This window comes from Antarcticimicrobium luteum, from assembly GCF_004358185.1.
GTDB classification, from domain to species: domain Bacteria; phylum Pseudomonadota; class Alphaproteobacteria; order Rhodobacterales; family Rhodobacteraceae; genus Antarcticimicrobium; species Antarcticimicrobium luteum.
Genome location: NZ_SMUV01000065.1, coordinates 1 through 113,538, shown reverse-complemented (window position 1 = coordinate 113,538; position 113,538 = coordinate 1). Strand labels below are relative to the sequence as shown.

Genomic DNA, 113,538 nt, shown 5'->3' with positions numbered 1-113,538 from the left:
TCTTGCCCATCATCGCCCCGGCGTCTTTGGCACCGGCAAGGATCCGCAATATCCGCTGGTGCGGGGAAACGCCTTTGCCATGGCGATGGTGCTGCTGGTCATTCCCTTTATCGTTCCCTTCACCAACCTGCTGATGACCGTGACCGGCGCGCTGGGGGCCTTCCGGTTCGAAATGGCGCTGGACCGCTGGGCGACGGAGACATTCGGCTTTTCGCTGAGTTCCGAGCTGAACGCCGAGCAGCAGGCCGAGGTCACGCGGCATGCCCGGGTGACGCTGCTGGCGTTCCTGGCCTTTGTGGTTTTGCTGCCCGGCGCGCTGCCGTTCTATTATGCGATCATGGTCGGGGGCTGGGCGCTGATCACTGCGCGCATTCCGCTGGAACATGAGCTTGAACACCTGGCGCAGTCCTCGGGGCCGCGTGGTCAGATGGCGGACAGTTTCACCGTCGAAACGCCGCTCGCCCTGCTGGTGCAGCCGGTGGGTTTCCGCTTTCACACCGCCCATCACATGTATCCGGGCGTGCCCTATCACAACCTGCCTGAACTGCATGAGGAACTGAAGCGCACCTCGCCCGACTATCGCAACAGCATCATTTCGCTCCGTATCGCGATCCGCGGCCCGAAACCGATCCGCTGACACAAGGCGCGCGCAAGGAGCGTGACTCACGTAGCCAAGGCGACAGCGAGCCGATTGATGGATCCTGAGCCCGGATACTGCACTGGACGGGCTCTGTTGCAACAGAATCGGGAGCGGCCCGTCCACATATGGCACATTGATGCCGTCGGGGGGCGGTCACAACAGCGCCATCCTGACCCCAAAAGTTTCTGCGAAATTTGCGAACAGGGCGAATCTCCTTTACCCTCCCGGTGCTGGATGCGCGAAATTCAGCGAATTTGCTGCTCTTAAAAGCGGCTAACGCATTGAAAAGGAGGAAATCATGAAAGTGCAATTTGGCGAAGACGGCGTTGATGACGTCCTTGCCGGCACGCTTCGTAATGACCAATTAATTGGGCTTAGCGGTGATGACGTTTTGTTGGGTCATGTCGGCGACGATATCTTGGAAGGCGGCGAAGGCTGGGACTACCTTATCGGCGGCATCGGTGATGATTTACTTTTGGGAGGCAATAAGCGTGATGTCTTCGAGTTGACCCAGGGCGACGACACCGCCTTTGGCGGCGATGGAAACGACCATTTCGTTGTCAACGGGTTCGCCGGCGATCACGTGGTGATCACCGATACCTCGGGAAGAAAAGACACGATCGATTTCTCGGGCGGCATCACCAGCGCGCGTATCGACATGAACGCCGGCGCGATCTCGACTGTCGATGATCGCACCATCGAACTGACCGGCCTGTCCGACGACGATGGCGCGCGGGCGCTGGAAATGGTCCTGCTGGAGGATCTGTCCGGCTCGTTCGGCGACGACATCTCGACCGTGAGTGGCCTGGCCGACGATCTGGTCACCGCGATCTCGGGTCTGGCGGCCGATGTGGAACTCGGCCTGGCCAGCTTCATCGACAAGCCGATCTCTCCCTTCGGGAGCACCTCGGACCATGAATACCAGACCCAGCTCGCGCTGACCGGCGACTATGACTCCTGGAAGACCGCGCTTGACGCGCTGGTGCTGGGCAGCGGCGCCGACGGCCCCGAGTCGCAGCTGACCGGCCTGATGCAGGTGGCGCTGCGGACGGCGGAAGTCGGCTGGTCCAGCGACGCGCTGAAGGTCGTGGTTCTGGCCACCGACGCGGTGCCGCATATGGCGGGGGATTTCTCCACCGTTCCGTCCAACGATGGTGACAATGTCACCGACGGGCCCGGCGATGACGGCACCGGCGAAGACTACCCGTCCCTGGATCAGGTCAAGGACGCCCTGCTGAAGGGCGGGATCATCCCGATCTTTGCCGTGTCCGACTTTGGCACCACGGTCACCGAGGCCTATCAGGATATCGTCGATTTCTTCGGCTTTGGCACCGTGGTTGACCTCAGCTCGGACAGCTCGGACATCATCGACGCGATCGAGGGCGGCATCGCCGAGGCGACCGACACCCTGATCGAGAATGCCATCGGCACCGATCAGGACGACGTCATCATCGGCAACGACGCCAACAACGAGATAAAGGGCCGTGACGGCGACGACGTGCTGCGCGGCGCCAAAGGCCGCGACACGCTGTTCGGGAACAAGGGCAGCGACGTGCTTCGTGGCCAGAACGGCTGGGACACACTGGATGGCGGCATCGGCTTTGACCGGCTGGTCGGCAACAAGGGTCAGGATCTTCTCGATGGCGGCCTCGGCAAGGACATCCTGAAGGGTGGCCTCCATGCAGACACGTTCCAGTTCAAGGCCGACGAGATGAACTTTGCCGACGTGGTTGTCGATTACAACGACGGCGCCGATAATTTCAGCGTTCTCGACGACACCGTGCGCAGCTTTGCCGATATTGGCGTGCGGCAGAATGGCGACGACGTTATTCTCGATCTCGACGGCACCGATTTCGCCACCGTGCGCAACACGCTCGCGGCCGATATCGACGCATCGGACTTCACTTTCGGCGTGGCGTAAGCCGAAGCCAAACGATCCGATCCCCCGCCCCGGCTGGCTCATGCCGGGTCTTGGGAAACAAATGCAACGGCTACCGAGAAATACCTCGGTAGCCGTTCGATTTCATGAGTGCATTTTTTTGACCCCGTTTGGACGGGCTCCGGGACTTTTGTCCCGACGCGGCTCTGTTGCAACAGAGCCGGTCAGGGCCGGCCTTGTCGATCGGAGCGTCGGTTGTGGGGCCCAGCCCGTCACGCCGCCGCGAGGCCACTTCGAACCCATTCTGGCGGTTCTGAAGCGATCGTCATTCACGGTTGCAGCGACACCCGGCACGGCAAGGACGGTCCAGAGTTGACCCTGGTGCATAGCGCACCGCGGGTCGGCTCTGGCGCCAGAGTGGTCACACCGAGGGCAACTGCCGCGTCCGCAGGCTCGCAAAGAGCGGGTCGCACACGCGGTATTCGAGCAGATCCTTCCAAGAGTGGGTTGCCAGTCGACCAGGCCGCCCGGATCACGTTCCTAACCCTGCAAGCCAAAGATAGAATGGCAGACCCACCGTGATGTTGAAGGGGAATGTCACGCCCAGTGAAAGCGTCAGATAAATCCCGGATTCCGCCTGGGGAAGGGCGATCCGCATCGCCGCCGGAACCGCGATATACGAGGCGGAGGCAGACAGGACCATCAGCAGGAACAGGCTTCCAGTCTGCAACCCGATCACCGAGCCGACGGCCCAGCCCAGCAATGCGCCGATAACCGGCATCAGCAAGCCGAAGGAGAAGAGCCCCGAATTGAGCATATGGCGGTTTTTCATCAGGCTCCGGCCAGCGGAAATCCCCATATCGAGCAGGAAGAGACACAGGATTCCGGTAAACGGCGTGACGACGAAGGGGGCGATCATCTCCATGCCCCTGTCCTGCGTCACGGCTCCTATCACGAAGGCCCCGGAGAGTAGCACCACAGATCCGTTCGCGAACAACTCCCGGGCCGGAACGCGACCGGCGGTTTTATCGCGGGAAAACCGATGCGCGATCCAGAGCGCCGAAAGGATCGCGGGCACCTCCATGCTTGCGGCGACTGCAACCATGTAGCCATCGAATGCAATGCCCGACAGGTCGAGCAGGCTGGATGCGGCGACGAACGTCACGATCGAGATCGAACCATAGTGCCCTGCCACTGCTGCCGCATTCATCGGATCAAGCCGGGTCATGACCCGCAGCAGCAAGAACGCCAGGAAAGGGATCAGGAAGGACAGAAGCAGGCCGGCCACGATGGCCACAAACAGATCCCCACGCAAACCATGCTCCGCGAGGCTGTGCCCGCCTTTGAACCCGATGGCCAGAAGAAGGTAGAGCGACATGAACTTGGCGGCGCCTTCGGGGATGGACAGATCGCTGCGAACGCCCGCGGCAACAAGTCCAAGGGCGAAGAACAGGATGGTTGGCACCATGAGGTTGCCAGACAAGGTATCAAGGACGGCAGGCATTTGCGAACTCCATTCAGTTCTGCGCCTATTGCCGTATCTTTTGAGATAGCTTAAATACTTTGTATTCGTGATTAACATAGCCTGAGGCTATTTATGAGGCCCACGCTTCGCCAACTGGAATACATTGTCACGGTGCATCAGCTCGGCGGGTTCGGACTTGCTGCGGAAACCCTGCACGTGAGCCAACCAAGCCTGTCCAACCAGATCGCCGCCGTGGAAACCGACCTTGGTGTGCGTCTGTTCACGCGCGGCCGCGGCGGCGCACGCGCCACGGCAAAAGGCCTCGAATTCGTCCACCGCGCGCGTCGCATCCTGGCAGAGGTGGAAAATCTGCGCACCGTCATGACCTCCGCATTGCCCTTCGGGGGGCGTCTGCGGCTCGGCGTTCTGCCATCGATTGGTCCCTATCTCCTGCCACAAGTGATGCGGGCACTGCACCGCGATCAACCCGACCTGCGCGTTATCGTGCGTGAAGAGAATACCTTGCGGCTGGATGAGGGGATCCGGAACGGCCGCTTCGATGCGATCATCTCCACCCCGGAAGATCACCCGAACACCTGGCAAGGCCCCTTGTTCACAGAGCCCCTGTGGGTCGCTGTCGCGACAGACCATCCCATCGCCGCCCTTGCGTGTGTCAGCACGACCGACCTGGTCGGTCAGCGTCTGCTGACGCTGGATACGGGGCACCGACTGGCGCGTATCGTTTACGGTCTCGCCGGTCTCAGTGGTGGACTGGTGTCCGACGATTACGAGGGCACCAGCCTCGACTCCATCGTGTTGATGGCCGCGACCGGTGCCGGGGTTGCGGTTCTTCCCGACCTGTTCGCACGTCGGCAGGCGATCCACCGCGAAGAAGTCGTCGTCAGGCCTCTTGTCATGCAGGATGCGAACCGGGGTATCAGCCTGTTGTTTCCGGCCGATCAGTCCTTCGATGAAAGCCGCGACCGTTTGGTCATGGCGATACGAGACGCTGCAAAGTCGCTCGGTCTGGCCGTGTCCGAACCGTGAATTAGCGGGAGCAATGCCGCGCCAGACCGGCCGTTCGGATGAAGCGCGGCGAAAGTCTGTTTCCCGCCCATCGTTTCGAATGTTGCATGGTGCGCGACTGTCGCGGCAGGGCTCGAAACGGCCATTGCGCGGCCATCGCTCCCTTTTTCGGCCCTTTCCCCCCTCACCGCCGCCGCTCGATCACACCGATGGCGTCGAGCGCTGCCTCGAGCGCGCTGCGGCCCGGATCGCCCTTGCCTCTGGCCGCAGAGCAGATGGCGTCGAAGCGGCGGCGCAGCGCCGCCTTCTCCTCGCCCTGGCAATCGTTCCAGGGACGGCCCTGCAACCCCATAACCAGCGCATAGTAGCCGATGAAATGCGGCCGGCTGCCCGCCGCCAGCAGCCGTTCATAGGCGGCGTCGGCCCCGAGCGCGCGCAACGCTTCGGCCGAGCCGATACCGGCGCGGGCAAAACTCTCCTCGGAGGCGGGGCCGAGGTTGCGGATGGTCGAGACGGGGTCGGACATGGGTGAACCCTATCGCGACCGGCGGCGCCTTGCCAATCGGGATGCGGGCCGGTCGGATCGATATTTTTTCCCCGCGGGATGCGCTGTTCGGGGGCGGCGGCGCCTTGGCTGCGACTGTCGGGCCGCCGGTTGGACATCGCCGGCGGCCGGGACCGGCCCCAGGCCGTCGAGGCGCCTGGTCGATAGCTGTCATGGTAATATTTAACCATGAATGGTTAGGGTATATAATGTTTAAGCTTGAAGTAAAACCCGACTCGCTCTAGCGTTTCCTCAGCGGCCGGGTTTTCGGCCACGGGAAAACAGCCACAGGGGGAGTGACCTCATGCGTATTGCGTGTCTGGGCGGCGGGCCGGCGGGGCTCTATTTTGCAATCTCGATGAAACTGCGCGACCCAAACCACGAGGTCGTGGTGATCGAGCGCAACCGCGCCAACGATACCTTCGGCTGGGGCGTGGTGCTGTCCGACGACGCGCTGGAAAACCTGCGCGAGAACGACCCGGTGAGCGCGGAGGCGATCCGCGAGCATTTCGCCTATTGGGACGACATCGCCGTGGTGCATGACGGCGTGCGCACCGTCTCGGGCGGGCACGGCTTCGCGGGCATCGGTCGCAAGCAGATGCTGATCCTGCTGCAGGAACGGGCGCGCGAGCTGGGTGTCGATCTGCGCTTTGAGACCGAGTTCGACTCGGCCGAGGCGATCCGGCACGAGTATGACCTCGTGGTCGCCTGCGACGGGCTGAACTCCCGCGTGCGCACCGAATATGCAGAGCACTTCAAGCCCGACATCGACACCCGAAAGTGCAAGTTCATCTGGCTCGGCACCCATCAGCGGTTCGATGACGCCTTTACCTTCATCTTCGAGAAGACCGAGCATGGCTGGATCTGGGCGCATGCCTACCAGTTCGACGACGAGACCGCGACTTTCATCGTCGAATGCTCGCAGCAGACCTGGGAGAATTTCGGCTTCGAGGGGATGAGCAAGGAAGAGATCGTCGAGACCTGCCGCAAGGTGTTCGAGGATCATCTGGGCGGGCACGAGCTGATGTCGAACGCCGATCACCTGCGCGGCTCGGCGGTCTGGATCAACTTTCCCCGGGTGCTCTGCGAGAAATGGTATCACGAGAACGTCGTGCTGCTTGGCGATGCCTCGGCCACCGCGCATTTCTCCATTGGCTCGGGCTCTCGGCTGGCCTTTGACAGCGCCATCGCGCTGGCCAACTACCTGCAGTCCGAGGCGACGCTGGAGAGGGCGTTCGAGCGCTATCAGGAGGAGCGGCGGCTGGATGTGCTACGTCTGCAATCTGCCGCCCGCAACTCGCTGGAATGGTTCGAGGAGGTCGAACGCTATCTCGATCTGGACCCGGTGCAGTTCAACTATTCGCTGCTGACCCGGTCGCAGCGGATTTCCCACGAAAACCTGCGTCTGCGCGATCCGGAATGGCTGGCCTCGGCGGAGAAATGGTTCCAGATGCAGGCCGGCGTGCCCGCGGATGCGCCGGTGCGCGCGCCGATGTTCGCCCCCTTCAAGCTGCGCGACATGGAACTGATCGACCGCGTCGTCGTCTCGCCCATGGCCCAGTACAAGGCGGTCGACGGCTGTCCGACCGACTGGCACTTTGTCCATTATTCGGAACGTGCCAAGGGCGGCGCCGCGCTGGTCTATACCGAGATGACCTGCGTCAGCCCGGAGGGGCGGATCACCCCCGGCTGCCCCGGCCTCTATGCGCCCGAGCATGAGGCGGCGTGGAAACGCCTGACCGATTTCGTTCATGCCGAGACGCAGGCCAGGATGTGCTGTCAGATCGGCCATTCGGGGCGCAAGGGGTCGACCTGCGTGCCCTGGGACGGCGGTGGCATGGACGCGCCGCTGGCAGACGGCAACTGGGAGATTCTGGCGCCCTCGCCGCTGCCCTACAAACCGGCCAGCCAGACCCCGCGCGAGATGACACGCGCGGACATGGACGCGGTTCGCGACCAGTTCGTGGAGGCCGCCAAGATGGCAGAGCGCGCCGGCTTCGACATGATCGAGCTGCACGCCGCCCATGGCTATCTGATCGGCAGCTTCCTGTCGCCGGCCACCAACCGGCGCTCGGACGAGTATGGCGGCAGCCTGGAAAACCGCCTGCGCTTCCCGCTGGAGGTCTTCAACGCGATGCGCGCGGTCTGGCCAGAAAGCAAGCCGATGTCGGTGCGGATCTCGGCCCATGACTGGGTTGGAGAGGACGGAAACCTGCCCGAGGACGCGGTTGAGATCGCCAAGGCCTTTGACGCGGCCGGGGCCGACATCATCGACGTCTCCTCGGGACAGACCGTCTCCGAGGAACAGCCGGTCTATGGCCGCATGTTCCAGGTGCCCTTCTCTGACCGCATCCGCAACCAGACCGGGATCAGGACCATGGCGGTCGGCAATATCTATGAGCCCGACCATGTGAACTCGATCCTGATGGCGGGGCGGGCCGATCTGGTCTGCCTGGCGCGGGCGCATCTGGCCGATCCCTACTGGACGCTGCACGCGGGAAGCCAGCTGGGCGATCGCCATGCGGTCTGGCCCGATCCCTATCGCGGCGGACGTGACCTCTATTGGCGCCTGGCCGAGCGGGAACGCGAGGCAGAAGCGGCGATGAAGGTATGAGCCTGGCGGACAGACATGCCGTCGTCACCGGCGGCGGCACCGGGGTGGGGGCCGAGGTGGCCCGCGCCCTGGCCGCGGCGGGGGCCAAGGTCACCATCATGGGGCGCTCGGAGGCCACGCTCAAGGCGCAGGGGCTGCCCTACCGGCTTTGCGACGTGACCGACGCGGACTCGGTGCGGGCCGCATTCGAGGCTGCCCGCGCCGCGCAGGGGCCGGTGTCGGTCATGGTCGCCAACGCCGGCGCCGCCGAGAGCGTGCCGTTTTCGCGGATGACGCCCGAGCATCTGAACGCCATGCTGGCGGTCAATCTGGTGGGCGTGTCGAACTGCTGGCAGGCGGCGCTGCCGGACATGAAGGCGGCGGGCTGGGGACGGATGATCGCCGTGGCCTCCACCGCCGCGCAAAAGGGCTATCCCTATGTGGCGGCCTATTGTGCCGCCAAGCATGGGGTTCTTGGCCTGACGCGGGCGCTGTCGGTGGAACTGGCGGCCACCGGGATCACGGTCAATGCGCTTTGCCCCGGATTCATCGAGACGCCGCTGCTTGAGCGGTCCATCGGGAATATCGTCAAGACCACTGGTATGAGCGCGGAACAGGCGGCAAACTCGCTGAAATCCGGCAACCCGCAGAAACGGTTCATCCAGACCGATGAAGTGGCCGGCGCCGCGATCTGGCTGTGTTCCGAGGCGGCGCGATCCGTCAATGGCCATGCGCTCAGCATTTCGGGAGGGGAGACATGACACCGCAATCTGTTGAAACCGGGGCCGATGAACCGATGTCGAAGATGCGGCTGCGGCTATGGCTCAAGCTGCTGAAGGCCAGCAACCTGATCGAAGACCAGATCCGCCGCCGCCTGCGCGAGGATTTCCAGACGACCCTGCCGCGCTTTGACGTGATGTCGGCGCTGGCGCGCAGCCCCGAGGGGCTGAAGATGTCGCAGATTTCGGACATGCTGCGGGTGTCGAACGGCAATGTCACCGGCATTGTCGACCGGCTGACCGACGAGGGGCTGGCCCTGCGGGTGGCGGTGCCGGGGGACCGGCGCGCCTCGCAGGTGCGGCTGACGGCCAAGGGCAAGCGGACCTTTGCCGAACAGGCGGCCGCGCATGAGACCTGGATCGACGACATGCTGGACCGGCTCGATGCCGACGATGTCGAGGGGATGATCCGCCGCCTCGACTATCTCAACGACACTCTGGAGGAGAATGACTGACCATGCGCAGCGACGTGAAGCACTTCAAATGCGAGATTGAGGACGGCATCGCCACCATCGCGCTCGACCGGCCCGAGCGGAAGAACCCGCTGACCTTCGACAGCTATGCCGAACTGCGCGACTGGTTCCGCGACCTGCATTACGATGACGAGGTCGGGGCGGTGGTCTTCACCTCCAACGGCGGCAACTTCAGCTCGGGCGGGGATGTGCACGACATCATCGGCCCGCTGACCAAAATGAACATGAAGGAGCTTTTGACCTTCACCCGGATGACCGGCGATCTGGTCAAGGCAATGGTGAACTGCGGCAAGCCGATCATCGCCGCCGTGGACGGCATCTGCGCCGGCGCCGGCGCGATCATCGCCATGGCCTCCGACCTGCGGGTGGCAACGCCCGAGGCGAAGGTGGCGTTCCTGTTCAACCGGGTCGGGTTGGCGGGCTGCGACATGGGCGCCTGCGCGATCCTGCCACGCATCATCGGTCAGGGGCGGGCGGCTGAACTGCTGTATCTTGGCCGCGCGATGAGCGCCGAGGAAGGCCACGCCTGGGGGTTCTTCAACAACGTGGTGCCCGCCGGCGAGCTGGAGGCCACAGCGCAGAAACTGGCATCGCGCATCGCCGCCGGACCCAACTTCGCCAACATGATGACCAAGACCATGCTGGCGCAGGAATGGTGCATGTCGATCGAGCAGGCGATCGAGGCCGAGGCGCAGGCGCAGGCGATCTGCATGCAGGGGCAGGATTTCCACCGCGCCTATCATGCGTTTGTGGCCAAGGAAAAACCGGTGTTCGAGGGCGACTGACCGGCTCGCGCGGGGGCGGCGTCGGGTCGCCTCCAGCGGGAGTATTTGAAACGAGAAGAAGGGGAGGGGCGCATATGTCCGACCGCAGTTTTCTGGACTGGCCGTTTTTCGAGCCGCGCCACAAGGCGCTGGCCGACGCATTGGAGAGCTGGGCGCAGTCGCATCTGTCCGCCATCGACCATTCCGACACCGATGCCGCCTGCCGCGCGCTGGTGCCCGGGCTGGGCGAGGCCGGGTTCCTGACCCATTCCGCCGTCGATCCGGAGACCGGGACGGGCCTCGATGTGCGCAGCCTGTGCCTGATCCGCGAGACGCTGGCGCGCCATGACGGTCTGGCCGATTTCGCCTTTGCGATGCAGGGGCTGGGCACCGGGGCGATCTCGCTGTTCGGCACGCCGGCGCAGCGCGGCGAATGGCTGACGCAGACCCGGGCGGGCAAGGTGATCTCGGCCTTCGCTCTGACCGAACCGGCCTCCGGCTCGGACGTTGCCAATTCGGCGATGACGGCGACCCGCGACGGCGACCATTTCGTGCTGAATGGTGAGAAGACCTGGATCTCCAACGGCGGCATTGCCGATGTCTACTGCGTCTTCGCCCGCACGGGCGAGGCGCCGGGCGCCAAGGGGCTGTCGTGCTTCATTGTGCCGGCGGATACGCCCGGGCTTGAGATCGCCGAACGGCTGGAGGTGATCGCGCCGCACCCCTTGGCGACGCTGCACTTCACCGATTGCCGGATCCCGGTCTCGGCCCTTCTGGGAGAGGCGGGCGCCGGGTTCCGGATCGCCATGTCGGTGCTGGACGTCTTCCGCTCCACCGTCGCGGCCGCGGCGCTGGGGTTTGCCCGCCGGGCGCTGGACGAGGCGCTGCACCGCGTCACCACGCGCAAGGTGCAGGGCGCACCGCTGTTCGATCTGCAGATGGTGCAGGGCCATATCGCCGACATGGCACTGGATGTGGACGCTGCCGCGCTGCTGGTCTATCGCGCCGCCTGGACCAAGGACAGCGGCGCGCCGCGGGTCACCCGCGAGGCGGCGATGGCCAAGCTTTTCGCCACCGACCGGGCGCAGCAGGTGATCGACAAGGCGGTGCAGCTGCACGGCGGCGATGGCGTGCGATCGGGCGAGACGGTGGAAAAACTGTACCGTGAGATCCGCGCGCTGCGCATCTACGAGGGGGCCTCGGACGTCCAGCGCGTGGTCATCGCGCGCCAGGCGTTGGGGGCGTTCCAGCAAGGTTAGGCGCAAGACCGACAGGGCCGGGGCCAAGCCGCGACAGACGGTGGAGCCCGGCGCCATTCAGGAGAGGTAAGACACATATGCTCAGACCATCTGCCCATAGCGATACATTCACCCGCGACAACCTGCCGGCGCCGGAGACCTGGCCCGACCTTCTGCTGGACGGGTTCGACTATCCTGACCGGTTGAACGCGGCGGTGGAACTGACCGACGCCATGGTGGCCCGGGGCTTTGGCGATCATACCGCGCTGATCGGCAACGGGCGGCGGCGCACCTACAAGGAGCTGTCCGACTGGACCAGCCGGCTGGCGCATGTGCTGGTTGACGATTTTGGCGTCAAGCCGGGCAACCGGGTGATGATCCGCTCGGCCAACAACCCGGCGATGGTGGCCTGCTGGCTGGCGGCGACCAAGGCGGGCGCGGTGGTGGTCAACACGATGCCGATGCTGCGCGCGGGCGAGTTGGCCAAATACGTGGACAAGGCCGAGATCACCCATGCGCTCTGCGACACTCGCCTGATGGAAGAGATGATCGCCTGCGCCAAGGACAGCGACGTGCTGGAAACCGTGGTCGGCTTTGACGGCACTTCCAACCACGACGCGGAACTGGACCGGCTGGCCCTGCAGAAACCGGTGACGTTCGACGCGGTGGACACCGCGCAGGACGACGTGGCGCTGATCGGCTTCACCTCCGGCTCCACCGGAGAGCCCAAGGGGACGATGCATTTTCACCGCGATCTTCTGATCATCGCCGACGGCTATGCCAAGGAGGTGCTGAACGTCACGCCCGATGATGTGTTCATCGGCTCGCCGCCGCTGGCCTTTACCTTTGGTCTTGGCGGGCTGGCGATCTTTCCGCTGCGCTTCGGGGCGGCGGCGACACTGTTGGAAAACGCCTCGCCGCCGAACATGATCGAGATCATCGAGACCTACAAGGCGACGGTCTGTTTTACCGCGCCGACCGCCTATCGCGCCATGCTGGTGGCGATGGAAGAGGGGGCGGATCTGTCCTCGCTGCGTGCCGCGGTATCGGCCGGGGAAACCCTGCCGGCGCCGGTGTTCGAGCAGTGGATGCTGAAGACCGGCAAGCCGATGCTGGACGGCATCGGCGCGACCGAGATGCTGCATATCTTCATCACCAACCGCTTCGACGACTACAAACCCGCCTGCACCGGCAAACCGGTGGCCGGCTATGAGGCCAGGGTGATCGGCGAGGATGGCCAGGAGATGCCGCGCGGAGAGGTGGGGCGGCTGGCGGTGCGCGGTCCGACCGGTTGCCGCTATCTCGGCGGGCAGCGGCAGACCGACTATGTCCAGGACGGCTGGAACGTCACCGGAGACGCCTTCGTGCAGGACGAGGAGGGCTATTTCCACTTTGCCGCGCGCAATGACGACATCATCCTGTCGGCGGGCTACAACATCGCCGGCCCCGAGGTCGAGGCGGCGCTGCTGGCGCATGAGGCGGTGCTGGAATGCGCGGTGATCGGCGCGCCGGACGAGGCGCGCGGCCAGATCGTCGAGGCGCATGTGGTCCTTGGTGCGGGGCATACGCCGGGCGAGTTGACGGCCAAGCTGTTGCAGGACCACGTCAAGGCAACGATCGCGCCCTATAAATACCCGCGCTCGGTGGTCTTCGCCAAGGAGTTGCCCAAGACCGAGTCCGGCAAGATTCAACGCTTCAGACTGCGAGACGCGAAATGACCGGATCCGCCTATGATCCCGGCGCCGAAGGCGCAAGGATGAGCTTTGCCGACGCCATGTCCTATGGCGATTATCTGGGGCTGGACGCGCTGCTGGAGCAGCAGCGCCCGCTGAGCGGCGCGCATGACGAGATGCTGTTCATCATCCAGCACCAGACCAGCGAGCTGTGGATGAAGCTGGCCATTCACGAGATGGCGGGCGCCCGCGACGCGATGAACGCGGGCCGGATGCCGCAGGCGTTCAAGATGCTGGCGCGGGTCAGCCGCATCTTTGAACAGCTCAACAACGCCTGGGACGTGCTGCGCACCATGACGCCGGCCGATTACACCCGCTTCCGCGAGGCGCTGGGGCCGTCCTCGGGGTTCCAGTCGTATCAGTACCGGATGATCGAATACATCCTGGGCAACCGGAATCCCAACATGCTCAAACCGCACGCGCATGTGCCGCAGGTGCATGCGATGCTGGCCGGGGAACTGGCGCGGCCCAGTTTCTACGACGACGTGATCCGGCTGCTCTTTACCACCATCGACGGGCCCGAGGCGCAGGTGCCCGCGCCGCAACTGGATCAGCCGCACAAGGCGCTGCCCGAGGTGCAGGCGAAGTGGAAGCAGGTCTATGAGGATGTCGACAGCTGGTGGACGCTGTACGAGCTGGGCGAAAAACTGGTGGATCTGGAGGACTACTTCCGCCGCTGGCGGTTCAACCATGTCACCACGGTGGAACGGGTGATCGGCTTCAAGCGCGGCACCGGCGGCACCTCTGGCGTGCAATACCTGCGCCGGATGCTGGAGGTGGAGCTGTTTCCTGAACTTTGGCATTTGCGCGGAGAATTGTGACGATGACCCAATCGACCTTGCCCCGAAAGGATCTGTTCGATCTGCCCGAGGGCGTCCTTTATCTCGACGGAAACTCGCTGGGGCCGCTGCCGAAGGGCGCGGTGGAGCGGGTGAGCGAGGTGATGCGCGCCGAATGGGGCGGCGAACTGATCAAGGCCTGGAACAGCGCCGGATGGATGGAGCTGCCACGCGTTGTGGGCGACCGGATCGGCCAGCTGATCGGCGCGCCCGCGGGCAGCGTCGCCACCGGCGACACGCTGTCGATCAAGGTCTATCAGGCGCTGGCCGCCGCGCTGAAGATGCGCCCGGGCCGAAAGGTGATCCTGTCCGACAACGGCAACTTCCCCTCCGATCTCTACATGGCCGAGGGGCTGGTCGGGCTGCTGGGGCAGGGGTACGAGTTGCGCACCCCCGACCCCGAGGCGGTGGCCGAGGCCATCACCGAGGACGTCGCGGTCGTGATGCTGACCCATGTGGATTACCGCAGCGGGCGGATGCACGACATGCAGGCGATCACCAGACGCGCCCATGCGGCGGGCGCTGTGATGATCTGGGATCTGGCGCACAGCGCCGGCGCGGTGCCGGTAGACCTCGCGGGCAGCAACTGCGAATTCGCGGTGGGCTGTTCCTACAAATACCTCAACGGCGGTCCCGGCGCGCCGGCCTTCATCTATGCCCGCCCCGATATCGTCGAGGAGGTGCAGCCGGCGCTGTCGGGCTGGCTGGGCCATGACGCGCCCTTTGCGATGGAGCGGCACTATCGCCCCGCGATGTCGACCGAAAGGTTGCGGGTCGGCACACCGCCGATCCTGCAACTGGCGGTGTTGCAACAGGCGCTCGCCGCCTGGGACGGGGTGGATATGGCGGACCTGCGCGCCGCCTCGCTGGCGCTGACCGAGCGGTTCATCGCCGAGGTCGAGGTGCGCTGCCCGCAGCTTGAACTCGCCACCCCGCGCGACGGCGCGATCCGGGGCAGCCAGGTCTCGTTCCGGTTCGAGCATGGTTATGCAGCCATGCAGGCACTGATCGACCGCGGCGTGATCGGCGATTTCCGGGCGCCCGACATCATGCGCTTTGGCTTCACCCCGCTTTACATCGACGAGGGCGACGTGGTGGCGGCGGCCGAGATCATCGAAGAGGTGATCGGGCAGGAGCTGTGGCGCGACGCGAAATACCAGACCCGCTCGCGGGTGACCTGAGACAGAACGGAACGGAAAGGCACGACATGACGCACAAGGTTATCCAGCCCGAAGGATGGGCGCCGGCCAAGGGCTATGCCAACGGCATCCTGGCCGCGGACGGAACGCTCTACGTGGGCGGGCAGATCGGCTGGACCGCCGATCAGCGGTTCGAACGGCACGATTTCATCGGCCAGATGGAACAGGTTCTGAAGAATATCCTCGACGTGGTCGAGGCCGCCGGCGGCGGCGCCGAGCACATCACGCGGCTGACCTGGTTCGTCAAGGACAAGGCGGAATACATGGCGCATCAGGCCGAGATCGGCAAATCCTATCGCGCGGTGCTGGGGCGCAATTTCCCGGCCATGTCGTTGTTGGTGGTGGCCGATCTGCTGGAGGACGAGGCGCTGCTGGAGATCGAGGCGACGGCGCATATTCCGCAATAGGCGGAGCGAATTGCGATGAAGAAAGGGCCGTCCCGTCAGCGGGGCGGCCCTTTGGGTTCGCAATGGCCCGGCTGCCGACCGGGCAGGTGCCCTTGCCTCAGATCTCGAACAGCCGCCCATGTCCCGGCGCGCGGCCCGAATGCCCGGCCAGCCGCGCCGCGCCCCAGGCGCCGGCGGTGGCGCTGGAAATCACCGGCAGGCCATGCGCCGCCTCCAGCACCGGGATCACCGGCAGGGTGTGCAACCCGCCGCAGGAGATGAACAGGCAATCGGCGCCCCCCGCTGCGGCGATGGCCCGGTCCCCCAGCGCGATCAGATCGGCGTCGGTGGTGGCAAAGACCTCCTCGACCGTTTTCAGGTGCATCGCCTCCAGCGAGGCGAGCTCATAGCCGCTGGCGGTCAGATATCGGGTGAGCGCGGCATTCACCGGATCGGTATAGGCGGTGCCGACGGCCACCCGTTTCGCGCCGACGGCGGACAGCGCCTCCAACACGGAGTCGGTCATCGTCGTCGCCGGCACTCCGCTGCCGTCCCGCAGCGCCGCCAGCACCTCGGCATTCCCTTCGGGTCCGCGATAGAAGCTCAGCGATGTGCCCATCAGCGAGACCGCCTCGGCGCCGCGCGCCCGCAATTCCCCGGCCAGATCGGACAGCCGGCCGATCACCTGATTGAACCCCTCTGCCGTAACCTCGGGGATGCCGAGGCCGACCGCGATGAACTCCAGATCGGGATAGAGTTGCGGCGGCTCCGGCGGCACCGCGCCGGCGGCAGGGGGAACGATCAGGCCGATGCGGGTCATGCCATGCCTTTCAGCGTCAGGATGATGGTCGAAATATCCTCTTCCGCGTGGCCCTGATCGCAGGCCACGCGCATCAGCGCACGGGCGGTTTCGGTCATCGGCAGGGGGGCGGCGGGGCCGCCGACCTCGGCCACGGTATCGAGATCCTTGAGCATCATCGCGACGGTCCCCAGTGGATTCTCGAAGCTTTCGGTCGCCATGCGCGGGGCGAGCAGCTGGAACGGTTTGGAATCGGCGAACCCTCCGGCCAGCGCCTCGGTCAGCCTGGTGGCATCGACGCCGCTGGACTTGGCGAACTGCACCGCCTCGGCCACTACCGCCATGGTGCAGCCCGAGATGATCTGGTTCACCAGCTTGGTCATCTGGCCGCTGCCCGCAGGCCCCATATGGGTGACCCGCTGCGCCAGAGGGGCCATCAGCGGTTCGGCCCGGGCGAAATCCTCCGCCGTGCCGCCGGCCATGATGGTCAGCGTACCGGAGGTCGCCGCCGGCGTGCCGCCGGAGACCGGGGCATCGACCCAGCCCATGCCGTTGGCCGCGCGTAGGCGGGCGCCGAAGGCCTTGGTCTGCTCCGGGTCCATCGAGGAGAAATCGACGAACAGCGTCGGTCCCGCGACCCCGGCCACCCCATCGGGGCCAAACAGCACCGCCTCGACGGCGGCGGCATTGGTCAGGCAGGCCATCACCACGTCGCTGTGACGGGCCAGATCCGCCGGGCTGTCGGCGCGCCGGGCACCGGCGGCAACGGCCTCGTCGCATTTCGACGCGGTGCGGTTCCAGACCGTCACCTCGTAGCCCGCCTTCAGCAGGTTCAGCACCATCGGCCCGCCCATCAGCCCGGTGCCGAGGTATCCCAGCCGCGGGTTATTCATCGTCCAGCCCGTCCATCGGCCAGTCGGCTGCGCCGGAATGGGTCACCGCGCCGTAATAGGCGCTTTGCACCTGGGCGGCGTATTTCTCATGAAACCCGGCCAGGCGGCGCGGCGGGCGGGCCCGCAGTGCGGCGCGGCGCTGCGACAGCGTCTCGTCATCGACCAGAAGATCGATGGCGCGGGCCGTGCGGGTATCGATGCGGATGGTATCCCCATTCTCGACCAGCGCCAGCGGCCCGCCATCCCCCGCCTCGGGCGAGAGATAGCCGATGCACATGCCGCGCGTGGCCCCGGAAAAGCGGCCATCGGTGACCAGCGCCACCTTTTCCCCCATGCCCTGACCATAGATCACCGCCGTCGGCCCCAGCATCTCGCGCATGCCCGGGCCGCCCTTGGGCCCCTCGTTGCGGATGATGATGACATCGCCCTCGGCATAGTCCCGTTTGCGGATGGCGGCCATGCAATCCTCCTCGCTTTCGAACACGCGGGCGGGCCCCTCATGCACCCGGGTCTTCAGCCCGGCCACCTTGATGAAGGCGCCCTGCGGCGCGAGGTTGCCCTTGAGCACGATCACCCCGCCCGAGCTGTCGCGCGCGTTGGAAACCGGGTGGATCACATCGCCGTCGGGGGCGGGGGCATCGGCGACCGCCTCGGCCAGCGTCTGGCCGGTCAGTGTCAGCGTTTCCCCGTGCATATGCCCGCTGGCGATCAACTCCCTGACGATCACCGGCACACCGCCGAGGCGGTGCACGTCGAGCGCATAATACTGCCCGCCCGGGCGCAGGTTGCCGATCAGCGGGGTGCGTTCGAAAACTTCACCGACATCGTCCATGGTGAACTTGATCCCGGCCTCGTGCGCGATCGCCGAAAGGTGCATGCCCGCGTTGGTCGATCCGCCGGTGGCGGCGACGATGGCACAGGCGTTTTCCAGGCTTTGCCGCGTGATCAGATCGCGCGGCAGGGGGCCGCCGCGTTCGAGGATTTCCATCACCAGCTTGCCGGCCCGGCGCCCGAGTGCCGCGCGCTCGGAAAACACCGCCGGGATCAGCGACGAGCCCAGCGGCGCGATGCCCAGAACCTCCGACACCATGCCCATGGTGTTGGCGGTGAACTGGCCCGGGCAGGCACCGACGGTGGGCATCGCCGCGCGCTCCATCTCGTCCAGCGTCTTCTGGTCCATCTCGCCGGTCATCACTGCCCCGGCCCCCTCGTAGGCGTCGAGGATGCTGATCGTCTTGCCCTTGTACTGCCCCGGCAGGGTGGAGCCGCCATAGACAAAGACCGACGGCGCGTTCAGCCGCACCATCGCCATGATGATCGCCGGCAGGTTCTTGTCGCAGCCGCCGTATCCCACCAGCCCGTCATAGGCGTGGCCGCGCATCACCAGCTCGATCGAATCCGCGATCACCTCGCGCGACATCAGCGAGTTTTTCATCCCCTGATGGTTCATCGAGAACCCGTCGGAGACGGAGATTGTCGTGAATTCCCGGGGGGTTCCGCCCGCCTCCTGCACGCCGCGATAGGCATGCGCGGCCTGATCGCCCAGATTGGCGTTGCAGGGCGAGGTTTCGCCGGCGGTGCTGACCACGCCGATCATCGGGCGGGAAATGGCGTCGTCGTCCAGCCCCTGGCCGCGATAGAAGGCGCGGTGGGGGACACGGTCGAGCCCGTCGGTGGTGACGCGCGAGCGCAGCTTGCGGGGTTTTGCATCGGGATCGGTCATGGGGTCTCCGGGAATGACGGTTCAGCCTAGATTTCGGGGCGCGCGGGCGTCAACATGGGCGCGACCGGAAATGCGACAGGCAGGGAGCTTTTGCAGAATGGACAATGGGTTGGACGTGGCGGCGCAGGCCGCGGCAGGGGTGCGCAAGCGGGTGGAGCGGTTCGAGGCGCCGCAGGGGCTGGACGGGGCGTCGTTGGCACCGGCCTATGCGTTCCAGGATGCCTATGTCGCCGCCGTGGGCCTGCCGGTGGCGGGCTACAAGCTGGCGGTGAACGGGGCCCCGCAGATGGCGCATTTCGGCGTGTCCGAGCCGGTCTCGGGGCGGTTGTTCGCGGGCGAACTGTACGAAAACGACGCGGTTTTGCACAAATCCCGGTTTCAGGAGATCGCCGTCGAGCCGGAGCTCGCCGCGGTGATGGGGGCGGGGGTGGCCGACCTCTCCGGGCCGGTGGACCGCGCGGCCGCGATGGAGGCGATCGACTGTTTTCGCCCGGCGATCGAGCTGATCGACCAGCGCGGCATTCCGATGCCAAAGGTGGAGCTGGCGCAGGCCATCGCGCTCAATGTCTTCAACGCCGGCATCGTGCTGGGCGCGGGCCGCATCGAGCCGGGCGAGCTGGACCTCGACGGGCTGGAGGTGACGCTGGATCTGGACGGCGCCCGGGTCGCCGAGGCGCGCGGCGCCGCCCCGCAGCACCCGGGCGACGCGGTGGCCTGGCTGATCGGGCATCTGGCCGCGCGCGGGTTGCGACTGATCCCCGGCATGGTGGTGATGTGCGGGACCCATTTGCCGCTGCGGGCGCTGGCCCCCGAGACGGGCCGGGTCGAGGTCACCATGGGCGGGCTGGGCCGCGTCGGCTTCACCCTCGCCGAATGAGCGGGGGTCAGACGACATAGGTGGCCAGCCAGGTCGATACCCACGGCACCAGCACGATCAGCGTGAGCCGGAAGATATCGGCCACCCAGAACGGCGTGACCCCCTTGAAGATGGTGCCGGTGCTCACATCGGGCAGAACCCCGCGCAGCACGAAGACGTTGAGCCCCACCGGCGGGGTGATCAGGCTGATCTCGGTCACCACCACCACCACGATGCCGAACCAGATCGGATCATAGCCCAGCTGTACGATCAGCGGGTAGAAGATCGGCACGGTGAGCAGGATCATCGACATGCTCTCGAAGACGCAGCCCAGCAGGATATAGATCACCAGAATGGCCGCGATCACCAGCCAGGGGGTGTCCTGAAACTGCATGGCGATGCGCACCAGTGCCTGTGGGAAGTCGGTGAAATTGATGAAGTTGGCGAACAGCAGCGCGCCGATCAGCACCGCGAAGAGCATCGCGGTGGTCGCCACGCTTTCCTCGAGGATTTCCCACAGCACCCGCCAGCTCAGCGCGCCGCGCAGCAGCGCAAAGGCAAAGGCGCCCATCGCGCCGATCCCGGCGGCCTCGGTCGGGCTGAACACGCCGCCATAGATGCCGCCCATGACCAGAGCGAAAAGCAGGATCACCCCCCAGACCGAGGACAACGCGCGAAACCGCTGCGGCCAGTCCTGCCGCTCGCCGGCGGGGCCGGCCTCGGGGCGCCGCCAGGTGACATAGCGGACCGCGAAGAGATAGAACAGAACGCCGATCAGCCCCGGCAGGATGCCGGCGGCGAACAGCTTGCCGATGCTCTGCTGGGTGAGAATGCCGTAGATCACTAGCAGAACCGAGGGCGGGATCAGGATGCCCAGCGTGCCGCCGGCGGCAATGGAGCCGGTGGCCAGAGAATCCGCATAGCCAAAGCGGCGCATCGAGGGCATCGCCACCTTGGACATGGTGGCGGCGGTCGCCAGCGACGAGCCGCAGATCGCGCTGAACCCGCCGCAGGCCACGACGGTGGCCATGGCCAGCCCGCCCTTGCGGTGGCCGAGAAAGGCGTTGGAGGCGTTATAGAGTTCGGCCGCGAGATGCGCGCGGGCGACGAAATTGCCCATCAGAACGAACAGCGGCACCACCGACAGCTCGTAGTTGATGGCGGCGTCAAAGGCGGTCTGGCCGACGTTGTACAAGGCCGCCGTGGGGCTGTTGACCCAGGCCATTCCGGCAAACCCCACCAGCGCCATGACAAAGGCGATGGGGATGCGGAGAAACGCGAGAATGAGAAGGACGGCAAGGCCGATCAGGGCTACGGTCATGACTGGACTACCCCCGGGCTTTTCGGCGGGTCGCACTCAGCCCGGCATTGGCGAGCGCGGCGATCGCTGCAATGGCGCAGAGCACCGCCATGACGGCGCTGAACGGCCAGAGCTCAAGAAACAGCTCGTCGGTGACCTCTTCATAGGTGCGCTGATCGATCGACCGGATCACCAGCCGCCATGAAATCAGCGCCAGCGCGGCGGCGCTGACAAGGTGGACGATCACGGCCTGGACCCGCGCCACCGGGGCGGGGGTGATCGCATCCAGCAGATCGACGGTGACATGCCCCTCGCGCAACACGGTGAGCGGCAGCGCGCAAAAGATCAGTGCCGGCATCATCAGAGAGACGACCTCATAGGCCGCGGGCAGGGGGCTGGAAAAGAAATAACGCCCGACCACATCGGCAAAAGTGAACATCATCATGGCAAAGAGCAGCAGGCACGCGATGCGCGACAACAACCCGGCCAGCGGGGTGAGACCGCGGATATGCTCCGCGGTCCCGTAGGTGGATTTCAGGTCCAATTCAGGCTCTCCCTGCCGCGCCTACTGAGCCGAAAGCTCGGCAACCTGGGCCTTGAAGTAATCGAGCATTTCCTTGCCATCGATGCCCACCTCGGCGGCGTTCTGGTAATAGGTTTCCAGAAACCCCTTGTTCAGCTCTTCGACGGCGGCGATCAGCTCGTCAGGCGCATCGACGACCGTGTTGCCGTTGGCCAGCACGTCCTCGAGTCCCTTGTCGTTGATCCGGTCCCAGCCCTGGCCGGCCAGCTTGGCAAAGGCCTCGCCGGAATACTTGTCGACCACCGCCTTGTCCTCGGCCGACAGCGCATCGTACTTGGCCTGGTTCATGATCAGGAAGTGGCTGGAGGAGTACCAGCCGCCGGGCAGATTGGTCGAATAGGGCACCAGGTCGGTCAGGTTGAAACTGGTGACACTTTCATAGGGGAACAGGATTCCGTCGGCGATGCCGGAGGACAGAATCTCGTAGGATTTCGGCGAGGGCTGGCGGATCGAGACGCCGCCCCAACCCTCGACGATGGCCAGCGGGATCGGGCCGCCGGTGCGCATCTTCTGCCCCTCCATGTCGGCCGGGGACAGGATGTTCTTCTTGGAATGGTGGACCTGGCCGGGGCCGTGCATGTTCATGCCGATCAGGTGCACGCCGTCATAGAACCCCTTGTCGGCCAGAAACTTGTCATGGGTGCGTTGCAGCGCGATCGAGGTGGTCTCGGCCCGGTCGCCGAGAAACGGGAGTTCGGCAAAGAGATAGGCGGCAAAACGTTTGCGCGCATAGCCGTGGACGGTAAAGGCGACATCGGCCTGGCCGGTGCGCACCGCGTCGAAATGGGCCGGCGGCGAGCCGACCGGCTTGGGCAGACGCTTGAAGGTGATGCGCCCTTCGCTCTCCTTCTCGATGGCTTCCATCCAGGGGATGTAGATGTTGAGGTTGACCGGGTGGGTCCAGGGAATCCAGGACGAATAGGTCAGTTCGGTCTGGGCCAGCGCCGCGCCGGCGGTCAGCCCCGCCGCGGTGATGCCGGCGGCGAATGTGGTGATCAGGCGTTTCATCATCATTGGTGTGTTCCTCTTCTGTTGGTTTATTGGTTTTTTGGATTCATCTTCGGGGCACGGGTTAACAAACGCAAATATCCTTTGGCTCCCCCCTCACAATTGCAGGGTTCCGATACTGGCGCCGCCACAAACATAGAGCGTCTGGCCAGTGACAAAGCCGTTCTCGGGATCGCAGAAGAACAAAAAGGCGTTTGAGATGTCGCGGACCTCGCCCAGCCGTCCGACGGGGAGTCGTGCGGCCAGCGCAGCCTCCTGTTCGCTGTCCTTGTCGATGATACCCCAAAAATTGTCGGTGCGCACCGGGCCGGGCGCGACCACGTTGACGGTGATCCCGTGCGGCGCCAGTTCCAGCGCCCAGGTGCGGGCCATGCCGATCATCCCCGCCTTGGTCGCCGAATAGGCGGTGCGGGTCGGCACGCCGAGGGCGGCGCGCGAGCCGTTGAATACGACGCGGCCAAAGCGGCGCGCCTTCATCGCCGGCAGGAAGGATTGCAGCAGCGTCAGCGCGCTGCCGAGGTGGATCTGGGTCAGGCCCAGAAGGTCTTCTGGTTTTGCTTCCTCCAGCAGATTGGGCCAGATCAGCCCTGCATTGTGGATGAAATGGGTGACCTCATGCACGGCGCCGATGTCGGTTGCGGCCTGCGCCACCGCCTTGGGGTCGAGCAGGTCGCAGGTGACGCTGAGCAGGTTGTCGTGGGTGAACTCCGGGTCGTGGCGGGCGATCGAGATCACCCGATAGCCGCGCTCCAGCAGCCTTTGGGCCAGATCGGCGCCGATGCCCTTCGACGCCCCGGTGATGACGGCGGTGTAATCGGTCATGCGCTGTCCTTTTCGACGAGAGCGAGCACCCGGAGCGGGCTGCCGGTGCCGTTGCGGATCTTCAGCGGCGCGGCCATCAATATCGCGCCGGTGGGCGGAAGGCGGTCGAGGCCGCAGAGGCATTGCAGCCCGTATTTGCCCGCGCCGTGCAGCAGGAAATGGGCAGGATAAGGCGGGCTCAGATGCATGCCCTGACCGGCGTCGGTGCCCACGGTTTCGGTGCCGAAGCCGAGGATGTTGCGCTCTTCGATCAGGAAGCGGATCGCCTCGGGGGACGGCCCCGGGGAATGCGGGCCGTCGTCGGCCATATTCAGGTAGGCGGCGCCGGATTTCTTCGACCAGTCGGAGCGCATCAGCACCCAGGCATCCTCCGGGATGCGGTCATGTTCGGTCTCCCAGGCCTCGATATGCGCGGGGGTCATCAGGAAGTCCGGGTCTTGCGCCGATTGCGCCGAACAGTCGATTACCACCACCGGGCCGACGAAACGGTCCACCGGGATCTCGTCCACCGCCGATTGTGGCAGGTCGCGCCCCGAGACCCAGTGGCAGGGGGCGTCGAAATGGGTGCCGGTGTGTTCGGACATGGAGATGTTGTGCCATTTCCAGCCCGGGCCGCGGTGGTCATAGGCGCTGATCTCTTCCATGCGGAACCGGGCGCATTGGCCGAATTCGGGGGGCAGCACGATCACCGGGAAATCCGGGTCGAGCGTATGGGTGAGGTCGATCACCTCGACGTCGCCGCCGGCCAGCGCCGCGGCGAGGTTCGCAAGGGCGGTCATGTCTCACCTCCCATGGTAAGTTCGCGTTCCAATACCTTGGGATCACGAGCGAATTTAAGGGACATGTCCTTCGCCACATCGCCGCAGTAGACATCCTCCAGGCCGTTCCTCAGACCGGAGACCACATCGCGGGCCAGCGCGCCCGGCGCCACCTTGGGCGGCGGCAGCGGCTGGTGCCAGTCGTCCTCGGTGGGGCCGACATAGACGTTCATCACCCTGAGGCCTGAGGTGCGGAATTCGCCGCGCAGGCTTTGGCTCAGCGCCCGTGCGGCGGCCTGCGAGGCGGAAAAACACCCCATTTCCGGGCTGTTGGAAAGCGATGTTGCGGCAAGGATATTGACCCATGCGACGGCGGAATTCACCCCGTCGCCGGTGCGTCCGCACATCGCCGGGCCAAAGGCCTGGGCCAGCCGCATCAACCCCAGGTAATTCACCTCGATCTCGTCCCGCGCGAACCCGGTGTCGCCGCGCGCCAGCACGCCGCCGGGGCGCAAAAAGCGGGCATTGTTGATCAGGATGTCCACCTTGCCGCCGTATTCCGAGGCCATGCGATTGACCGAGGAGGTGTCAGTGACGTCGAGCGGCAGAAACTCGACCCCCAGCGCCTCCAGCGCGGTGCGTTCTGGATAGGGGCGCCAGGTCTCTCCCTCGCCGAGGAACACGCTCGCGGCGCCGGCGGCCAGCAATGCCTTGGTCAGTGCCGGGGCGTTGGGGGCGCGCCCGTCGGTGATCAGCACCCGGCGGTGCTTGGGGTCGGAGGTCATCGCGCGCAGTTGCGGGTCGTCCTGCATGTTCGGAGTCCTTTCCTCGGGGACCGCGATCAGCACCCCCTGTCCGGCGCGGTCGAGCCGGTTCCACAGTTCCACCCGCGCACCTTTTTCGCATTCGCCATGCACATGGCAAATCACCGATGGCCCGACGTCCAGCTGCACGGTGCCGGTCCGCCAGGGCAGCCGGTCGCGGAAATAGAGGCTGGTGGTGGCGCGGATGCGGGTCTCGGCGATGAGTTGGCCTTTGGGCGAAACATCGCGCCAGTCCAGCGCCACGGACAGGCAGGCGCAGCAGGCGTCGCGCGGCGGATATTGCACCGCGCCACACTCGGCGCAGCATTGCAGGGCAAAGCGCCCCTCGGCCGCCGCCGCCGTCAGGCCCAGCGCGGCGCGGCTGCGGCTTTCGGGCGGACGGGTGGGCGAAACGGTGCGCTTTTGCGGGTTCTTCTTGACCGGGGGCTGCAACGGATCGGTCATGCGGCGCCCTCCAGAATGGCGGCGGCGGAACAGACGCCGCGGTCGTAGTTGATCATGCCAAAGCCGGAGACGAGGGCGCGCCGCGCGCCCGGCACCTGTGTGCCCTCGGCGGTCCAGGTGACCTGGCGGATCGCCTCGACCAGCCCGATGAAACCGCCCGCCGCGCCGGCCTGGCCGGCCGAAAGCTGGCCGCCGTTGGTGTTATGCGGGAAATCCCCGGTCACCGTCATGTCGCGGCCCCGCAGGAACTCCGGCGCGCCGCCCTTGTCGCAGAACCCAAGATCCTCGATCTGCATCATCGAGATCACCGGGTAATCGTCATAGGTCTGCACCAGGTCCATATCCTCGGGCGCGCATTGGGCCATGCCGTAAAGATCGTCCACGTCGAGGGTCCAGCCGCCGCGCAACTGGATCGGGTTCCCGGCATGGGCGTTGTGGCGTTCGATGGTACCCTTGATGCGGGCGAAGGGGAGGTTGCGTTTTATCGCCTCCTCCTCGCGCATCACCAGAAAGGCCTCGGCCCCGGCGCAGGGCATCACGCAGTCATAGAGCGCGATGGGGTCGGCAATGGGGCGGGCGTTCAGATAGGCCTCCATCGTCAGCGGCTTTTTCATCACCGCATTCAGGTTGCGCAGGGCATTGTCGCGCTGTGCCACGCAGATGCGGCCGAAATCCTCACGCGTTGCGTTAAAGTCCTGCATGTAACGGTCTGTCAAAAGGGCAAAATTCGCGTTCGGTCCGCCATAGCCATAGGGGTAGGAGGCATCCGAGGCAAAGCGCGAGAAGCTGGACAGAAGGCTGCGGAAACTGTCGATATGGTTGGTGTCGCCGGCGACGCAGGCGACGATATCGGCGTCCCCCGCCTGTACCGCCCGGGCGGCCCGGCGCAGGGCGATCACGCCGCTCGCCCCGCCCATGGGGATATGGTCCAGCCAACGCGGGCACAGGCCCAGATGCTGGGTCAGCCCCACGGCGGTATCGGGGAAGAGCGTGAAGCTGGAGACGGTGAAGCCGTCCAGCTCGGCCGGTTTCAGCCCGGCCGCTTGCAGGGTGCCGCGCAGGGCGCGGGCGATCCACCAATGGGCGGTCTCGATGGAATAGCGCTCGTAGGGCACCGAGACCGGCGCCGTCACCACCACCCCGTCATAGCCCAGCCGCGCCATCAGGCCACCTGCCGTTTCTTCAGCGCGGTGGTGTCATGCGCCTTGCCCGCCGCCAGAAGCTCTGTGGCAAGCGTTTTCAACGCGGCACGCTGGATCTTCTGGGTGGCGGTCAGCGGCAGCGTGTCGACGAAGGCGATGTAGCCGGGCACCTTGTAATAGGCCATTTGGGTCAGCGCCCATTGCGCGATCTGCTGCGCCTTTTCCGGCGAGGGGTCGGCGACGGCGAGGCAGGCGAAAACCTCGTCCCCGCGCACCGGGTCCGGCACCGGGGCGACGCCGGCGGCGGTGATCTCCGGGTGGCGCATCAGCACCGATTCCACCTCGACCGCCGCGATATTCTCGCCCGAACGGCGGATCACGTTCTTCTTGCGATCGACGAAGAACATATTGCCGTCCGCTTGTTGCCGCACGATGTCGCCGGTGTGGAAATAGCCGCCTTCCCAGGCCTCTGCCGTGGCCTCGGGGTTCTTGTAATAGCAGGTAAAGAAGCCGAGGCGCGGGTCGGGGCCGGAGCGGCGGATCAGCAATTCGCCCGGCTGGCCCGGGGCAACGTCCGCCCCGGCATCATCGACGATGCGCAGCTCCACCGCCTCGGTCGGGTGGCCGAGGCAGGCTTGGCCCACCAACCGGTCTTCGGTATGGGCCGAGATCGCCGCACCGGCGCCGGTTTCGGTCATCGCCCAGGCCTCGACCAGCGGAAAGCCGAAGCGCGCCTCGAAATCGGCCTGCAACTTCGGATCGACCCCGGCGCCGAAGCCGAAGCGCACCGAATGATCCCGGTCGCTGGCACCTTCCGGTGCGCCCATCAGCATCGAGGGCATCACGCCCAGGTAATGCAGGCAGGTGGCGCGGGCGGCGCGCACGTCGTCCCACCAGCTGCGCGGATGGAACCGGTCGAGGGCGGTCAGGCAGCCACCCACGGCGATCATCACCGGGAAGGAACAGGCCATCGCGTTCATGTGAAAGATCGGCAGCGGGGTGATCATCCGCTCGCCATCCTCGGAAAGCGCCGCGATCCCGCCAAGGCCTGCGTACCAGTCGCCGGAGTCGAGGAAATAGGTATTGGACAGCACGCAGCCCTTGGGCTGGCCGGTGGTGCCCGAGGTATAGAGCACGGCCGCCTCTCGCGCCGGGCCCTCTGCCGCGTCGGCCACTTCGGCACCGGGGCGCGGGGCAGGGGGCGCCTCGTCCGGGGCGATGACGCTCAGCGCGATACCCGCCGCCTCGGCCGCCGCGCGCAATTCATCGGCCCGCGCCGGGATCGCCACGATCAGCGCCGGTTCGGCGTGGCCGATGAGATACTCCAGCTCCGCCGCGCGCAGGTCGGGGTTGATCGGCACCACCGAGGCGCCCAGCCGGTTCAGCGCCAGCCAGGTCAGGAAGAACGAGGGGCGGTTCTCCAGCAGCAGCGCCACCCGCATGCCCGGCCCGTAGCCGGCGGCGGTAAACCTCTCGGCCAGCGCATCGACCTGCGCCAGCGCCGCGCCATAGGGGATCTCACCCGCCGCGATGCCATAGACCCGCGCGGTTGCCTCAAGCACGTTCAGCATCGGCCGCGCGGGCCAGCGGCGGGCGGCGGCGGCGAAGGCATCATAGACGCTGTCGAAATCGCTCAGTTTCATGATGGTCTCACGGCAGAAGCTGGATATTGCCGAAGGCGGCGTCGGAGTTCAGCAGATCGACGCGCTTGCCCGCGATGCGAATCTTGCCGTCGACAACGGTCAGATCATGGGTGGCGGTGATCGCCAGCAGGAACTGATCGTCGAGCCGGGTTTCGACATAATGCATGTTGGTGTTGGTCACATATCGGTTGGCGCCTGGGTCCATCTCGTCGACAAAGGGGCGCTGGATCACATGGTGACAGCGGCTTTTCGGTTTCTGGCTGAACGTGCGCGCGCCGTTCAGACGCTCGACCCGCAGGCGCAGCATGAACTGATCCTCGTGGAGCAGCGATGTCACGAGGTCCGGATCGGTCTGCTTGTAGTCGAGCGGCATCCAATAGACCCCCTCGGGCATCCACAGATCGAGCCATTCGGTAAACCGGCCCTCGTCCAGCATGCGGGCCTCGTCGTAGATGAAGTCGATCAGCTCGTCGCGGCTGGGAAAGCTCATTCTGCGGCCTCCGCTTGTTCGGTTGCGGGCTGGGGCGACATGAATTTGACCCAGGCGTGAAACTGGTTGCGCATCTGCCGTTCGGTGGTGCCGTTTTCGACCGCCTCCTGGTCGAAATCCTCGCCTTCCTCATAAAGTCGCTGGATGTTGACCCATTCCATGCCGTCTGCCGCCAGCCCCTCCTGCGCGCGCTCGTACATTTCCAGATCGTCATGGCCCACCATCGAGGTCGGCGCGTTGATCAGCCGGTTATACATCGCGGTGCGCGCCAGCAGTTGATCGGGCGCATCGACCAGCCGGTAGATATAGCTTTCCACCAGCGTCTTGTCCGGCCCCAGCGGGATGAAGTTGCGCAGCTGCTGGATCGGCCCCTTGATCATGATGTTGGGGAAATAGACGGTGTTGTGGCGGTTCTCGCCCAGGATCTGCTTGGCCTTCTCTTCGCCATAGGCTTCGACCATCTGTTCTAAATAGCCGGGGATGGCGGAATAGTCGGAATGGATCGAATGGTGCACGCCGGTATGGCCGTGGCCGTTGGGCCAGGTGCGGATGCCCATGTTCTCGAAGAATTCATAGGGCGACATGAAGGGCGCGATGATCTCCATCGCCATCGGCTTGGGCTTGTCCTCGGGCCAGTCCATGTCCTCGAATATCTTGACCGCGGTGCCGGCACTGGATTCATGCGCCACCATCGGGTGGCAGGTGTCGGTCTGGTTCTCGACCAGCATTTTCCAGTTGCACTGGTGCATGTAGCGCAGCGGCGGGCCGGCGACCTCCAGCCGGCCGGCCGGCGAGCGGTCGACCATGTTGTCGAGCGAGGACAGGCTGTCGCCGAAGAACTCCTCGAAAGAAATGCCATCTTCGGCCAGCCGGGCAAAGATGAAGCCGCGGTAATTCTTCACCGCGCCCACCGCCTTCATGCCCTTGCCGTTCTGGGTCTGGTCCAGTCCGGTGCCCTCATAGCCCTTTTTCAGCGGGATCGCCAAAAGGCATCCGTCGGTCTTGAACGACCAGGCGTGATAGGGGCAGCGAAAGAACTTGCCGGTGTTGCCGGTCCGGTCGATGGCGATCTTGGTGCCCTTGTGCGGGCAGCGGTTGTAGAGAACGCAGATCTCTCCGTTGCTGTGGCGCACCTGGATCACCGGCTGGTCGCCGATTTGCGTGGTGTAATAATCGCCCTTGTTCGGCGTCTGGCTGTCGTGGCCGACAAACACCCAGGTGTTGGCGAAAAGGTGCTTCATCTCCAGCCGGTAGACCTCGGGATCGGTATAGACATCGCGGTGGACCTGATGCGGCTGAACCAGATCGGTAACGGTGTCGGCGGTATAGGCTGGCGTGGCGGCTGGCATGGCGGGCTCCTTTCCTTACAGGTCGAGGACCAGTTTCGCGGATTTGGCGCGGCTGACGCAGATCTGCATGAGTTTTCCTTCGGCCTTTTCCGCATCCGACAGGACCACGTCGCGGTGATCGGGGGTGCCCTCCAGCACCTCGGTCTGGCAGATGCCGCAATCGCCGCGCTGGCAATCATAGATCAGATCGAGGCCGCCGTCCTCCAGCACCTCGATGATGGTGCGGCCCGGCGGGACGGTGAAGACCTGGCCGGTCGAGGCGATCTCGACCTCAAAGGCGGTGTCGCCGTCCTGCGGCTGCGGTGTGGTGAACAGTTCGAAATGGATCTGCGCGTCGGGCAGGCCGGCGGCGTTGGCGGCGGCGCGGGCGGCCTCGATCATGCCCTTCGGGCCGCAGACATAGAGATGGGTGGCCGGGTCGAGGCCGGCGAACAGCGTGGCAAGGTCGAGCGGGGTTTCATCGTCAAAATGAAAACCGACACGGTCGCCGAAGGCCGAGGCGAGGGCATCCGCAAATCCCATAACGCCGCGCGAGCGCGCGCAGTAGTGCAGCGCAAAGGGACGCCCGGCGGCGTCGAGCGCGCTGGCCATCGAAATCAACGGTGTGATGCCGATGCCGCCGGCCAGCAGCAGCGCCGGGCCGTCATGCGCGCCAAGGGGGAAATCGTTGTCGGGCGTCTCGGCGCGCAGGCGGTCGCCAGGCTGCAGGCTGTGCATATGGCGCGAGCCGCCCTGGCCGCCGTCCTCGCGCTGGACGGCGATGCGCAGGGTGCCCGGGGCATCGCCGGGCCAGTCGATCAGCGAATAGGACCGCGTACCGATTGCGCCGAGGTCGAATTTCAGATGCGCCCCGGCGCCATGCGCGGGCAGCGCGCCATCATCTGCGGCACGCAGGGTAAATTCCCGGATGGTGTCCGTCTCGTCGCGGATACCGTCGATGATGAGCTCTTGAGTCACGCTTTTGCACTCCCTGTGGAATTAATATGAAAATTCATATAAAATCGGTCAAGCCTTTTCTTGACCTTTCGACGGTCGCGGCCTAATCCATTCAGGTGAAACACGGCATAGTTGTATGAGAAGTCTAGAAAATAAGCGTTCAGATCAACCATTTGTCACATCCTATTTGCTCTATCTGCTGGCGGCGGTCAGCGAACGGGCGAGTTCCGAGTTTCACGCACATGCCCGCGCGGCAGGTCTGCGGGTGCCGGAATGGCGGGTGCTGGCCTGTCTCGCGGATGAGGATGGGGCGATGGTGACGCGGCTGGCGCGGCTGTCGCTGATGGAGCAGTCGCGGCTGACGCGAATCATCGATCAGATGGTTGAACGCGGGCTGGTCAGCCGCCGCTCGGATCCCGAGGACAGGCGCCGGGTCCGGGTGTTTCTGACCGGGATGGGCCGGGATCTGGCGCATGAGTTGATCGTCGATGCCCGGGCCCATGAGGCGCGGATCCTCGACGCGCTCGGCGGCGAGGACGCCGAACGCATCAAGCCGATTCTCGAGACGCTGCTGGCGCAGCTTGAGCAGCAGGACTAGCGGCGGATCATGTCCCGGCATTCCGGCACCGGCGTCTTCGGGGCGCCGTCGCGGAAATGGGCGATCAGGTTGTCTGCGGTCAGATCGAACATGGCTGTCCGGGTCTCGACCGTGGCGCTGGCGGCATGGGGCGACAGGATCACCCGGTCGCTGTCGCACAGCGTCTGCGGCACCGCCGGTTCCTCCTCGAACACGTCCAGCGCGGCGCGGCCCAACCGCCCCTCTTCCAGCGCTGCGATCAGGGCGGGCTGATCCACCACCGAACCGCGCGCGACATTGACCAGGATGCCCTCCGGGCCCAGCGCGTCCAGAACCTTTGTACCGATCAGCCGGTCGGTGCCGGCGCCGCCCGGCAGGCACAGGATCAGCGCGGTGCAGCGCCGCGCCATTTCGCACAGATCGGGGCAGAATTCGTACGGAACCTCCGGCTGCTCCCGGCGCCCGTGATAAAGGATCGGGCCGCCGAAGATCTCCAGCTTCTTCGCCAGCGTCCGCCCGATGCGGCCCAGCCCGACGATGCCGATGCTGCGCCCCTCCAGCGTGGAGGTGAGCGGGGCCTGCCCGTCGCGCGCCCAGCGGCCGGACCGGGCATAGGCATCCTGAAACAGCAGATCGCGGCTGGCCGCCAGCAGCAGGAGCAGCGCGTAGTTGGCCACATCGGCGTTCAGAACATCGGGGGTGTGGGTGACGATGATCCCGCGCGCCCGGGCGGCGGCCACGTCGATCCCGTCATACCCGACCCCGAGGCCGGAGATGATCTCGAGCTTCGGCAGCCGGTCCATCAGGGCGCCGGTCAGCGGCGCGGCGCTGGCATTGGTCATCCCGCGGATCTGGTCCCCATGCCGCGCGAACCAGTCCCCGGACGGGGCCGGGGCGGCGTCGCAATGCAGGGTGAAATGATCGCTCAGCCGCTGTTCCAGCCGCGGCGGCATCCGGCCGCGGCCATAGATCTGGATTTCTGTCGTCATTACCGGTCCTTGTGGTTCAGCGCCCGATCATCGATGGCAGCCATGTGCCCAGCGCAGGCTGCCAGACGATGAGGGCGAGCACCAGCAGCTTGATCGCCACGAAAGGCAGGATCGAGGCATAGATGGTGGACATCCGGATCTCGGGCGGGGCGACGCCGCGCATCACGAAGAGGATGAGGCCAAACGGCGGCGTCAGGAGCCCGATCTCCATCGTCAGCAGATAGACGACGCCCAGCACCAGCGGATCGATCCCCGCCGCCTTGGCCAGCGGCACGAAAATCGGCACCGTGACCATCAGCATCGAAACCTGGTCGACGAAGCAGCCCATGATCAGCAGGATCACGATCATGCCGACCAGCACCTGCACCGGGTCGAGGCCGATGCCCTGGACGGCGCGGATCACCCCGTTGGTGGCCCCCGAGAACGACAGCACCTGGGCAAAGGTCTGCGAAATCAGGATGATGAAGAGGATCATCACCGACAGTTTGACCGTTTCGGTAAGGGCCGACTGCAGCTTTTTCCAGCTCAGCGCGCGGTATCCGGCGCCCAGCGCCAGCGCCGCCACCGAGCCGAGCGCGGCGCTTTCGGTCGGCGTGGCGATGCCCGCCAGCAGGCTGCCGATCACCACCGCGAAGACCAGCGACAGCGGCGCGACATAGCGCAGGAACGGCCCCCAACGCTCGGTCAGGGTCAGCCCCTCGGCCCCCGGATCGGGTGGCGCGAGGGACGGATTGCGGGTCACCCGCCAGACGATCCAGATCACGAAGAGCACTGACAGCAGCAGCGCCGGGATCACCCCGGCGATCAGCAGCCCGGCGATTGAAATGCCCGCGAGGCTGCCCACCAGCACCGCCAGCGCCGAGGGCGGGATCAGCATGGCGATTGCGCCCGACGCCATGATCGGCCCCATGGCGATGGTGGGCGCATAGCCCTTTTTCAGCATCCCCGGCAGCAGGGTCGAGCCGAGCATGGCGGTATTGGCGATGGTCGATCCTGACAGCGCCGCGAACAGCGTGCCGCCAAAGACGCTGACCACCGCGAGGCGGCCGGGAATGCGTGTCACCACCCGGTCGACCGCGTCGATGGCGCGATGGGCCACGCCGGTCTGGAACAAAAGCTCGCCCATCAGGATGAAGAGCGGGATCGGAGCAAGCTGGAAACTTGCGATGGATTGCACCGCATTGCGGGCCAGTTGCATAACGCCGCGCTCGCCGCCCAGCACCTCGTAGGCGCCGATCACGGTGACGGTGAGAAAGGCAAAGGCCACCGGCAGCCCCATCAGCAATAGCAGCGCCAGTCCGCCCAGCATCAGGCCAAGAACAAGGGTCCAGTCCATTGCGTCTAAAGCCCCGCCGTTATTCGGCCGCGGTCGGCGCGCCCGACCATCTGCCGCAGGAATTCCAGCGCCAGCAGCGCAAAGCCCAGCGGCGCCACCGCCAGTACCCACCATTCGGGAATGACAAAGGCGGTGCGGATCATCGAGCCACGCTGCGCCGAGATCAGCGCCGCCTCGCCGGCATAGCGCACCAGCGCCGCGCAGGCCGCCAGCCCGATCAGCGCCGTCAGCCGTGCCAGCGGCGCGGCCAGCCGGCCCGGAAGGGCGGCGGTGACCAGATCGACGGTGACATGGCCGCGCTTCCACAACACCCAGGGCGCGCCGAGGAAGGTGGCCACCAGCAGCCCGTATTCCACAGCGTCCAGCAGCCCGTAAACCGGGCTGCCGAACAGGTTACGAAGCACGACGTTGACCGAGATCATCGCCGCGATTGCCGCGAAGATGGTTCCGGCCAGCGCCGCGCAGGCCTTGAGCACGCCGTCGAACAGCGCGTTCAGATTGGACATGGTGTCAGGCCCCCTTCGTATTGCGGGTCACTCGACCAGGCAGGCCTTGAGATCCGCGGCGATCGCGGCATCCACCGCGGCCACACCGGCCCAGCCGGCCTCTTGCGAGGTGGCCAGCCACTTGGCCTGATCCTCGGGCGAGAAGGTGATCACCTCGATTCCGGCTCCGGCCTGCTTGGAGGCCTCCTCGGCGTTGATGGCGATATTCTCGGCGTTCTTCGCCTCGACCCACTCGGCGGCCTGCTGCAGGACCGCCCTGGCCTCATCCGAAATCCCGTTCCAGCGGTCGAGGTTGACCAGGATATTCACATCGACCTGATAAAAGCCGGGGTCGACGCGATACTTGGTCTGCTCGTCCCAGCCCAGATCCATCACCCCCTGCAACGGCCAGCCATAGCCGTCGATGGCGCCACGCTCCAGCGCGGTATAGACCTCGCCCGGGGCGGTGCGCACCAAGGTGGCGCCGAGGGCTTCGAACATGGCGCGATACACCGGGGTGGTGCGGATGGTCAGCCCGCTCAGGTCCGGGCCCTCGATGGGTTTGGTCAGATAGAGGTGAAAGGCCACGTTGTCGCCGGTACGGGCGAGGAACTTGGCATTCATCTGCTCCTGGTGGATGGCGTCGATCTTGTCGAAACAGCCGTTCGCGCGCTGCTCCTGTACGGTGTTGGTGGCCAGGTGCAACGCGTCGCCGGTGGGCACCAGATTGGTGTAGAACGCCGAGGTGTCGTTGGCGATGTCGACGACGCCGCCGGAGACCGCATTGCCCAGCTCGAACGGCGGCACGGCCTCGGGCCCGCCGACATAATCGATCTGCACAACGCCCTTGCCGATCTCGTTCACATGGGCAACGAAGGCCTCGAAAGGCCGCGAAAAGGTGGTGCCGCCGGCAAAGGCGCTGACCCCGCGCAGGGTGACCTCTTCGGCGAGCGCCGGCGCGCCGGCAAGGCAGGCCGCGAGTGCGGCGAATGCTAGTTTTTTCATGGACCCTCTCCCTGTGAGTTTGTGGTGGCGGCGCGGCTCCGGCGTTCGGACGGAGGTGCCGCCGTCTGTGTCGGCGGTTGTCAATACATGCAAACGGGTGCGCTCCCTCTGCGCGCCGGTGGTTTGCAGGTCGAAGCGGATCTTTTCGCGCATCGTATCGACAGGGTAATTAGTATGCTTTTTATTCGTCAAGTATACATGCAAACGGAAGTTTATTTTTCCTGCTCCGCAGCGCACGGGCGCGGGGCCATGCGACAAGGTGGTCTGCGGCACGCTGTTGCGGTAACCCGGAAATTCATGGAAAAAGACATCAGAGCAAGAGGCAGTCGGAAGGGCGGGGTGCATGAACGAGGCAATTGGTCAGCCGGAGGGCGACGATCCGGGCCGGACCCCCTGGCTGGGCGAGGTCGGGCTGAACGGGTTCGCCCCCTATCTGATGAACCGGATCATGGGACGGTACAACGCCGATCTGCGGCGGGAGATGACCGCGCTGGGGCTCAGCACCGCCAAGATGCGGGCGCTGGCGGTGTTGTCGGTGATCGACGGGCTGCAATTGTCGCAGCTCGGCGTCTATGCGGTGGTGGAACAGTCGACCCTGTCGCGCGCTGTGGACTCGCTGTGCACCGAGGGGCTGGTGCGGCGCGAGAGCGACCCGGACGACCAGCGCGCCAGCCGGATCTATCTGACCCGGTCCGGGCGGGCGGCGTTCGACCGGATGTGGCCGCATATGGCCGCCAGCCACGACCGCATGTTCGAGGGCATCGACGAGGCCGAACAGCGGGCTTTTCTCGGAACGCTGCACAAGATGCTGGGCAATATCCGCAAGCATGATTTCTGAGGCACCGCCGGGCAGTGCCGCGCGCTGCGCCGGTGCGCCGGTGCGCGGATCTAGCTGGTCGGCGCGCCGCTCCACCAGGCCTCGATGTCCCGCGTGGTGATCCGCCCGGTCAGGCCCAGGCCGACCAGCGCGGTCCGCTCGGCCCGGCCGCGTTTGACCTGCACGTTGCGGCCGACCACCTGCACCTCGCAGGGGCCGTCGTCGGTCAGGACAAACCCCTTGAGGCGATAGAGATCCTCGGGCCGCGCGGTCAGCCTGTCATCCAGCGCCGCGCGGCCGATCACCGCGTCGGTTTCGTGATGCCAGCGCACATAGGCCGGGTGCGGCGCGGCGGCGCGTCCCTGCGGATGCGGCAGGATGCCAAACAGCAGCGGCGCAAGCGGGCCGTCTTCGGGCAACGGCTGCGGGCTGCGCGCGCCGATACGCCCGAGGCGGTCCAGCAGGGCCGGGTCGGGCGCCGCCCCCTTGGTCAGAAACACCAGGTCGGCCACCCTGATCTGCTGTTCGAGCTGCGGCGCGATCCGCGCATCGTCCAGCAGGCCCGGACCGTTCAGCACATCGACCAGCGTGACGATGCCGGCATATGACAGCTCCGGCTCGGCAATCGCCGCATTGGCGATGGCGGCGGGGTCGGCGATGCCGCTGGCCTCGACCAGCAGATGGTCGGGGCGCGGCCTGCGGTCCAGCGCATCGCCCAGCGCCATGAACAGATCCGCCCCCATGGTGCAGCAGACGCAGCCATTGGTCAGCGCGATGGTGTCGTCATCGCTGGTTTCGATCAGGGCGGCGTCGATATTGATGGCGCCGAAATCGTTGACCAGCACCAGCAGGCGCAGCCCGTGGTCCTCGGACAGAAGCCGGTTGATCAGTGTGGTCTTGCCGGCGCCGAGATAGCCGCTGATCACCGTGAGCGGCAGGCGCGTCATGACAGGTTCACGATCCCGCCGGACACCGTGCCCAGCACCGGCACATCCTTCAGCAGAGCGGGCGGAACGGCGGTGGGATCCTCGCCCAGCACAGCGAAATCGGCGATCTTGCCAGTCTCGATACTGCCGATCTCGCCATCCAGCCGCAGCGTATAGGCCGCCCCGAGGGTGATGGCATAAAGCGCCTCGGATACGGTGATGCGCTGTTCCTCGCCCAGCACACGGTCGGTCATCGTCTGCCGGTTGACGGCCGCCCAGGCGGTGAACAGCGGGCCCATCGCGGTCACCGGCGCGTCCGAATGCAGCGCCACATGCACCCCCGCGTCCAGCGCGGAGCGCGCGGCATTCATGCGCAGGGCGCGATCCCTGCCGACGGTCAGCGCCAGATGCTGGTCGCCGAAATACCAGATGTGGTTGGAGAAGATATTGCTGCAGACGCCGAGATCGGCGCAGCGGCGGAACTGGTCCGGCCCCATCATCTGGCAATGCTGCAGCACGTGACGCGCACCGGGCCAGGGATGTTTGCGCGCCGCCGCTTCCAGCGCGTCGAGCGCGACAGAAGAGGCCTCGTCGCCGTTGACATGGATATGCATCTGCAGCCCGTGCCTCTGAAAGGTCTCGCACTGGATATGGATCATGTCCGGCGGCGTGTTCCAGATGCCGTTGGGCTGGCCGCCGACATAGCCGGGCCATTTCACCCGCGCGGTCCAGCCCTGGATCGAGCCGTCGGTCATCAGTTTGACCGCGCCGAGGCGCAGCTTGTCGGTGGATTTCGCGCGCAGGCGCAGCGCCTTTTGCGCGGTCTCCTCCGGCGGGGCGCCCGCCGCCCCCAGCGCCGGCACCAGGCGCACACCAAAGCCGGGTTCGCCGGTGATCTCCAGCAGGGTGTCGAGATCGTCCTCTTCCATCTGGGAATAGAGGTCGGTTACCGTGGTCACCCCGGCCAGACGGCAGACATCGGCATAGGTACGGATCGCCTGCGCGCTTTGCGACAGGCCGCGGAAATCCATGCCGACCCGGCGCATGACCGGGAACATCGCCGCCATTTCCTGCAACTCGCCGGTGGGCTCGCCATCGGGGCCTTTGACCACGCCCTCGGCATTGGTCTCATGGGAATAGCCGGCCAGCTCCAGCGCGGCGGAGTTCACGCACATCAGGTGGAAGTTGGAGAACATCACCGCCACCGGGCGATCACCGGCCACCGAGTCGAGGTGTTTGCGGCTCAGCCGCTCGGTGGGCAGAAAGATCGGATCGAAGCCCCAGGCCAGCAGCGGCGCGCCCGGCGGCAGCGCGGCGGCCCGTTCGCGCAGCCGGTCGATCACCGCATCGATGTCGGTCATCCCCTTGTGCAGCGTGCCGCCGGGGTCGATCCGGTCGTGATAGCCGGCATAGGTCATATTCCACATCGCGCCGGCCATCATATGGGCGTGCCCCTCGACAAAACCGGGCAACAGCACCGCGTGGGACAGGCTGTCGTCATGGGTGACCGGCCCCCAGGCATCGGCGCAGTCGGGCCCGCCGACGGCCAGGATATGCCCGTCCCGCACCGCCACATGGGTGGCGGTCGGGTGGCTGGGGTCCATCGTTACGATCTTTTTCGCGCCAAAGACGGTGATCTGGCTCATCATGCTCTCCCGGTTGTTCGTCCGGTTTCCTCGGGCGGCCGCGCAGGCGGGCGGACCGGGAAACCGTGTTCGATGCCCAGAGTAGCCGGAAAAGGGGATGAAATGTCCATGGGTTTCGTGGGCCGGCCGTGTGGCGCTCCATAAGTGCCCCGCAGAGGTGGAGATCGCTGGGGCGGGGGTGAAAAGGTTAACGGCCCGAATCATCGTCAGGGGCGAAAGATTGTTCCCAACAAGGAAAGAGTTTTGTCAGATACTGGGGGATTGGTTCAAAAAACTGCGCTTTGTGGGGGCGGGGGCAGGGGCTCATTCCAACCGGCTGGGGGGGCGGCGCGGGCGATCTTACCGTGGGCATGACCGCAAGGATCGGAAACAATCGGGAAGGATTTGACCCGGAATTGGCCGGCAATCGGATGGATGAAGGGGAAATGTTCCGAAAAACGGCAAAAAACGGAAACAATCCCCTGTCGGTCTGCACCTTGTCCGAGGCCTGTCCGGGGCGCGAACAACGGGTCCCGGTGAAAACGCCCGCAATTTTGTTAGAATTTTCTTTTTGACCGGCCCCGGCCAACGGGTAATTCTTAACATGCCAACTGGGGGCATTGTCTGTAGGTCGCGGAGGCGACCGTCTGTTCGCATCGAAACGATGCAGGAAACACATGTGCGCGGCCGGACTTTGTCGGCGGCGCGGGCATGGCGAATGTCTGTCGCAGTGCGGCGGGCACCGGTCGAAGTGGCCGGATTTTCCGAATTGTTTCACGCTGAGCGGGCGGGATGGCCTGCGGGAGACGGATTGCATCAGTTTGGCGGCCGACGGGCGCGAGTTGCGGCCAGGTGATCGGCGTGTGTCGAAAAGGAGAGAGTGATGCCCATTACACGTCCACCCACGGGCGCCGGGTTTGTTGAAGGCGACGAAAACGACAACCGGATTGACGTTGCCTACACCGGCGATCCCGAAGGCGATATGATCGACAACGGTGACGCGATCGACCCGAGCGCCGGTCCCGATGACGATATCGTGGATGCGAAAGGCGGCGACGATTACGTCGAGGCGGGCGAGGGCGACGACGTGGTCTATGCCGGCAGCGGCGATGACGAGGTCTACGGCCAGTCCGGCGACGATATTCTTTACGGTGACGCCAACGCCCCGGGCACCAGCGGTGGGCGCCAGGTGTTCCAATGGGATCTGGCCCCCGACCCGGACGATGGCGGCGATATCGACGCCTATGACGATCTGAGCGGCGGTTTCACCCAGAACACCGGCAGCGTCGACGTGACCTTTACCGTGGTCTCGCAGTCGCCGGCCAGCGCTTCTACCTTCTCTGCCGAGACGCAACTGGTGGACGGCATCACCACCGATGGCGCCCCGGCGGACAGCACCAGCGCGCTGGATTCCGACGCCTATGTCCAGGGCGACCCGGTGGTCTACGATCTGGACTTTTCCGCGCCGGTCGAGAACGTGTCGTTCCGGATCAACGATATCGACAATGACGGCGTCGTCACGGTCAAGGCGTTCGACGCCAACGGCGACCCGGTCGAGGTCACCCTGACCGGCGGGTCCCGTGTGACGCTGTCGGATACCGATGCCGTGGCCGGGGACGATACCGCGACCTCGGTAGGCGGCAACATGCCCTATACCAGCACGACGCACTCGGTTCTTGTCGAGATTGCCGGCCCGATCTCGTCGCTGGAAATCGTCCACGATCAGGACGGCCCGGCAGACTCCGGAATCGCGGTGACGGATATCTATTTCGACGCCCCGGACGCCGACCCGGGCGCTGACGGCGACGACCAGCTGCATGGCGGCGAGGGCGACGACATCATCTATGGCGAAGGCGGCAGGGACACCATCACCGGCGGCGACGGCAACGACACGGTCTACGGCGGCGACGGCGATGACACCATCGACACCAGCTCGACCTCTGGCGTTCCGCTGCCCGATCGCGGCTTCCCCTCCTACCAGGGGCTGCCGGAGGTGCCGGCGGACTCCGATCCCTATGACGACCGTGATACCGTCGATGGCGGCGCCGGAAATGACACGATCATCACCGGCGACGATAACGATGTGATCTACGGCGGTGCCGGCAATGACACCATTGATGGCGGTCTGGACGACGACCAGATCGACGGCGGCAGCGGCGACGACTTCATTGTCGGCGGCGAAGGCGCCGACACGATCGATGGCGGCGAGGGTAACGACACCATCTATGGCGGTCTGGACCCCAGCTTTCCCGACGTGCCGAACATTCCCGACGACGGCAGCGCCGGCGACCCGGACCCGGAAACCACCAATGGCATGGATGTGATCCACGGCGGTGCCGGCGACGACACCATCTATGGCCAGGATGACGACGACACCATCTATGGCGACGATGGAAATGACGTCATCGACGGCGGCATCGACGACGATTATATCGACGGTGGCGCCGGCAACGACACCCTGATCGGCGGTCAGGGCGTGGATACGGTGTTCGGCGGCGATGGGCGCGATGATTTCCGCGGCAGCTATGAGGGCGGCGACTCGGTCGATGGCGGCAGCGGCGGCGATGATTTCGATACGCTCTACATGGGCGGCCAGCGCTATGTCATCACCAGCGAGACCGACGACGCCGACGGCAACAGCACCTCGGGGACGATGGATCTGCTGGACAGCACCGGCAGCGTGACCGGCTCGATGACCTTCAAGGAAATCGAGAAGATCGTGCCCTGTTTCACCCCCGGCACCCGGATCGCAACGCCCCAGGGCGAACGGCCGGTCGAGGATCTGGAGGTCGGCGACCGGGTGATCACCCGCGACAACGGCATCCAGGAGATCCGCTGGATCGGCAAGCGCCGCCTGAACGGGCTGGAACTGTCACTGGCCGATCACCTGCAGCCGGTGATGATCCGCAAGGGCGCGCTCGGCAAGGGGTTGCCGGAACGCGACATGATGGTCAGCCCGCAGCACCGTGTGTTGATCGCCAACGACCGCACCGCGCTCTATTTCGAAGAGCGCGAGGTTCTGGTCGCGGCCAAGCATCTGATTGGCACCGACGGGATCGAGCGGGTGGATTTGTCCTCGGTCACCTATATCCACTTCATGTTCGACCAGCATGAGGTCGTGCTCTCGGACGGGGCCTGGACCGAAAGTTTCCAGCCGGGCGATCTGACGCTGGAGGGCATGGACAGCGCCCAGCGGGCGGAATTGCTGGACCTGTTCCCCGAGTTGACCTCGGAACAGGGGTTCAGGGGCTATCAGTCTGCGCGCCGGTCGCTGAAGCGGCATGAGGCGGCCTTGCTGATGCAGTGATCCGCAGGGGTGGGGGAGGCCCGGCGACAGTCATTGCAGCTACGCAGGGCGTGCCACGCACGCGGGGGAAAGGCAGGGTTCGCGCCCTGCCTTTTTCGTTTGGCGGTCAGCATTCCGACCGCTGCGCCGCGCGCCAGGCGGCCCAGTCTTCGGGGGTGTCCAGATCCAGCCGCGCGTGGCGGCCCGGAAGCGGCACCAGCATCAGGCGGTCCGCGTGACGCCGGATGGCCACCTGGGCGCCGCTGTCGCCGGTGAGCGCGGCCAACTCGGCAAACAGCGCCCGGGCGACAACGACCGGATGTCCGGGCTGTCCCGCCGCCGTGGCGCCACGCCAGACCAAGACGCCGGAGCGCAGGTCCACCGCGCCGGCGACGGTTTGCAGATCGGCCGTCGACAGCTCGGGCAGATCGGCCAGCAGGATCATCGCCGCCTCCGCTTTGGGCGGCAGCGCGGTCAGCGCGCGCCGCAGACTTGCGGCGATCCCCTCGGCCGCGTCCGGCACCGGAACCGGGACGACCGGCAGGCCCGCCAGCGCGTCATGGCGCGGATGCGGCGCCGGCGGCAGCGCCGCGATCACCGGGCCGATCCCGGCAGCACAGGCGCGCCGGGCCGCGCGCCGCAACAACGGCACGCCGCCGACAGGCTCCATCAGCTTGTCGCGCCCGCGCATGCGGCTTGATTGCCCGGCGGCGAGCAACAGGATCGGCAGATCGGTCATGCGCCGATCATGGCGCGGGCGGCGGCGGCTGTCACCCGCGCATCCGCACCCCGTCCGGATCGAAAAGCGGGGTGGTGACCAACCGCGCCTTGCGCATGGCCCCGAGGATCTCGATCTCGACCTCCAGCCCGTCGGCGATCCGGTCGGTGGGCAGGAAGCCAAGTGCAACGGATTGCCCGGCGAAATGGGAATAGCCGCCGGAGGTGCAGAAGCCCCGGACCTCGCCGTCGAGCCAGATCGGCTCGTACCCGTTCACATCGGCATCCTCCGCCGCGACCAAGAAGGCGGCGAGACGGCGGGCGGGGCCGGTGGCGCGTTCGGCATCAGCGGCGGACCATCCAATAAAATCAATGTCTTTCTTGAAGGAGATGAAGCGATCCAACCCGGTCTCGCCGGGGGTGTAGTCGGGCGAATACTCCGCCATCCAGCTGCCGAAAAACTTGTCGAGCCGGAGCGACATCATCGCCCGCATCCCGAAGGGTTCGATGCCATGCGCCTGACCGGCGGCGAACAGCCTGTCCCAAAGCTGGCGCTGCGCCATGGGATCGCAATAGATCTCATAGCCCAGATCGCCGGTATAGCTGACCCGCTGCACCAGGCAATCGGTCATGCCAACGGTCATCCGCCGCACGTCCATGAACCGCATGTCCGCGACATCGGCGCGGGTGCAATCGGCCAGAAGCGTGCGGGCCTTCGGTCCGGAGATCTGAAACCCGTTCAGATTATCGCTGATATTTTCGATGGTTACGCCATCCTCCTGATGTTTCAGAAACCAGCGCATGTGATAGGCTTGCGCGCCATAGGAGGCGGTGAGCTGAAAGCTCGCCTCGTCGAGGCAGGAAATAGTGAAATCGCCGATCAGCCTGCCGCGCGGGGACAGCATCGGGGACAGCGACAGCCGCCCGGGCTGCGGCAGGCGTCCGGCCATGATGCGGTCGAGCCAGGCGCGGGCTGCCGGCCCCGTGACACGATATTTCCCAAAGTTTTGAAGTTCATTGATTCCAACGGCTTCGCGTACAGTCATCACCTCTCGTGCGGTGGCGTCAAAGGCGTTGGAGCGGCGGAAGGACGGGGTCTCGTACCGCGGCTCATTTTCCCGGGCGAAGTAGTTGACCACCTCCAGCCCATATTGCTGGCCCCACACGGCCCCCATGCCCGAGAAAATGTCGTACATCGGCGTGGTGCGGTTGGGCCGGGCCGCCGGAAGCTCTTCGTTGGGATAGGAGACCGAGAAACGTTTCTGATAGTTTTCAATGACTTTCGGGCGGGTGTAACCGGGGCCGATCCAGTCGCCAAAGCGGGCGACATCCATCGCCGTCACGTCGCGCTCCGGCTCGCCCTCGATCATCCATTGCGCCAGCATGAGGCCGACACCGCCGCCCTGGCTGAACCCCGCCATCACCCCGCAGGCGGACCAATAGTTGCGCAGGCCCGGCACCGGGCCGACCAGCGGGTTGCCGTCGGGGGCAAAGGTGAACGGGCCGTGGATCACGGACTTGACCCCGGCGCGTTCGAGAACGGGAAAGCGTTTGTACGCAAATTCAATGCTTTCCGAGATCTTTTCAAAGTCATCCGGCAGGAGTTCGTGGCCAAAGCTCCAGGGCGTGCCGTCGACCGCCCAGGGCTTGCAGGGCTGCTCATAAAAGCCGATGCACAGTCCGCGCCCCTCCTGCCGCAGATAGCTTTCGCCGGCCGGATCCATCACATGCGGGTGTTCCTGATCGCGTTCGTAAATCTCGGGGATGTCGTCGGTGACGATGTACTGATGCTCCATCGGGTGCAGCGGGGCATAGACGCCCGCCATCGCCGCCACCTCGCGCGCCCAGAGGCCGCCGGCGTTGACCACATGTTCCGCATGGACCGTGCCCTTGTCGGTGACCACGTCCCAGCTGCCGTCCGGGCGCTGGTTGGTCTCCTTCACCATGCAATGGGTCTCGATCGTGGCGCCGCCCATCCGCGCGGCCTTGGCATAGGCGTGCGTCGTGCCCGAGGGGTCCAGGTGCCCGTCGAGCGGGTCGTAAAGCGCGCCGATGATGCCGTCGAGATTGGTGATCGGTGCGATTTTCGCGATCTCCTCGGGGCCGACGATCGCGGTCTCCAGCCCCATGAACCGGTGCTTGGCCCGTTCCGCCAGCAGCATGTCGAAGCGGTCGCGGTTGTCGGCCAGCGTCACGCCGCCGACATGGTGCAGCCCGCAGGACATGCCGGTGATCTCCTCCAGCTCCTTGTAAAGGCGGATGGTATAGCCCTGCAGCGCCGCCATGTTGGTGTCGCCGTTGAGGGTATGAAACCCGCCCGCCGCGTGCCAGGTGGAGCCCGAGGTCAGCTCCGAGCGTTCCAGCAGCATCACGTCGGACCAGCCCAGCTTGGTCAGGTGATAGAGCACCGAACAGCCGACGACGCCGCCGCCGATCACCGCGACACGGGTTGTGGGTTTCATGGGGGCCTCCTTGTTGCGTTGTCGTCAGCCTGTGGCCGGTCGGCAGGGGCCGCTTGCCGGAAAGCGACGGGAACTGTCGCTGGCGGGACAGGGGTCGGCGCGTGGCACGCTGCTTGTCGGGGGCTGTTCCACCGGGCCTCGCCGCTGGAACCCGGGCGATCGGCTGATTGGACAGGTGGCGGGTTTCAACCCCTGATGGTTGACTGGCCCCGCGTGCTCGGTAAGATTGTTCAGCGATTGATCGGTTCCGATTTTTTCGGGTTTCCAGGAGGGGGATGGTCATGGTGGGCTTTTTTGCGTTGCTGATGGCCGGGGGGGCATTGCTCGCCTTGTCCGGGGTCATGGACGATGACGCGGCGCCTGATCCGGCGGGGGACGGCGGCGGTGACGGCGAAACCTGGGACGGTGACGAGATCCGGGTGACTGAACTCGGAAGCGAGCCCGAGCTGATCGTGCCGGAAGAGATCGACGACAGCGCCTTTCCCGGGTCCGACCTGTCCGGTTATGCCGGCAGCAGCGCGGACGAGCTGATCGAGACGAATACCTCCGACGATACCTATCAGCTGATCGATGGCGGCGGGGGCGACGATGTGGTCGAGGCCGGGATGGGGGACATGGTCGACCTGCGCAGCGAGGATGAGGAGACCGGGGACGACATCGAGGGCGAAGAGGGCGATCTGCTGACGGTGTCCGTGTCGCAGGACGATCTGGATGCCGCGCCGCAACTGTCGGTGTTCGAGTATCTGTCCGGAGGTAAAGGTGTTGACGTTTCCGACGGCGACATCCCGATTTTCCAGGCGCGCCTTGGATCGGGCGACAGTCTTGACATCGAACTGCCGGACGGGGCCGGAGGATCGGTTCATGTGGTGGAGGACGAGGTAACAACTTACATAGGCGGGACGGCGTCCAGTGGCGCCCAGCTGGAAAGCTTTTCGGGAAGGGTGCTTTACGTGCCAGAAGGGAAAAGCCTTCCGGAGGGGTTGCGCTCGCAGGAAGACTATTTTTTCTTCAGCGGCATTGATGACTCCGAGTTGCCCTTTGATGCGCTGGACGGTGTTCGCCTCTTGGGCAGGATCGACCTGGGCGAAGAACTCTTGGAAGGTTGGCTCGACGATACCACCGAACCGCCCGATCCCGATGAGCCGGTGCCGCCGAATTACACGCTGGGCTACGATCACCGGGTCGATATGCCGACCCTGACGGTCGGTGGACGGGGCGTCTGACCGGGACCCGATGGGCAGAAATGCGACGATTTTCGTCGCAAACCGGCAATTCCTTCCGCATCGGCATGGGCAGGGTGACCGATAGAGAAACCGGCCAGGGAGCCCGTCAATGCGTAGCCACGCACAGGCCGTCGTGATCGGCGGTGGCGTTATCGGATGCTCGATCCTCTACCATCTGACCAAGCTGGGCTGGACCGATGTGGTCCTGCTGGAGCGGGACGAACTGACCTCCGGCTCGACCTGGCACGCTGCCGCGAACATCCACGGGCTCCATGACAACACCAACATCAGCCGCATCCAGCATTACACCATGACCCTCTACAAGGAGCTGGAGGCGGAGACCGGGCAGGGATGCGGCGTGTTCCAGCCGGGATCGCTGTACCTCGCCCAGACCGAGGCGCGGGAGCATCAGCTCAGGCTGCAGGCGGCCAAGGCCAAGCTTTACGGCATGAATTTCCACGAGGTCAGCCGCGACGAGGCAGAGCGTTTGCATCCGCTGGTCGATTTCACCGGCATCCGCTGCATCATGTGGGAGCCGGACGGCGGCAATGTCGATCCGTCGGGGGTGACCGCCGCCTATGCTGCCGGCGCCCGGGCGCGGGGGGCCGAAATCCATCGCTTCACCCCGGTTACGGCGACGGAGGCGCAGCCGGACGGGACGTGGATCGTCCGTACACCCAAGGGCGATATCCGCACAGACTGGGTGATCAACGCCGCCGGCCTCTGGGGCCGCGAGGTGGCGGCGCTGGCCGGGCTGACCCTGCCGCTGCAACCGACCGAGCATCAGTATTTCGTCACCGAAACCATCCCGGAGATCGCCGCGTTGGATCGGCGCCTTCCCTCGGTCGCCGACCGCGACGGCGAATACTACCTCCGGCAGGAGGGGCAGGGGCTTCTGGTCGGCGCCTATGAGCGCGACATGCGGTTCTGGGCCGAGGAGGGCACACCGCTGGATTTCGCCCATGACCTCTTTCCCGACGATCTGGAGCGGATCGAGGAAAACATGATGCGCGCCATCGACCGGGTGCCGGTGGTGGGCCGCGCCGGGATCAAGCGGGTGATCAACGGGCCGATGATCTGGTCGCCGGATGCCAATGTGCTGTTCGGCCCGGTGCCGGAGCTGACGGGGTATTTTTGTTGCAATGGCATCATCCCGGGGTTCAGCCAGTCGGGCGGCATGGGGCTGATGGCGGCGCAATGGATCGTCGAGGGCGAGACCCGGTATGACATGTTCGCCTGGGACGTGGCCCGGTTCGGCGGTTGGGCCGACAAGGGGTTCACCAAGGCGCGGGTGCAGGATGCCTATGCGCACCGGTTCTCGATCCACTTCCCCAACGAGGAGCGCGCGGCGGGACGCCCCGCGCGCACACGGCCGGTTTACGGGATGCAAAAGGGGATGGGCGCGGTGTTCGGGCTCAACTCCGGCTGGGAACATCCGTTGTGGTTCGCCGAGACGCCGGGGACGGAGGACACCAACGGCTTTACCCGCCAGAACTGGTGGGGCCCGGTCGGCGAGGAATGCAAGATGCTGCGCGACCGGGCGGGGATCATCGATATCTCCAACTTTGCCAAATACCGGGTGGCGGGGGCAGGGGCCGAGGATTGGCTCAACGCGCTCTTCGCCAACCGGATGCCGAAAGCGGTGGGTCGCTCCTGTCTGACGCCGCTGATCGGCAAGCGGGGCGGAATTGCCGGGGATTTCACCGTCACACGGCTGGGCGACGCCGAGTTCTGGATCATCGGTTCGGGCATGGCCGAGGGCTATCACCAGCGGTTCTTCAAGGCGCTGCCGCTGCCTGGGGGGACGGTTTTTGAAACCAAGACCGAGGCGATCTGCGGCTTCAACGTGGCCGGGCCGAGGTCGCGCGAGATGCTGCAACGGCTGACCAATGCCTCGCTGGCGACGGCGGATTTTCCGTTCATGGCCAGCCGCCGGATTGAACTGGCCGGCGTCGACTGCCTGGCGCTGCGGGTCTCCTTCACCGGCGATCTGGGCTGGGAGTTGCATTGCGCGGCAGAGGATCAGGCGCGGCTTTACTCCGCGCTGATCGAGGCGGGGCGCGCGGTCGGCGCCGGTCCGGTGGGCAGCCGGGCGCTGATGAGCCTGCGGATTGAAAAGGGTTATGGCTCCTGGGGGCGGGAATACAGCCCGGAATACTGGCCGCAGGAGGTTGGCCTCGAGCGGTTGGTGAAGCTCGACAAGGAGTTCCTGAACAAGGGGGCGGTCGAGACGACGCTGGCCAACCCGGCGCGCGAGCAGCTGGTGCTGCTGGCCCTGGAAGAGGCGGACGTCGCCGCCTCGGATGCCGATGCCACCGGCGGCGAACCGATCTTTCGCGGTGGCGTCGGGATCGGGCGTGTCACCTCGGGCGCCTATGGCTACAGCGTGGGGCAATCGCTGGCGCTGGGCTATGTCAGGGGGGCCGGACCGGGTGACGCGGTGGAGGTGATGGTGCTGGGCCGTCCGCACCGCGCGCGGATCCTGGCCGAGCCACCGTTCGATCCGGCCGGCGCGCGGCTCAGGGCCTGAGACAGGGGCCGCACCCCAGTCCGGTGTCAGTCCGGCGTGCGCAGGCTGGAGCGTTGCACCAGCAGCACGGCCACCAGCGGACCGGCGAGGCCGATCACCGCGACGATGATCAGCAGCAGGCCCAGTTGCGAATAATCGGCCGGCGTCGCGACTGCGCCGTCCGGGCCGGTCACTTCGCGCGTGATGCTGAAGATCTGGTTGAGGTATCTGGTGCCAAGGCTGCTGGCCGAGAGCGCCAGATTGGTGAAAGAGGCCATGACGGCAAAGAAGGTCGCCTTGAGATTATCGGGCGCGTTGCGGGCGATCCAGGCCAGCATCGGGATCATGGCGATCTGGCCCAGCGGGCTTTCGATCGCGGTATCCAGGATGGCGATGAACCGGGCATCGACGATGCCGCCGGTCAGCGGCGCGGTCCAGTCCTGGATGCCATAGAAAAGGCCGATGTTGGGCAGTGACAGCAGCCCGGCCGCAACCGTCAGCAGCACCACGATATAGACGATGCTGTGATTGGCCATCAGCGGGCGCAGCACGAACATCCCGACCAGCGTCAGCACCGAGGTGATCAGCGAGAGGACGGCCAGGAACTGCTGATCGAACCCCAACTCGTCGATGGTGAACCAGGTGGCTCCGGCCCCGGGCAGCGGCGTCGCGCGGAAGATGAAGATGATGATCGCCGTGCCGACCAGCGCGCGCGCCTTGGCCGGCTCCAGCGCGGCGATGATCTGGCGCATGAGAAAGAGCACGATGGCCATCGATCCGGCAAAGATGACCTCCTGCGAATAGGGCAGATCGGACAGCCCCAGCGTCACCGACAGGGCGACAAAGGCACCGCCGCCGATGAAATAGGACCAGTTGGGTTTGACCGCGCCGCCCTCGGGGACGAAATGCGCCTCGGCACTGGCGCGGGACAGGCCGCAGGCCACCAGCGCGGCGATCTGGCGGCGCTGCTGCACCATCGCCAGCAGCACGCCGGAGACCGAGATCACCGGGATCGCCAGCCCGATCAGATAGATCCGGCCATAGACCGCGCCCTTGGCCGCCTCGGGCAGCGCGTCCATCCCGGAAAACAGCGTGATGTTGAGCGCGGCGACCGCCGAGAGCGCGCCGATCAGCGCCACCCGCCCCAGCGTCTGCATCGTGGTGTGCATCGCACGGCGGGTGTCCTCGTCAAGCGGCGCGCCGGCCGCGTCCACCTTTGGCACCGCCTCGACCGAGAGCGCGTCGGCCACCGCGTCCTGCACCACGTAACCGCAGGGCGACAACAGCGCGGCGAGCACGAACCAGGCGGTGACCGGCATCATCTCCGCCATCCAGGACACCCCGGTGGCCAGCCCGAACATGATCAGAAAACTGGCCGCGATCAGCCCGGCGCCAATGAACACCAGCACCCATTTCCAGCGCCACATCAGATCGACCAGATGCCCCATCGGCATCTTCAGCGCCCAGGGCAGCCCGACCCAGAACCCCAGCCCGGCCAGAAAGGCGGCGGAGACATCGAGGTAGTCCTTGACGAAAAAGGTGCCCACCACCGAGGTCAGCCCCGAGGCGCCATAGGCGAAATAGACCATCAGCGGCGGCAGGAAGGACCAGCGCATCTCGCGCCCCAGTTCCAGAACGACCGCGTCGAACCAGTCGTAGGCGGCGCCCCAGAGGCGGGTCATAGCGGTCGGATCTTCAGCTTTGTGACCCGGTTGCCTTCGCGCCCGATGACCTCGAAGCGGAAGTCGTGAAAGGAAAACACCTGCCCGACGGTGGGGATCATCTGCGCCTCATGGATCACCAGCCCGGCGACGGTATTGGCCTCTTCATCGGGCAGCGACCAGTCGGTGGCGCGGTTGAGATCGCGGATCGTCATCGCGCCGTCGATCAGAAAATGGCCATCCTCGGTCTTGCGCACCGGGTGATCGCCGTCGATGTCGAATTCGTCGGTGATCTCGCCGACGATCTCTTCGAGGATGTCCTCCAGCGTGATCAGCCCCTGAAGCGAGCCGTATTCGTCCACCACCAGCGCGAAATGGGTGCGCTGATGCAGGAACTGCCGCATCTGGTCGTCCAGCGTGGTGGTCTCGGGCACGAAATAGGGCGGCTTGGCCATGTCGGTGACCTGAAACCCGCTGAGGGTGTCGACATCGCCCGCCGCGCCGCCGATGTGGGTATAGATCGCGCGCAGCAGATCCTTGGCGTGGATCACGCCGATGATGTTCTCGGGTTCGTCGCGGAACACCGGCAGCCGGGTATGGGGGCTGTTCACGCATTGCGCAAAGATGTCACGGGGATCGGCGGCTGCGTCGATCATCTCGATGCCCGAGCGGTGCAGCATGATCTCCTCGACGGTGCGGTCGCTGAGGTCGAGCGCGCCGAGGATGCGGTCGCGGTCCTCTTTCTCGACCACGCCCTCGGAATGGCCCAGCTGCAGCGCGCCGGCGATCTCCTCGCGCACGGCGAGGACATGGCTGTCGGGGTCGATGCGCACGCCGAACAAACGCAGCACGCCGCGCACCAGCAGCCGCACGGCGCCGACGATGGGGGCGAACAGCGTGACGATGACCCCGATCACCGGCGCAACCGCGGCGGCGGCTTTCTCCGAATTTGTGATGGCATAGGTCTTGGGCAGCACCTCGGCGAAGATCAGCACGAGAAAGGTCATCACCAGCGTCGCCAGCGCCACGCCGCTTTCGCCGAAGACCCGGGTAAAGAGCGCGGTGGCCAGGGAGGCGGCGAGGATGTTGACCAGGTTGTTGCCCAAAAGGACCGAACCGATCAGCCGTTCGCTGTCCTCGGTGATGCGCAGCGCCTTGTCCGCCCCATTCGATCCCTTGTCCGCCTGGGCGCGCAGCTTGCCGCGCGAGGCCGCGGTCAGCGCGGTTTCCGAGCCGGAAAAGAACGCGGACAGGACCAGCAGGAACACGATCGCGCCCACCGTTCCCCAAAAGGCGGTGTCGAATATGGTCGAGGTGGTCTCCATCGGAAATATTTTCCCTTTGTCCTTTTGCGGTTATGGGGCCGGGCGGGGCGCATATCAACCCTGCACAGGGGGTTAGCCGGCGTCTTTGGCTGGGCGCGCCAGCGGGTGATGCTCCAGCACCAGTTCGGCCAGACGCTCATCGAGCACATGGGTGTAGATCTCGGTGGTGGAGATGTCCGCATGGCCCAGCAGCGTCTGGATCGATCGCAGATCGGCGCCATTGGCCAGCAGGTGGGTGGCAAAGGCATGGCGCAGGGTATGGGGCGTGACCCGGGCCGGATCGACACCGCCGGTCACCGCCAGCTCCTTGATCAGCAGATAGAACCGGTGCCGCGTCAGATGCCCCGACTTGCCGCGCGAGGGAAACAGGAACCGCGACGCCATGCCGCCCGTTTCCGCGCTCCGCTCCTCCGCGGCGTCGCGCTCGGCCAGCCAGGCCGCCAGTGCCGCGCGCGCCGGCGGCGACAGCGGCACCATCCGTTCCTTGCCGCCCTTGCCCATGACCAGCAGCATGCGCGGATCGCCGCGCGCGGCCGAGGCCGGCAGCGAGACCAGCTCGCTCACCCGCATCCCGGTGGCATAGAGCAGTTCCATCAGGCAGGTGTTGCGCAGCCGGTCGGCGGGGCTGCGCCCGGTCTGGCGCGCCGCCGCGAGCAGCCGGTCGACATCCGGCACGTCCAGCGTCTTTGGCAGGCGTTTGTCGCGGCCGGGGCCGCGGATCTGGATCGCCGGGCTGTCCTCGCGCCAGCCCTCCTCAAAGGCGAAACGATAAAGCTGCTTGATCGCCGAGAGGCGCCGGGCCCGTGTCGCGCGCGAGAGGCCCTGCGCATCGCAATAGACCAGATAGGATTCGATCGCCTCGCGGTCGGCGCCGGCAAAGCTGCCGCCCCTGCGGTCGAGCCAGCCGGAGAAATCCTTCAGATCGCGCCCATAGGCAAGCTGGGTGTTCGTGGCCGCCCCCAGTTCCGCCGCCTGCGCCTCGAGAAAGGCGCTGATCCAGCCTGGCTGATCCGCCGGCCCCGCCATCTCAGCCCCGTCCGATCAGCATCAGTTGCAGCGCCGCGCGCCGGGCGGTGTCCTCAAGTCCGACGTGCCGCAGCGTGGCGAGCGCCGCGGTCAGATCGGCCGGGTTGCCCCGCGCGCCGCTGTCGAACAGTGCGATGCTGCGCAGGATCACCTCGCCCAGTTGCCCGGCGTCGAGCGCCTCGCGCAGCGCTTGCGGCGGCGCGGCGCCGGGGGCGAACCCGTCGGCGATGGCGCGCGCCTGATCGGTCGTCGCGGTGGCGCCGCCCGGCTCGCCCAGGGCCAGCGCGGCAAGGAAAAGATCCGCGGCGTCATCACCCGCCGGCTGGCGCGCCGCCGCCTCGTAACGTGGCGAGAGCAGCCGGATCCTCCAGGCCAGCGCGGCGGCTGCCCCGTCCAGGTGGTGCACCTCGAGACGGTCGGCGAACAGATGGGCAAAGGGCACGTCGAGCCCTGCGTCATGGATCAGGGCCCAGACTTTGGGCAGGGTCTTGGCCACCGCATCGTCGCTGCCGGTGCCCAGTGCGGTGTCGAACCGCTGCACCGCCGCCACCCGGTCCCACACCCCGCCAGAGGCGGCCGGCGCCCGTTCGGTATAGAGGCCAAGCAGCTTGTTTGGGTTCAGCGCGCCGATCCGGGTCAGACGTTCGGCGGCCTCGATCTGGGCCTTCCAGCCGGCAAGATCGCGCAGGTCCGCATTGGCAAAGGCCCGTGGCAACCTGGTGCTTGGCACCCGCTCGCCGATCGCCTCATACAGGCGAAAGGTCAGCGGATCCGGCGACTCCGGCGCGGGCAGCGGCGGCGCGCCCTCGAAGATCTCGGGGCTGAGGAACCGGTCGAGCAGGTCCAGCTGCGCCGGCGGCAGCAGCTCCAGCGCATGGACGCTCTCCAGCGTCAGCGCGGCGGTCTGCCAGTCGCCCGCCCGTATGGTGCAAAAGATCGTGGCGGCGTACCCGGGCGAAAGATAGGGCTTGTCGCGCAGCGCGGCGCAGGGCGCGTCCTCTTCCCCGGTCAGCAGCGAGGTGTCGAACCAGCGCCGGTACAGCGCCGGCGACTGCATCGGTCCGGCCAGTTCGGTCAGCGCCAGCGCCGGGTCGGTCGCGCCCAGGTCGATCAGCCGGTCGATCTGCGCCAGCAGCAGCGCCTCGGCGTCCCGCTCCGGCGCGCCCGGCGGCGGCCGCTTCTCGGTCAGCAGCAAGGTATAGAACAGCGCCTGCATCGCCGGGCTGTTCTGCACCGGCGCCTCGGCGATCAGGCGCGACAGCTGGCCGGCATCGCTGCCATACCACAGATCGACCGGCAGACCGGTAATGCTGGGCGGTACCAGACCGAGCGGCGGCGCGAGCGCCTCCAGCGCGCTGACCTCGATCTCGGGGCGCAGGGCCTGTTCGGCCACCGGCGGCTCCAGCAGGACCGGGCCGGGCAGGGGGGCGGGGTGGGCCTGTTCCAGCCAGTCGATCGCCGAAAGCGGCTCCTCGGCGGGGGCCGCGAGCGGCAGACAGATCGCGATCAGCGCCGCCTTAATCCGCATTCAGGGTCACCGGCTGGCGCACCTCGGTCCTGGGCGGTGCGAAATCGGCCCCGAACCAAGGCCCCAGATAGGCATAGCCGATCAACCCGATCGCTGCCAGAATAAGAAGGTAAAACAGATACTTGATCACTCGCCCCATGGTTGTCCCTTCTGCTCGCGCAGCTGCTGTTTTGAACAAGTTATATATGGCCTTTTGGGCAAGATCACGTCATTCACTACAGAATGAGCGAAATTGAGCATAACGCTGCCGCCGAGGCCGGTAAAAAGACCGGACCCAGACCGGGGCGGCTGAAGAAAACCGTTGTCATGGTCGGCATGATGGGCGCCGGCAAGACCGCCGTGGGCCGGGCTCTGGCGGCGCGGCTGCGGGCGCCGTTCCTCGACAGCGATCACGAGATCGAGGCGGCCGCCAACATGACCATTCCCGAGATTTTCGCCCGCGACGGCGAGGCGTTCTTTCGCAAGAAGGAATCGCAGGTGATCGCCCGGTTGCTGGCCGAGGCGCGCGGCGTTCTGTCGACCGGCGGCGGCGCTTTCCTGTCCGAGGCGAACCGCGACATGATCTCGGACAGGGGCGTGTCGGTCTGGCTGAACGCCGATCTGGACGTGTTGTGGAACCGGGTGCGCCACCGCGATCACCGGCCGTTGTTGAAGACCGCCGATCCGTACGAAACGCTCAAGGAACTATACGAGGCGCGGGTGCCGCTCTATGCCCGGGCCGATCTGGTGGTGCGCTCGGATGCGCAGACCCCGGTCGAGGGGGTGGTTGACCGGGTGCTGGCCGCGCTGGCCACGCGCCCGGATGTACTGGAGATGGAAGAATGAAGAACCGCGTCCATGTCGCGCTGGGTGACCGATCCTATGACGTGGAAATCGGACCGGGCCTGATAGCCGAGGCGGGGGCGCGGATCGCGCCGCTGCTGGCGCGCAAACGCGTCACCGTGCTGACCGATGAGACGGTCGCGGGGCTGCATCTGGAGGCCCTGCGCGACGGGCTGACCGCTGCGGGTATCGACATGACGGCGCTGGCGCTGCCGCCCGGCGAGGCGACCAAGGGCTGGCCGCAGTTCACCCGCGCGGTGGAATGGCTGCTGGAGCAAAAGGTCGAGCGGCGCGATATCGTGGTCGCCTTTGGCGGCGGGGTGATCGGCGATCTGGCCGGGTTTGCCGCCGCTGTGCTGCGCCGCGGCGTGCGCTTCGTGCAGATCCCCACCTCGCTTCTGGCGCAGGTCGACAGCTCGGTCGGCGGTAAGACCGGGATCAACACGGCCCAGGGCAAGAACCTTGTGGGCGCCTTTCACCAGCCGTCGCTGGTGCTGGCCGACACCGCCGTTCTGGGTACGCTGACGCCGCGCGATTTCCTCGCAGGCTACGGCGAGGTGGTGAAATACGGGCTGCTGGGGGATGCGGATTTCTTCGGCTGGCTGGAGGCGCAGGGCCCCGCGCTGGCCCGGGGCGACATGGAGGCGCGGGTGCGGGCGGTGACCCGCTCGGTCCAGATGAAGGCGGATATTGTCGCCCGCGACGAGACCGAGCAGGGCGACCGCGCGCTGCTGAACCTTGGCCATACCTTTTGTCACGCGCTGGAGGCGGCGACCGGCTATTCCGACCGGCTGCTGCATGGCGAGGGGGTGGCGATCGGTTGCGCGCTGGCCTTCGAGCTGTCGGCGCGGCTGGGGCTGTGCAGCCAGGAAGACCCGAGCCGGGTGCGCGCGCATTTGCGGGCGATGGGAATGAAGACCGATCTGGCCGACATTCCGGGCGCCCTGCCGGATGCGGCGGGGCTGTTGGGTCTGATGGCGCAGGACAAGAAGGTGGTGGATGGCCAGCTCCGATTCATCCTCGCGCAGGGGATCGGCGAGGCCTTCATGACCTCGGATGTCCCGGGGGATGCGGTGCTGACGCTGCTTGAGGATGCGCTGGCGGGGCGGTGAGCCCCCGCATCGGACCGAGGCAAAGGATCGGCTGCCCGCCCGGGGCGGCCCGTGGCCCTCAGCCCCTTGTGTCGAATGATCAGCGTCCGTTGATCACCATCAACTCGCCCACATTCTCGCGGGTGACATAGCCGACCATGCGCCCCTTGCTGTCGGTGATCGCCACCGCCGGCGCCCCCTTGTAGAGCGCATCCAGAACCTTCTCCAGTCGGGTGGTCAGCGTCAGGCTGGGGATGTCGGTCTGCATGATCTCGGACACCGGCCGTGTGCGCTGACCCTCCTTCGCGAGCGCGGCAAAGAGGGCGCCGCGGGTGACAAAGCCGCGAAAGGTGCCATCAGTGTCGATCACCGGAAACTCATGCTGGGTGCTGTGCACCAGCGCCGAGGCGGCGGCCTGAAGCGTGTCTTCCGGCGTCAGGCTCTCGTAACTGGTGATGGTGGCGTCCCGCGCGCTGAGTTGCCGGGCCACCGCGCGCATCGCCACATCCTGGCTTTCCGCATTGGCGGCGACAAAGACGAAGACGGCGATCAGGATCAGCACCGGATTGCCGGTGCTGAGCCCGGCGAAACCGAACAGAAAGGCGACGATCTGCCCGGCCGTCGCCGCCACCCTCGTGGCGCTCACCCGGTCCATCGCCAGCGACAGCAGGGCACGGAACACCCGCCCGCCATCCATCGGAAAGGCCGGGATCAGATTGAACAGCGCCAGGAACAGATTGACGAAGGCCAGCCGCCCGAGAAAGCCGGGCCCGGTCAGCTCCAGCTCCCCGGCCATGTCCAGCGGCATCTTGGCGCCAGCCAGCATAAGAACCGCCCAGATCACCACATTGACCATCGGGCCGGCCAGCGCGACCAGAATTTCCTGCCCGGGTTTTTCCGGCATCCGTTCCAGCCGCGCCAGCCCGCCGATCGGCAACAGCGTGATGTCGGGCGTCTTGATGCCATAGCGGCGGGCGGTCAGGGCGTGGCCGAATTCATGCGCCACCACGCAGGCAAAGAGCGTGATGACGAACAGGACATTCTCCAGCGCGCCGGGCCATCCTGACGTGCCATAGGCTGCATAGCCGACCCAGGCCAGCAGCAGGAAAAAGGTGACGTGGACCCGAAGTTCCGAGCCCAGAATCCTGCCGATGGAGAAAGACCAGCTCATGTCACCGCCTCATCCGGAAATGAAAACGGGGCGTGCCGGAAGGGCCGCCCCGTGACCCGCTCTCAGAACGGGATTTCGTCGTCTTCGATATTGCTCGACGGGGCACCGCGGCCACCGCCCGAGGGGGCGCCGCCATAGGGATCGTCCTGCGGACCGCTGTCATAGCCGCCACCGCCCTGGCCACCCCCATAGCTGCCGCCCTGACCGCCGCCGCCCTGACCGCCATCGCGGCCGTCGAGAAAGGTCAGCTCGCCCGAGAACGGGCGCAGCACCACCTCGGTGCTATAACGGTCTTGGCCGGACTGATCCTGCCACTTGCGGGTTTCGAGCTTGCCCTCGACATAGACCTTGGAGCCCTTGCGCAGGTATTGCTCGGCCAGACGGGCGAGGTTTTCGTTGAAGATTGCCACCGAATGCCATTCGGTCTTTTCGCGCCGCTCGCCGGTGTTGCGGTCTTTCCAGGTGTCGGAGGTGGCGATCCGCAGGTTGCAGACCTTGCCGCCGTTTGGAAAGCTGCGCACCTCGGGATCGCGGCCCAGATTGCCGATGAGAATGACTTTGTTCACTGACCCGGCCATGAGAGCCCCCGTCTTGTTTTGTCCAGTTTATGCCCGAATCTGTACGATCCTTGGATGGGCACCCTATACCTCCCGCACAGAGGTTGAAACATGGTTATCCGCCGGCTTCGGCGCGGTTGTGCCGGGGCCGGGCGCGGCGGCGGCGGGGCAACTTTCCTTTGGGTGCGAAATCTGTATAGTTGCGCCGGTTGTGAACGGTGCGGGGCAGGTCGGAATGCGCAGGATTACGATCGGAATTTTGGTGGCGGTCGGCCTTGGGGCGCCTGCGGGGGCGGATATCTTTGCGACCCGCGGGCAGAAGAACCTGTTCAAGTCGCAGACCCGCGTCCTCGATACCCGCGCGGCGATCCAGTACAACGATTCCGTGCGCCTGCAACCGCCCTCGGTCCACACGCCAAGCAAATGGGGTCCGCTGCCCTATGCCGGCAAATACAAGGGCGAGTATCTGGAGTTGGCGCGGGCAGCGGCGCGACGTCATGACGTGCCCGAGGATCTGTTCCTGCGGCTGGTGCAGCAGGAGTCCGGCTGGAACCCGAACGCGGTCTCGCACAAGGGGGCGCTGGGACTGGCGCAGCTGATGCCGGACACCGCGCGGCGGCTGGGCGTGGACCCGGCCGATCCGGGGGAAAACCTGGACGGCGGCGCGCGGTATCTGGCCAAACAGTACCGCAAGTTCAAATCCTGGCGGCTGGCGCTGGCCGCCTATAACGCCGGGCCGGACGCGGTGAAGAAACACGGCGGTGTGCCGCCCTATGACGAGACCCGGAATTACGTCAAGGCGATCTGGGGCAGCTGACGCGCCCGCAGTCTTACCCGCAATCACATCCACAATCGCAGTCGCCCCTGGGGCAGGCTGTCCGCTTTGCATCCGATAAATTCCTGACTATAACGCTCTGGAAATGGCGGCGCGGGAGATGCGGGTATGCGGGCGGCGATGCGGATCTGGGGCATGGGCACGGGTATGGCCATGGGTTTGGCGGCTCTTGCGGGGCCGCTGGCGGCCGGGCCGGGGTTCGGCAGTTGGGAAAGCTTGGGCGAGGCGCTGTTTTTCGACCCCAACCTGTCCCGCGACCGCACCCAGGCCTGCGCCACCTGTCACGATCCGAATTCCGGCTTTGTCGATCCGCGCGAGACCGATCTGGGCCGCGCCGTCTCGCTGGGCGACGACGGGCGCTCGCTGGGCACGCGCAACGCGCCGACCGTCGGCTATGCCGCGCTGACGCCGCCCTTTCATCTGAGCGCCGAGGGAAAATGGGTCGGCGGGCTGTTCCTGGACGGTCGTGCAGCGGATCTGGAGGCGCAGGCGGGCGGGCCGCCGCTGAACCAGGTGGAGATGGCGATGCCGGACAAACCGGCGGTGGTGGCGCGGCTGCGCGAGACCCCCGAGTATGTCGCGGCGTTGGAGGCGCTGGCGGGCAAGGCGGTTTTCGACATCCCCGAGGCCGCCTATGACGCCATGACCCGGGCGATCGCCGCCTATGAGCGCACACCGGAGTTCGCCCCCTTCGACAGCAAATACGACCGCTATCTGCGCGGCGAATACGAGCTGACGCGGCAGGAGGATCTGGGCCGGTTGCTGTTCTTTTCGCAGCAGTTCACCAACTGCAACCTGTGCCACCAGCTGAAGACCAGCCCGGTGGACCCGCAGGAGACCTTCAGCAACTACGAATACCACAACATCGGTGTGCCGCCGAACCCGGCGCTGGCGCATATGGCGGGGCCGGACCGGGGCCTCATGGACAACCCGGGCGTCGACGACCTGGCGCAGGCGGGTAAGTTCAAGGTTCCCAGCTTGCGCAACGTGGCGGTGACCGGGCCCTATATGCACAACGGCGTGTTCGAGGATCTGCGCACGGTCGTGCTGTTCTATAACACGTATAACACCAGGTCCGAGGCGCGGCAGATCAACCCGGAAACCGGCCAGCCCTTTGCCGCGCCGGAGGTGGACGGGACGCTGTCGATGAAAGAGCTGACCACCGGCCCGGCACTGGAGGACGACCGAATCGATGCGCTGGTGGCGTTCCTGAAGACGCTGACCGACGCGCGCTATGAGGATTTGTTGGGGGAGTGAGGGGGCGGGCCGGGCTGGATTGCTGCCGCCGGCCCATTGCTGCCACTCGTCAATCGCGAGATGCTGCGGCGCTGCTTGATGATAGCTGCCATTCGCAACGGCGTGCAGAGAGACTTCCGCCTGGAAAGTCCGCTGGGCAGACGAAACGGCCGACCTGAGACCATGCGCGACCGTAGGCTATCGAGGCCAAGTCAGTCCAATTCAAAGCGCAGGATGCCTGCCGCGCGGAGTTCGTCGTCGAGGTCACTTGCTGAAAGAAACCCGAACGCGGCTGCCGCGCCGCTTCGCGGTGTCGCGCTGAAGAAAATCGACATGTCGATATGGGTCCCGAGCTTGTCGGGAAACACCGCCGCGGGAACGAGGCCCGGCGTGGAAAGGATCGTGCTCAGCGGGGCAATTGCGAGGTCGGTGTCACCTGCCGCAACCGACGCTACTGGCTCGCCGCCCCCCATGGCCCGGCTTCTTGGGAGGACGACGCCGGTCAGGCCCAACCTCTCCACTACATCGAGATACGTCCGTCCGCTCGTCCCGGTGCCGGTATACCCGATACTTCGGGCGGCGCGGAGAAGGGCCTTGATCTCCTGCTCGCCCCCCAAGATCGCGGTTTCCGGCCCGGCCTTTCTCCCCACTGCAAGAGGCACACGGCCAAACGCACGATGACTTGCGCCGTCTGCGTGCCCGCCCGCAATCAGTTCCCTGGCATAGTGTGGATTCGTCAGGCCGATGTCGTATTCTTCGCCCGCCGATATCCGTTGGGGTATCGCTGGGTTCAGGTCGATCATCGGCGAGATTGAAAGCCCTATGGCTGTCTCAATGCGCGGAATAAGGCGGGTCATGATCGCCTGGATCGCCACTGGCGCGAAGATGCGCAAATCTCTCGTAATTTTGTTTGACCTTCTTGAAAGCCGCAGGCGCGGCATGTCTTTCATGAAGCACGTCGATTTGAATTTTGGCAACACTCACGGAAGCGAGCCGTTCGCTTTTGGCTCGGAGCCGACCTGCGGCATCGCAACGTGATCAGATCAAGCCAGAATAACCTGTTCGTCGATCCCGGCCCTGGGCCGACGTTCATGCGTTTGGCGCCCAATGACCGGTCACAGCCCGGAGCTGACCTTCGTCGGCTTGATGACCGCTGTCCCGGAGCATGTCCGAGACCTGTGCCAATGATCCGCTTCGGGGTGATTTCACAAGCGGGGAATATCCGCTCCACTGCAATGTGGAGAGCGCGGGCATCCGAAATACGCTGACACGGATGCCGATTGCCCGACGAACACGTTCCGAACCGTGGTTTGGGCGTTTTCGCCTGCGATCGCCGGCGGCGCTACATTGCGTAGCGCCGCTGACATTCACCGCTGCAAATCAACAAAGATTTGCGATTGGATACCTGCTTCAAGCAGCGCATTCTTGATCTGATCGACCGCACTGACGTCGGCCGAGCTGACGATGACCACATCATTGACCACCAGTGAATACAGCGGCGCGTCGGGCGCAAGGTTTGCCAGGTATTTCTCGGCGGCAAGCTGAGACTGCGGCCCCCATTTTCCGTCATGGGCGACGCCGATCGTATACTGCACGTCCATGGTCTTTTCCTTGCTGACCGGCTTGCCGGCGTTCAGATCCAGCAAGGCCTGTCGCAGCGTTTCCTCATTCGTGACGCGCGCGGGAATGAACACGTTCGAGCAGGTTTCGACGTCTTTGTATTTGGTGACGGTCTTTTTGCTCGTTTCATTGGCGACGGCGCCGCCGATGATCGCGCCGGCGGCAGCGCCGGCATCTTTCTTTGTCACGACTTTCCCGATCACCCCGCCGACAATCGCTCCGCCGATTACTTTCTCGGGAGTTCCGCCTTTGACGGTTTCCTGATACGGTACTCTCTTTGTCTCGCATCTTACCTCGTACGAGCCGGCAAATGCCTGAGATGCAACCAGAACAGCCGTCGCTGCTGCTATCAAAAGTTTCATTGTCTTTCTCCTTCTTACCGCAGGTCGCGGTGGTATGGCCCTTGCGCTTCAGGATTGTCGCCAGTTCGCCATGTTGCCAGGCAAACGAGTTACCCGGTCGTTTGTCGTAATCTTGTGGTCAACTAGCTATGCCCTCAAGTGTTATTCAATAACATGGGTAGGATTCTGCCAGTTCCAAGGAGCTGGGCAGGCGTTCGTAGCACCCCGACAGGGTTCAAACGCCTTTGCTCTGAAGCGAGTTGCCGAGGCATACCCGTTCGATTCTTCAAGGCCGCACTGTCAGCAAACTCCGCGTAGCCTATGTTCGCATGGGTCGCAGCGAACGACTGCTCTCCGCCTGACCTGCATGAACAATCCCGGCACATTGGCACGCAGGAGTGGGACCGCTTTCGGCTCCTGCGAACCTCCGCTGCAACTCGGTCAAACGGCAGCTTAGGGCCGGTCGCATGCCGCAGCGTCAGCGCAACCCTGCGGCTTAGCAAAGCCCGCTCCCTGCGCATCACTGTCATCCTTGGTTGGCGCACAGCGAAGGTCGGCTCACTGCCCGCAGCGCCGCCCCTCACTCCGCCGCGATCTTGATCACCGGCTCCATTTCGGCCAGCTTCTCGTCGCTCAGGTGGCATTTGACCTGATGGCCTTCGGCCAGGTCGCGCACCTTCGGCACCTCGCGCTCGCACAGGCCCCCCGGCACCTCCGATTTCCACCGGCAGCGGGTCTGGAACGGGCAGCCCGGCGGCGGGTTCATCGCCGAGGGGATGTCGCCCTCCAGCACGATGTGCGTCTTTTGGACCGAGGTGTCGGCGATCGGGACCGCTGACAGCAGCGCCTCTGTATAGGGATGATAGGGCGGGCTGAACACCTGATCGGTAGTGCCCAGTTCGACCACATGGCCCAGGTACATCACCATCACCCGGTCAGAGAGATAGCGCACGATCGACAGGTCGTGCGAGATGAACAGCAGCGTGGTCTTTTCCTCGCGCTGGATCTCCATCAGCAGGTCGGTGACGGCGGCCTGGACCGAGACATCCAGCGCCGAGACGGGCTCGTCCGCCACCACGATACGGGCGCCGCCGGCAAAGGCGCGGGCGATGCCGACGCGCTGCTTCTGCCCGCCGGACAGCTGCCGCGGCATCCGCTGGGCGAATTCGCGGGGCAGTTTGACCAGATCCAGCAGTTCCAGCATGCGGTTGCGCCGCTCGGCCTCTGAATTGCCCACACCGAAGATCTCCAGCGCGCGGATGATCTGCCGGCCCACCGTCATCGAGGGGTTGAGTGTGTCGAAGGGGTTCTGGAACACCATCTGAACCTCGCCCACGGTCTTGCGGTCGCGCTGCTGGATCGGGATCTGTTCGATGTTGCGCCCGTCGAGCAGGATCTGACCCTCGGTCGCCGTCTCCAGTCCCATCAGCACCTTGGCAAAGGTGGACTTGCCGCAGCCGGATTCGCCGACGATGGCCAGTGTCTCGCTTTCGCGCGCCTCGAAGCTCAGCTCCTCGTTGGCCTTGACCACCTTGCGCGCGCCGCCGCCGAACAGGGCATTGGCAGACACCTCGTAGTATTTCTTCAGCTTGTCCATCTTCAGGATGACCTCGCCGATCGCGCCTTTTTCCTTGGTCTCCATGAGTTCGGCCGGGGCGGCCCAGTCGATCTCCTGGAATTTCAGGCAGCGGGTGGCGTGGCGGTCGTTGCCGGGCACGTCGGACATCGGGATGTCGCGCGCATCGCATCGGCCGGCCTCGAAATAGTCGCAGCGCGGGCCGAAATTGCAGCCCCGGGGGCGTTCGTGCGGCAGCGGAAAGTTGCCGGGGATCGCCTTGAGCGGGCGGGCGTTCTTGTCCGCCCCCGGCAGCGGGATCGAGCGGAACAGCGCCTGGGTATAGGGGTGCTGCATCTCGTCGAAGACATCCTCGATGCTGCCGCGCTCCACCGCCTCGCCGGAATACATCACGCAAAGCCGGTCGCAGGTTTCCAGCACCAGCCCGAGGTTGTGGCTGATGAACAGCATCGAGGTGCCGTATTTTTTGCCCAGATCCTTGACCAGCTCGACCACCGCCGCCTCGACCGTCACGTCGAGCGCGGTGGTCGGCTCGTCCAGGATCAGCAGGGCGGGTTCGGACATCAGCGCCATGGCGATAACGATGCGTTGTTGCTGGCCGCCCGAAAGCTGGTGCGGGTAGGAATTCAGGATGCGCTTGGGGTCGGGCAGTTTCACATCCTCGACCACCTGCAACGCCCGCGCGCGGGCCTCGGCCTCGGAGGCGCCCTGATGGATCATCGGCACCTCCATCAGTTGGCGGCCGATCTTCATCGCCGGGTTCAGGCTCGCCATCGGTTCCTGGTAGATCATCGCGATCTCGTTGCCGCGGATCCTGCCCAGCTCCTCGCGGCTCATCTCGCCCATGTCGCGGCCCTTGAACCTGATCGTGCCGCCGGTGATGCGCCCGTTCTTGCCCAGATCGCGCATCACGCCCAGCGCCACGGTGGACTTGCCGCAGCCGCTCTCGCCGACCAGGCCCACCGCCTCGCCCGGCCGCACCGCGACCGAGAAATCCATCACTGCGGGAATTTCCCTCAGCCGGGTGAAGAAGGAGATCGAAAGCTTATCGATCTCCAGGATCGGGCCGTCATAACTCGGTTTCGGCATGTCACTCTCCCGTTCCGGGCAGGGCAGCTCCCCTGCTTCTTCTTTGTCCAAATACGCCGGGGGTCCGGGGATCGTTCATTGGCCGCCATTGGTTCGAGACCAATGGATCATGCCCCGGTCCGCCCTTAATCTTTCAAACTTTCCTCGCGCAGCCCGTCCGCCAGCAGGTTCAGCCCGAGCACCAGCGACAGCAGCGCCAGCGCCGGGGGCAGGGCGGGGTGCAGGTAGATCGACAGCAGCTTGCGCCCCTCGTTGATGGTCGATCCCCAGTCCGGGCTTTCCGGCGGCAGGCCGAGGCCGAAGAAACCCAGGGTTCCCAGCAGGATCGTGGTGTAGCCGATGCGCAGGCAGAAATCGACGATCAGCGGGCCGCGCGCGTTCGGCAGAATCTCCCACAGCATGATGTACCAGGGGCCCTCGCCGCGGGTCTGGGCGGCGGCGACATAGTCGCGCGTCTTGATGTCCATCGCCAGCCCGCGCACGATGCGGAACACGGTGGGCGAATTGACGAAGACCACCGAGACGAAGACCACCAGAATGCCGCCGGGAATGTCGAAGAGATCGAGGGTCCGGGGCAATGCAGGGATCGAGATGGCGCGGGTGTTGACCAGATAGCCATTGGTCGAGATCAGCGACAGATAAAGCCAGATCGCGACGCCCAGCACCCCGATCAGCAGCGGCGTGCGGAAGTTTGGCCGAGTGTAATAGCGCGAATTCAGCAGCACCGCGAGAAAGACGATGGGAAAGACGAACAGCACGGCGGCCATGTAGCTGGGAACGCCGGTATCGACGATCTCGGGCGTCACCAGCAGGTAGAACAACAGGATCACCGGGAAGGCCAGGATCAGGTTGGCCAGGAACGACAGGAAGGTGTCGAGCCGGCCGCCGTAGTATCCCGCCGGAAGCCCCAGCGTGATCCCCACCATGAAGGCAAAGAGCGTCGCCAGCGGCGCGATCTGCACCACCACCCAGGCGCCCTTGACCATGCGGCTGAAGACATCGCGCGCCAGGTTGTCGCCGCCCAGCAGATACCAGGCGTACTGGCCGTCCTCGGCGTCGCGCAGGGCGGTGCCGGGCACCTTGTTCTTCAACCCCGAGACCTGCGCCAGCGGGTCGTGGGTGATGATCAGGTCGAGCGCGCCGAAGATGCCGGTGAAGACCCAGAACATCACCAGGGCAAAGCCGATCATGCCGATCGGGCTGTCGAACAGCTTGCCATAAAGGCCGAGTTTTCGCTTGAACGCGGCAGAGACCGCGAAAAGGATGATCAGCGCGATCCAGACCGGGGTGAACTGGTAGAGCACGCGGGCGATGATTTCGATCCAGCCGAGAGGTTCCATCTGTCCGTTCCCCCTCACGAAATCCGGATGCGCGGATTGAGATAGACATAGCCGATGTCGGATATCAGCTGCGTCGTCAGAACCACGATCACCGAGACCACCGAGACCGCCAGCAGCAGCTCGATGTCATTGTTTCCGGCCGCCTGGACCAGGGTCCAGCCGAAGCCCTTGTAGTTGAACAGCGTCTCGACGATGACGACGCCGTTCAGCAGCCAGGGGAATTGCAGCATGATCACCGTGAAGGGGGCGATCAGCGCATTGCGCAGCGCGTGTTTCATCACGATGTTGCGGAACGACACCCCCTTGAGGCGCGCGGTGCGGATGTATTGCGCCGTCATCACCTCGGTCATGCTGGCGCGGGTCATCCGGGCGATATATCCCATGCCGTAGAGGGCGATGGTGAGGACCGGCAGAAAGAAATTCTCGAAATTGGCGCTGTCCATCGCGCTGGTGGCGGTGCCCTTGAACCATTTCAGCCCGACCGTCGATGAGGCGAAGACGGCGATGAAGATCACGCCCGAGACATATTCCGGCGTCGCCGTGGTGACGATGGAAAAGGTCGAGAGCGTGCGGTCCAGCGGCGAGCCCTCGCGCATCCCGGCCAGCACGCCCACCAGCAGCGCCGAGGGCACCATCAGCACCAGCACCCAGAACATCAGCTTTGCCGTCAGCCCCAGCCGCGTGGCGATGATGCCCGAGACGTCATCACGGAACACGGTGGAATAGCCCCAGTCACCCTGCAGGATACCGCAGAACCTGCGGCCTTGAGCGGCCTCTTCCTCGGTGACGGTGCCGCGCAGGCAGCGCCCGGTCACCCCGTCGTCGCCCTGATGGGTCCAGCCCGGCATCACGCCCAGCCACTGGCCGTATTTCACCGGCAGGGGTTGGAGGTATCCATGACTGCCCAGCCAGCTTTCCACCGCCTCGTCGGACATGCGGAAATTGCCTTGTGTCTTGGCCAGCTTTTCCAGGTTCGGATAGAGGTTGGTCAGAAAAAACACGATGAAGGTCAGGCACAGTGCCGTCAGGATCATCACGCCGGATCTGCGCAGGATGAACAGTCCCATAAGGCCCCCTGTTGGTCAGGCTTTGGTCCGGCCCCGTTCTTGCGGACCTTGTCGTGGCGGGCGCGCATTGGCGCCGCCGAGATTGGGGCCGCCCCGAGGGGGGACGGCCCGGATGGGCGGCGGATCAGGCCGCCCAGCCCCATTTGTAGTGGTGGTGCTCATAGGTGATGTGCATGTCGGTGCCCACCAGCCCCTCGCGCATGTGGCGATACAGCGAGCGCCAGTAAGGCTGGATCGTCACGCCCTCCTGCTGGATCAGCGCCTCGCCCTTGGCGGCGATCTCGCGGCGCTTGTCGGCGTCGGCGATCGCCAACGCGTCCTCGAGCAGCGCGTCGAACTCGGGGTTGGACCAGCCGAACTCGTTCCAGGCCTCGCCAGACCGATAGGCCAGTGCCCAGATCTGGACCCCAAGCGGGCGGTGGTTCCAGTTGGTCGAGCTGAACGGGTATTTCACCCAGTCGTTCCAGAAGGTGTTGCCGGGCAGCACCGTGCGCTTGACCTTGAAGCCGGCGTCGCGCAGCTGGGCCGCCACGGCGTCGGTGGTGTTCTTGCGCCAGTCGTCGTCGATCGAGACGATTTCATGTTCGAAATCCATCATCCCGGCCTCTTCCATCAGGGCGCGGGCGCCTTCGGGGTCGGGTTTGATCGCCGGCAGTTCGGCGTATTCGGGGTGAATCCGGCACACGTGGTGGTTCTCGGCCACCTCGCCGCGGTTGCCGTAGCCCAGCTCGAGGCAGACCGCGTTGTCGACGGCCATCGCCAGCGCCTTGCGCACGCGCGGGTCGGCATAGGGTTTCTTGCCGTCGATCTCGGCCAGTTGGTTGGGCCGGATCACCACGGTCGCGGCGGTCACCACCTCGGACTTTACCAGGCCGATGTCGTTCATGATGTCGATGAATTCGCCCACCGATTCATAGAGCATGTCGACCTCTTCGGACTCGATCGCCGCCAGCCAGGCCGAGGGGTCGGTGCCGTAGTCGATGTACTCGATGGTATCGAGGTAGGGTCCGCCATAGACCTCGGTCCCCCACCAGGGATGATCGGCGGCGCGCTCCAGCGTGGCGCCGACGCCGACCTCGATCCGGGCCAGCTTGTAGGGGCCGGTGCCGATCAGCGCGGTTGGATTGGCCGGATCATAGCTCGCATGCACCACGGCAGCGGGGTAGTCGGCAAACCCCGGGATGATCGAGATGTCCGGCGTCGAGGTCTTGAGCAGCACGGTCGAGGCATCGACCACGGTGATGGCGCCGTCGCGGGCCTTGCCGGTGTCTGGATCGACCAGCGAGGCGACCCGGGCGGCCATCGAGTTGCCCTCGACACCCTTCTCGCACCAGCGTGTGATGTTGCGGGCCACATCCTCGGCGGTGAAGTCCGAGCCGTCGTGCCATTTCACGCCCTGGCGGACCTTGAGGGTGTATTCGGTGGCGTCCCCGTTGACCTCCCAGCCGTCGAGCAGCATGCCCCGGAACGAGCCGTCGTTGTTGTACTCGACCAGATATTCGCAGGTGCCGCGGGTGGCGCAGGCGATCTCGGACCAGTCGGCGGTGCGGGTATCCTTCAGCGCCTTGACCTGCATCTGAACGCGCAAGGTTCCGCCCGGTTTCGGGGTGGCGGCGCGGGCCTCGGTCGGGGCGGCGAGGCCGATCAGCCCGTAGGCCGCGGCGGAGGAAACCCCCAGCGCGGTCGCGCGGGTGAGAAACTCGCGGCGGCTGAGCTTTCCGTCCAGGCATTCCTGCGCGTGCATCCGCGCCGCCGGATGGACGGTGTGAGATTGTGTTGAATGGCAGTGCATTGGAATCTCCCTGTTTGGTCGTTTTTTATCGGCTGAGGTTCACCGGCATGGACCCGGGCTGACACGGGTGAACCCATGCGGACGTCGGCGTTGCGATCGGTTGTTCCCCCATGACGTCATTGCGCAACAGAATTACCCGTCCGTCAACGGTACCATTTCACTTTACATGGTATAAAAACGACATCAACAGGTCGCTGGGCGACATGAGCGGTTAACTCCACGTCAAGCGGGGGATCGTGCCATCTGGCGCAGCGCGGTCGGAGTCCGTTGCGTGTGCTGCTGGATGAACCGGGTGAAATAGGCGGCGCTGCCAAAGCCCAGGTGGCGGGCAATGTCCTGCACCGGCACCTTGGTGGTGATCAACAGCCGCCGCGCCGCATGCAGCTGGCGTTCGGTCAGAAGCGCCGCGGCGGTGCGCCCGGTCTCGGCGCGGCAGACCCGGGTCAGATGGGTGGGCGTGACACCCAGCGCCTCGGCATGTTCGGCCATGGTGGCGCCGCTGGCATAGGTCTGCACCAGCCGGTCGCAATAGGCCAGGACCAGCCGGCGCGCGGCGCTTTGCCCGGGGGCCGGTTCGTCGGGGAGGTAGCGGCGCAGCCAGATCGCCATCAGCTCGCCATAGGCGTGCATGGCCGAATGGTAGAGCGGGCGCGCGGCGTTCTGTTCGCGTCCCATCGCCTCGAACAGCACGGTCAGCTCGCCCTGGGCGGTCACGTCGCGGATACGCAGGTGCTGGACCGCCTGCGGCAGGGGCAGATCGGCGCTGTCGGGGATCACCAGCGCCTGGCCGAACCCGCCGCGCATCAATTCGATCGCCATCAGGTGCCGGGCCGGGATGAACAGCGCGTTATGGGTGCCGATCCCGCGCCGCGCGCCGTCGATCAGCGCCACCCCCTGGCCCTTGGTGATCCAGATCAGCAGATGTTCGGCCCGGTCATGGGCCAGTTCCAGCTGCCACGCGCCAGCCTTCATCAATTGCGCCAGCGTCACGAGGCGGAGGTCGTCCATATCGCTCGGGTCAAAGGGCATCGGCACGAAAATGTCTGATGGCGTCGGGGGTTATGCCCCATTCTAGACCACAAATACCGGCAATGGACAAGCCGGAGCCTCAGCCGGCGGGGCGGACCGGGTGCCAATGACGCATTTTCGACCGGAACCAGGTGCGCTGGCGCTTGGCGAACTGGCGCGTGGCAACGGTGGCGCGCGCCCGCGCCGCCTCAAGCGGAATCTCGCCGACGATATAGGCCATCAACTCGGGCACGCCGATCGCCTTGAAGGCGGGCAGGGCCGGATCGTAGGCGGCGCGCATCGCCGCCACCTCCTCCAGCGCGCCGGCCTCCAGCATCGCATCGAACCGCCGGGTGATGCGGTCGAGCAGCCAGTCCCTAGGCACGTCGAATACCAGCGGCACGGCGGCCTCCAGCGGCAGCAGCGGCGGCGGCGTGTCGGCCTGCCAGGAGGCCAGCGGTCGTCCGGTGGCGCGCTGCACCTCCCAGGCGCGCTGCACCCGCATCCGGTTTTGCAGGTCCAGCCCGGCGGCGGTGCCGGGATCGAGATCGGCGATCAGCGCCTCCAGCGGGATCCGATCGGCCTCGGCCCGGACCTCTGGCGGGGTCGCGGGGATCTCGGCGAGACCCCGGGTCAGGGCGGTGAAATAGAGGCCGGTTCCGCCCACGATGATCGGCCGCGCCCCGCCCCGCAGCAGCGGCGCCACATCGCGCAGCCAGTGGCCGGCGGAATACTGTGCGGTGCAGGGGACATGACCGTAAAGGCGATGCGGCGCCAGGGCCTCTTCCTCGGGGTCCGGGCGGGCGGTGATGATGCGCCAGCAGGCGAACACCTGGCTGGCATCGGCATTGACGACGACGCCGCCGAACCGCTGCGCGATTTCGAGCGCCAGCGCCGATTTGCCGGAGGCGGTTGGCCCCGCAATCAGGACCGGGCGGTCGTCGGGAATATCGGGAAGGTCGCTGAGACGCTGCATGTCCATTTGTCCGAAAGGGGCGAAACCCGCCGGTCACCGGTGGTTGCCGCATTGAACCTCGCGGCGATTTCCGACATTTTGCGGGAAAATAACCCCGTGCCGGAGAGAAGCGCAACATGACCTCGTCCAAGGAAACCGACCCGCAACCGAAATCCATGAAATACAAGCGCGTTCTGCTCAAGATATCGGGCGAGGCGCTGATGGGGGATCAGGGGTACGGCCTGCATCCGCCGACCGTCCAGCGGATCGCGAGAGAGGTCCAGTCGGTCCATGAGATGGGGGTCGAGATCTGCATGGTGATCGGCGGCGGCAACATCTTTCGCGGTCTCGCGGGATCGGCACAGGGGATGGAACGCACCACGGCCGACTATATGGGGATGCTCGCCACGGTGATGAACGCGCTGGCGATGCAGTCGGCGCTGGAGGGGATCGGGGTCTTTACCCGTGTGATCAGCGCCATCCGCATGGACGAGGTGGCCGAGCCCTATATCCGCCGGCGCGCGGTGCGCCACCTTGAGAAAAAGCGGGTCTGCATCTTTGCCGCCGGCACCGGCAACCCCTATTTCACCACCGACACGGCGGCGACGCTGCGGGCCAACGAAATGGCCTGCGAGGCGATCTTCAAGGGGACCAAGGTGGACGGCGTCTATGACAAGGATCCGGTGAAGTTCAGCGATGCCAAACGGTATGACGAGGTCAGCTATGACGACGTTCTGGCCAAGCGGCTGGGGGTGATGGACGCCAGCGCCATCGCGCTGGCGCGCGACAATAACCTGCCGATCATCGTCTTCTCGTTGGACGAGCCGGGCGGCTTCCGGGGCATCCTGGCAGGCGAGGGCACCTATACAAAGGTGCACGGCTGAGGGTATAGACCGCGCAAACGTACACCTAGCAAGCGATAATCCGAACCTTGGGGAGAGGGCAGCCATGTCCGATGATTTTGAACTGGATACCGACGATCTGAAACGCCGCATGGACGGCGCGATGACCAATCTGCGCACCGAGTTCGCCTCGCTGCGCACCGGGCGTGCCAGCGCCTCGATGCTGGAGCCGGTGATGGTCGACGCCTATGGGCAGGCGACGCCGATCAACCAGGTCGGCACCGTTAACGTGCCCGAGCCGCGCATGGTCACCATCAACGTCTGGGACAAGGGGCTGGTGGGCAAGGTCGAGAAAGCGATCCGCGAAAGCGGGCTGGGCATCAATCCGCAGCTCAACGGCACCATCATCATGCTGCCGATCCCGGAACTGAACGAGGAGCGCCGGCGCGAACTGACCAAGGTAGCCGGGCAATATGCCGAGCATGCCCGGGTCGCGATTCGCAACGTGCGCCGTGACGGCATGGACCGGATCAAGAAGGCCAAGGCCGACGGCATGTCCGAGGATGACCAGAAATTCTGGGAGTCCGAGGTGCAGGATCTGACCGACAAGATGATCGCGGCGGTGGATGAGGCGCTGGAGACCAAGCAAGCCGAGATCATGCAGGTCTGACCGGGAACATGCCCAAGGATCCCGAAATCGAGGCCCATCCCCACGGCCCGCGTCACGTGGCCATCATCATGGATGGCAACGGCCGCTGGGCGCAGGCGCGCGGGCGGCCGCGCCTGTTTGGCCACCACGCCGGCGCCAAGCGTGTGCGCGAGGTGGTCGAGGCCTGCCCCAGCCTCGGGATCAAGTACCTGACGATCTTTGCCTTCTCGACCGAGAACTGGAAACGGACCCAGGTCGAGGTGGCCGGGCTGATGAGCCTGTTCCGCCGCTATATCGCCAAGGAGATGCAGGCGCTGGCGGCCAAGAATGTGCGGGTGCGATTCATCGGCGACCGGGTGCGGCTGGACGCCAAGCTGATCGCGCTGATGGATCAGCTGGAGATCGAGACCGCGGGCAATGACGGCACCCATCTGACCATCGCGCTGAACTATGGCGGCCGCGACGAGGTGGCGCGCGCCACGAAACGGCTGGCGCAGGATGTCGCGGACGGCGCGCTGCGTCCCGAGGACGTGGACGAGGAGACCCTGCCCAAATACCTTGATACCTGTGTGCTGCCCGACCCGGATCTGGTGATCCGCACCAGTGGTGAGGCGCGGATCTCGAACTTCCTGCTGTGGCAGTCGGCCTATGCGGAATATGAATTCATCGATACGCTCTGGCCCGATTTCACCGCTGGCGAGCTGGCCCGCCTGTGCCAGAGCTATGGCGCCCGCGACCGCCGGTTCGGGGCGGTCAAGGCATGAGCGGTTCAGGCCGATGGGGTGATCTGACCGCGCGCCTGCTCTCCGGGCTGGTGCTGGCCGCCGCCGGGCTGGGGGCGGTGTGGGCGGGGGGCTACTACTTTGTCACCTTCGTTTCCGTCGTGACCGGCCTGATCGTGTGGGAGCTGACGCGCATGGTGCGTCCGGGCGATGCGACGCGGGCGGTTCTGATGGGCGCGCTGGCCGGGGTGGCAGGGTTTCTGGCGATCTATTTTCCCGCCGGTTTCGCGCTGCCGACGCTGCTGGTGCCGGCCATCGTCGGCTATGTCTGGCTGCCGCAGGTCCGGCGCATCTATGTGCCCTTCGTGATCTTCATCCTGCTGGCCGCCTTTGGCATGATGTCGGTGCGCAGCGAGTTCGGCTTTGTCTGGATGCTGTGGCTGGTGCTGGTAGTGGCCGGCACCGATATTGCCGGGTACTTCGCTGGCCGGATGATCGGCGGGCCGAAATTCTGGCCGGCGATCAGCCCGAAAAAGACCTGGTCCGGGACCGTTGCGGGCTGGATCGTGGCGGCGGTCGTCGGCGGTGCCTTCATGGCGGTAACCGGGGCGGGGCCCTGGCTGTTGCTGCTGTCGGCGGCGGCGTCCTTTGCCTCGCAGATGGGAGACATCGCCGAAAGCGCGGTCAAACGGCAGAGCGGCGTGAAGGACTCCAGTTCCCTTATTCCCGGCCACGGCGGATTGTTCGACCGGTTCGACGGGATGCTGGGGGCGGCGATCCTGGTGCTGGTCGTGATGCATCTGACCGGCTATCCGCCCGGGGCCGTATGAAGGGACAGGAATGATGCGGCGGTTGACGATCCTGGGCGCGACGGGCTCCATCGGGCAGAACACGATCGACCTGATCCGGCGCGAGCCGGGGGCCTATGAGGTGGTGGCGCTGACCGGCGGGGCGAATATCGCCCGGCTGGCCGAGGACGCGCGCGCGCTGGGGGCTGCTGTGGCCGTCACCGCCTATGACGACCGGTTGCAGGATCTGCGCGCGGCGCTGGCCGGCTCCGGTATCGAGGCGGCCGCGGGCGCCGAGGCGATCATCGAGGCGGCCCGCCGCCCGGCCGACTGGATCATGTCGGCCATCGTCGGATCGGCGGGGCTGGCGCCGGGCCTCGCGGCGCTGGAGCAGGGCACCACGCTGGCGCTGGCCAACAAGGAATCGCTGGTCTGCGCCGGGGCGCTGGTGCTGGAGACGGCCCGCCGGCACGGCGCCCGCATCCTGCCGGTCGACAGCGAGCATTCGGCGGTGTTCCAGGCAATGGCGGGCGAGGAGATCACGGCGGTCGAGCGTATCGTGATCACCGCGTCGGGCGGTGCCTTCCGTGACTGGCCGCTGCAGCGGCTGGCCCGGGCCAGCGTGGCCGAGGCCTCGAACCACCCCAACTGGGATATGGGGCAGCGGATCACCATCGACAGCGCCTCGATGTTCAACAAGGCGCTGGAAGTCATTGAAACACGTGAGTTCTTCGGCGTTCTGCCCGAACAGATCGAGGTTCTGGTACATCCCGAATCCCTGATCCACGCGCTGGTCGGGTTCAACGACGGCGCGCTGATGGCGCATGTCGGCGCACCGGATATGCGCCACGCCATCGGCTATGCGCTGCACTGGCCGGCGCGCCGCGCATTGCCGGTGCCGCGGCTGGATCTGGCGGCGGTCGGACAGATGACCTTCCGCGCCCCGGACGAGACGCGCTATCCGGCGCTGCGGCTGGCGCGGGCGGTGATGCAGATGGGCGGGCTGGCCGGCGCCGCCTTCAACGCCGCCAAGGAGCGCGGCCTCGACGGGTTCATCGCCGGGCGCATCGGATTTCTGGACATGGCCTGTGTGGTGGAGCGGGTTCTGGACCGTTTCGCGGCGCAGGGAGGTCATGCAAACGCCGCGATGACCCTTGATAACGTGCTTCAAACGGACCATCTCGCCCGGATATGGGCGGATGAGGCGATGGCAGAGAAGGCAGGATAGGTTTTGAATATTGTTGAATTGATTCCGCAGTTTGGCGGACTGGTCTATACGATTGTCGCCTTTGTCGTCGCGCTGTCGGTGATCGTCGCGGTGCATGAATACGGCCATTACATCGTCGGCCGCTGGTCCGGCATCCATGCCGAGGTGTTCTCGCTCGGGTTCGGCCCGGTGCTGTGGAGCCGCAAGGACCGTCGCGGCACCCGCTGGCAGATCGCCGCGCTGCCGTTCGGCGGCTATGTCAAGTTTCTCGGCGATGCCGACGCCGCCTCGGGCAAGGATGGCGAGACCATGGCCGAGATCTACCGCGAGAATCCCGACAACCTGCGCCACACCATGCATGGCGCGCCGCTCTGGGCGCGTACCGCCACGGTGGCGGCCGGGCCGGTGTTCAATTTCGTCATGTCGATCTTTGTTTTCACCGCGATTTTCATGGTTCAGGGCGTGGCCCGCGATCCGTTGACCGTGGGCAGGGTGGTGGCACTGCCGGGCGCCGCGACCGGATTGCAGGGCGGCGACGAGATCATCGCCGTGGCCGGGGTTCCGGCGCCGGGTGTCGGCGATGGGTCGTCCTGGTCGGCGTTTTCCGCAACGCTGCCGCTGGCGCCGACGCTGGATTATGCCGTGCGCCGCGACGGTCAGGAGATCACCGTTCAGGGTCCATACCCTTTCCCCGCCTATATCTATGGCGTGGCGCCGCGCAGCGCCGCGATGGATATCGACCTGAAACCGGGCGACGTGATCACTGCGGTCGACGGGCAGCCGATTCACGCCTTTGACCAGCTGAAACAGGCGGTCGAGGCCTCAAACGGGCGGGCGCTGCTGCTCAAGGTCTGGCGCGACGGCGCGGTCATGGACTTTACCCTCGCCCCGCGCCGCACCGACGAGCCGACCGCAGAGGGCGGATTCATCACCCAGTGGCGGATCGGCATCGCCGGCGGCATGGCGTTCGAGCCGGCCACCGAAACCGCCGGTCCGGTGGCGGCGCTGACCGGCGGTCTGGTCCAGACCTGGGACATCGTCCGCGGCTCGCTCTCGGGGTTGTGGCACATGGTCACCGGGGCGATCAGCACCTGCAACATATCGGGGCCGATCGGAATCGCCGAAACCTCGGGCGCGATGGCCAGCCAGGGCGCGCAGAGCTTCATTTCCTTCATCGCGGTGCTGTCCACGGCGGTGGGAATGCTGAACCTGTTTCCGATCCCGGCGCTCGATGGCGGGCATCTGATGTTCTACGCCTATGAGGCGGTGGCGGGAAAACCGCCCAGCGACGGCGTGGTGCGAATCCTGATGGCGATTGGCCTGGCGCTGATCCTGTCGCTGATGGTCTTTGCCCTGGGCAACGACATTCTATGCTGAATTCCGTGCTGACGCCGCTGCCCCGGGCGGGGGCCGGGCGCCGCCGGCGGCGGTGATCGCCAAACTGTCGCCACATTCGCCCCCTAGGGTCCGACGCGATCGCAATGCCGACGCAGAAAGGGCCACGGAATGCATAGTTTGCAGCAAACCTACCACGGGCTGGGCCTGGTGATGGAGCTGAACTGGGATCTGTTCCTCTACGCCGCGACGATCATCGTCGCGCTGATGGCGGGTGCCTGGTTGGGCAGTCTGATCTGATCGGCGACGGGGGGCGCGCGACGGCGCCCAATTCGCCAACTGGGCTTTTGACAACCACTGGCAATCCCGATACTCACTTTCCCAATGTCTGCTTAACACTGGGTTCGTAAAATGGGATTGGGGAGCACCGCAGGAAACCCCTGCGCTGAACGAGGCTTTGGACGCACCGTGCTGCATCGTGTGCTGCCCACGTTCGTCTTTTTCGTATCATTCTTCCTGCTGGCGCTGTCGCATCCGGCCGCGGCACAGGATTACCGGTTCAATTCGGTGCGCGTCGAAGGCAATCAGCGGATCGAGGCGGCGACCGTCGTCTCCTATGCCGCGATTGCGCGCGGCAAATCGGTTTCGGCCGGAGAGCTGAACGATGCCTATCAGCGTATCCTGGGAAGCGGGCTGTTCGAAACCGTCGAGCTGACTCCGCGCGGCGGCACGCTGGTGATTTCGGTCACCGAATACCCCACGATCAACGTGATCAACTTCGAGGGCAACCGGCGCATCAAGGATGAGGATCTGGCCAAGATCGTCGAGTCCACATCGCGCCAGGTCTTCAATCCGGCCAAGGCCGAGCGCGATGCCAACACCATCGCCACCGCCTATTCGCAGCAGGGGCGGGTCGCCGCCACCGTGACGCCGCGCATCATCCGCCGCACCGACAATCGCGTCGATCTGATCTTCGAGATCGCCGAAGGGTCCACCATCGAGGTGGAACGGGTCAGCTTTGTCGGCAACCGGGTCTATTCCGATCGCCGCCTGCGCCGCGTGCTGCAGACCAAACAGGCCAATATCCTGCGCGCCTTCGTCCGCTCCGACACGCTGATCGAGGACAGGATCGAGTTCGACAAGCGCGTGTTGCGCGATTTCTACCTGTCGCGCGGATATGTGGATTTCCGGGTCAACAGCGCCAATGTGGAATTCACCCGTGAACGCGACGCCTTTTTTCTGGTGATGGACGTTCAGGAGGGGCAGCAGTTCCGCTTTGGCAAGATCACCACGGTCAGCGAGTATCCCGGTGTCGACGCGGCGGCCTATGGAGACTCTCTCAAGATCAAGTCTGGTGTGGTCTATTCGCCGACTCTGGTCGAGAGCTCCATCGCCCGGCAGGAACGCCTGGCGATCAAGCAGGGCGTCGATTTCCTGCGGGTCGAGCCGCGGATCACCCGCAACGAGCGCGACCTGACGCTGGACGTCGAATTCGCCCTGACCAAGGGGCCGCGTATCTTTGTCGAACGGATCGACATCGAGGGCAACACCACGACGCTGGACCGTGTCGTTCGCCAGCAGTTCAGGATCGCCGAAGGCGACCCGTTCAACCCGCGCGAGATCCGCGCCAGCGCCGAACGTATCCGCGCCCTCGGGTTTTTTGAAAAGGCGGATGTCGAGGCCCGCGAAGGCACCTCGAAGGAACAGGTCATCATCGACGTGAATGTCGAGGAGAAACCGACCGGCTCTCTGAACCTGGGCGGATCCTACTCTGTCAACGACGGGTTCGGTGTGGCCATCGGCCTGACCGAAAACAACTTCCTCGGCCGTGGCCAGCGGTTGTCCTTCACCTTCTCGACGGCGGAGGATGCGGAATCCTACGTTCTTGGCTTTACCGAGCCGTTCCTGTTGGGGCGCGAGCTGCGCTTCGATCTGGACATGGGCTTCTCGCAGACCGATTCGAGCTATTCCGCCTTCGATACCCAGCGCGCATTCTTCTCGCCGGCGCTGACCTTCCGCCTGGCGGAAATCTCGACGCTGAATGTCCACTACTCCTGGGACGGCAGCGAGATGAAGTCGCGGGACACACCGATTCACGGGCCGGTGATCGGCTCGGAGATCGCGCAGGGCGGCGTGACGACCAGCGGCCTCGGCTTCACCTATACCTATGACAGCCGGCTGACCGGCCTGGACCCGAACTCGGGCGTGTTGTTCGAGGTCGGGGCCGACTACGCCGGTCTCGGCGGCGACTCCGAATACATCCGGACCAAGGCCAAGGCCATCGCGCAGACCAAGATCATGAACGAAGAGGTCACGCTGCGGGCCACCTTCGAGGCCGGTGCGCTCAACTGGATGGGCAACACCAACAGCCGCACCCTGGATCGCTTTTCGCTGACGTCTGACATCATGCGCGGGTTCGAGCCCTTGGGGATGGGGCCGCGCGACCTGTCGCCCGATGCAAGCGGCGTCGCCTATGACGACGGGCTGGGCGGGAACCTCTACGCCGTCGCCCGGTTCGAGGCGGATTTCCCCCTGGGCCTGCCGGAAGAGCTGGGTCTGCGAGGCGGCGTGTTCCTCGATGTCGGCAACCTCTGGGATCTGAGCAACGTCAACACGGCGGCGGCGGCCAGCACCTGCGGCCCGGCGGGCACGTCGAGCTGCATCGTTGGCGCCGATGGCGCCTGGCGCTCGGTGATCGGCATCTCGTTCCTGTGGTCGACAGGCCTGGGGCCGCTGCGCTTCAACTTTTCCAGGGCGATCAGCAAGGAATCCTTTGATAAGGAACAGACTTTTGACCTGACGCTTCAGGCCAAGTTCTGATCGTCCGCGTGCGGTGGCCTGGGCGTCATATCGGGCCGCTTCTAGCGCTGAGCCTTGCAATGGTCCTTCTGGGGCCTGCAGCGGGAACGGCGCAGCAGATCGGCCTGCCGCAGGCCGCGATCCTGACCATCGAGACCGACCGGCTTTTTGCCGAGTCGGCCTTTGGCCGTCGCACCGCCAACGAGATCGAGGCCGACAGCGCCGTGCTCGCCGCCGAGAACCGCAAGATGGAGGCCGAGCTGTCGACCGAGGAAAAGGATCTGACCACGCGCCGTCCGGACATGGAGCCGGATGCGTTCCGCGCGCTGGCCGATGCCTTTGACGAGAAGGTGCAGTTGATCCGGCGCGCCCAGGACGCCAAGGCGCGGGCGCTGAACCAGCGCGCCGACAAGGCGCGGGTGGAGTTCCTGCGGGCGGCCCGCCCGGTGCTCGAAGCCCTGATGCGCGAGAGCGGCGCCGGTGTGATCCTGGAGCGCAACAGCGTCTTTCTCAGCGCCGATGCCACCGACATCACCGATCTGGCGATCAGCCGCATCGATGCCGCCATCGGCGATGGCGGCGCCACCGGGATCGGCGCCGATCAATAGCCCGGCTTGCCGAACCGGGGCGGGGTTGCTAGTCAGGCGCCAACGTTCATCAACGGGAAATTCCATATGACCGCAGAGTTGAAAAGCGCGGATATCCATCTGATCCAGCGCATCCTTCCGCACCGGTATCCGTTTCTTCTGGTGGACAAGGTGGTCGATATCGACGGTTACAGCGCCGCGCGCGGCATCAAGAACGTGACCATGAACGAGCCGCAATTCCAGGGCCATTTCCCCGGTACGCCGATCATGCCGGGCGTCACCATCGTCGAGGCGATGGCGCAGACCGCCGGCGTGATGCTGGGCGTCGGGATGGACATCGTCGATTCCGAGTTGCTGATCTATTTCATGAACATCGACAAGTGCAAGTTCCGCCGCAAGGTGGTGCCGGGCGATGTGCTGGAAATGCATGTCACCACCCTGCGCGGCAAGCCGGGCGGCAAGATCTTCAAATTCTCCGGCAAGGCCACGGTCGACGGCGAGCTGGCCGCCGAGGCGGAATTTTCCGCCATGGTCGACCTGCAGGGAGGCTGACCGCCATGGCCCGGGTTCATTCCAGTGCGATCGTCGAGCCGGGGGCCCGGCTTGGCGAGGGTTGCGTTGTCGGCCCGTTCTGCATGGTCGGCCCCCAGGTGGTGCTGGGCGACCGGGTGGAACTGAAAAGCCATGTGGTGGTGACCGGCGACACGCAGATCGGCGAAGAGACCGTGGTCTTTCCCTTCGCGGTCATCGGCGAGGTGCCGCAGGATCTGAAGTATCGCGGCGAAAACACCAGCCTGATCATCGGTGCGCGCAACCGGATCCGCGAACATGCGACCATGAACCCCGGCACCGAGGGCGGCGGCGGGGTCACGCGGATCGGCAACGACGGGTTGTTCATGGCCGGCAGCCACATCGCCCACGATTGCCAGATCGGCGACCGGGTGATTTTGGTGAACCATGTGTCCATCGCCGGGCATTGCGTCCTCGAGGACGATGTCATCGTCGGGGGGTTGTCGGGGGTGCATCAGTGGGTGCGTGTCGGCCGCGGCGCGATCATCGGCGGGCTGACCCGGGTGACCAACGATGTCATTCCCTATGGTCTGGTGCAGGCGCCGCGCGGTGAGCTGGACGGGCTGAACCTGATCGGCCTCAAGCGGCGCGGGGTTGCGCGCGCCGACATCACCGCGCTGCGCGCCGCGTTCCAGATGCTGGCCCAGGGCGAGGGCACCTTTCAGGACCGCGCCCGCCGTCTGGGCGAGGAAACCGACAGCGCCTATGTGCGCGAAATCGTCGATTTCGTGATGGGGGACACCGACCGCTCCTTCCTGACGCCGGGGAGCTAGGGGATGCTGGCCCTGATCGCCGGGCGCGGGGCGCTGCCCGAGGCCATCGCGGCGGCGCAGGACAGCCCGCCGCTGATCTGCGCGTTGGAGACCGATCCGCCCGGACGGCTGGAGGTGGCGCTGCGGTTTCGCATCGAGACCCTTGGCAGTCTGCTCGGGGCGCTGAAGGCGCATGGCGTGACCCGGATCTGCATGGCCGGCGGCATCGAGCGTCCGCAGATCGACCCGGCGGCGATCGATGCCGCGACCCTGCCGCTGGTGCCGGTTCTGACCGAGGCGCTGAAAACCGGCGATGACGGTGCATTGCGGGCGCTGATTGGCATTTTCGAACAGGCCGGATTCGCGGTGGTCGCCGCCCATGAGGCCGCGCCGGGCCTGCTGCTGGCGCCGGGAGTGCCGACTGTGGCACAGCCCGACGAGGCGAGCCGCGCCGACGCGCTGCGCGGCGCCGAGATCGTGACAGCGATGGCTTCGGTGGACATCGGCCAGGCCTGTGCGGTGCTGAACGGTCAGGCACTGGCGGTCGAGGGGGTGTTTGGCACCGACTGGATGCTCGCCGGGCTGGCCGCGCGGCCCGACGGCGAGGGCGGGCTGCTGTTGAAGGCGCCGAAACCCGGTCAGGACCACCGCGCCGACCTGCCGACCATCGGCCCCGAAACCGTCCGCGCCGCCGCCGGGGCCGGGCTGAGGGGAATCGTGATCGAGGCCGGCGGCGTCATCGTCCTGGATCAGCCCGGGGTGATCGCCGCCTGCGACCGGATGGGCATGTTCCTCTGGTCGCGGGGGGCGCGGGGCTGATGCGCGTCTTTCTGGTCGCCGGGGAACCATCGGGCGACCGGCTGGGCGGCGCGCTGATGGCCGGTCTGCGCCAGCTTGTCCCCGAGGTCCGGTTCGACGGCATCGGCGGCGACGAGATGCAGGCCCAGGGGCTGGTCAGCCGCTTTCCCATGGATGAGCTCAGCGTCATGGGCGTCGCCGAGGTTCTGCCGAAGTATTTTCACCTCAAACGCCGGATCGCCGAGACCGCAAGGGCGGTGATCGAGACCGCGCCCGACGTGCTGATCACCATCGACAGCCCGGATTTCTGCCTGCGGGTCGCCGGGTTGGTCAAGGCCGAGACCCGGATTCGCACCGTGCACTACGTCGCGCCTTCGGTCTGGGCCTGGCGGCCGAAACGCGCCGACAGGATGGCGCGGGTGATCGATCACGTGCTGGCGCTGTTGCCGTTCGAGCCGCCCTACATGCAGGCCGCCGGCATGGACTGCGATTTCGTCGGCCATCCGGTGGTGGCCGAGCCGGTGGCGACCGCACAAGAGGTCGACGCATTTCGCGTGCGCCATGGGCTCGGCGACGCGCCGGTGCTGCTGGTGCTGCCCGGATCGCGCCGGGGAGAGGTCGGCAAACTGGCGCCGGTCTTTGGTGCGGCGCTGGCCCCGGTACTGGCGGCACGGCCCGATCTGCGGCTGGTGGTGCCCGCCGCCGCACCGGTGGCCGCCATGGTCCGGCAGATGACGGCGGACTGGCCCGGCGCGCCGCTGATCCTGGATCCGCGCGACACCGATGCCGCGGCGGCGCAGGCGGACAAACGCGCCGCGTTCGCCGCCGCCAGTGTCGCGCTGGCGGCCTCCGGCACCGTCGCGCTGGAGCTTGCCGCCGCCGATACGCCCATGGTCATGGCCTACAAGGTCAACTGGCTGACCTGGCAGCTGGTGCGCCCGATGATGCGCATCGACACCGCCAACCTGGTCAATCTGGTCAGCGAAACGCGGCTGGTCCCCGAATGCCTGGGCCCCGATTGCCGGCCGGATCTGATCGCGGCGGCGGTGCTGGGCGTGCTTGAGCGCCCCGAGGCGCAAAAGGAGGCGATGGCGCTGACCATGGAGCGGCTGGGGCTGAGGGGCGAGGCGCCGGGGCTGCGCGCGGCGCGGGCGGTGCTGAAAGGGATGGGGCAGGGGTGACGCCCCTTGTCCAGACCGACATCCTGCAGAACAATGCTTCGGACCCGGCCCGAGGGGGGATAACCGGGGCTGACGCCCCGGAAAGATTTGAGCTAAGCGCTTTTTCCGGCGCTTACGCCCCGCGCCAGATCCAGCCGCCGCCAAAGATCCGCGTACCTTCGGTTTCGTAAAACACGCAGGCCTGGCCGGGCGACACGCCTTCCTCCGGCGTCAGCAGCTCCACCTCTGCCGTGGTGGGCGAGGTCGGCCGCACGATCGCCTCGCGCGGCGGCCGGGTCGAGCGGACCTTGACCGACAGCGTCCACTCGGGGCGGCTGTCAAACGGCTCATCCCCCAGCCAGTTGATCTCGCGCACCGGGATGACCCGGGTCGCCAGCATCTCCTTGGGGCCGACCACCACCTGTTTCTTGTCGACGTCGAGCCGGACCACATAAAGCGGATCACTCAGACCGCCGATGCCCAGCCCCCGGCGCTGGCCGATGGTGTAATGGATCACGCCCTCATGCGTTCCCAGAACCCGGCCATCCGCATGCACGATCTCGCCCGGATCGGCGGCGCCCGGGCGCAGTTTTTCGATCACGCTGGCATAGTCGCCGTTCGGCACGAAACAGATGTCCTGGCTGTCAGGCTTGTCCGCCACCGCGAGGCCATAGTCCGCCGCCAGCGCCCGGGTTGCGTCCTTGGACGGCAGATGGCCCAGCGGAAAGCGCAGAAAGGCGAGCTGCTCCGGTGTGGTCGAGAACAGGAAATAGCTCTGATCGCGGTTCGGATCGGCCGCCGAGTGCAGTTCAGGCCCGTTCGGCCCCATCTTGCGCTGGATGTAATGGCCGGTGGCCATGCAGTCGGCCTCCAGATCCTTTGCCGTTTCCAGCAGGTCCTTGAACTTCACCCGTTCGTTGCAGCGGATGCAGGGCACCGGCGTGGCGCCGGCCAGATAGCTGTCGGCGAACTCGTCGATCACCGCGTCCTTGAAGATGTTCTCGTAATCCAGAACGTAATGGGGAAAGCCGCGCTCTTCGGCCACCCGGCGGGCGTCGTGGATGTCGATCCCGGCGCAGCAGGCGCCCTTTTTCGCCAGCGCCGCGCCGTGATCGTAGAGCTGCAGCGTCACGCCGATCACGTCATAGCCCTCGGCGGCCAGATGCGCGGCCACGACCGAGCTGTCGACGCCGCCGGACATGGCGACGACCACGCGCGTCTCGGCCGGCGGTTTTGGCAGGCCAAGGGAATTCAGCGGTGCGTCGGTATCCAGCGCCATGGCGGCGGCTCCTTGAAAGCGGTCGGTCCCGGGAAGTCTGTCGGAATATAAGAAAATACAAGATACTCTCAAGGGGCCGTTTCACCACCCGTTAAGAGCTGTCCGCCAAGACTGGCGTCGGGAACTCTATGGGGTGGTGATGTACCTGAAGAAAGTGGAAGGACCGCGCGCCGTAAAGCTGCCGGACGGCAGGACGATGACCCGTGCCGACCTGCCGCCGGCCACGACGCAACGATGGGTTGCCTCGCGCAAGGCGGCGGTGGTCAAGGGCGTGCTTTACGGGCTGATCAGCGAGTCCGAGGCAAAGACACGCTATGCGCTCAGCGATGAAGAGTTGCAGTCCTGGATCGACGCGGTCGGAAAACACGGAGAAAAGGCGCTGAAGGCGACGGCATTGAAAAAGTATAGACAACCCTAGATTGTTTTGCGACGGTTCTGTGGAAACTCCAAGTTGGTAACACGCGATTAACTTTTTTTCGCCACGGTTAACGCGTCTGATACTTTTCAACTTTCCGGAGGGGTCCATTATGCGTGTTTTACTGGTGGAAGACGACCCGGCAACGTCCAAGAGCATCGAGTTGATTCTGACTCATGCCAATCTGAACGTCTATTCCACCGATCTGGGGGAAGAGGGGATCGACCTCGCCAAGCTGTATGACTACGATCTTATCCTGCTCGACCTCAACCTGCCGGACATGAATGGGCACGAGGTGCTGCGCCAGATCCGTCTGGCGCGCGTCGATACGCCGATTCTGATCCTGACCGGGTCCGACGATACCGAAAGCAAGCTCAAGGGATTCGGCTTTGGCGCCGACGATTACCTGACCAAGCCGTTCCACCGTGACGAGCTGGTGGCGCGCATTCACGCGATCATCCGCCGCTCCAAGGGGCATTCGCAATCGGTCATCCACACCGGCAAGATCGCCGTGAACCTGGATGCCAAGACCGTCGATGTGGCCGGCGAGCCGGTGCATCTGACCGGCAAGGAATACCAGATGCTCGAACTGCTCAGCCTGCGCAAGGGCACCACGCTGACCAAGGAGATGTTCCTGAACCATCTCTACGGCGGCATGGATGAGCCCGAGCTCAAGATCATCGACGTCTTCATCTGCAAGCTGCGCAAGAAACTCGGCCAGGCCACCGGCGGCGACAACTACATCGAAACGGTCTGGGGCCGCGGCTATGTTCTGCGCGACCCGCGCGAGGACGAGGACGGATCGCGGATGGCTGCCACCGCCTGACCCGGCGAACCGCCGGCGCGGGCGCCGCCACGTCTGGACCTGCGGCCTGACCCGCCCTATCACGTTACCGGAGACAATCAGCCGGACACAGGTGGGGCGCGCAGGGCCGTGGCGGACGCAATCGAAGAAACCGACATTGACACGCTGACCGGGGATCAGGCGCGGGCCGAACTGGCGCGCCTGGCCGACCTTCTGGCCCGCGCCGACGCCGCCTATCACACCGAGGATGCCCCGGTGATGTCGGACGCGGACTATGACCGACTGAAACGCCGCAACGCCGCGATCGAGGCGGGGTTCCCGGCGCTCAAGCGAACCGACAGCCCCTCAGACCGGGTCGGCGCACGTCCGGCCGAGGGATTCGCCAAGGTCACCCATGCCCAGCGGATGATGTCGCTCGGCAACGCCTTTGCGTCCGAGGACGTGACCGGATTCGATGCCGGCGTGCGCAAATACCTCGGGATGGGGCCGGGGACCGTCGCCTATACCGCCGAGCCCAAGATCGACGGTCTGTCGCTGTCGCTGCGCTATGAAAGCGGCCGGCTGGTACAGGCCGCCACCCGCGGCGACGGCGCGGTCGGCGAGAATGTCACCGCCAATGCGCGCACCATCGCCGATATTCCCCAGACCCTCACCGGCGCGCCGGACATCCTAGAGGTGCGCGGCGAGGTCTATATGAGCCATGCCGATTTCGCGGCGCTGAACGCCCGTCAGGAGGAGAAAGGCGACAAACCCTTCGCCAACCCGCGCAACGCCGCCGCCGGATCGCTGCGCCAGCTCGATGCCGGGATCACCCGATCCCGGCCGCTGCGCTTCTATGCCTATGGATGGGGCCAGCTCTCCGAACCGCTCGCCGATACCCAGATGGGGGCCATGGACCGGCTGCGTGGGCTGGATTTCGTCACCAACGACCTCACCGTGCTCTGCCAGGGCCCGGACGAGATGCTGACGCATTACGCCCGCATCGAGGAACAGCGCGCCACGCTCGGCTATGACATCGACGGCGTGGTCTACAAGGTAAATGATCTGGGCCTGCAGGCGCGGCTCGGCTTCCGGTCCACCACGCCGCGCTGGGCCATCGCCCACAAGTTTCCCGCCGAACTGGCCTGGACCCGGCTTGAGGCGATCGACATCCAGGTCGGACGCACCGGCGCGCTCAGCCCGGTGGCGCGGCTGACGCCGGTGACGGTGGGCGGCGTGGTGGTCTCCAACGCGACCCTGCACAACGAGGATTATATCGCCGGGCGGGATTCCTCGGGCAATCCGATCCGCGACGGCAAGGATATCCGGGTGGGCGACTGGGTGCAGGTCTATCGCGCCGGCGACGTGATCCCCAAGGTGGCCGATGTGGACCTGTCGAAGCGGCCCGACAACGCCGAGCCCTACACCTTTCCCGACACATGCCCCGAATGCGGCTCCGACGCGATCCGCGAAGAGGGCGATTCGGTGCGCCGCTGTACCGGCGGAATGATCTGTCCCGCTCAGGCTGTTGAAAAGCTGAAGCATTTCGTCTCCCGCGCCGCCTTCGATATCGAGGGGCTGGGGGCGAAGCAGGTGGAGTATTTCTATTACACCTGCCGCATTTCCGAGCCTGCCGACATTTTCCGCCTGGCCGAACGCGACGGCGATCCCGAACGCCTCACCGCCGATCCGCGCGATCGCATCCAACGCCAGCTCAGCGATCCGGAGCGGCGGGCGGACCTGCTGGAGCGGCTCGCCGAGATGCTGCGCAGCTCGGGCGTGCCGGTTGACGAAGAAGACGCCGATCATGTGATCGCGGGCGTCCGGCATCTGGCGGGCAAGCCGCTGGCGCAGGTCAAGGGCTGGGGCGAAAGATCCGCCACCAACCTCTTCGCCGCGATTGACGAGCGTAGGCGCGTCCCGCTCAACCGGGTGATCTTTGCCCTCGGCATCCGCCACGTGGGCGTGGTGGTCGCCGCCGATCTGGCCCGCCATTATTCCACCTGGGCCGCGATGATCGCAGCCCTCGATACGGCCCGCCCCGCGCTTGAACGGCATCTGGAGGCCGATGCGGCCGTCATGGCCGAACGCGCCGCCGCGGCCGAAGCGGGCCGGCGGGCAAGAATCACTGACACCCGCGCCGCTGTCTGGGCTGCGGATCCCGCATTGCCCGCCGGCGCGCGCGCGGCCTGGGAGGATCTGGTCGGCGTTGACGGCATCGGCATGACCGTTGCCGTGGCGCTGGTCACCGCCTTTGCCCAGAGGGCCGAGCGCGCCTCGATCGACCGGCTGGCGGCCGAACTCGCCATTCAGGCGGTCAAGGCCCCGGACACCTCGGGCAGCCCGGTCGCGGGCAAGACCGTCGTCTTTACCGGCACCCTGGAAAAGATGACCCGTGCCGAGGCCAAGGCGCGGGCCGAGGCGCTGGGGGCCAAGGTTTCCGGTTCGGTCAGCAAAAAGACCGATCTGCTGGTCGCCGGCCCCGGCGCCGGGTCCAAGGCCAAGAAGGCGGAGGATCTGGGCATAGAGGTCATCGACGAGGATGGCTGGCTCGCCCTGATCGGGGCGGCATGACCGGCCGGCCGGAAATCCTGTTCCCGCTTTTCGCGGATCTGGAAACGCTTGAGGGGGTCGGCCCCAAGACCGCGAAGCTGATGGCGCATCTGGGGATCGAGGCGCCGCGTGATCTGCTGTTCTCGCTGCCCTATGCGGTGGTGGACCGGCGCCGGCGCGACACCATTCGCGGCGCGGAATTTCCCACCACCCTGACGGTGGAGGTGACAGTGGGTACGCACCGCCCCCCGCGCAATCGCGGCGGTGCCTACCGCGTGCATGTGACCGATGCGCAGGAGGAGTTCCAGCTGGTCTTTTTCCACGCGCGGACCGACTATCTCACCCGGTTGCTGCCCGAAGGGGCGAAGCGGGTGGTCTCGGGCAAGCTGGAGCTGTTCGACGGCATGGCGCAGATGGTGCATCCCGATCATGTGCTGCCGGTGGAGGAGGCCGGCGACATCCCCGATTTCGAGCCGGTCTATCACCTGACCCAGGGCATCAGCCAAAAGGTGATCTACAAGGCCACGCAGGGGGCGCTGCGCCGGGCGCCGGATCTGGCGGAATGGATCGACCCGGCCTATCTGGCGCGCGAGGGATGGCCCGGCTGGGGCGAGGCCATCCACACCGCCCATGCGCCCGAAGGGATGGACGACATCAGCCCCTCGGCCCCGGCGCGGGCGCGGCTGGCCTATGACGAGTTTTTCGCCCACCAGGTGACCCTGGCACTGGCCCGGCGACGCGAGCGCAAGGCGCGCGGCATCTCCAGCCGGGGCAGCGGCGCGTTGCAGGACAGCGTGCTTGCGGCGCTGCCCTATGCGCCCACCGGCGCGCAGCGGCGGGCGGTGGCCGAGATCGCCGCCGATATGGCCGCGCCGGCGCGGATGAACCGGCTGCTGCAGGGCGATGTGGGGGCCGGCAAGACGCTGGTCGCCTTTCTCGCGCTGCTGATCGCGGTCGAGGCCGGCGGGCAGGGGGTGATGATGGCGCCGACCGAGATCCTGGCCCGTCAGCATCTGGAGGCGCTGCGGCCGCTGGCCGAGGAGGCCGGCGTGGTGCTGGAGCTGCTGACCGGGCGCGACAAGGGGCGCGAGCGGCAGGCAAAGCTGGCCGCGCTCAAACGCGGCGATATTCAGATTCTGGTCGGCACCCATGCGGTGTTCCAGACGGATGTGGAGTTTGCCGATCTGCGCCTGGCCATCGTCGACGAACAGCACCGCTTTGGGGTGCGCCAGCGGATGGAGCTGGCCGAAAAGGGGCTGGCCGCCGACATGCTGGTGATGACCGCCACGCCGATCCCGCGCAGCCTGTCGCTGGCGCAATACGGCGATATGGATGTCTCGATCCTCGATGAGAAGCCGCCGGGGCGCAAGCCGATCAGGACCGCGGTGATCAGCACCGAACGGCTGGACGAGGTGATCGACCATCTGCGCCACGCCATCGCCGAGGGGCGGCAATGCTATTGGGTCTGCCCGCTGGTGGACGAATCCGAATTGTCCGACCTGACGGCCGCCGAGGACCGCTTCAAACGGTTGCGCGCGCTGCTGGGCGAGGGGGTCGTGGGGCTGGTCCATGGTCAGATGCCGCCCGATCAGAAGGACGCCGCCATGGCGGATTTCCAGGCGGGGCGAACCCAGGTTCTGGTCGCCACCACGGTGATCGAGGTGGGGGTGGATGTGCCCAATGCCACCATCATGGTGATCGAACGGGCGGAAATCTTTGGTTTGGCGCAGCTTCATCAGCTGCGCGGCCGGGTCGGACGCGGCGCGGCACAAAGCACCTGCCTGCTGATGTACCGCCCGCCGCTGACCGAGGGCGGGCGCCAACGGCTGGAGGTGCTGCGCGGGACCGAGGACGGCTTTCGCATCGCCGAGGTCGATCTGGAAATGCGCGGGGCGGGCGATCTGATCGGCACCGCGCAATCCGGCGTGCCCCGGTTCCAGATCGCCGATCTGGAGCGGCAGACCGCCTTGATGGCGGTGGCGCAGACCGACGCGCGCGCGCTGCTCGAGGCCGATCCGGGACTGGAGGGCGATCGCGGCCGTGCCGCGCGGGTGCTCTTGTGGCTGATGCGGCAGGACCGCGCGATCCGCTGGATTACGGTGGGGTGAGCAGGCTCCCCGGAAACGCTCCGGTGGAGCGTTTCGCCTGCGAACGGACGGAGCCCCGGACGCGCCGCACAAAAGGGGAACAAACGCGGTTGGTGAAAACAACGTAATCTCAACCAGTTACCAAAAGCGTTCTCCAAAGTTCGCAAATGTTCTCAAAAAGTTCTTTACAGAAGCGGGCGAAATATGAGAACAAAAGGTCAACACGGAACGACAACCCCTGACCGACCCGGAGGTGATCCCATGCTGACCCAGATCAAGACCGCCCTGATGACCAATCGCGACACGTTGCTTCAGGACGCCGTCGGAGCGGCGGCGCTGGTGGTGATCCTGCTCGGCGCGTTGCACTTGCCGGGGCTTGTCTGACCGATTTTCTGCCTGCGATCTCGTGCCGGGGGATGCGCCGCATCTCTGTCCCATTGTTCGATGCAAGGGTGACCTGCCTCAACCGATCCCTCTCCGGCCCGCACATGCGGGCCTGCGCCCCTCCGGATCCTGCATGAGACACGCATAACTGCCGCCGCCCTCCACGCCCAAGGAGGTGCGGCGGTTTTTTCTTTCCGGCGGGGTGGTCACACCCCTGCGCCGGGCCTGGGTTCACAGCTCTCCGGTGGTGACGATGCGCAAGAGCGCGGTCAGCACCGCATTGGCGGCGACCGATGCCAGGATCATCCCCATCACACGGCTGACGATGGCCGATCCCGCCTCGCCGATCAGCCGGATGATCGGCTCGGCCAGCCGCATCATCAGATAGGCGGCGACGATGACCGCCAGCATGATCGCTCCGGTCACCGCCTGGTCAGAGATGCTGAACCGGTTGTTGTCGGTCAGGATGACGATTGCCAGCATCGCCCCCGGCGAGGCGAGCGAGGGTACCGCCAGCGGAAAGATCGCCGGATTTGGTGTGCGGCGGTCGTCGACGGTCATGTCCGACAGGGCGCGCTGCTCGGCTTCGGTCTTGCCCTCACCAAAGATCATGGTCAGCGCGAAGAGGAACAGGACGATGCCCCCGGCCACCTGAAAGGAATTCAGCCCGATTCCCAGCGCATCGATCAGCAATTGCCCGAAGATCAGGAAGAACAGCAGAACACCGGCGCTGACCAGCGCCGCCTGCAGCGCGATCTGACGGCGCAGGGCGGCGCCGGCGCCGGCGGTGATGGCGATGAAGACGGGGATGGTGCCGATCGGGTCGATCACGACCCAGAGTGTGACGATCTGTTCGAGAATACCGTGCAAGATCACTCCGTCCTGTTCACCCGGAACGGGTCTCAGGCGCAATCGGCCTGTTCGGCCTGTTCCATCGCCTCGGCGGTGGCCTCGAGCGCCAGCAGGATCGAGGCGTGGCGGTTCTTGTATTCGCGTGCCGGCCGCAGCACCTCCAGCCCGTCGAACGGCGCATCGGGCGCCGGGCCATCCTGTTTCAGCATCGCTTTGAGCTGATCGCGCGCCCGTTCCACCTGCGCCCGCGTCGCGCCGAGAATCGCGCCGCCCACCACCGCGGCCGAGGCCTGCCCCAGCGCGCAGGCCTTCACGTCCTGGGCGAAATCGGCAACGCGGCCATCCCGGACCGTGACATCCACGGTCACCGTCGAGCCGCAAAGCGGCGAGCGTTTCTTGACCGTCGCCTGCGGCCCGTCGAGCCGGCCCAGATGCGGAATGTCGGCGGCCAGCGCCAGAATGCGCGCCGAATAGAGCTTGATCAGGTCGGTGTTGCCGGACATGGGTTTTCCTCGCATCGTCTTCCCCATACATAAGGGGACCGCCCTCCGATGCAAAAGGTTTTCGCCGATGTCCTTCGATCCTGCAACGCTCACATTCACGTCAGACGGGCTGATCCCGGCCATCGCCCAGGACGCGGCGACCGGCGAGGTTCTGATGATGGCCTGGATGACCGCCGAAGCCGTCACACGGACGCTGGAGACGGGGCGCGTCACCTATTGGTCGCGCTCGCGCCAGGCCTTTTGGGTCAAGGGCGAGAGCTCGGGCCATGTGCAGAAACTGGTGGATTTCCGGGTCGATTGCGACCGCGACTGCCTGCTGGTGCTGGTCGATCAGACCGGACCGGCCTGCCATACCAACCGGCGCAGTTGTTTCTATACCGCCGTGCGCGCGGGCGAAGAGGTCGAGCTGATGACGCCGGTGGAAGACTGACCCCCCAGCTTTTTCCGGCCGAAAATACTCCGGGGGAGCGACGTCGTCGCGGCGGGGGCTGGGCCCGGTTCAACGCTCACCCCAGGCCCACCATCCGGCGGATATCCTCCGGCGTCGCGCCGTCGGCGCGGTATTTTGCAATCGCGCGGGCATCGTCGCGCTTGGCCAGCCGCTTGCCCTGATCGTCCCGGATCAGCCGGTGATGGTGATAGATCGGCGTGGGCAGACCCAGCAGGTGCTGGAGCAGGACGTGGATCTGGGTGGCCTCGAACAGGTCGAGACCGCGCACCACATCGGTGATCCCCTGATCGGCGTCGTCCACCACCACGGACAGGTGATAGGAGCTGCCCATCCGCCGCCGCACCAGCACGATATCGCCCACCGCCCGGCAGAGGTGGTCGCGGTCGAGCGCGTGGCGCCCCTCATGCGCCGGTCCGGTCTCGGCAAAGCCGAGCGGGGGCAGGGCGGCAGTGGCCTTGTCCATGTTCAGCCGGATCACGTCCTCCGCCCCGGCCTCGGCCATCGGGCGCGCGTGACAGGTGCCGGGATAGATCCGCCCGTCGGGGCCAAACCGCGGCACCCCCTCCTGCGGCGCGCCGGCGGCGGCCTCGATATCGCCGCGCCGGCAGCGGCAGGGATAGGTGAGGTCCATATCCGCCAGCCGGTCCAGTGCCGCTGAATAGCGATCCATCCGCTCCGACTGCCGCATCACGGGGTTTGGCCAGCGCAGCCCCAGCCAGTGCAGATCGTCATAGATCAGCGCCTCCCACTCGGGGCGGGCGCGGCTCTGGTCGATATCCTCGATGCGCAACAGGAAAGTGCCGCCCGCCGCCCTCGCCATGTCCTGCGCCAGCAGCGCCGAATAGGCATGGCCCAGGTGCAGCGGCCCGGTGGGCGAGGGGGCGAACCGGGTGGTGAAGCTCACAGCGTCCCCGCCATCCCTTCTGCCATCCCCTCCGCGGCTGCCAGCCAGGCGGTCCAGTCGTCCTTGGCCCGGTCGGTATAGGCCTTGTAGCGGTCCTTGCGCCCGCGCCGGCCGCCCCTCAGCCCCTCGACCGGGGGGAACAGGCCGAAATTCACGTTCATCGGCTGAAAGGTCCGGGCCTCCGCCCCGCCGGTGATGTGGGTAACCAGCGCGCCGGTGGCCGTGGTGCCCGGCGGCGCGGTCAACGCCCGGCCCTGGATCTCCGCCGCCGCCATCCGGCCCGCCAGCAGGCCCATCGCCGCGCTTTCCACATAGCCCTCGACGCCGGTGATCTGCCCGGCAAAGCGGATATTGGGTTTCGACTTCAGCCGCATCTGCGTGTCCAGCAGCGTGGGCGAGTTGAGGAAGGTATTGCGGTGAATGCCGCCCAGCCGGGCGAAACGGGCCTGCTCCAGCCCCGGGATCATCCGCAGAACGTCGGTCTGGGCGCCGTATTTCATCTTGGTCTGAAAGCCGACGATATTGAACAGCGTCCCCAGCTTGTTGTCGCGGCGCAATTGCACGATGGCATGGGCCTTGACCTCCGGCTGATGCGGGTTGGTCAGACCGACGGGTTTCATCGGCCCGTGGCGCAGGGTCTCGCGGCCGCGTTCGGCCATCACCTCGATCGGCAGGCAGCCGTCGAAATACCCCGCCGTTTCCCCCTCGTGGAACTCGGTCTTGTCGGCGGCCAGCAGCGCGTCGATGAAGGCTTCGTACTGCTCGCGATCCATCGGGCAGTTGAGGTAAGCGGTCCGCTCTTCCTCGGTCTCGCCCTTGTCATAGCGCGACTGCATCCAGGCCTTGGACATGTCGATGCTCTCGGCATAGACGATCGGCGCGATGGCGTCGAAAAAGGCCAACGCCTCGGCCCCGGTCTCGGCCTGGATCGCCGCCCCCAGCGCCGAGGAGGTCAGCGGCCCGGTGGCGATGATCCATTGCCCCTCGTCCGGCAGGCTGTCGATCTCTTCATAAGAGACCGAGACGCGCGGATGCGCCTTCAGCCGCTCGGTCACCGTCTCGGAAAAGGGGTTGCGGTCCACCGCCAGCGCGCCGCCGGCTGGCAGCCGGTGCGCGTCTGCGGCCGACATGATCAGCCCGTTCGCCGCCCGCATTTCCCAATGCAGCAGCCCGACCGCATTCTGTTCGCTGTCGTCCGAGCGGAAGGAATTGGAACAGACCATCTCGGCCAGGTTGCCGGTCTGGTGGGCAAAGGTTCCGACCCTGGGGCGCATCTCGTGGATCACCACGTCGACGCCCGCCTGCGCCGCCTGCCAGGCGGCCTCGGACCCGGCCATGCCACCGCCCACGATATGAAGTGTGTTGCTCATTTTCTGGCAGATAGGGCACAGGCGCGGACAGTGCAACGCCAGACCGGCGATTGGGCCGGATGGCCGCCCGGATCGCAAGGGGACATGCCGGATGGCCGCATCGCCGTCTCAGGGCCGCCGCAGGACGGACAAGGTGCCGGAGAGAGAAGTCCGGCCCGGAGGGACCGTCCATCGGCGGCGACCCGAGACAAGCGACTTGAACATGAAAACATGTGCCACAGCGCATCCTTTTTGAGAAGCGGAGTGTTGGAAACAATTTTACGAATACACGAAACGATGCCGCCGCCGGCCTTGCCGGCTCACTGTTTCCAGTCCGGCGGGCGCTTGTCGAGAAAGGCGGCGATCCCTTCCTCTGTGTCCCGATAGAGCATGTTCTCGACCATCACCTCGCCGGCATAGGCATAGGCATCCGCGATCGGCATCTGGATCTGGTCGTAAAAGGCGCGCTTGCCGATGCGCACCGCCGCGCCCAGCTTGTTCGCCAGTTTCGCCGCCAAGGCGGCGGTTTCCGTCTCCAGATCCTCGGGCGCGACGGCCCGGTTGATCAGGCCCAGCTCGCGGGCGCGGTCCGCCTCGATGAATTCGCCGGTGCTGAGCATCTCGAAGGCCTGCTTGCGAGGGATATTGCGGCTGAGCGCCACCATCGGGGTGGAACAGAACAGGCCGATGTTCACCCCGTTCACCCCGAACCGGGTGCCCTGGGCGGCCACCGCCATGTCGCAGCTGGCCACCAGCTGGCAGCCGGCGGCGGTGGCGATGCCGTGCGCCTGTGCGATCACCGGCTGCGGCAGCGACTGGATCGACATCATCATTCGGGTGCAGCGGTCGAACAGATCTTTGAAATAGGCCTTGCCGCCATCCTCGGCCTGGCGACCGGCGGTCATCTCCTTGAGGTCGTGACCGGCGCAGAACGCCTTGCCCGCCCCCGACAGGATCACGGCGCGGATGTCGCGATCTTCCTTCAGCGCGTCGAACTGGGCTTGAAGCGCCGCGATCATCTCGTCGGACAGGGCGTTCAGCCGCTCCGGTGCGTTCATGTTCAGATGCGCCACCGCGCCGGTGTCGTTACGTTCCAGAATTGCCATCTTGCCCTCCCATGAGATGTTGCGCCAACTCTAGGGCCAATGAACCGGGAGGAAAAGCATGACTCTGGCCCTGAACCGCGAAGAGCTGACCGACTATCTGGCCGAGGTGTTTCCCCAGATCCGCGACGATTTCGCCATCGACGATCTGACCGAAAATACCATCACCATGCGGTTGCTCACCGACGATCGGCACCTGCGCCCGGGCGGCACGGTCTCGGGGCCGTCGATGTTCGCGCTGGCCGATGTGGCGGTCTATGCGATGGTGCTGGCGCGGGTGGGGAAAAAGGCGCTGGCGGTGACCACCAACTGTTCTCTGGACTTCATGCGCAAACCCGAGGCCGGGCGCGACGTGATCGCGCACTGCCGCCTGCTGAAACTCGGCCGCGTTCTGGCGGTGGGCGATGTGCTGATGGTCTCGGACGGCGGCGACAAGCCGGTGGCGCGGGCCACGCTGACCTATTCCATTCCGCCGCGCTGACCGACCGGGTGCGCCGGTGCGCGGCGGCGGGTGGAGTGTACGATGGGAGCGGGAAACTCCCCAGTCCTGTGTCGATACAATCGGGCCGGTCGACCGGTCGGGGCGCGCCGCATCAAAGGTAAACTCTGGTTGCATGTTTGATTTGTATCAATGACCCGGGCCGGCCCACCGCGCATGGTCGGGGAAAATATCACAAGGAAACGCCATGAGCGACGCACCCGCACCCGGCGCGATGCCGGATGAGATTGACCTTCATCGCCTGTCCCATTTTCCGATCACCTTCTTTGCCATCGTAATGGGACTCATGGGGCTGGTTCTGGCGCTGCACAGCGCCCATGAGACTCTGCCCTGGACCGCGCCACTGGCGCAGGGCGTTCTGGTTTTCGCGGCCTTGGTCTTTGCCACGATCGCGGGCTTTTACGCTGCCAAGATCCTGCGTCATCCGGGTGCCGTTCGCGGGGAATGGAACCACCCGGTGCGGCTGGCCTTCTTCCCCGCTTTCTCGATCTCGCTGCTGTTGACGGCCACCGCTTGCTATACCGATTTGCCGCAAATCGCCCGTGTGCTCTGGGTCCTGGGGACAGTTGCGCAGGGGGGGCTGACCATCGCCGTGGTTTCCGGCTGGATCAGCCACCGGTCGTTCGAGGTCGGGCATCTGACCCCCGCATGGTTCATCCCCGCGGTGGGCAATATCATCGTGCCGGTGGCCGGCGTCCGGCTCGGCCACCCGGAGATTTCCTGGCTGTTCTTCTCTGGCGGTCTGATCTTCTGGATTGTTCTGCTGACGCTGGTGATGAACCGGCTGGTGTTCCACAATCCGATTCCGGCGCGGCTGTTTCCCACGCTGCTGATCCTTATCGCGCCACCGGCGGTGGGTTTCGTTTCGTATTTTCAATTGGTTGGAAAGGTTGACCCTTTCGCTCACATCCTGCTGAACACGACCTATGTCTTTGCGGCGCTGATCCTGATGCAGATTCCCAAACTGTTGAAACTGCCCTTCGCGCTGAGCTGGTGGGCGCTGTCCTTTCCGGTGGCGGCCCTGACGATCGCGTCATTCCTCTATGCCCGCCTGGCCGGATCCGCGGCCCATGAGGTGATCGGCCTGATCGGTCTGGCCGCGCTGTCGGTGATCATCGTCGGGCTGCTGGCGCGCACCGTGCTGGCGATCAGCCGGCGGGAGATCTGTCAGCCCGAATGAGGGGGCGCAAACGAAAAAAGCCGGGGCACAAGGCCCCGGCAGGAAGAGGTCCGTTGCCGGACGGGGAAAGGGTCAGCCGTGCCAGAACGGGCGGTTCGCCTCGGTTCTGGCCTCGGCCTCGGTGATGCCGATGTCCTTCAGCATATGCGGGTCAAGCTGGCTCAGCCGTGTCCGGCTGCGCAGGCGACCGCTCCAGACACCCAGCAGGCCGAACAGGCGACGCGACACCGAAACGGTCGAGCGCTGGCGCCGGCCGGCGCCGAGAACGGTGGAGGGGTTGGACTGCATCACGCGGGACATTGGAACACCTATCGAAATGTATTGACACAAAGGCGATACGCCTTGTAGCTAATTGATACAATAACAGCGGCAGGTAGGTCAAAGGAAAGATTGTAGTGAGTACAATTTGGATGGGAACGCTCACCGAGGCGTCCGGACCCAAGTACAAGGCCGTCGCGGACCGCATCCGCAGGGCCGTCCAGGCCGGCAAGCTGAGCGCCGGAGAGCGGCTGCCTCCGGTCAGGGAACTTGCCTATCAGCTTGAAATCACACCGGGAACCGTTGCCCGCGCCTATACGGTCCTGACCGACGAAGGGGTCCTTCAGGCCGAGGTCGGACGCGGCACCTTTGTCGCCGGACGGTCGGGGCAGGGGGACGGGATGGATACCGCCGCCGAACCCGAACTGGGGTTCGAGTTGGATGTGGCGCCCCACAACAATGAGGCGGGGGACGGGTATTACGTCAACCTCTTCTCGCCGCATCTGCCGAACGTGGGCCAGGCCGCCCTGATTCGCGAACTGTTGACCGAGGTTGCGCAGAACCCGCCCTCGGGGTTCATGCATTACCCGTCGCGCGATGCCGCCCGCCCCGCGCGGCAGGCGGCGGCGCACTGGCTGTCCCATGCCGCTGTCGGCCGGGTGCGCGAGAGCGACGTGGTATTCGCCAATGGCGGACAGAATGCGCTTGGCCTGGTGATGCAGACGGTTTTGCGCGGCCGCCGCCCGGTGGTGCTGGTCGAAGAGCTGTTCTATCCCGGCTTTCGCCGCGCCGCCGAATTGCTGCGCGCCGATGTGGTGGCGGTCGAGATGGATGCCGATGGCATCATCCCCGAGGCGCTCGACGCCGCCGCCCGCACCCATGACGCGCAGATCCTGTGCACCTCGCCGGAGGCGCACAATCCGACGGCCACCTACACGCCGGAGGATCGCCGCCGCGCCATCGCCGAGGTCGCCCGCAAGCGCGATCTGCAGATCCTCGATGACAACTGCTATAACATGAAGGCGGGGGCCGGACCCAGCTATCGGCTGCTGGCGCCGGAACGGAGCTGGTATGTCACCTCGATCTCCAAGAACATCACGCCGGCCCTGCGCGTCGGCTTTGCCCTGGCCCCGCCCGACCGGACCGCGCATCTGCGCCGCAGCGCAGAACAGGGCTTCTTCGGGCTGGCCACGCCGCTGAGCGATCTGATGGCGCGGCTTCTGGTCGATCCGCGACTGGACGCGATCGCGGACAGGGTCCTGGACGTGACCCGCGAATATGTCCAATGCGCTGTGAATGAACTGGGCGGTTACCAGTTGGTTTGGCGGCCGGACGTTCCGTTCCTGTGGCTGACCCTGCCTGCGGGCTGGCGCGCCGGTGCCTTTGTCCAGGCGGCCGAGGCGCGGGGGGTGCGGCTGCGCCCGGCCGAGGATTTCGTGCTGCGGACCGCGCGGGCGCCCCACGCGGTCCGGCTATCGGTCAACACCGGCGTAACGCTTGGCGCCTTCGCGCGCGCCATGCAGCGGCTTCGGGATCTGCTTGGCAATCCGCCGGAGCAAATCACCGTCTGAGCGTGGGGTAAAATAGTACCTAATTTTTAAATCATTGATTTAATGTATTTAATCCTGAAATTGCGCTGTTGACGCGTCCCCTGTGGTTCCATATACCCCGTCCATCGAATTCCGGCGGCACCTGTTGTGTCCGCCGTTCACGACAAACGGGACCGATCCGATGAAAACCTTTTCTGCGACCCCTGCAGAGATCGACAAGAAGTGGATCCTGATCGACGCCGAAGGCGTTGTTCTGGGCCGTCTTGCCTCGATCATTGCCATGCGTCTGCGTGGCAAGCACAAAGCGACCTTCACGCCGCACATGGACATGGGTGACAACGTTATCGTCATCAATGCCGACAAGGTGCAGATGACCGGCAAGAAGCGCGATGAAAACTTCTATTGGCACACCGGGCACCCGGGTGGCATCAAGTCGCGCACCAAGCAGCAGATCCTGGAAGGCGCGCACCCCGAGCGCGTGGTCTATCAGGCCGTCAAGCGCATGCTGCCGGGCAACCGCCTGTCGCGTCAGCAGATGACCAACCTGCGCATCTACGCCGGTGCCGTACATCCGCATGAGGCCCAGAGCCCCGACGTTCTGGATGTCAAATCCATGAACAAGAAAAACACCCGGAGCTGAGACAGATGTCTGATCAGATCAACACTCTCGAAGAGCTGAGCGCCGTCGCCGGCGTCGCCCCCGCGACCGAAGAGCTCATCGCCCGCGAGCCGGTGCGTGACGAGCTTGGCCGCGCCTATGCAACCGGCAAGCGGAAGGACGCGGTCGCCCGCGTCTGGATCAAGCCGGGTTCTGGCAAGGTCACCGTCAACGGTAAGGAAATCAAAACCTATTTCGCCCGTCCGGTGCTGCAGATGATCCTGCGCCAGCCGTTCACGGTGGCCGGTGTCGAGGACCAGTTCGACGTCATGGCGACCGTCAAGGGTGGTGGCCTGTCGGGTCAGGCCGGTGCGGTCAAGCACGGCATTTCCAAGGCGCTGCAACTCTATGATCCGAGCCTGCGCGGCGCGCTGAAGGCCGCCGGTTTTCTCACCCGCGACAGCCGCGTGGTGGAACGGAAGAAATACGGCAAGCGCAAGGCGCGCCGGAGCTTCCAGTTCTCCAAGCGTTAATCGCTGGCGATCCGAAATCGACAAAGGCCGCGCTCCTGCGCGGCCTTTTCTTTTTGGGGCCGTTCTCCCGGGGTGGGGACGATCCGGCGGCGATCACCTGTCCGGTTCGATCAGGCCCAGCCCGCGCAGATAGATCCCGATCCCGGTCTCCAGCAGATCCTCGGGAGAAAACGGGGCGGTGGCGCCGGCGTTGCGGGCATAAAGCTCGACCACACCATGGCTCAGCGCCCAGATATGGGCACTGAACATCGAGGCGGGCGGGCGTTTGTCCGCCGGGATATGTTGCGACAGATCCGCGGCGGCCTTTTCAAGCACGCCGCGCGCCTGGGCCGAGGCGGCGGCCAGCTCCGGCGTTCGATTGACCGAGATGCCGCTTTCGAACATGGCGATGTAATGTCCGGGATGCTTGCGCGCAAAGGCCAGATAGGCGCGCCCGGTGGCCTCGAAGGCGGCCAGCGCCGAGGGCTGCCCACTGTCATAGGCGTATTGCATCAGATCCGCGAACATCTCGAAGCCTTGGCGCGCGGCCTCGGCGATCAGATCCTCGCGGCCGGCAAAATGGCGATAGACCGCCGCCGGCGTGACCCCGGCCGTCTTCGCCGCCTCGGACAGGGTGAATCCGGTCGGCCCCTTGGCCTCGATCAGTTGCAACGCGGCCTCGATCAGCGCCTGGCGCAGATTGCCGTGATGATAGCCGCGTTTAGCCATCCCAGATGTCCGGGCCGCCGCAAACCTGCGGGTCGCATCGGCCGAGCGCCTTTTCGTCCTTGTGATCGTAGTCCAGCGCCAGCAGCACATGGCGGATCGCCTCGATCCGCGCACGCCGCTTGTCGTCCGACCGGATCACCGTCCAGGGGGCGCGGGCGGTATGGCTGCGGATGAGGGTTTCCTCGATCGCCTCGGAATAGGCGGTCCAGCGCGACAGCCCCTTGACGTCGATCTCGCTGAGTTTCCAGTGTTTCAGCGGGTCGCGTTCGCGGTCGAGAAACCGGCGCAGCTGTTCGGCGCGGCCGACGTTCAGCCAGAATTTGAACAGGTGGATGCCGTCGTCCACCAGCGCCTGTTCGAACGGGCGTACCTGGCGAAAGAACCTCTCGCGCTCGGCATCGGTGCAAAAGCTGAACACCTTTTCCACCACACCGCGATTGTACCAGCTGCGGTCAAAGAACACGATTTCGCCGCCCGCCGGCAGGTGGTCAATGTAGCGTTGAAAATACCACTGGCTGCGCTCGGCCTCGCTGGGCTTGGGCAGGGCAACGACACGGGCGCCGCGCGGGTTGAGGTTTTCGCGGAACCGTTTGATGGTGCCGCCCTTGCCGGCGGCGTCGCGCCCCTCGAACAGGGTCACGATGCGTGCGCCGCTGGACTTTGCCCAGGACTGCATCTTGACCAGTTCGATCTGGAGGTTTTCCAGCTCGCTTTCATAGGGTTTCTTGCCCATCCGCTCGGAACGGGGGTAGTCCGGGTTCAGAATGTCGTCCTTGTCCGCCCGCCGGATCGCATTGCGGATGTCGTCGGGCGCCTCGTGCTCGAAAAACCGGGTGATCGCGCCGTCAAAGGGAAGGTCCATGCGCCTGCCTGTCCGTTGTTGGTCATTCTCTATATGGAATGTTAATCGGGTTAACGCAAACCCGCACGTCGCGCCGCGCGGTCGATTGCGGCGGCCACGTCCGGCGCGGCGACATGCTGTGGCATATGGCCGATTCCCTCCAGCCAGGTCAGCCGTGCACCGGGTACGCGCCGGGCCAGGTTCTCGGAATGCAGCATGGGGTCCACGGTGGAATCGGCGGTGCCGTGGACAATTTCGGTCGGCACCGAGATGCGCGGGTAATGGGGCGCCAGCGCCCTGATCTCGTCCAGCAGGGTGGCGCGCTGCACCGCGTTGGCGCGCAGCGACTCCCGCCGCAGGGTCAGGCCGGGTCCGAAATGCTTCGAATACCCCTCCGGGACGGGCTGCGGGGCAAAGACCGCCGCCAGTTCCCGGTCGACCTTTCCGTTGGGCACCCAGGCGGTGAGGGCGGGCACCGCCAGCGCCTGACCCAGCGGCGAGGAGGTGATGCGATAGAACAGATCGAGCGGTGTCTCCCAGGGGTGGGAGGCCGCCGAGACCGGCACCAGCGCCGACAGTGCCTCGGGATGATGCACCGCCCAGGCCAGCGCGACCGCGCCGCCATAGCTCTGGCCCATCACCACCGGCCGGTCGGCGCCCAGGGCCCGCGCCGCGCGCACCAACAGCGCGGCCTGATCCGCGATGCTGGCCCCGCCCGCGCCGATCCGGTCGGTGTAACCCAGTCCGGGCCGATCGAAGACGATCACGCGATACCGCTCGGCCAGCAGCGGCGCCAGGGCAAAGGTCATGTCGCGCGCATTGCCGCTGGCTCCGTGGATCAGCACCACGTCGGGGCCGTCGCCCATGACCTCGGCGTGGACGGTGACCCCGTCCACCTCGATCAGCCTGCCGCCCGGCGGGTGACTGGCCTCGGCCCGTGCCTCGGCCCGCGCGGCGCGCCACAGCGTCACCGCCCAGACCAGAGCCACCAGAACCAGAAAGATCACAATTGCGCGGATCACATATCCCCTCAGCCGCGCAGGTCGCTGGACTCCACGCCGATCTTGTCGATGTCATACGGGGTGGTCAGATAGATCTCGCTGATCCAGTTTCCATAGAGAAGATGCGCCTGGCTTTTCCACCGGTTCAGCGGTTTTTTAGCGGGGTCGTCATCGGGGTAGTAGTTGACTGGAACCCGCGCCGGCGTGCCGTTCGCCACGTCCCGGTCGTATTCCTGCTTGAGGGTGTCGCTGTCATACTCGAAATGGTTGAACACATAGAGCGCGCGATGCGACGGATCGGCCACCAGGCATGGCCCCACCTCGTCGCTGCCCAGCAGCGTCACCAGCTCGGGCACGGCGTCGATCTCGTCCTGCTTCACTTCGGTCCAGCGGCTGACCGGCACCACGAAATCATCCGAGAACCCGCGCAGAAACGGCGACGCGGGCGACAGGTTCTTGTGCCGGAAGCAGCCGAACGCCTTGTCCTTCAACAGGTGTTTCTTCACCCCGTGGAAATGATTGATCATCGCCATGCCGCCCCAGCAGACGCCAAAGGTGCAGTGCACATTGGTCTGGGTCCACTCGAACACCTCGCGCAGCTCGTCCCAATAGGTCACCTCGTCAAAGTCGAGATGCTCGATCGGCGCGCCGGTGATGATCAGACCATCGAACTTTTCGTCCTTCATCTCCTGAAACGGGCGGTAGAACTCTTCCATATGCTCGGACGAGGTGTTCTTGCTCTCATGTCCCGACATCCGGATCAGCGTCAGTTCGATCTGCAACGGTGTTGCGCCGATCAGCCGGGCGAACTGGGTCTCGGTCTGAATCTTCTTGGGCATGAGATTGAGCAGCGCGATCTTCTGCGGGCGGATGTCCTGACGCGCCGCCTGTTCCTCGGACATGACCATGACGCCCTCGCGCGTAAGCACGTCATAGGCAGGCAGGTCGGAGGGGATCTTGATGGGCATGTCGAATATCATTCCTTGTTCTCCCGCTAGATAATCCGAGCCTGCGCTGCTGCCAAGTCATCGGTCTACCGTTGCGGGTGTCGGGTCCGGGCCAATCGGCCTGTTGCGGGACGGGTGCCTAGAAAATTGTCGTTTTGCGACGCTCCAATGTCGGTTTCAGCGCATCATCGTTCGGGGTGGCCTGGCCATGCCCGCGTGCGCTGTTGCCCGACGTGGAGCCCGGGCAGGTTTCGCACCGCGAGGATGGTCTGCTCGGGGCCGGTCAGCCCCGGGCTGCAATCGCGCCTGCGATCAGGTCGTCGAAATCGGCGGCATCTCGCAGCGCGGCGATCTGATCGGCGGTCACCGTGACGCCCCAGCGTGCGGCCATCGCGGCATAGCGCGGCTGCCGATGCGCCAGCGCCTGGGCATAGGTCCAGCGGATGAAATCATCCGGGTCCACCTGATCCTCGGCGCAGCCCTTTTCCTTCAGGTACTGGTCCCAGGCACGGGCCAGGAACCCGGGCTGGTAGGACATCGGCTTGGGCGCGCGGTCAAACCGGTGGATCAACTCGCGGGTATGGGCCTCGTCGCCCTTGATCCAGACCATCAGCGTGTGCTTGTCCAGCTCGCTCAGGACCGGATCCGCGGGATTCTCCGGGTCCACCCATTCGCAGATCGAGCCGCCGGTATCGCAGATGAAATGGGGATAGCCATAGAGCCGCTCGGCACGGTCGATGAAATATTCGGTATCCAGCAGCGCGTGTATCTCGGCCAGCCGGAACTGTTCCTGCCGGCGGCGGTATTCGGCGATCGGCAGCCCGCCCCTGGCCGGGTCGCCCGGCTTGCCCAGATAGGTCGAGACCGGGGTGAGATTGTCAAAACTGATGTTCGAGCCGATATAGATCGAATCCGACAGCAGCAGATCGCGCAGGAACGGCACCTTCATCGCCTCGGCCTTGGCGTTGTCGGTGATGTATTCGCCCATGTAGCGGGTGCCGATGCGGTAATCGATGCTGTAGTGGAACCAGTCGCCCGCCGTTCGCAGCATGTTGCTGACATGGGTCTTGCCCAGGCCCGACATGCCAAAGAACAACACCTGTTTGCGCGCCGCCCCGCGCCAGTCGTCCGCCGAAGAATAGAGCATGGTTGCGCCCCCTTTTGGCCCTTGCTAGCGGCGGCGGGCGGGGGGGTCAATCGCGCCGTCGCCCGATCTTTCCGTTCACGATCAACAGCCCCAGCGCCAGCAGGGCAAAGCCGCCAAAGGCGGACGGGCTCAGCGCCTCGCCCAACACCAGCGCGCCCAGCACGATCGCCACCGGCGGGATGATCAGGGTGACCAGCATGAGGTTGCCGGAGCCCGCCATGCCGAGCACCCGGTAATACAGCAGATAGGCCCCCGCCGTGCCCGCCAGCGCGTAATAGCCGATGGCGCCCCATGTGGCGGGAGCGAGCGTCAGTTCCACCGGCCCGTCGATCACCCAGGCGGCCGGCAACAGGACAAGGGTGGAGCCGGTCAGCATCCCCGCCGCCGCAACCTGCGGCGCCAGCCCGCCCAATTTCGACCGGGCCCAGGAGCTGGCCAGCGCATAGGAGAGCGTGCCGCCCAGCACCGCAAGCTGCGCCATGCTGCGCGGATCGAACGCGGTCAGCTGCCCTGCGCCGATGGCCAGCGTCACCCCGGCAAAGCCGATGGCCACGCCGACCCCCCTGCGCCAGGTCAGCCTTTCGTCGGCAAAGACCAGCGCGGCCACGATCACCCCGAAGATCGCCGTGGTCGCATTCAGGATCGCCGTCAGACCGCTCTCGATATGCAGCTGGCCCCAGGTCATCAGCCCGAAGGGGATCACGTTGTTCAGCAGTCCCATCATCAGGAACGCCGCCCAGACCCTTGGGGCGCGCGGCACCGGCAGGCGCATCGCAAAGACGACCGCCCAGAGGACCAGCATCGCCCAGAACACCCGGTGCAGCACCACCGTCAGCACCGGGATCTCATTGAGCGCGATGCGCATGGTCAGAAAGGAGGCGCCCCAGATGAGGCCCAGAAGGGACAATTCGGCCCAGGCGCGGGGCGAGATGGATTTTTGTGTGCTCATGGCGGCCAGTTAGCCGCCGGCGATGCGGTCACGCGACCCGGAACCTGCGGGTTTCGGCCAAGATGTTGAGGTAGTTTCCGGCAAAGATGACCGCCGCCCCGGCAAAGACCCAGATCTCCAGCGGTTCCGAATAAAGCAGCATGCCGACGATAGCGATGGTGGGCAGACGGGCGAAATCGATGGGCATGACCACCGTGGCCGGCGCGATGGAGAGCGCGTTGGCGATGCAGAAATGCGCCAGCAGCCCACCGAGGGCGATCAGCACAAGCCAGGGCGCGGTGGTGGCGTCGGGCAGGGCCACGTCACCGTCGATTGCGGCGGCGATGATCCCGAAGACCAGTTGCAGCAGGGTCAGCCAGAACATGATGTTCGCGACGCTGTGGCGCCGGGTCAGCCGCTTGGTCAGCATATTGGTGAAGGCAAAGAACACCGCCGTGCCGGCGGCGGCGAAAACGCCGACGTTCAGCGTGTCGGGACTGGGCCGGGCGACGATCAGGATGCCCGCGAATCCGATCACCGCCGACAGCGCGCGGATCGGGGTGAGCCGTTCGCCCAGCACCAGCGGCGATAGCACCACGACCCAGAGCGGCGCGGTGAACTCCAGCGCAAAGACCTGCGCCAGCGGGATCGCGGTGACGGCGAAAAACCACAGGTTCTGGCCCGCGAAATGGACCATGTTGCGCACCACCTGCTGCCCCAGATCGCGCCGGGTGACCTGTCTCAGATGGCCGGTCAACGCCAATATAAGGACCACGATGGCGAACCCAAGTGCGCTACGATACATCATGATTTCAAAGGTATCCAGCGCAAAGCTGACCTCACGTCCGGCGACCGCCATGGCCGAGAACGAGGCGATGGCGCCGGTCATCCACAGCGCGGCAAGCCCGACGCGGGGCGGCGATGTATCCTGCATGCGGGCTCCTCTCCCTGGCTGGCACCGAACCGCCAAAGCCGGGGAAGGTCAAGCGGGTATCCCGCAGCGGTTGCGCCGTTGGCGGACCGGGGGGCCCGCCGTGCGGACCGCAGATCGGTCGATAGTCATGTATCGATTCGAGGCCTTGCCGCAAGCCATTGAAAAACAAAACCCCGGCGCCGGGCCGGGGTTCCGCTTTGGGGCGATGCCCCTATTCCAGCTCGATCGTCCCGGGCGGCTTCGAGGTGCAGTCGTAGAACACCCGATTCACGCCCTTGACCTCATTGATGATCCGGGTCGAGGTTTCGCCCAGGAACTCGTGGGTGAAGGGATAATAATCGGCCGTCATCCCGTCCACCGAGGTCACCGCGCGCAGGGCCAGCGCATAGTCATAGGTGCGCCCGTCGCCCATCACGCCGACGGTGCGCATCGGCAGAATGGCGGCAAAGGCCTGCCAGATCTCGTCGTACAGCCCGTGCTTGCGGATCTGGTCGATGTAGATCGCGTCGGCCTTGCGCAGGATCTCCAGCTTTTCGCGGGTGATCTCGCCGGGGCAACGGATCGCCAGGCCCGGTCCGGGAAACGGGTGGCGACCGATGAAACTGGCCGGCAGGCCCAGCTCGTGGCCCAGGGCGCGGACCTCGTCCTTGAACAGCTCGCGCAGCGGCTCGACCAGTTTCAGCCCCATCTTTTCGGGCAGGCCGCCGACGTTGTGGTGCGATTTGATCGTCACCGAAGGCCCGCCGGAGAAAGACACGCTCTCGATCACATCGGGGTACAGCGTGCCCTGCGCCAGAAACTCGGCCCCTTCGATGTCATTGGCGTATTTCTGGAATACATCAATGAACAATTTGCCAATTATCTTGCGCTTTGTTTCGGGATCGGAAACGCCGTCGAGCTCGCCCAGAAACAGATCGCTTTCGTCGGCGTGGATCAGGTTCAGGTTATAGTTCTCGCGGAACATCTGAACGACCTGCTCGGCCTCGTTCAGTCGCAGCAGGCCATGGTCGACGAAAACACAGGTCAGCTGATCGCCGATGGCTTCGTGCAACAGGATGCCGGTGACCGAACTGTCGACGCCGCCGGACAGGGCACAGATGACTTTCTTGTCGCCGACCCGGTCGCGGATTTTCTGGATCATCTCCTCGCGATAGGCGCCCATGGTCCAGTCGCCGGTGAAACCCGCCAGTTTGACGAAGTTTTCGTACAAGGTGGCGCCGTTCGGGGTGTGGTGCACCTCCGGATGGAACTGCACCGCAAAGAAACCCCGGTCCAGATCGGCGGTGATGGCAAAGGGGGCACCGGGCGAGGTGCCGTAGACCTCGAACCCGGGGGCAAGCTTGCTGACGTGATCGCCATGGCTCATCCAGACCTGTTCGCGGCCCTCCAGAAACCAGCCGGTCAGAAGGTCGATCCGCTGATCGGCGGGCGTCACATAGGCGCGGCCGAACTCGGCGGTGTGGCTTTCGCCGGCCTCGACCATGCCGCCCAGATCCTGCATCATCACCTGCTGGCCATAGCAGATGCCCAGGATCGGCACGCCCAGATCATAGACCGCCTTCGGCGGCCGGGGCGAGCCCTCGCGCGCAACCGAATCCGGCCCGCCGGAAAAAATCACGGCCTTGGGCGAAAAGGTCGTCAGGAACGTGTCGGTCACGTTCTGATAGGGGTGGATTTCGCAATAGACGTTCAGCTCGCGCAGGCGGCGCGCGATCAGCTGCGTCACCTGGCTGCCGAAGTCTATGATGAGGAGGCGGTCATGCGATGGGCGTGTCATGGATCGGCTGATAGCGCCGGTTCCTTCATTCCGCAAGTGGCGCCCGCATGCCAGGGCACGCGGGCGCCGCGGTTGTCACCATTTATAGCTCAAACCGATCGACAACTCGTTCTGATACATGCTCAGCGTGACCGGTTGGCCGAAACCGGGGGTCAAGTTGCTGCCGCTCTTTTCGGCCTCCAGCGCATGGGTAAAGGCGCCGCTCAGCTCCCAGCCGTTCTTCATCGCATAGCTGGCACCGAACGAGGCGTGCCAGCGGATCGTGGCCGGCGCCAGGACGTTGAGCAGAACCTCGTTGTCATCGGTGAAATCGGTGGCATAGCTGACGCCGCCGCGCAGGGTCAGCCGCGGACTGGCCCGGTAGATCGCCGCGGCGCGCACCACGTTCATGTCCTTCCAGCCGAAGCCGGGGCCGTTGTTGGCGCCCAATGGCGTCGCCAGCAGCGCGCCGGAATTGGAGATCGCGGCGACATCGCTGAAGAATATGCGCTGGAACTCGGCGGTCAGGGTCAGGTTGGAATACGCCGCCGGCGTATAGGCGGCCCCAAGGGTCGCGGTCGCCGGAATGTCGAAATCGCCCTGTTCGGCGAACAGGCCCGCATAGCTCCGGAACTGGTCCATCTGCATCCTGGTGCGGTACGAGGCGCCGATGGTCCACTCCGCGCTCGGCTCCCATGCCATACCCAGGTTGAGGCCCCAGCCATGCGACCAGTCATCGCCGTTGTTGGTCAGCGCCGCCGGATTGGTGGACATCGCCCCGAACGCCTGCAGACCCGTCGCGCTGAACCGCTGCGCGGCAAAGACCGGCGCGATGCCCAGGCTCAGGGCATCATTGATCTGATAGGCAAAGCTGACCGACATAAACACCTGTTCCAGGTTTACGCCCAGCGGCGAGGTGCCAGCGCCGAGCCCGGCAAAGGGATTGCCGACGTATTCGGTGTTCATCCCGCCATTGCCATAGATCACAAAGCCCACCGTGCTGCGGTCGTTCAGTCGAAAATTCGCCCCGCCACAGGGGATGGCGAAGAGATTGTTCTCGCTGCTGTAGCTGCCGGGGGTCAGTGGCGCGGCACCGCCGATGGTGAACCCGCGCTCGGGGGCGAAGAGCGTGATGCAGCCTTCGGCGCCATTGCCGACCCTGAAACCCAGGGCCGGGTTCTGTGCCAGGCCCAAGACGCCGTTGTCGACGGCGACGCCGGATCCCGCCATCGCCTTGGATTGCGGGTTGTAGCCGTTCGAGAAATACCCGTTTGTGGCATGTGCCGGAGTGCTGAGGATCAGCCCGGACACAAGTGTTGAGAATGCGCTGACCGCGAAGCGGCCGCGCAGTTTGTTTACTGTCATTTCCCTCTCCCTGTACGGGCCGGCGCTGATCTGCCGGCCCATGCTCTGTTGGTTCTCCGGGCTTCCGTAAAGGTGACCGGAGATCTCATATTAAGCCGCCTTTAAGCACTACACATAGTGTTTTCTATATATCTTTAAAAAAAAATGTGTTGTGCGGTGGCGGTGATGTCGCTTTTTCCCCGGATGCGCCGTTATCCTGATCCGCCCGAACGGGAAGCTGGGCTATCAAGCGATCCAGAGAAGTCCGTTTATCGGGGGATGAAGACATGGCAGAGGCGATTTCACGGCGCAGGGCGCGGGGAGGCGGCGGCGCCGCGCGGCGTGCGGAACGGACCGCCGTCCGGATCGAGACCGCGAAATATATCGAGCGCAATATCCCCAATTTCGAGATCCTCACCGAGGAGGCCCTGGAAATCATCGAGGCCAACGCCGAAACCGTTTTGGCCGAGATCGGGGTGAATTTCGTCAACAATCCCGCCGCGCTGGACCGCTGGCGCGAGGCCGGGGCCGAGATCGAGGGCGAGCGGGTGCGCATCCCGCGCGGCCTGGCGCGGAAACTATGCGTAACCGCGCCCGCGTCCTACACCCAGCACGCCCGCAATCCCGACCGCAACGTGGTGATCGGCGGCAAGACACTGGTCTGCGCGCCGGTCTACGGCCCGCCCTTCGTGCGCGACGCCGGCGGCGGCCGCCGCTATGCCACGATGGAGGATTTCCGCAACTTCGTGAAGCTCGGCTATATGTCGAAATGGCTCCACCATTCCGGCGGCACGGTGTGCGAGCCCACCGACGTGCCGGTGAACAAGCGGCATCTGGACATGCTGATGGCGCATATGACGCTGTCGGACAAACCCTTCATGGGCTCGGTCACCGAACCGAGCCGGGCGCAGGACAGCGTCGAGATGTGTGAGATCCTGTTCGGCAAGGAATTTGTGCAGGAAAACACGGTGATGACCTCGCTGATCAACATCAACTCGCCGATGACATTCGACGATGTGATGATGGGCGCGCTGGAGGTCTATGCGCAGAACAACCAGGCCTGCGTGATCTCACCCTTCATCGTCGGCGGCGCGATGGCGCCGGTCTCGGTCGCGGGCACGCTGACCCAGGTGCTGGCCGAGGTAATGGCGGGGATCGCCTATTCCCAGCTGATCCGCCCCGGTGCGCCGGTGGTGTTCGGCGCCTTCGTCACCTCGATCGACATGAACAGCGGCGCGCCGACCTTTGGCACACCCGAGGCCAGCCAGATCCTCTATGGCGCCGGGCAGCTGGCGCGGCGGCTGGGGCTGCCGTTCCGCTCGGGCGGCGGCCTTTGTGCCTCCAAGCTGCCCGATGCGCAGGCGGCGTATGAGACCGCGCATACCCTGAACGCGGCGCTGCTGGGCGGGGTGAACTTCATGCTGCACGCCTGCGGTTGGCTCGAAGGCGGGCTGGTGTCCTCCTACGAGAAATTCGTGATGGACGCCGACCAGCTCGGCATGCTGCACAAGCTCGCCGAAGGCGTGGCGGTGGATGTGAACGCCCAGGCGATGGATGCGATTGCCGAGGTGGGGCCGGGCGGCCACTATCTGGGCTGCGCCCATACCCAGGCCAATTTCAAACAGGCCTTCTGGCGCACCGATCTGCTCGACTACAAGCCGTTCGAAACCTGGGAGGAGGAGGGCGCCCGCGATACCCAGGCGCTGGCCTCGGTGCGGGTGGCCAAGCTGCTCAGCACCTATCAGCAACCCGCGCTCGACCCGGCGATCCAAGAGGCGCTCGAGGCCTATGTGGAGGACAAGAAGGCGTCGATGCCCGACGCCTTCATGTAGGCCAGACAGACACCGGGGCAGGGCGATCGGCCGCGAGCAGATGCGCCTCGCCCACCATTGCGATCAGAACGTCCAGATGCCGGGCAAGGGAGTACCCGGCATCGCCGTCGCGGCGCAGGTCGTTGATCTCGTCCTCGATGTCCATCAGACGCATCAGGGCCGGGGCCGGGGACGGCAGCCCGCCATAGCCGAGCAGCCGCGGCAGATGCACGCTGCGCCGGTACTCCTGTGCCCCGATCCGCGCAGCGCGGACCAGCAACCGTGGCCGGTGGCGGGCTGAGAGGAGGCTGAAAAGGTCTTTCATCGCGTGTCCTTTCGGAAAAAGCGGCGGCAGACCCTCTGTTTTACACAACCCGTGCGAGTGTTGCGGGCGCTGGAGATCAGCGCGCGGGGGTTTTCATTTTTGTTTATCTTTTGGAAACAATGATTTCCATTCACGCGCTGATTTAACCTCTGATTAACCAGGGTTGCACACGATTGTGGGTAAGCTTGGGGATGCATTCTGGAGAACCGGATCTGCCCTTGAGACGACACCCCGGCGAAAAGATAACGCACTCTCCTCTGCCGCCGGTCCCGCCCTGGGTTCCGATCCCCGCACAGCGGTATCTTCTTCATACCGTCGCAGGACGACCGATCCGGGCCCTCGCCCGGTCCGCGGGATGTCATGCCTCGACCGTGCTGCGCCAGATCCGCCAGGTTGAAATGCGCCGTGACGACCCGCTGGTCGATGCGGCCCTTACCGCATTGGCGCGGGATCATTTCCCGCCCGCGCGCCTGGATGACGGGCGGGCCCCAGATCAGGAGCCTGCCGCGATGCCCCAGCCGCCCGACCGCGCCGCCTTCCCGCCGGCCTCGCCCGAGGCCCTGACCGTTCTGCGACGGCTGAGCGACCCCGGCGCGGTTCTTGCCGTGGCGGAACAGATGGAAAAAGCGGTGGTGGTCCGGGCGGATGCGACCGGGGCGGGCACCCGCACCGCCGTGGTTCCGGTCGCGGTCGCCGAGGCGATGGCGCTCAACGACTGGATTTCCTGCGATGCGCCGGGACGGATCAGCCGTTATCGTATCACCGGAACCGGTCGGGCGGCGCTGCGCCGGATGCTGGCCGAAGCCGAGAACCGCGCGCGGGCACAGACCGACACAGGGTTTTCCGAGGCGCCGTCGCCCTATCGGCTCGGCGGCGTCCCCGCCGGCGATGAGGATACCGCGGCGGAGCGGCGGGCCCGGTACTGCCGCAGCGAAAGTCCGCTGGCTCTTCTGGCGCGGCGCAAGGACCGGGACGGGCAGCCGTTCCTCGATGGCGGGCTGGTTCGCGCCGGCGAGCGGCTGCGCGAGGATTTCGAACTGGCCCAGATCGGCCCGCACGTGGCGCAGAACTGGGACCGTTTCCTGACCGGAGGCGGGCAGGGCGGCGGCGGCGACCCGGTCCCGCCGCACGGGCCGGGCGCCGCGCGCGACCGCGTCGCCCGCGCGCTGGCCGACCTCGG

At 65.6% G+C, this 113,538-nt stretch carries 106 protein-coding genes (1 of these 106 only partly in view); 50 read left to right on the top strand and 56 right to left on the bottom strand.

Annotated elements, in window-relative coordinates; genetic code table 11:
- Both E1832_RS11290 and E1832_RS11285 read left to right on the top strand, forming a co-directional pair.
- Window positions 1-637, top strand: the 3' portion of a protein-coding gene (locus E1832_RS11290; protein ID WP_165978865.1) for a fatty acid desaturase family protein. Its footprint begins 182 nt before the window's first position; the window shows 637 of its 819 coding nt (coding positions 183-819); its start codon lies beyond the left edge, outside the window; the stop codon is at window positions 635-637.
- 301 nt (window positions 638-938) lie between these two features.
- Window positions 939-2,561 (top strand): M10 family metallopeptidase C-terminal domain-containing protein, encoded by a 1,623-nt coding sequence (locus tag E1832_RS11285; protein WP_133359854.1) that lies wholly within the window; start codon window positions 939-941, stop codon window positions 2,559-2,561.
- 490 nt (window positions 2,562-3,051) lie between these two features.
- On the opposite strand, the gene E1832_RS11280 is transcribed toward E1832_RS11285, so the two are convergent.
- Complete coding sequence (locus tag E1832_RS11280) at window positions 3,052-4,023, bottom strand: sodium-dependent bicarbonate transport family permease (protein ID WP_133359853.1); 972 nt, start codon at window positions 4,021-4,023, stop codon at window positions 3,052-3,054.
- Window positions 4,024-4,116: 93 nt separating this feature from the next.
- Between E1832_RS11280 and E1832_RS11275 the strand changes: the two genes are divergently transcribed.
- Window positions 4,117-5,031 carry a hydrogen peroxide-inducible genes activator gene (locus E1832_RS11275; RefSeq protein ID WP_133359852.1) on the top strand — a complete coding sequence of 305 codons (915 nt, stop codon included), beginning with the start codon at window positions 4,117-4,119 and terminating at the stop codon, window positions 5,029-5,031.
- A gap of 163 nt (window positions 5,032-5,194) precedes the next feature.
- On the opposite strand, the gene E1832_RS11270 is transcribed toward E1832_RS11275, so the two are convergent.
- Window positions 5,195-5,536 carry a TfoX/Sxy family DNA transformation protein gene (locus E1832_RS11270; RefSeq protein ID WP_133359851.1) on the bottom strand — a complete coding sequence of 114 codons (342 nt, stop codon included), beginning with the start codon at window positions 5,534-5,536 and terminating at the stop codon, window positions 5,195-5,197.
- 322 nt (window positions 5,537-5,858) lie between these two features.
- Here E1832_RS11270 and E1832_RS11265 point away from each other — a divergent pair, with 322 nt between their 5' ends.
- The 9 genes from E1832_RS11265 to E1832_RS11225 all read left to right on the top strand — a co-directional run bounded on the left by E1832_RS11265 (window position 5,859) and on the right by E1832_RS11225 (window position 15,579).
- Window positions 5,859-8,168, top strand: a complete 2,310-nt coding sequence (locus tag E1832_RS11265; protein ID WP_133359850.1) for a bifunctional salicylyl-CoA 5-hydroxylase/oxidoreductase — start codon at window positions 5,859-5,861, stop codon at window positions 8,166-8,168.
- Window positions 8,165-8,908, top strand: coding sequence for an SDR family NAD(P)-dependent oxidoreductase (locus tag E1832_RS11260; RefSeq protein ID WP_133359849.1), 744 nt, complete (start codon window positions 8,165-8,167; stop codon window positions 8,906-8,908). Before E1832_RS11265 ends, E1832_RS11260 begins: the two co-directional genes overlap by 4 nt.
- Window positions 8,905-9,381: a MarR family winged helix-turn-helix transcriptional regulator gene (locus E1832_RS11255; RefSeq protein WP_133359848.1), complete on the top strand. Its 477-nt coding sequence runs from the start codon at window positions 8,905-8,907 to the stop codon at window positions 9,379-9,381. Before E1832_RS11260 ends, E1832_RS11255 begins: the two co-directional genes overlap by 4 nt.
- Before the next feature lie 2 nt (window positions 9,382-9,383).
- The gene (locus E1832_RS11250) at window positions 9,384-10,184 is read left to right on the top strand and encodes an enoyl-CoA hydratase family protein (protein ID WP_133359847.1); all 801 of its coding nucleotides are present in this window, start codon (window positions 9,384-9,386) and stop codon (window positions 10,182-10,184) included.
- Between the two features lie 74 nt (window positions 10,185-10,258).
- Entirely contained in the window at window positions 10,259-11,422 is a 1,164-nt protein-coding gene (locus tag E1832_RS11245; RefSeq protein WP_133359846.1) for an acyl-CoA dehydrogenase family protein, read from the top strand.
- Between the two features lie 77 nt (window positions 11,423-11,499).
- Window positions 11,500-13,119: an AMP-binding protein gene (locus tag E1832_RS11240; RefSeq protein WP_133359845.1), complete on the top strand. Its 1,620-nt coding sequence runs from the start codon at window positions 11,500-11,502 to the stop codon at window positions 13,117-13,119.
- A complete protein-coding gene (locus tag E1832_RS11235; RefSeq protein ID WP_133359844.1) occupies window positions 13,116-13,955 on the top strand; it encodes a tryptophan 2,3-dioxygenase in 840 nt (279 codons plus the stop codon). The genes E1832_RS11240 and E1832_RS11235 overlap by 4 nt, the downstream gene beginning before the upstream one ends.
- A 2-nt stretch (window positions 13,956-13,957) precedes the next feature.
- Complete coding sequence (gene kynU / locus E1832_RS11230) at window positions 13,958-15,154, top strand: kynureninase (protein WP_133359843.1); 1,197 nt, start codon at window positions 13,958-13,960, stop codon at window positions 15,152-15,154.
- A gap of 26 nt (window positions 15,155-15,180) precedes the next feature.
- Window positions 15,181-15,579 carry a RidA family protein gene (locus tag E1832_RS11225; RefSeq protein ID WP_133359842.1) on the top strand — a complete coding sequence of 133 codons (399 nt, stop codon included), beginning with the start codon at window positions 15,181-15,183 and terminating at the stop codon, window positions 15,577-15,579.
- A 97-nt stretch (window positions 15,580-15,676) separates the two neighbouring features.
- On the opposite strand, the gene E1832_RS11220 is transcribed toward E1832_RS11225, so the two are convergent.
- The 3 genes from E1832_RS11220 to ilvD are packed head-to-tail and all read right to left on the bottom strand — an operon-like array spanning window position 15,677 to window position 18,973.
- Window positions 15,677-16,378, bottom strand: a complete 702-nt coding sequence (locus E1832_RS11220; RefSeq protein WP_133359841.1) for an arylmalonate decarboxylase — start codon at window positions 16,376-16,378, stop codon at window positions 15,677-15,679.
- Window positions 16,375-17,250 (bottom strand): NAD(P)-dependent oxidoreductase, encoded by an 876-nt coding sequence (locus E1832_RS11215; protein ID WP_133359840.1) that lies wholly within the window; start codon window positions 17,248-17,250, stop codon window positions 16,375-16,377. The genes E1832_RS11220 and E1832_RS11215 overlap by 4 nt, the downstream gene beginning before the upstream one ends.
- Window positions 17,243-18,973, bottom strand: coding sequence for a dihydroxy-acid dehydratase (ilvD, locus tag E1832_RS11210; RefSeq protein WP_133359839.1), 1,731 nt, complete (start codon window positions 18,971-18,973; stop codon window positions 17,243-17,245). The genes E1832_RS11215 and ilvD overlap by 8 nt, the downstream gene beginning before the upstream one ends.
- 97 nt (window positions 18,974-19,070) lie before the next feature.
- Between ilvD and E1832_RS11205 the strand changes: the two genes are divergently transcribed.
- Entirely contained in the window at window positions 19,071-19,850 is a 780-nt protein-coding gene (locus E1832_RS11205; protein WP_165978864.1) for a 2-keto-4-pentenoate hydratase, read from the top strand.
- A gap of 7 nt (window positions 19,851-19,857) precedes the next feature.
- Here E1832_RS11205 and E1832_RS11200 read toward each other — a convergent pair whose 3' ends face one another.
- The 11 genes from E1832_RS11200 to E1832_RS11150 all read right to left on the bottom strand — a co-directional run bounded on the left by E1832_RS11200 (window position 19,858) and on the right by E1832_RS11150 (window position 31,149).
- Window positions 19,858-21,150, bottom strand: a complete 1,293-nt coding sequence (locus tag E1832_RS11200; RefSeq protein WP_133359837.1) for a TRAP transporter large permease — start codon at window positions 21,148-21,150, stop codon at window positions 19,858-19,860.
- Between the two features lie 7 nt (window positions 21,151-21,157).
- Entirely contained in the window at window positions 21,158-21,673 is a 516-nt protein-coding gene (locus tag E1832_RS11195; protein WP_133359836.1) for a TRAP transporter small permease, read from the bottom strand.
- Window positions 21,674-21,694: 21 nt separating this feature from the next.
- Window positions 21,695-22,726: a TRAP transporter substrate-binding protein gene (locus E1832_RS11190; RefSeq protein ID WP_133359835.1), complete on the bottom strand. Its 1,032-nt coding sequence runs from the start codon at window positions 22,724-22,726 to the stop codon at window positions 21,695-21,697.
- 90 nt (window positions 22,727-22,816) lie between these two features.
- On the bottom strand, window positions 22,817-23,542 hold the full coding sequence (locus tag E1832_RS11185; protein WP_133359834.1) for an SDR family NAD(P)-dependent oxidoreductase: 726 nt from the start codon (window positions 23,540-23,542) through the stop codon (window positions 22,817-22,819).
- Window positions 23,539-24,321: a cyclase family protein gene (locus tag E1832_RS11180; protein ID WP_133359833.1), complete on the bottom strand. Its 783-nt coding sequence runs from the start codon at window positions 24,319-24,321 to the stop codon at window positions 23,539-23,541. The genes E1832_RS11185 and E1832_RS11180 overlap by 4 nt, the downstream gene beginning before the upstream one ends.
- A complete protein-coding gene (locus E1832_RS11175) occupies window positions 24,318-25,568 on the bottom strand; it encodes an SDR family NAD(P)-dependent oxidoreductase (protein WP_133359832.1) in 1,251 nt (416 codons plus the stop codon). The genes E1832_RS11180 and E1832_RS11175 overlap by 4 nt, the downstream gene beginning before the upstream one ends.
- Window positions 25,565-26,731, bottom strand: a complete 1,167-nt coding sequence (locus tag E1832_RS11170) for a thiolase family protein (RefSeq protein WP_133359831.1) — start codon at window positions 26,729-26,731, stop codon at window positions 25,565-25,567. Before E1832_RS11170 ends, E1832_RS11175 begins: the two co-directional genes overlap by 4 nt.
- Entirely contained in the window at window positions 26,731-28,353 is a 1,623-nt protein-coding gene (locus E1832_RS11165) for an AMP-binding protein (protein ID WP_133359830.1), read from the bottom strand. Before E1832_RS11165 ends, E1832_RS11170 begins: the two co-directional genes overlap by 1 nt.
- A gap of 7 nt (window positions 28,354-28,360) precedes the next feature.
- Entirely contained in the window at window positions 28,361-28,843 is a 483-nt protein-coding gene (locus E1832_RS11160) for an aromatic-ring-hydroxylating dioxygenase subunit beta (protein ID WP_133359829.1), read from the bottom strand.
- Window positions 28,840-30,192: an aromatic ring-hydroxylating dioxygenase subunit alpha gene (locus E1832_RS11155; protein WP_133359828.1), complete on the bottom strand. Its 1,353-nt coding sequence runs from the start codon at window positions 30,190-30,192 to the stop codon at window positions 28,840-28,842. Before E1832_RS11155 ends, E1832_RS11160 begins: the two co-directional genes overlap by 4 nt.
- A gap of 15 nt (window positions 30,193-30,207) precedes the next feature.
- The gene (locus tag E1832_RS11150) at window positions 30,208-31,149 is read right to left on the bottom strand and encodes a PDR/VanB family oxidoreductase (protein ID WP_133359827.1); all 942 of its coding nucleotides are present in this window, start codon (window positions 31,147-31,149) and stop codon (window positions 30,208-30,210) included.
- A gap of 166 nt (window positions 31,150-31,315) precedes the next feature.
- Between E1832_RS11150 and E1832_RS11145 the strand changes: the two genes are divergently transcribed.
- Entirely contained in the window at window positions 31,316-31,726 is a 411-nt protein-coding gene (locus E1832_RS11145; RefSeq protein WP_245513952.1) for a MarR family winged helix-turn-helix transcriptional regulator, read from the top strand.
- Here E1832_RS11145 and E1832_RS11140 read toward each other — a convergent pair.
- Genes E1832_RS11140 through dctP form a run of 4 tightly spaced genes read right to left on the bottom strand, consistent with a single transcriptional unit; the run spans window position 31,723 to window position 35,520 of the window.
- Window positions 31,723-32,694: a 2-hydroxyacid dehydrogenase gene (locus tag E1832_RS11140; protein ID WP_133359825.1), complete on the bottom strand. Its 972-nt coding sequence runs from the start codon at window positions 32,692-32,694 to the stop codon at window positions 31,723-31,725. The two genes, E1832_RS11145 and E1832_RS11140, sit on opposite strands and share 4 nt — an antisense overlap.
- Before the next feature lie 16 nt (window positions 32,695-32,710).
- Window positions 32,711-34,030 carry a TRAP transporter large permease gene (locus E1832_RS11135; protein WP_133359824.1) on the bottom strand — a complete coding sequence of 440 codons (1,320 nt, stop codon included), beginning with the start codon at window positions 34,028-34,030 and terminating at the stop codon, window positions 32,711-32,713.
- Between the two features lie 5 nt (window positions 34,031-34,035).
- Window positions 34,036-34,536, bottom strand: coding sequence for a TRAP transporter small permease (locus tag E1832_RS11130; protein WP_133359823.1), 501 nt, complete (start codon window positions 34,534-34,536; stop codon window positions 34,036-34,038).
- Window positions 34,537-34,563: 27 nt separating this feature from the next.
- Window positions 34,564-35,520, bottom strand: coding sequence for a TRAP transporter substrate-binding protein DctP (gene dctP / locus E1832_RS11125; protein ID WP_133359822.1), 957 nt, complete (start codon window positions 35,518-35,520; stop codon window positions 34,564-34,566).
- Window positions 35,521-35,863: 343 nt separating this feature from the next.
- On the opposite strand from dctP, the gene E1832_RS11120 reads away from it, so the two are divergent.
- Window positions 35,864-36,358, top strand: a complete 495-nt coding sequence (locus E1832_RS11120) for a MarR family winged helix-turn-helix transcriptional regulator (RefSeq protein WP_133359821.1) — start codon at window positions 35,864-35,866, stop codon at window positions 36,356-36,358.
- A gap of 50 nt (window positions 36,359-36,408) precedes the next feature.
- Here the strand turns inward: E1832_RS11120 and E1832_RS11115 are convergent, their stop codons facing one another.
- Together E1832_RS11115 and E1832_RS11110 are read right to left on the bottom strand one after the other, a co-directional pair.
- Window positions 36,409-37,284, bottom strand: a complete 876-nt coding sequence (locus E1832_RS11115) for a CobW family GTP-binding protein (RefSeq protein ID WP_133359820.1) — start codon at window positions 37,282-37,284, stop codon at window positions 36,409-36,411.
- The gene (locus tag E1832_RS11110; protein ID WP_133359819.1) at window positions 37,281-38,909 is read right to left on the bottom strand and encodes an amidohydrolase; all 1,629 of its coding nucleotides are present in this window, start codon (window positions 38,907-38,909) and stop codon (window positions 37,281-37,283) included. The genes E1832_RS11115 and E1832_RS11110 overlap by 4 nt, the downstream gene beginning before the upstream one ends.
- 350 nt (window positions 38,910-39,259) lie before the next feature.
- On the opposite strand from E1832_RS11110, the gene E1832_RS11105 reads away from it, so the two are divergent.
- Together E1832_RS11105 and E1832_RS11100 are read left to right on the top strand one after the other, a co-directional pair.
- A complete protein-coding gene (locus E1832_RS11105; protein ID WP_133359818.1) occupies window positions 39,260-39,463 on the top strand; it encodes a hypothetical protein in 204 nt (67 codons plus the stop codon).
- A gap of 308 nt (window positions 39,464-39,771) precedes the next feature.
- Window positions 39,772-42,195: a Hint domain-containing protein gene (locus E1832_RS11100; protein ID WP_133359817.1), complete on the top strand. Its 2,424-nt coding sequence runs from the start codon at window positions 39,772-39,774 to the stop codon at window positions 42,193-42,195.
- A gap of 106 nt (window positions 42,196-42,301) precedes the next feature.
- Here E1832_RS11100 and E1832_RS11095 read toward each other — a convergent pair whose 3' ends face one another.
- Together E1832_RS11095 and E1832_RS11090 are read right to left on the bottom strand one after the other, a co-directional pair.
- Window positions 42,302-42,913, bottom strand: a complete 612-nt coding sequence (locus tag E1832_RS11095) for a nucleotidyltransferase family protein (protein ID WP_133359816.1) — start codon at window positions 42,911-42,913, stop codon at window positions 42,302-42,304.
- Between the two features lie 31 nt (window positions 42,914-42,944).
- Window positions 42,945-45,353 (bottom strand): GcvT family protein, encoded by a 2,409-nt coding sequence (locus E1832_RS11090; RefSeq protein ID WP_133359815.1) that lies wholly within the window; start codon window positions 45,351-45,353, stop codon window positions 42,945-42,947.
- Between the two features lie 281 nt (window positions 45,354-45,634).
- Here E1832_RS11090 and E1832_RS11085 point away from each other — a divergent pair, with 281 nt between their 5' ends.
- A complete protein-coding gene (locus E1832_RS11085; protein WP_133359814.1) occupies window positions 45,635-46,576 on the top strand; it encodes a hypothetical protein in 942 nt (313 codons plus the stop codon).
- Window positions 46,577-46,685: 109 nt separating this feature from the next.
- Window positions 46,686-49,106, top strand: a complete 2,421-nt coding sequence (locus E1832_RS11080) for a GcvT family protein (RefSeq protein ID WP_133359813.1) — start codon at window positions 46,686-46,688, stop codon at window positions 49,104-49,106.
- Between the two features lie 26 nt (window positions 49,107-49,132).
- Here the strand turns inward: E1832_RS11080 and E1832_RS11075 are convergent, their stop codons facing one another.
- The 5 genes from E1832_RS11075 to E1832_RS22530 all read right to left on the bottom strand — a co-directional run bounded on the left by E1832_RS11075 (window position 49,133) and on the right by E1832_RS22530 (window position 54,764).
- Window positions 49,133-50,767 carry an MFS transporter gene (locus E1832_RS11075; RefSeq protein ID WP_133359812.1) on the bottom strand — a complete coding sequence of 545 codons (1,635 nt, stop codon included), beginning with the start codon at window positions 50,765-50,767 and terminating at the stop codon, window positions 49,133-49,135.
- On the bottom strand, window positions 50,764-52,071 hold the full coding sequence (locus E1832_RS11070; RefSeq protein WP_133359811.1) for an HlyC/CorC family transporter: 1,308 nt from the start codon (window positions 52,069-52,071) through the stop codon (window positions 50,764-50,766). Before E1832_RS11070 ends, E1832_RS11075 begins: the two co-directional genes overlap by 4 nt.
- Window positions 52,072-52,143: 72 nt before the next feature.
- Window positions 52,144-53,097 (bottom strand): tyrosine recombinase, encoded by a 954-nt coding sequence (locus tag E1832_RS11065; protein ID WP_133359810.1) that lies wholly within the window; start codon window positions 53,095-53,097, stop codon window positions 52,144-52,146.
- A 1-nt stretch (window position 53,098) separates the two neighbouring features.
- Window positions 53,099-54,625: a hypothetical protein gene (locus tag E1832_RS11060; protein ID WP_133359809.1), complete on the bottom strand. Its 1,527-nt coding sequence runs from the start codon at window positions 54,623-54,625 to the stop codon at window positions 53,099-53,101.
- Window positions 54,615-54,764, bottom strand: a complete 150-nt coding sequence (locus E1832_RS22530) for a hypothetical protein (protein ID WP_165978863.1) — start codon at window positions 54,762-54,764, stop codon at window positions 54,615-54,617. Before E1832_RS22530 ends, E1832_RS11060 begins: the two co-directional genes overlap by 11 nt.
- A gap of 83 nt (window positions 54,765-54,847) precedes the next feature.
- On the opposite strand from E1832_RS22530, the gene E1832_RS11055 reads away from it, so the two are divergent.
- Both E1832_RS11055 and aroB read left to right on the top strand, forming a co-directional pair.
- Entirely contained in the window at window positions 54,848-55,450 is a 603-nt protein-coding gene (locus E1832_RS11055; RefSeq protein ID WP_133359808.1) for a shikimate kinase, read from the top strand.
- On the top strand, window positions 55,447-56,559 hold the full coding sequence (aroB, locus tag E1832_RS11050; RefSeq protein ID WP_133359807.1) for a 3-dehydroquinate synthase: 1,113 nt from the start codon (window positions 55,447-55,449) through the stop codon (window positions 56,557-56,559). Before E1832_RS11055 ends, aroB begins: the two co-directional genes overlap by 4 nt.
- A 79-nt stretch (window positions 56,560-56,638) precedes the next feature.
- Here the strand turns inward: aroB and E1832_RS11045 are convergent, their stop codons facing one another.
- Both E1832_RS11045 and ssb read right to left on the bottom strand, forming a co-directional pair.
- Entirely contained in the window at window positions 56,639-57,709 is a 1,071-nt protein-coding gene (locus E1832_RS11045; RefSeq protein WP_133359806.1) for a site-2 protease family protein, read from the bottom strand.
- 62 nt (window positions 57,710-57,771) lie between these two features.
- Entirely contained in the window at window positions 57,772-58,287 is a 516-nt protein-coding gene (gene ssb / locus E1832_RS11040; protein ID WP_133359805.1) for a single-stranded DNA-binding protein, read from the bottom strand.
- A gap of 214 nt (window positions 58,288-58,501) precedes the next feature.
- Between ssb and E1832_RS11035 the strand changes: the two genes are divergently transcribed.
- Both E1832_RS11035 and E1832_RS11030 read left to right on the top strand, forming a co-directional pair.
- The gene (locus tag E1832_RS11035; RefSeq protein ID WP_133359804.1) at window positions 58,502-59,083 is read left to right on the top strand and encodes a lytic transglycosylase domain-containing protein; all 582 of its coding nucleotides are present in this window, start codon (window positions 58,502-58,504) and stop codon (window positions 59,081-59,083) included.
- Window positions 59,084-59,209: 126 nt separating this feature from the next.
- Window positions 59,210-60,358, top strand: a complete 1,149-nt coding sequence (locus E1832_RS11030) for a cytochrome-c peroxidase (protein ID WP_425358969.1) — start codon at window positions 59,210-59,212, stop codon at window positions 60,356-60,358.
- A gap of 191 nt (window positions 60,359-60,549) precedes the next feature.
- On the opposite strand, the gene E1832_RS11025 is transcribed toward E1832_RS11030, so the two are convergent.
- A complete protein-coding gene (locus E1832_RS11025) occupies window positions 60,550-61,194 on the bottom strand; it encodes an ABC transporter substrate-binding protein (protein ID WP_165978862.1) in 645 nt (214 codons plus the stop codon).
- On the opposite strand from E1832_RS11025, the gene E1832_RS22525 reads away from it, so the two are divergent.
- Window positions 61,193-61,375, top strand: a complete 183-nt coding sequence (locus E1832_RS22525; RefSeq protein WP_165978861.1) for a hypothetical protein — start codon at window positions 61,193-61,195, stop codon at window positions 61,373-61,375. The genes E1832_RS11025 and E1832_RS22525 overlap by 2 nt on opposite strands.
- A gap of 329 nt (window positions 61,376-61,704) precedes the next feature.
- Here the strand turns inward: E1832_RS22525 and E1832_RS11020 are convergent, their stop codons facing one another.
- The 7 genes from E1832_RS11020 to miaA form a co-directional block, all read right to left on the bottom strand.
- A complete protein-coding gene (locus E1832_RS11020) occupies window positions 61,705-62,319 on the bottom strand; it encodes a hypothetical protein (RefSeq protein WP_133359802.1) in 615 nt (204 codons plus the stop codon).
- A 559-nt stretch (window positions 62,320-62,878) separates the two neighbouring features.
- On the bottom strand, window positions 62,879-64,963 hold the full coding sequence (locus E1832_RS11015) for a dipeptide ABC transporter ATP-binding protein (RefSeq protein WP_133359801.1): 2,085 nt from the start codon (window positions 64,961-64,963) through the stop codon (window positions 62,879-62,881).
- Between the two features lie 125 nt (window positions 64,964-65,088).
- On the bottom strand, window positions 65,089-66,303 hold the full coding sequence (locus tag E1832_RS11010; RefSeq protein ID WP_133359800.1) for an ABC transporter permease: 1,215 nt from the start codon (window positions 66,301-66,303) through the stop codon (window positions 65,089-65,091).
- A 14-nt stretch (window positions 66,304-66,317) separates the two neighbouring features.
- The gene (locus E1832_RS11005; protein ID WP_133359799.1) at window positions 66,318-67,370 is read right to left on the bottom strand and encodes an ABC transporter permease; all 1,053 of its coding nucleotides are present in this window, start codon (window positions 67,368-67,370) and stop codon (window positions 66,318-66,320) included.
- 124 nt (window positions 67,371-67,494) lie between these two features.
- Window positions 67,495-69,162, bottom strand: coding sequence for an ABC transporter substrate-binding protein (locus tag E1832_RS11000; protein ID WP_133359798.1), 1,668 nt, complete (start codon window positions 69,160-69,162; stop codon window positions 67,495-67,497).
- Window positions 69,163-69,384: 222 nt separating this feature from the next.
- A complete protein-coding gene (locus E1832_RS10995) occupies window positions 69,385-70,170 on the bottom strand; it encodes a helix-turn-helix transcriptional regulator (RefSeq protein ID WP_245513950.1) in 786 nt (261 codons plus the stop codon).
- A gap of 100 nt (window positions 70,171-70,270) precedes the next feature.
- Window positions 70,271-71,146: a tRNA (adenosine(37)-N6)-dimethylallyltransferase MiaA gene (miaA, locus tag E1832_RS10990; protein ID WP_133359796.1), complete on the bottom strand. Its 876-nt coding sequence runs from the start codon at window positions 71,144-71,146 to the stop codon at window positions 70,271-70,273.
- A gap of 116 nt (window positions 71,147-71,262) precedes the next feature.
- Between miaA and pyrH the strand changes: the two genes are divergently transcribed.
- From pyrH to lpxB, 13 genes are all read left to right on the top strand, one after another.
- Window positions 71,263-72,009, top strand: a complete 747-nt coding sequence (gene pyrH / locus E1832_RS10985; protein WP_133359795.1) for a UMP kinase — start codon at window positions 71,263-71,265, stop codon at window positions 72,007-72,009.
- 64 nt (window positions 72,010-72,073) lie between these two features.
- Window positions 72,074-72,637, top strand: coding sequence for a ribosome recycling factor (frr, locus tag E1832_RS10980; RefSeq protein ID WP_133359794.1), 564 nt, complete (start codon window positions 72,074-72,076; stop codon window positions 72,635-72,637).
- 8 nt (window positions 72,638-72,645) lie between these two features.
- Window positions 72,646-73,380, top strand: a complete 735-nt coding sequence (locus E1832_RS10975; RefSeq protein WP_133359793.1) for an undecaprenyl pyrophosphate synthase — start codon at window positions 72,646-72,648, stop codon at window positions 73,378-73,380.
- A complete protein-coding gene (locus tag E1832_RS10970) occupies window positions 73,377-74,168 on the top strand; it encodes a phosphatidate cytidylyltransferase (RefSeq protein WP_133359792.1) in 792 nt (263 codons plus the stop codon). The genes E1832_RS10975 and E1832_RS10970 overlap by 4 nt, the downstream gene beginning before the upstream one ends.
- A gap of 13 nt (window positions 74,169-74,181) precedes the next feature.
- Complete coding sequence (dxr, locus tag E1832_RS10965; protein ID WP_133359897.1) at window positions 74,182-75,354, top strand: 1-deoxy-D-xylulose-5-phosphate reductoisomerase; 1,173 nt, start codon at window positions 74,182-74,184, stop codon at window positions 75,352-75,354.
- 3 nt (window positions 75,355-75,357) lie between these two features.
- The gene (rseP, locus tag E1832_RS10960; RefSeq protein ID WP_133359791.1) at window positions 75,358-76,710 is read left to right on the top strand and encodes an RIP metalloprotease RseP; all 1,353 of its coding nucleotides are present in this window, start codon (window positions 75,358-75,360) and stop codon (window positions 76,708-76,710) included.
- A 129-nt stretch (window positions 76,711-76,839) separates the two neighbouring features.
- A complete protein-coding gene (locus E1832_RS23120) occupies window positions 76,840-76,968 on the top strand; it encodes a hypothetical protein (RefSeq protein ID WP_280960206.1) in 129 nt (42 codons plus the stop codon).
- Window positions 76,969-77,079: 111 nt separating this feature from the next.
- Window positions 77,080-79,488, top strand: a complete 2,409-nt coding sequence (gene bamA, locus E1832_RS10955; RefSeq protein WP_133359790.1) for an outer membrane protein assembly factor BamA — start codon at window positions 77,080-77,082, stop codon at window positions 79,486-79,488.
- A 59-nt stretch (window positions 79,489-79,547) separates the two neighbouring features.
- A complete protein-coding gene (locus E1832_RS10950) occupies window positions 79,548-80,075 on the top strand; it encodes an OmpH/Skp family outer membrane protein (protein ID WP_133359789.1) in 528 nt (175 codons plus the stop codon).
- Window positions 80,076-80,141: 66 nt separating this feature from the next.
- On the top strand, window positions 80,142-80,606 hold the full coding sequence (gene fabZ / locus E1832_RS10945; RefSeq protein ID WP_133359788.1) for a 3-hydroxyacyl-ACP dehydratase FabZ: 465 nt from the start codon (window positions 80,142-80,144) through the stop codon (window positions 80,604-80,606).
- 5 nt (window positions 80,607-80,611) lie between these two features.
- On the top strand, window positions 80,612-81,397 hold the full coding sequence (gene lpxA / locus E1832_RS10940; RefSeq protein ID WP_133359787.1) for an acyl-ACP--UDP-N-acetylglucosamine O-acyltransferase: 786 nt from the start codon (window positions 80,612-80,614) through the stop codon (window positions 81,395-81,397).
- A gap of 3 nt (window positions 81,398-81,400) precedes the next feature.
- Window positions 81,401-82,195: an LpxI family protein gene (locus E1832_RS10935; protein ID WP_133359786.1), complete on the top strand. Its 795-nt coding sequence runs from the start codon at window positions 81,401-81,403 to the stop codon at window positions 82,193-82,195.
- The gene (gene lpxB, locus E1832_RS10930) at window positions 82,195-83,355 is read left to right on the top strand and encodes a lipid-A-disaccharide synthase (protein WP_133359785.1); all 1,161 of its coding nucleotides are present in this window, start codon (window positions 82,195-82,197) and stop codon (window positions 83,353-83,355) included. The genes E1832_RS10935 and lpxB overlap by 1 nt, the downstream gene beginning before the upstream one ends.
- Before the next feature lie 112 nt (window positions 83,356-83,467).
- Here lpxB and mnmA read toward each other — a convergent pair whose 3' ends face one another.
- A complete protein-coding gene (gene mnmA / locus E1832_RS10925) occupies window positions 83,468-84,613 on the bottom strand; it encodes a tRNA 2-thiouridine(34) synthase MnmA (protein WP_133359784.1) in 1,146 nt (381 codons plus the stop codon).
- Between the two features lie 139 nt (window positions 84,614-84,752).
- On the opposite strand from mnmA, the gene sciP reads away from it, so the two are divergent.
- From sciP to E1832_RS23115, 5 genes are all read left to right on the top strand, one after another.
- On the top strand, window positions 84,753-85,031 hold the full coding sequence (gene sciP, locus E1832_RS10920; RefSeq protein WP_133359783.1) for a CtrA inhibitor SciP: 279 nt from the start codon (window positions 84,753-84,755) through the stop codon (window positions 85,029-85,031).
- Window positions 85,032-85,140: 109 nt separating this feature from the next.
- Window positions 85,141-85,854 carry a response regulator transcription factor CtrA gene (gene ctrA, locus E1832_RS10915; protein WP_133359782.1) on the top strand — a complete coding sequence of 238 codons (714 nt, stop codon included), beginning with the start codon at window positions 85,141-85,143 and terminating at the stop codon, window positions 85,852-85,854.
- Between the two features lie 108 nt (window positions 85,855-85,962).
- The gene (gene ligA, locus E1832_RS10910; protein WP_245513948.1) at window positions 85,963-88,386 is read left to right on the top strand and encodes an NAD-dependent DNA ligase LigA; all 2,424 of its coding nucleotides are present in this window, start codon (window positions 85,963-85,965) and stop codon (window positions 88,384-88,386) included.
- A complete protein-coding gene (recG, locus tag E1832_RS10905; protein ID WP_133359781.1) occupies window positions 88,383-90,473 on the top strand; it encodes an ATP-dependent DNA helicase RecG in 2,091 nt (696 codons plus the stop codon). The genes ligA and recG overlap by 4 nt, the downstream gene beginning before the upstream one ends.
- A gap of 240 nt (window positions 90,474-90,713) precedes the next feature.
- Window positions 90,714-90,836, top strand: a complete 123-nt coding sequence (locus E1832_RS23115) for a hypothetical protein (protein ID WP_280960205.1) — start codon at window positions 90,714-90,716, stop codon at window positions 90,834-90,836.
- A 231-nt stretch (window positions 90,837-91,067) separates the two neighbouring features.
- Here E1832_RS23115 and E1832_RS10900 read toward each other — a convergent pair whose 3' ends face one another.
- Both E1832_RS10900 and E1832_RS10895 read right to left on the bottom strand, forming a co-directional pair.
- A complete protein-coding gene (locus tag E1832_RS10900; RefSeq protein WP_342635566.1) occupies window positions 91,068-91,712 on the bottom strand; it encodes a MarC family protein in 645 nt (214 codons plus the stop codon).
- 26 nt (window positions 91,713-91,738) lie between these two features.
- Window positions 91,739-92,191 (bottom strand): iron-sulfur cluster assembly scaffold protein, encoded by a 453-nt coding sequence (locus E1832_RS10895; protein ID WP_133359780.1) that lies wholly within the window; start codon window positions 92,189-92,191, stop codon window positions 91,739-91,741.
- Between the two features lie 67 nt (window positions 92,192-92,258).
- Here E1832_RS10895 and hisI point away from each other — a divergent pair, with 67 nt between their 5' ends.
- Window positions 92,259-92,621 (top strand): phosphoribosyl-AMP cyclohydrolase, encoded by a 363-nt coding sequence (hisI, locus tag E1832_RS10890; RefSeq protein ID WP_133359779.1) that lies wholly within the window; start codon window positions 92,259-92,261, stop codon window positions 92,619-92,621.
- A 76-nt stretch (window positions 92,622-92,697) separates the two neighbouring features.
- On the opposite strand, the gene gluQRS is transcribed toward hisI, so the two are convergent.
- From gluQRS to E1832_RS10875, 3 genes are all read right to left on the bottom strand, one after another.
- Window positions 92,698-93,546: a tRNA glutamyl-Q(34) synthetase GluQRS gene (gene gluQRS, locus E1832_RS10885; RefSeq protein ID WP_133359778.1), complete on the bottom strand. Its 849-nt coding sequence runs from the start codon at window positions 93,544-93,546 to the stop codon at window positions 92,698-92,700.
- Window positions 93,543-94,916: a methylenetetrahydrofolate--tRNA-(uracil(54)-C(5))-methyltransferase (FADH(2)-oxidizing) TrmFO gene (gene trmFO / locus E1832_RS10880; RefSeq protein ID WP_133359777.1), complete on the bottom strand. Its 1,374-nt coding sequence runs from the start codon at window positions 94,914-94,916 to the stop codon at window positions 93,543-93,545. The genes gluQRS and trmFO overlap by 4 nt, the downstream gene beginning before the upstream one ends.
- 299 nt (window positions 94,917-95,215) lie before the next feature.
- Window positions 95,216-96,001, bottom strand: coding sequence for an enoyl-CoA hydratase (locus E1832_RS10875; RefSeq protein ID WP_133359776.1), 786 nt, complete (start codon window positions 95,999-96,001; stop codon window positions 95,216-95,218).
- 58 nt (window positions 96,002-96,059) lie between these two features.
- On the opposite strand from E1832_RS10875, the gene E1832_RS10870 reads away from it, so the two are divergent.
- A complete protein-coding gene (locus tag E1832_RS10870; RefSeq protein ID WP_133359775.1) occupies window positions 96,060-96,479 on the top strand; it encodes a PaaI family thioesterase in 420 nt (139 codons plus the stop codon).
- Between the two features lie 205 nt (window positions 96,480-96,684).
- A complete protein-coding gene (locus tag E1832_RS10865; protein WP_245513946.1) occupies window positions 96,685-97,677 on the top strand; it encodes an SLAC1 anion channel family protein in 993 nt (330 codons plus the stop codon).
- Window positions 97,678-97,749: 72 nt separating this feature from the next.
- Here the strand turns inward: E1832_RS10865 and E1832_RS10860 are convergent, their stop codons facing one another.
- Entirely contained in the window at window positions 97,750-97,977 is a 228-nt protein-coding gene (locus tag E1832_RS10860; RefSeq protein ID WP_245513945.1) for a DUF1127 domain-containing protein, read from the bottom strand.
- 95 nt (window positions 97,978-98,072) lie between these two features.
- On the opposite strand from E1832_RS10860, the gene E1832_RS10855 reads away from it, so the two are divergent.
- From E1832_RS10855 to rpsI, 3 genes are all read left to right on the top strand, one after another.
- A complete protein-coding gene (locus E1832_RS10855) occupies window positions 98,073-99,506 on the top strand; it encodes an aminotransferase-like domain-containing protein (RefSeq protein ID WP_425358968.1) in 1,434 nt (477 codons plus the stop codon).
- A 160-nt stretch (window positions 99,507-99,666) separates the two neighbouring features.
- Window positions 99,667-100,125 (top strand): 50S ribosomal protein L13, encoded by a 459-nt coding sequence (gene rplM / locus E1832_RS10850; protein ID WP_133359891.1) that lies wholly within the window; start codon window positions 99,667-99,669, stop codon window positions 100,123-100,125.
- A 5-nt stretch (window positions 100,126-100,130) separates the two neighbouring features.
- Window positions 100,131-100,616, top strand: coding sequence for a 30S ribosomal protein S9 (gene rpsI / locus E1832_RS10845; protein WP_133359774.1), 486 nt, complete (start codon window positions 100,131-100,133; stop codon window positions 100,614-100,616).
- Between the two features lie 93 nt (window positions 100,617-100,709).
- Here the strand turns inward: rpsI and E1832_RS10840 are convergent, their stop codons facing one another.
- From E1832_RS10840 to E1832_RS10800, 9 genes are all read right to left on the bottom strand, one after another.
- Complete coding sequence (locus E1832_RS10840) at window positions 100,710-101,324, bottom strand: TetR/AcrR family transcriptional regulator (RefSeq protein WP_133359773.1); 615 nt, start codon at window positions 101,322-101,324, stop codon at window positions 100,710-100,712.
- Window positions 101,317-102,186, bottom strand: a complete 870-nt coding sequence (gene ppk2 / locus E1832_RS10835; protein ID WP_133359772.1) for a polyphosphate kinase 2 — start codon at window positions 102,184-102,186, stop codon at window positions 101,317-101,319. The genes E1832_RS10840 and ppk2 overlap by 8 nt, the downstream gene beginning before the upstream one ends.
- A 50-nt stretch (window positions 102,187-102,236) precedes the next feature.
- Window positions 102,237-103,187, bottom strand: coding sequence for an alpha/beta fold hydrolase (locus tag E1832_RS10830; protein ID WP_245513944.1), 951 nt, complete (start codon window positions 103,185-103,187; stop codon window positions 102,237-102,239).
- An 8-nt stretch (window positions 103,188-103,195) separates the two neighbouring features.
- Window positions 103,196-104,134 (bottom strand): homoserine O-acetyltransferase MetA, encoded by a 939-nt coding sequence (gene metA / locus E1832_RS10825; protein ID WP_133359889.1) that lies wholly within the window; start codon window positions 104,132-104,134, stop codon window positions 103,196-103,198.
- Between the two features lie 262 nt (window positions 104,135-104,396).
- Window positions 104,397-105,260: an ATPase gene (locus tag E1832_RS10820; RefSeq protein ID WP_133359771.1), complete on the bottom strand. Its 864-nt coding sequence runs from the start codon at window positions 105,258-105,260 to the stop codon at window positions 104,397-104,399.
- A 46-nt stretch (window positions 105,261-105,306) separates the two neighbouring features.
- Window positions 105,307-106,209, bottom strand: coding sequence for a DMT family transporter (locus E1832_RS10815; protein ID WP_133359770.1), 903 nt, complete (start codon window positions 106,207-106,209; stop codon window positions 105,307-105,309).
- A 28-nt stretch (window positions 106,210-106,237) separates the two neighbouring features.
- Window positions 106,238-107,122, bottom strand: a complete 885-nt coding sequence (locus E1832_RS10810; protein WP_133359769.1) for a DMT family transporter — start codon at window positions 107,120-107,122, stop codon at window positions 106,238-106,240.
- Window positions 107,123-107,333: 211 nt separating this feature from the next.
- Window positions 107,334-108,899, bottom strand: a complete 1,566-nt coding sequence (gene guaA, locus E1832_RS10805; protein WP_133359768.1) for a glutamine-hydrolyzing GMP synthase — start codon at window positions 108,897-108,899, stop codon at window positions 107,334-107,336.
- Window positions 108,900-108,974: 75 nt separating this feature from the next.
- Window positions 108,975-110,243 carry an OmpP1/FadL family transporter gene (locus E1832_RS10800; protein ID WP_165978860.1) on the bottom strand — a complete coding sequence of 423 codons (1,269 nt, stop codon included), beginning with the start codon at window positions 110,241-110,243 and terminating at the stop codon, window positions 108,975-108,977.
- 266 nt (window positions 110,244-110,509) lie between these two features.
- Between E1832_RS10800 and E1832_RS10795 the strand changes: the two genes are divergently transcribed.
- Window positions 110,510-112,054, top strand: a complete 1,545-nt coding sequence (locus E1832_RS10795) for a trimethylamine methyltransferase family protein (protein ID WP_133359766.1) — start codon at window positions 110,510-110,512, stop codon at window positions 112,052-112,054.
- Here the strand turns inward: E1832_RS10795 and E1832_RS10790 are convergent.
- Window positions 112,047-112,358 (bottom strand): DUF6477 family protein, encoded by a 312-nt coding sequence (locus E1832_RS10790; protein WP_133359765.1) that lies wholly within the window; start codon window positions 112,356-112,358, stop codon window positions 112,047-112,049. The two genes, E1832_RS10795 and E1832_RS10790, sit on opposite strands and share 8 nt — an antisense overlap.
- Before the next feature lie 509 nt (window positions 112,359-112,867).
- Here E1832_RS10790 and E1832_RS10785 point away from each other — a divergent pair.
- Window positions 112,868-113,538: DUF6456 domain-containing protein (locus E1832_RS10785; protein WP_245513943.1), on the top strand; the 671-nt coding region annotated here is incomplete at its 3' end.

Excerpts from the sequence above, each read along its gene's own strand:
- E1832_RS11160 (WP_133359829.1), bottom strand. The coding sequence starts at position 28,843 with ATGAGCTTTCCCAGCCGCGACGAGCTGATCGACTTCATCTACGACGAG.
- E1832_RS11030 (WP_425358969.1), top strand. The coding sequence starts at position 59,210 with ATGCGGGCGGCGATGCGGATCTGGGGCATGGGCACGGGTATGGCCATG.
- E1832_RS11185 (WP_133359834.1), bottom strand. The coding sequence starts at position 23,542 with ATGACCGATTACACCGCCGTCATCACCGGGGCGTCGAAGGGCATCGGC.
- E1832_RS11280 (WP_133359853.1), bottom strand. The coding sequence starts at position 4,023 with ATGCCTGCCGTCCTTGATACCTTGTCTGGCAACCTCATGGTGCCAACC.
- E1832_RS11155 (WP_133359828.1), bottom strand. The coding sequence starts at position 30,192 with ATGCCAGCCGCCACGCCAGCCTATACCGCCGACACCGTTACCGATCTG.
- E1832_RS10950 (WP_133359789.1), top strand. The coding sequence starts at position 79,548 with ATGGTCCTTCTGGGGCCTGCAGCGGGAACGGCGCAGCAGATCGGCCTG.
- E1832_RS10875 (WP_133359776.1), bottom strand. The coding sequence starts at position 96,001 with ATGGCAATTCTGGAACGTAACGACACCGGCGCGGTGGCGCATCTGAAC.
- E1832_RS11130 (WP_133359823.1), bottom strand. The coding sequence starts at position 34,536 with ATGTCCAATCTGAACGCGCTGTTCGACGGCGTGCTCAAGGCCTGCGCG.
- E1832_RS10840 (WP_133359773.1), bottom strand. The coding sequence starts at position 101,324 with ATGGCTAAACGCGGCTATCATCACGGCAATCTGCGCCAGGCGCTGATC.
- E1832_RS10995 (WP_245513950.1), bottom strand. The coding sequence starts at position 70,170 with ATGGACGACCTCCGCCTCGTGACGCTGGCGCAATTGATGAAGGCTGGC.
- E1832_RS11045 (WP_133359806.1), bottom strand. The coding sequence starts at position 57,709 with ATGAGCTGGTCTTTCTCCATCGGCAGGATTCTGGGCTCGGAACTTCGG.
- E1832_RS11060 (WP_133359809.1), bottom strand. The coding sequence starts at position 54,625 with ATGCGGATTAAGGCGGCGCTGATCGCGATCTGTCTGCCGCTCGCGGCC.
- E1832_RS11190 (WP_133359835.1), bottom strand. The coding sequence starts at position 22,726 with ATGATGATGAAACGCCTGATCACCACATTCGCCGCCGGCATCACCGCG.
- E1832_RS11035 (WP_133359804.1), top strand. The coding sequence starts at position 58,502 with ATGCGCAGGATTACGATCGGAATTTTGGTGGCGGTCGGCCTTGGGGCG.
- E1832_RS11065 (WP_133359810.1), bottom strand. The coding sequence starts at position 53,097 with ATGGCGGGGCCGGCGGATCAGCCAGGCTGGATCAGCGCCTTTCTCGAG.
- E1832_RS22525 (WP_165978861.1), top strand. The coding sequence starts at position 61,193 with ATGATCGCCTGGATCGCCACTGGCGCGAAGATGCGCAAATCTCTCGTA.
- E1832_RS11120 (WP_133359821.1), top strand. The coding sequence starts at position 35,864 with ATGAACGAGGCAATTGGTCAGCCGGAGGGCGACGATCCGGGCCGGACC.
- E1832_RS11095 (WP_133359816.1), bottom strand. The coding sequence starts at position 42,913 with ATGACCGATCTGCCGATCCTGTTGCTCGCCGCCGGGCAATCAAGCCGC.
- E1832_RS11225 (WP_133359842.1), top strand. The coding sequence starts at position 15,181 with ATGACGCACAAGGTTATCCAGCCCGAAGGATGGGCGCCGGCCAAGGGC.
- E1832_RS11070 (WP_133359811.1), bottom strand. The coding sequence starts at position 52,071 with ATGGAGACCACCTCGACCATATTCGACACCGCCTTTTGGGGAACGGTG.
- E1832_RS11110 (WP_133359819.1), bottom strand. The coding sequence starts at position 38,909 with ATGAGCCAGATCACCGTCTTTGGCGCGAAAAAGATCGTAACGATGGAC.
- E1832_RS11085 (WP_133359814.1), top strand. The coding sequence starts at position 45,635 with ATGGTGGGCTTTTTTGCGTTGCTGATGGCCGGGGGGGCATTGCTCGCC.
- E1832_RS11175 (WP_133359832.1), bottom strand. The coding sequence starts at position 25,568 with ATGACCGATCCGTTGCAGCCCCCGGTCAAGAAGAACCCGCAAAAGCGC.
- E1832_RS10970 (WP_133359792.1), top strand. The coding sequence starts at position 73,377 with ATGAGCGGTTCAGGCCGATGGGGTGATCTGACCGCGCGCCTGCTCTCC.
- ppk2 (WP_133359772.1), bottom strand. The coding sequence starts at position 102,186 with ATGGACCTTCCCTTTGACGGCGCGATCACCCGGTTTTTCGAGCACGAG.
- E1832_RS11180 (WP_133359833.1), bottom strand. The coding sequence starts at position 24,321 with ATGACCGCCCTTGCGAACCTCGCCGCGGCGCTGGCCGGCGGCGACGTC.
- bamA (WP_133359790.1), top strand. The coding sequence starts at position 77,080 with ATGGGATTGGGGAGCACCGCAGGAAACCCCTGCGCTGAACGAGGCTTT.
- dxr (WP_133359897.1), top strand. The coding sequence starts at position 74,182 with ATGCGGCGGTTGACGATCCTGGGCGCGACGGGCTCCATCGGGCAGAAC.
- E1832_RS11170 (WP_133359831.1), bottom strand. The coding sequence starts at position 26,731 with ATGGCGCGGCTGGGCTATGACGGGGTGGTGGTGACGGCGCCGGTCTCG.
- E1832_RS11260 (WP_133359849.1), top strand. The coding sequence starts at position 8,165 with ATGAGCCTGGCGGACAGACATGCCGTCGTCACCGGCGGCGGCACCGGG.
- E1832_RS10935 (WP_133359786.1), top strand. The coding sequence starts at position 81,401 with ATGCTGGCCCTGATCGCCGGGCGCGGGGCGCTGCCCGAGGCCATCGCG.
- pyrH (WP_133359795.1), top strand. The coding sequence starts at position 71,263 with ATGACCTCGTCCAAGGAAACCGACCCGCAACCGAAATCCATGAAATAC.
- E1832_RS10795 (WP_133359766.1), top strand. The coding sequence starts at position 110,510 with ATGGCAGAGGCGATTTCACGGCGCAGGGCGCGGGGAGGCGGCGGCGCC.
- E1832_RS11250 (WP_133359847.1), top strand. The coding sequence starts at position 9,384 with ATGCGCAGCGACGTGAAGCACTTCAAATGCGAGATTGAGGACGGCATC.
- E1832_RS11075 (WP_133359812.1), bottom strand. The coding sequence starts at position 50,767 with ATGACCCGCCTCTGGGGCGCCGCCTACGACTGGTTCGACGCGGTCGTT.
- E1832_RS11205 (WP_165978864.1), top strand. The coding sequence starts at position 19,071 with ATGGACAATGGGTTGGACGTGGCGGCGCAGGCCGCGGCAGGGGTGCGC.
- recG (WP_133359781.1), top strand. The coding sequence starts at position 88,383 with ATGACCGGCCGGCCGGAAATCCTGTTCCCGCTTTTCGCGGATCTGGAA.
- E1832_RS11005 (WP_133359799.1), bottom strand. The coding sequence starts at position 67,370 with ATGGGACTGTTCATCCTGCGCAGATCCGGCGTGATGATCCTGACGGCA.
- E1832_RS11240 (WP_133359845.1), top strand. The coding sequence starts at position 11,500 with ATGCTCAGACCATCTGCCCATAGCGATACATTCACCCGCGACAACCTG.
- trmFO (WP_133359777.1), bottom strand. The coding sequence starts at position 94,916 with ATGAGCAACACACTTCATATCGTGGGCGGTGGCATGGCCGGGTCCGAG.
- E1832_RS11115 (WP_133359820.1), bottom strand. The coding sequence starts at position 37,284 with ATGACGCGCCTGCCGCTCACGGTGATCAGCGGCTATCTCGGCGCCGGC.
- E1832_RS11140 (WP_133359825.1), bottom strand. The coding sequence starts at position 32,694 with ATGACGACAGAAATCCAGATCTATGGCCGCGGCCGGATGCCGCCGCGG.
- lpxA (WP_133359787.1), top strand. The coding sequence starts at position 80,612 with ATGGCCCGGGTTCATTCCAGTGCGATCGTCGAGCCGGGGGCCCGGCTT.
- ctrA (WP_133359782.1), top strand. The coding sequence starts at position 85,141 with ATGCGTGTTTTACTGGTGGAAGACGACCCGGCAACGTCCAAGAGCATC.
- frr (WP_133359794.1), top strand. The coding sequence starts at position 72,074 with ATGTCCGATGATTTTGAACTGGATACCGACGATCTGAAACGCCGCATG.
- kynU (WP_133359843.1), top strand. The coding sequence starts at position 13,958 with ATGACCCAATCGACCTTGCCCCGAAAGGATCTGTTCGATCTGCCCGAG.
- hisI (WP_133359779.1), top strand. The coding sequence starts at position 92,259 with ATGTCCTTCGATCCTGCAACGCTCACATTCACGTCAGACGGGCTGATC.
- E1832_RS10810 (WP_133359769.1), bottom strand. The coding sequence starts at position 107,122 with ATGCAGGATACATCGCCGCCCCGCGTCGGGCTTGCCGCGCTGTGGATG.
- E1832_RS11165 (WP_133359830.1), bottom strand. The coding sequence starts at position 28,353 with ATGAAACTGAGCGATTTCGACAGCGTCTATGATGCCTTCGCCGCCGCC.
- E1832_RS23115 (WP_280960205.1), top strand. The coding sequence starts at position 90,714 with ATGCTGACCCAGATCAAGACCGCCCTGATGACCAATCGCGACACGTTG.
- E1832_RS11135 (WP_133359824.1), bottom strand. The coding sequence starts at position 34,030 with ATGGACTGGACCCTTGTTCTTGGCCTGATGCTGGGCGGACTGGCGCTG.
- E1832_RS11055 (WP_133359808.1), top strand. The coding sequence starts at position 54,848 with ATGAGCGAAATTGAGCATAACGCTGCCGCCGAGGCCGGTAAAAAGACC.
- metA (WP_133359889.1), bottom strand. The coding sequence starts at position 104,134 with ATGCCCATCAAGATCCCCTCCGACCTGCCTGCCTATGACGTGCTTACG.
- E1832_RS22530 (WP_165978863.1), bottom strand. The coding sequence starts at position 54,764 with ATGGGGCGAGTGATCAAGTATCTGTTTTACCTTCTTATTCTGGCAGCG.
- E1832_RS10860 (WP_245513945.1), bottom strand. The coding sequence starts at position 97,977 with ATGTCCCGCGTGATGCAGTCCAACCCCTCCACCGTTCTCGGCGCCGGC.
- rpsI (WP_133359774.1), top strand. The coding sequence starts at position 100,131 with ATGTCTGATCAGATCAACACTCTCGAAGAGCTGAGCGCCGTCGCCGGC.
- E1832_RS11200 (WP_133359837.1), bottom strand. The coding sequence starts at position 21,150 with ATGACCGTAGCCCTGATCGGCCTTGCCGTCCTTCTCATTCTCGCGTTT.
- E1832_RS10975 (WP_133359793.1), top strand. The coding sequence starts at position 72,646 with ATGCCCAAGGATCCCGAAATCGAGGCCCATCCCCACGGCCCGCGTCAC.
- E1832_RS11215 (WP_133359840.1), bottom strand. The coding sequence starts at position 17,250 with ATGAATAACCCGCGGCTGGGATACCTCGGCACCGGGCTGATGGGCGGG.
- E1832_RS11270 (WP_133359851.1), bottom strand. The coding sequence starts at position 5,536 with ATGTCCGACCCCGTCTCGACCATCCGCAACCTCGGCCCCGCCTCCGAG.
- E1832_RS10815 (WP_133359770.1), bottom strand. The coding sequence starts at position 106,209 with ATGAGCACACAAAAATCCATCTCGCCCCGCGCCTGGGCCGAATTGTCC.
- miaA (WP_133359796.1), bottom strand. The coding sequence starts at position 71,146 with ATGCAGCGTCTCAGCGACCTTCCCGATATTCCCGACGACCGCCCGGTC.
- mnmA (WP_133359784.1), bottom strand. The coding sequence starts at position 84,613 with ATGGCGCTGGATACCGACGCACCGCTGAATTCCCTTGGCCTGCCAAAA.
- E1832_RS11235 (WP_133359844.1), top strand. The coding sequence starts at position 13,116 with ATGACCGGATCCGCCTATGATCCCGGCGCCGAAGGCGCAAGGATGAGC.
- E1832_RS11220 (WP_133359841.1), bottom strand. The coding sequence starts at position 16,378 with ATGACCCGCATCGGCCTGATCGTTCCCCCTGCCGCCGGCGCGGTGCCG.
- E1832_RS23120 (WP_280960206.1), top strand. The coding sequence starts at position 76,840 with ATGCATAGTTTGCAGCAAACCTACCACGGGCTGGGCCTGGTGATGGAG.
- E1832_RS11105 (WP_133359818.1), top strand. The coding sequence starts at position 39,260 with ATGACCGCAAGGATCGGAAACAATCGGGAAGGATTTGACCCGGAATTG.
- ilvD (WP_133359839.1), bottom strand. The coding sequence starts at position 18,973 with ATGACCGATCCCGATGCAAAACCCCGCAAGCTGCGCTCGCGCGTCACC.
- E1832_RS11015 (WP_133359801.1), bottom strand. The coding sequence starts at position 64,963 with ATGCCGAAACCGAGTTATGACGGCCCGATCCTGGAGATCGATAAGCTT.
- lpxB (WP_133359785.1), top strand. The coding sequence starts at position 82,195 with ATGCGCGTCTTTCTGGTCGCCGGGGAACCATCGGGCGACCGGCTGGGC.
- E1832_RS11080 (WP_133359813.1), top strand. The coding sequence starts at position 46,686 with ATGCGTAGCCACGCACAGGCCGTCGTGATCGGCGGTGGCGTTATCGGA.
- E1832_RS11265 (WP_133359850.1), top strand. The coding sequence starts at position 5,859 with ATGCGTATTGCGTGTCTGGGCGGCGGGCCGGCGGGGCTCTATTTTGCA.
- E1832_RS10865 (WP_245513946.1), top strand. The coding sequence starts at position 96,685 with ATGAGCGACGCACCCGCACCCGGCGCGATGCCGGATGAGATTGACCTT.
- ssb (WP_133359805.1), bottom strand. The coding sequence starts at position 58,287 with ATGGCCGGGTCAGTGAACAAAGTCATTCTCATCGGCAATCTGGGCCGC.
- dctP (WP_133359822.1), bottom strand. The coding sequence starts at position 35,520 with ATGAAAAAACTAGCATTCGCCGCACTCGCGGCCTGCCTTGCCGGCGCG.
- fabZ (WP_133359788.1), top strand. The coding sequence starts at position 80,142 with ATGACCGCAGAGTTGAAAAGCGCGGATATCCATCTGATCCAGCGCATC.
- E1832_RS10870 (WP_133359775.1), top strand. The coding sequence starts at position 96,060 with ATGACTCTGGCCCTGAACCGCGAAGAGCTGACCGACTATCTGGCCGAG.
- E1832_RS11000 (WP_133359798.1), bottom strand. The coding sequence starts at position 69,162 with ATGCACTGCCATTCAACACAATCTCACACCGTCCATCCGGCGGCGCGG.
- E1832_RS10895 (WP_133359780.1), bottom strand. The coding sequence starts at position 92,191 with ATGTCCGGCAACACCGACCTGATCAAGCTCTATTCGGCGCGCATTCTG.
- E1832_RS11100 (WP_133359817.1), top strand. The coding sequence starts at position 39,772 with ATGCCCATTACACGTCCACCCACGGGCGCCGGGTTTGTTGAAGGCGAC.
- E1832_RS11025 (WP_165978862.1), bottom strand. The coding sequence starts at position 61,194 with ATGACCCGCCTTATTCCGCGCATTGAGACAGCCATAGGGCTTTCAATC.
- guaA (WP_133359768.1), bottom strand. The coding sequence starts at position 108,899 with ATGACACGCCCATCGCATGACCGCCTCCTCATCATAGACTTCGGCAGC.
- E1832_RS11255 (WP_133359848.1), top strand. The coding sequence starts at position 8,905 with ATGACACCGCAATCTGTTGAAACCGGGGCCGATGAACCGATGTCGAAG.
- aroB (WP_133359807.1), top strand. The coding sequence starts at position 55,447 with ATGAAGAACCGCGTCCATGTCGCGCTGGGTGACCGATCCTATGACGTG.
- E1832_RS11010 (WP_133359800.1), bottom strand. The coding sequence starts at position 66,303 with ATGGAACCTCTCGGCTGGATCGAAATCATCGCCCGCGTGCTCTACCAG.
- E1832_RS11020 (WP_133359802.1), bottom strand. The coding sequence starts at position 62,319 with ATGAAACTTTTGATAGCAGCAGCGACGGCTGTTCTGGTTGCATCTCAG.
- E1832_RS11245 (WP_133359846.1), top strand. The coding sequence starts at position 10,259 with ATGTCCGACCGCAGTTTTCTGGACTGGCCGTTTTTCGAGCCGCGCCAC.
- E1832_RS10800 (WP_165978860.1), bottom strand. The coding sequence starts at position 110,243 with ATGACAGTAAACAAACTGCGCGGCCGCTTCGCGGTCAGCGCATTCTCA.
- E1832_RS10820 (WP_133359771.1), bottom strand. The coding sequence starts at position 105,260 with ATGCTCTATTCTTCGGCGGACGACTGGCGCGGGGCGGCGCGCAAACAG.
- sciP (WP_133359783.1), top strand. The coding sequence starts at position 84,753 with ATGTACCTGAAGAAAGTGGAAGGACCGCGCGCCGTAAAGCTGCCGGAC.
- E1832_RS11275 (WP_133359852.1), top strand. The coding sequence starts at position 4,117 with ATGAGGCCCACGCTTCGCCAACTGGAATACATTGTCACGGTGCATCAG.
- E1832_RS11285 (WP_133359854.1), top strand. The coding sequence starts at position 939 with ATGAAAGTGCAATTTGGCGAAGACGGCGTTGATGACGTCCTTGCCGGC.
- E1832_RS10790 (WP_133359765.1), bottom strand. The coding sequence starts at position 112,358 with ATGAAAGACCTTTTCAGCCTCCTCTCAGCCCGCCACCGGCCACGGTTG.
- E1832_RS11090 (WP_133359815.1), bottom strand. The coding sequence starts at position 45,353 with ATGAAACCCACAACCCGTGTCGCGGTGATCGGCGGCGGCGTCGTCGGC.
- rplM (WP_133359891.1), top strand. The coding sequence starts at position 99,667 with ATGAAAACCTTTTCTGCGACCCCTGCAGAGATCGACAAGAAGTGGATC.